This window comes from Streptomyces sp. DF42 (genome assembly GCF_058267695.1).
Genome location: NZ_CM177859.1, coordinates 8,729,453 through 8,840,203, shown reverse-complemented (window position 1 = coordinate 8,840,203; position 110,751 = coordinate 8,729,453). Strand labels below are relative to the sequence as shown.

The window sequence follows — 110,751 nt, the reverse complement described above, 5'->3', positions numbered from 1 at the left end:
ATGGACGTGGCCGTACCGGCGTCGGCCCGCGGAGAGCGGAAAGTGCGCACGTCAACGGACCGCATGGCGCACCTTGACCGGGTCAAGGTGCGCTTCAGCCCCGCCAAGTGCGCTGGTCCCCACCTGGTCCCCGAGAATGGTCCAGGGGCCGTTTCAGATCTCCTCTGAAACGGCCCCTGGACTGCGACTTCGTAAAGTCGGGACGACAGGATTTGAACCTGCGACCCCTTGACCCCCAGTCAAGTGCGCTACCAAGCTGCGCCACGTCCCGATGCCCGTCTGACCTGGGGTTTCCCCCCGCCGAACGTGCATGGAAACCATACCGCACTCGGGTCGATGGTCGCGCATGGCTTTTGCGTGGGCCGACCGGCGTTGTGCGACAGGCCCGACCGCCGGAATGACGCCCACCAGCCCTGGCCTCCCGTTGTATTCCTGATCGCCTGACCGATGAGCGCCTCGGTGATCCGCCGGGTGGTCTGCGCGGCAACCCGGGGGTCGACGGCGGCGTAGCAGGTGAGGCCGGGGCCCACGATGTCGACGCGCACGGTGAGGTTCAGTCGGCGGACGTTCTCGCGTGCGCAGGCCAGGGCACGCGGGCTGATGTCGGTGGCCACGACGTGGTCGATCCCCCGATGGGCCAGGACGGCGGCGAGCACTCCTGTCCCCGTCCCGACGTCGAAGGCGGTACGGCGGCTCGCGCGGCGGCCCGGCGCTGCGGGGAGCGGTGCATGCGCAACGAGGTCGACGTACTCGCCCCTGACCGGAGAGAACACTCCGTAGTGCGGGTGAATACGAGCGTCGAGGGCCGGTACCTCCACGCCCTTCGCCCGCCATTGATGCGCTCCGATCACGCCCAGTAGTTCTGTGAGCGAGACAGCCACGGCTCGGACGGCGGACCGTACGCCTCGGCGCATGCCTGGCGCACGTCGGGGGCTCTGCGGAGGCTCAGACCGTAGTCCGCTTCCAGCCGGACGAGGAGCTTGCCGAGCACGCGGGCACGGTGGCTGCGGGCCCTGCGGTGCAGGTGGAAGGAGCCTGTCGGGCTGTCGCTCTGCCTGACAGGTTTCCGCTTGATGCGGCGGCCCATCGCTTGCAGCAGTTGACGTGCGTTATGGAAGTCACCCCGCCACAGCATGGCGGTTCCTTCGCAGGCCAGACGGTAAGCAGCGTCGGCTTTCATACGGTCGTCCGCGGCGATGACCCGGCTGGGAGGCGGTGTCGCGCTCTCGGAGTGCCAGTGGGCGGAACGGGAGGTGTTCGTCTCGGTCCAGTGGATCGTGGACACCAGGTACTCCTCGTGATCGAACGTGCAGGGGCACGAAGAGCACTTCGACGAGGAGCAGGGCAAACGGCCCATGCTGCGGCACGGGCGCGCGTGTCAGGGCAGGTAGGGCTACCGCTCCCGCGTCGAAGCGCGAGAGGAGGAGTCGCCTAGAACCATGCCGAGCGTCACGACCAGCCCTTTCAGAGAGATGAGGTAAGAGCCTTGCACAGCCCTTTCTCGGCAGGCAAAGCAATTCATGGCTGGGCGGGGAGAGTTGTCCGCTTGACCTGAAGTTTGGTTGAGGTTGCACGATCGTCCGTATGACGATGACTGACGCGATCACCGAGGTACAGCGGCATGGCTACGCGTACGAAGACCTGCCCCGGTTCATGGGGTTGATGACGGGCGACGAGAAGCACGGCCCGGCGGCGACGTCCACGCTGGATGTGTTGTGGGTGTTGTACGACCGCGTGCTGCGGGTGGGGCCGGAGCGGACGGGCGACGCGGAGCGGGACCGGTTCCTGCTCTCCAAGGGCCATGGGCCGATGGCGTATTACGCGGTGCTCGCCGCCAAGGGCTTCCTGCCCGTGGACTGGCTGCCGGGGTTCGGCTCGTACGACTCTCCGCTCGGGCACCACCCCGACCGCGTGCTCGTTCCGGGCGCGGAGATCGGCAGCGGGTCCCTGGGGCACGGGCTGCCGATCGGCGTGGGGACGGCGCTGGGGCTGCGGGCTCAGGGAATGCGTGAGCCGCGGATCTGGGTGCTGATCGGGGACGCCGAGCTGGACGAGGGCAGCAACCACGAGGCGATCGCCTTCGCCGGGCCCGCCGGTCTGGAGCAGCTGCACACCGTCGTCGTCGACAACTCCTCCGCCGGCCATGCGCGACCCGGCGGCATCGCCGCGCGTTTCGAGGCCGCGGGCTGGTCCGCGGTCACCGTCGACGGCCGTGACCACGAGGCGCTGTACGCCGCCTTCACCGCTCCGCATCCGGGCCGCCCGCACGTCGTCGTGGCCCGGGTGGAGCCGAAGAACGCCTGAGTCCCGCCCACGTCCGACCCCGGCCCCGTACCGCACCTGCCGTATGCCGCTCCTGCCGCGTACGGCACCTTCTTCGACCACGAGAAAGGCCCGACCTTCCATGGAGACCATGCGTGACCGTTTCGCTCCCGTCGTCTCACGGCTGCTCGACGAGGATCCACGTGTCACCGTCGTCCTCGCCGAGATCGGCAAGGACGGCTTCACCGAGGCGCGGACGCGGCACCCGGACCGCGTGGTGAACGTCGGCATCCGCGAGCAGCTGCTGATCGGGACCGGTGCGGGACTGGCGCTGACCGGGATGCGGCCCGTGCTGCACACGTTCGCGAGCTTCCTCGTCGAGCGGCCCTTCGAGCAGGTCAAACTGGACCTGGGGCATCAGGACGTGGGCGCGGTGCTGGTGAGTGCCGCCGCGTCCTTCGACTGGCCCGCCGGCGGGTACACGCACATGGCTCCCGGCGATGTGGCCCTCCTCGACACCCTGGACGGCTGGACCGTGCATGTGCCGGGGCACCCCGACGAGGCCGAGACCCTGCTGCGGCACGCGGTCGCCGCGGGCGACGACAAGGTGTACGTGCGGTTGTCCGTGCAGTCGAACCCGGCCGGGCTCCCGGTCGACGGCGAGCGGTTCCTCACTGTCCGCGAGAGACGCTCCGGCGTGGTCGTGGTCGTGGCCGTCGGGCCGACGCTGGATGCCGTGCTCACCGCCACGGAAGGGCTCGACGTGACCGTGCTGTACGCGACGACGGTGCGGCCCTTCGACTCGGCCGCGCTGCGCCGGGCCACGGAGACGGCAGGAACCGACGTCGTCCTCGTCGAGCCGTACCTTGCGGGCACATCGACCGCGGCAGCGAACGACGCGCTCTCCGATGTCCCCCACCGCGTGCTGGGCCTCGGCGTGGGCCGTCGCGAGCTGCGGCGGTACGGCCGAATCGACGAGCACATCGCCGCACACGGCCTGGACGTCCGGTCGCTGCGGGAGCGGATCGGCGGGTTCGTCTCCGGCGGACGGCGCGCGGCTGTGCGGGTCGGGTGATGCGGGGCCGTCGAGGGCCGGCGTGACGGGCAAGGTCGCGCGCCCCGGCACCCGCACCCGCACCCGCACCCGCGCCCGCGCCCGCACCCGCACCGGATCACGCACCCGGCACTGACAGGTTCGCGGGATTTCAGCTCTGCCCCGGGAGCCCCAACTCCGGGTGCGCGTCGAGCAGTCGGGGCGGTGCCGCCTGGCGCCAGGAGTCGGCGAGGATGTCGCGCAGTTCGCCCTCGTCCTCGATCGAGGCGAGCCGGGCTCTCACCCAGGCGAACTGTGCCTCGTGGTCGGCGATCCAGAACTTCTCCGGTTCGGCCAGCACCAGTTCGTCGCGCTCCTCCTTGGGGCAGCGCACGGCGATGGAGGTCTCGTCCTCGGGGAGCGTGGCGAACATCTTGCCCGCGACCCGGAACGTGGGCATGCTCCAGGCGATCTTCTCCGTCGTGTCCGGCAGGGCAAGGCAGATACGGCGTACGTCTTCGGCATCCGACATGCCTCGCACCGTAGCCGCTCCCACTGACAATCACCTGGTGAGAGCGTCGGAGTTCAGTTGCTTGAAGTAGATCGACGTCGGCCTCAACACACCGTCCGGGGCAGCCGCGTAGTCCGGTATCGCGCCGATCCTGGTCCAGCCCGCCGAGAGGTACAGCCCCTCGGCGAGGCTGTCGGTCTCGGTGTCCAGGTGCAACAACGTGATGCCGGCCGCCGCGGCGGCGTCCTCGGCGGTGGCCAGGAGCCTGCGCCCGAGACCCCGTCCTCGGACGTCCCGGTGCACCATCAGCTTGACCAGTTCGGCGCGGTGGCGGCTGTTGGGCTTGTCCGGGAAGGCCAGGCTGACGGTGCCGGCCACCCGGTCCCCGTCGTACGCCGCCCACATGGCGAGTTGCCCGGCGGCGACGCCCGCGGCGCGCTCCTTCCACCAGGCGAGCGCCTCCGCGCGGTCGAGGGGTGCGAGGAAGCCGACGAAGGCGCCGTCGTTCACGGTGTCGACCAGGAGGTCCGCCAACTCCTGCACGCGCGCGTGCAGTTCAGCGCGGTCCAGCCGTTCCACGTTCACGGCAGCACCACCGCCAGTACGTAGCGCACGCCCTCGGGGTCCGCACACCGGAACCGCGTCGGCCCCCACACTCGCAGCCGCAGGCAGTCCCCCTTGTCGAGGTGGTGTTCCACGTCCTGTGCCGTCACGTCGAGCGCTCCTTCCAGGACCCAGATGTGCTGTTCCAGTCCGGGCACGGGCGGCCGGTCGTAGGCGATGTCGGCGCCCCCGGTCAGCCGGCCCTCGACGAGCTCGCCGCGCAGCCCGGCGTGGGGCGGCGAAACTGAGCGGCGAAGGAAGCCGGAGGCCGTGTCCTGCCACACCTGCTGCCCGGCGGCCCGCACCAGCTGGGCCGGTTCGGCCTCGATCTCACTGAGCAGTTGGGACATGGTCCGTCCGTAGACATGGCAGAGCCGGTTCAGCAGCGAGGCGGTGGGGCTGATCTCCGCGCGCTCCGCCCGGGAGAGGGTCGAGCGGCTGACCCCGCTGCGCTCCGCCACCTCACCCAGGGACCAGCCGTGTTCGGCCCTCAGCTCGGCCAGGCGCGCGCCGAGGCGGGTGTCGACGGGGTCCGGGGCGGCCTCCGCTTCGCCTCGCGTCGTCTGTTTCATATCCGGGAATCTATCCCATAAATGAAACAGCGGGTGAGGTCATGTGCCGGCCGCTTCTTCCAGCGCCGCCAGGACCGGACGGATCAGGGGGTGCTCCTCCGCACCGCGCCGCACCGCCGCGAAGACCCGCCGCGTGGGAGCCACCCCGTCCACGGGGCGCACGACCACGCCCGTGAGGTCCATTGCGCGCAGGGCCGATCGCGGTACGAGGGCCACGCCCGCGTCGGCGGAGGCGAGGGCCACGACCGCGCGGAAGTCGTCCGAGGAGTGTTCGAGGCGGGGCTGGAAGCCGGCGCCCTCGCAGGCCAGCACCACCACTTCGTGGCAGGGGTTGCCGGGGTAGGGGCCGATCCACGGGTCCTTGGCCAGCTCGGCCAGCGGGACCTCGGCGACGTCGGCCAGCCGATGGCTCACCGGGACGACCGCGTCGAAGGGCTCGGCGTACAACGGCACATGGATCAGGCGCGGATCGTCGGCGGGCGGCGCCCCGCGGTACTCGACGGCGACAGCGACATCGACCTGGCGATCCAGCACCATCGGCAGGCTGGCGTCGCCCTCCGCGTCCTGGACGCGGATCCGGATGCCCGGCGCGGTTTCGGCGAGGCGGGCGATCGCGGGGGCCACGACCTGGGCGATGCCGGTCGCGAAGGAGGCGACGGTGACCGTGCCGGCCGCGCCCGAGCTGTAGGCGGCGAGCTCCGCCTCGGCCCGCTCCAGCTGGGCGAGGACCGCGTTGGTGTGGCTGAGCAGGATCTCGCCGGCGGGGGTCAGCCGTACGCCCTTGGCGCCGCGCTCGACCAGGCGGTGGCCGGTCTCCTGCTCCAGGGCCGTCAGCTGCTGGGAGACGGCGGAGGGGGTGAGATACAGCGCGGCGGCCGCCGCCGTCACGGTGCGGTGGTCGGCCACCGCACGGAGGATGTGCAACCGCCGCGCTTCGATCATGGGATCGATTGTCTCAAATGCCCCCGTGTGCTCCGGCTCAGCCCTCCAGCTCCGCCCGCGCCCCGACGAAGGCGTCCACGGCGCGGTTCACGTCCTCGGTCGAGTGCGCGGCGGACAACTGCACGCGAATGCGGGCCTGGCCCTGCGGCACCACCGGGTACGAGAAGCCGATCACGTACACGCCCCGCTCCAGCAGCAGCTCCGCGAGGCGGCCCGCCTTCGTCGCGTCGCCGATCATCACGGGTGCGATGGCATGGTCGCCGGGGAGGATGTCGAAGCCCTCCTCGGTCATCCGGCTGCGGAACAGTGCGGTGTTCTCGGCGAGCCGCACGCGCAGGTCGTCCGCAGACTCCAGCAGGTCGAGCACCTTCAGCGAGGCCGCGGCGATCACCGGGGCGAGGGTGTTCGAGAAGAGGTAGGGCCGTGAGCGCTGGCGCAGCAGGGCGACGATCTCGGCGCGGGCGGCCACATAGCCGCCGGAGGCGCCGCCGAGCGCCTTGCCGAGGGTGCCGGTGATGATGTCGACGCGGTCCATGACGCCGTGCAGCTCGGGGGTGCCGCGGCCGCCGGGACCGACGAAGCCGACGGCGTGCGAGTCGTCGACCATGACCATGGCGTCGTAGCGGTCGGCGAGGTCGCAGATCTCGGCGAGCGGAGCCACGTAGCCGTCCATGGAGAAGACGCCGTCGGTGACGACGAGGCGCCGCCGGGCGTCGGAGGCGTCCTTCAACTGCCGTTCCAGATCGGCCAGATCGCGGTTGGCGTACCGGAATCGGCGGGCCTTGGACAGGCGGATGCCGTCGATGATCGACGCGTGGTTGAGGGCGTCGGAGATGACCGCGTCCTCGGGGCCGAGGAGCGTTTCGAAGACGCCGCCGTTGGCGTCGAAGCAGGAGGAGTACAGGATCGTGTCCTCCTGGCCGAGGAAGGCGGACAGCCGCGTCTCCAGCTCCTTGTGCACCTCCTGCGTGCCGCAGATGAAGCGGACGGAGGCCATGCCGTAGCCCCAGCGGTCCAGGGCCTCGTGGGCGGCGGCGACGACCTCGGGGTGGTCGGCGAGGCCGAGGTAGTTGTTGGCGCAGAAGTTGAGGACCTCGCCGGGGCGGCCGCCCGCGGTGACGGCGACGGTCGCGGACTGCGGGGTGCCGATCACGCGCTCGGGCTTGTGCAGTCCGGCGGCGCGGATCTCGTCGAGGGTGGCGCGCAGTTCGTCGCGCACGGAGTCGAACATCATCAATCCCTTGTGGAGGTCAGAGGGTCCAGTCGAGGATGACCTTGCCGCCGCGGCCGCTCGCCGCGTCGGCGAACGCCGCCTCGAAGTCGCGGTATCCGTACCGGCCGGTGATCACGGGCGACAGGTCGAGGCCGCCTTCCAGGAGCACCGACATCGCGTACCAGGTCTCGAACATCTCGCGGCCGTAGATGCCCTTGATGGTGATCATCGAGGTGACGATCCGGGCCCAGTCGACCGGGAACTCCTGGGCGGGCAGGCCGAGCATGGCGATCCGGCCGCCGTGCGTCATGTTGGCGATCATGTCGCGCATGGCCTCGGAGCGGCCGGACATCTCCAGGCCGATGTCGAAGCCCTCCCGCATCCCCAACTCCCGCTGTCCGTCGGCGATTTCGGCCTGCGACACGTTCAGCGCGAGACTCACGCCGATCTTGCGGGCCAGCTCCAGCCGCTCCTCGCTGACGTCGGTGACGACGACGTTGCGGGCGCCCGCGTGCCGGGCCACGGCCGCGGCCATGAGGCCGATCGGCCCGGCGCCGGTGATCAGGACGTCCTCGCCGACCAGCGGGAAGGACAGAGCCGTGTGCACGGCGTTCCCGAACGGGTCGAAGATCGCCGCGACGTCGAGGTCCACCGGGCTGCGGTGCACCCACACATTGGCGGCGGGCAGGGCGACGTACTCAGCGAAGGCGCCGTCCCGTCCCACGCCGAGCCCGACCGTGGCCCGGCACAGGTGCCGCCGCCCGGCGAGGCAGTTGCGGCACTTGCCGCACACCAGATGGCCCTCGCCGCTGACCCGGTCGCCGACGGCGATGTCCGCGACATCGCGCCCGGTCTCCACGACCTCACCGACGAACTCGTGCCCGACGACGAGCGGGGTGCGGATCGACTGCTGCGCCCAGCCGTCCCAGGCCCGGATGTGCAGGTCGGTGCCGCAGATGCCGGTGCGCAGCACCTTGATCAGCACGTCGCCGGGTCCGACGGCGGGCTCCGGGACGTCCGCGAGCCACAGCCCGGGCTCCGCCTTCTCCTTGACCAGCGCCTTCAACGCTACGGCTCCTGTGCGTGAGGTCCCGGATGCGGGCACGCCGAAGCGGTCCGCATCCGGGGAGGGGGGTGGAATCACCCAGCAATCTGCCGTACGGCACCACCCGGGGTCCATCGAGGATTTCTTAAGCCGCGCCGTAGCTCCGCTTCACACCTGCCCGCGCTCGAAGCAGGCGGTCGGCTGCGGTCCAACGGCGGCACTTCCCGTACGACACCGCCGGCGCGCAGTGACTCGGTCGCGCCGAACCCGGCCGCCACCGCCATTCGTGCGGCCACGGGCGAGGTGCCGGTGCGCTCTCCCCCTCCCGTACGAACCGCGGTACGAACCGCAGGAACTCGTCGACGATGAGCGGATCCGCACCGCCGTGCCCGACGTTCTCCTCCACCGCCGGTACCGGGTACTCCGCCTCGGCCCGCTCCCGGCGGCCGGAGCGCCGGGAGTTCCGGACGCGGACCGCTCCCCCGGGCCCGTCACCGAAGTTCTCCATGGTCCGGGGTGAGGACGAGCACGGCGTCGACGTCCGGGTCCTCGATCACCTTCCGGTGGTCGAGGACCGTCCGTACCCCGCCGACGCGCTCGGTGGCCCGGCCCCCGCACGCCGGGTCGTGGTCCGCGACCACCGCACGCGCGCACCCCGTCCGGGGCGGTGAGCGGTGACGGCGAGCGGGCCGCTCAGTCCGAAACCGAGGACGCCGAGACGCGGATCGGTCGAGGTGAGCCCTTTCCGTCGGCCCGGACGGCCGGACGGCTAGTCCAGGCGGGACACCTGGTAGTGGAGGATCGCCCAGCCCTCCGCCCCTCGTTTCACCAGGACGGCGAGCTTTACGGGGAGCGTGGGCCGGTCGGTGAACGAGAAGTCGACGTCCAGGTAGCCGAGTACCAGGTCGTCCGTGAGCCGTCGGGTTTCGAGAATGCGGTACGCCGCCTCCATGCCCGGCGGCTGGGAGTCGTAGTACTCGGCGACGCCCTGCCGTCCGACGCTGTAGGGGTGCAGGCCCTGGAAGATGGCGTCCTCGGTGAAGCCGGACGCGACCCGCTGCGGGTCGTGCGCGTCGACGGCCGACTTCCATCGGTCGAGGACGTCACGCAGGATCGTCTCGGTGTCCGTCGCGGTGCTCATCGCGGGTTCTCTCCTCAAGTGATGTCGAGTGCTTCAGTGTCCGGCGCTCATACCGCCGTCGACATGCAGGATCTCTCCGGTGACGAACGGGGCCGTCTCCAGGTAGAGCACGGCGTCGACGATGTCGCCCACTTCGCCCATCCGGCCCACCGGGTGCAGGGCGGCGAGGAACTCGTGGCTCTCCTGCGGGTGCATGGGGGTCTTGATGGTGCCGGGCGACACGGCGTTGACGCGCACACCGCGGGTGGCGTACTCGATGGCGAGGGACTTGGTGGCGGACTGCAGACCGCCCTTGGTCAACGAGGCAAGCACGGAAGGCACGTTGGCGTCCGCGTTGTCGACCAGGCTGGTGGTGACGTTGACGACGTGACCGCCGCCCTGGGCGAGCAGGTGCGGCAGGGCCCGCTGTGTGAGGTGGAAGAAGCCGGTGACGTTGATGCCGGTCACGGCGGCGAAGTCCTCGGCGGTGTAGTCCGTGAAGGGCTTGGCGACGAAGATGCCCGCGTTGTTGACCACGGTGTCGATACGGCCGAACCGCTCGACGGCCGCCGCGACGACCCGCTCGGCGGTCGCCGGGTCGGCGATGTCGCCCTGCACGGTGAGGACGCCGGCGTCGTCGACGGGGGCGATGGTGCGCGAGGTGGCGACGACGGCGTGGCCGAGCTTGCGGTAGCCCTCGACGAGGGCGGCGCCGATGCCCTGCGACGCGCCGGTGATGATCGCGACCTTGCTCTTGGTGGCCTCGCTCATGGTGACCTTCTCCTCGATGAATCGGTGGACGACCGACTAGACGACCGGTCGACTATTCGCAAGGTAGGTCGGGAGGGCCGGCGGTGGAAGGACCGGTTTCCTTCTGTGCGGGAGGCGCAGCCTCCCAGTACAGGTCAGCCCGGGATCGCGTACGGATCGTCGGCGGGCAGCCAGGCGTCCGGGGCGTGGATCCCGAGGTCTCCCACCCCGTCGCAGAGGGCGTCCACGGCGGCGAGGACCCCCGCCCTGTCCTCGCCTTCGCGCCACACCAGCGACCAGGTCCAGTAGACCTTCGGGGCGACGATCTCGCGGCGGACCAGGTCGGGCGGGAGCGGAGTGGTCTGCCCCTTGGGCGAGTTGAGGACCGGGCGGCGGCAGCGGCGGACGTGGTCGAAGAAGGCGGGGCCGGTGATCGCCCCGTCGGAGATGCGCACCGTACGGGCCCCGGTGACCTGCGCCAGCTCCTCGGCGTAACCGTTCCAGGACGCCCAGGAGGTGACGTCGTCGTCGATCAGGACGTCGCTGTCCCGCGCCACCACATCCGGTACGTCACTGCTGTCACCGCCCTTGGCCACGGCGTAGAGCCGGTCGGCGCCGAGGAGGCGGGCTCGCAGCCCGAGCCGTTCGAGGTCCTCGGTGCGCACCCAGCACACGGCGAGATCCAGGCTGCCGTCGGCGACCCGGGCGGCCTGGGTGTGCGAGGGGGCGACCCACGCGTCGACATGCACCTGTGCCACCGCGGCCGTACGCGAAGTCAGGTCCGGAGGAAGCCAGTTGACGTAACCGAGCCGTACGGACTCGGAGCCCGAGAGCCGGCCCGCCCGGCGCTTGAGGTCGTCGGCCCGGTCCAGCAGGGCGCGGGTGGACGGGAGCAGGGCGGCTCCGGCCGGGGTGAGGGACACCGAGCGGCGGTCCCGGTCGAACAGCCGCACCCCCAGGTCCCGTTCGAGCGCCTTGATCTGCTGGGAGAGCGAGGGGCCCGCGATGAGCAGCCGCTCGGCGGCCCGGCCGAAGTTCAGCTCCTCGGCGACCGCGACGAAATACCGCAGCTGGCGCAGTTCCACGCGCGCCATGCTACGCGCGCTGGGAGGCTGCGCCTATCAGCAGCGAGGAAGCCGGTCGTGGCATCGATGCTGGTGGCGGGCGCACGATGAGGGCCGCAGCGGACTTCCGAATGCCACTGAGCCACGGAGCCTCGGAGGGACGGAGCAACGGAGCAACGGAGAGAGAGCATGCGAGAGTTCCTGGTCGAGATCACCACCACCATTCCCGAGGGCACCGGACAGGACGAGGTCGACCGGCGCCGCGCCGCCGAGGCCGTCCGGGCGAAGGAGCTGGCCGCCACGGGCCGTCTGGCCCGACTGTGGCGCCCCGTGGGCGAGTTGCGCAGCATCGGCGTGTGGCGCGCCGCCGACGAGGCGGAGCTGCACGAGAAGGTGCTCGGCACCCTGCCGTTGCGCCCGTGGATGACCCTCTCCGTCACCCCGCTCGAGTCCCACCCCAACGACCCGGGGCGGGGCGACGGCACGCGATGAGCGTCCCCTCCCCCCGGACCCATGTCGCCCAGGCCGCGGCGGCGCTCGCGGCAGGCATGGGCGTCGGCCGCTTCGTCTACACCCCGATCCTGCCCCTGATGCACATCCAGGCGGGTCTGTCCGCCGGCGCAGGCGCGCGCCTGGCCACCGCCAACTACGTCGGCTATCTCCTCGGGGCGGTCGCGGGCATCCTGCTCCCCGCCCTGGTGCGGTCCCGCGCCGTCCTGCGCTGCTCGCTGCTCGTGCTGACCGCGACTCTCGCCGCGATGCCGCTCACCCACAACACGGCGGTGTGGGGCCTGCTGCGGCTGGTGGCGGGGGTGGCGAGCGCCCTGGTGTTCGTCGTCGCGGCCGGGTCCCTCCTGCACCATCTGCGGGAACATCCGCCGCACCTGTCCGGCTGGGGGTTCGGCGGTGTGGGCGGCGGCATCGCGCTGTCCGGCCTGCTGGTGCTGGTCCTGCGGTCCGTGGCCGACTGGCGGACCGCTTGGTGGGCGTCGGCCGCGCTCGCCGCGCTGCTCACGGCCGGCTCGTGGAACCTGCGGCCGGAAGCCGTGGCACCGGCGGCCGCCCGGACATCGGGGATCACGGCAGCGCGCACGCACCGCTGGTTCGGTGCGCTGTTCGTGAGCTACACCCTGGAGGGCGTCGGCTACATCGTCGCCGGGACCTTCCTGGTCGCGGCGATCGGGCAGGGCTCCCCCGGCTGGGTCGGCACCGGCGCCTGGGTGCTGGTGGGACTGGCCGCCGTACCGTCGGCGGCGCTGTGGGCCCGGCTCGGGCGCCGCTGGTCCCGCCCCGGTCTGCTGTTCGCCGCGCTGGTGGTCCAGGCGGTCGGCATCAGCCTGCCCGCCCTGATCGGCACAACGGCCGCCGCGCTCGTCTCGGCGGTCCTCTTCGGCGCCACCTTCATCGGCGTCAGCGCCATCGCCCTGGCCACCGGGGCCGACCTGCGCTTCCCCCGCTCGGTCGCACTGCTGACCGCCGGATACTCCGTCGGGCAGATCCTTGGCCCCCTTGCCGTCGCGCCGGTGCTGCACCACGGCTACCACCAGGCCCTGCTGCTGGCCGCCCTCGTGGTCCTCGCCGCGGCGGCAGCCGCCGCCGTGCTGCGGATCGGCTTCCCGCACCACATGGTCGTAGTACGACACACAGCACCGCAGCAGCAGCGAGAATCGGCGGAGAACACCCGGTCCGCAGAGGCCGGCCCCGACACGCTCGCCCCGCACTCGGCCAACTGACGTGGAGCCGCTCATGAACACCGCACGGGACCTCGCGATCGTCGCCCTGGAGGTGGCGCCCAGCCGTCCGGTGGAACAGGGCGACCTGTCGCTCGCGCTCGCCGGAGCCGAGGTGCTCGACCTCATCGAGGCACTGGCGCTCGCGCTGGAGGACGACCGCATTCTGCCCAGCGCCCAGTCACCCACGGGCGACCGCCTGTTGGACGAGGCCGCCGCCGCGCTCGTACGGCAGGAGCCTTACGAGTCGGTCGAGGACTGGCTGTGGCGGCGGGGCCGAGGACTGTCCTCGGCCTATGTCGACGACCTGGAGCGGATCGGGGTGACGGCCCGGGCACGCGGCCGCCGCATCCCTCTGCGCAGCGCGCGGACCGAGCTGGTCGACTCTCCGGCCCGGCGCCGGGCCGAGGAGCGCTGGGCAGCGCGCGAACCGGTCCTCACCGCCCTGGCCGCCAGCGCCGGGATCCACGACGACCCGGCCGAGGACGCCGCGGAACTGGCCGGTGATGCGGTCACGACCGTACTGGCCGCCGTCGGCGACGCGGTGATGGAGCTGGAGGCCGTACGCCAGCGGCGGCAGATCGAGGATGCCGCCTTCGACAACGTGTGGCGCGGTTACTAGGTGTATTGATCACAAGCGTCATTGACATTGGCGATCCTGAACATGGCGAAGACCTCCGATGTGGTGGAGCTGTCTGGGAACACACCGCACGGAGGTCTTGGTGTCCCACCGTAAAGCCCGGCTGACCGTTCACGGCAGGCGGCTGGTGGTCGAGCGTGTCCGCTCGGGCCGCCCAATTGCTCACATGGCCGCCGAGATGGGCATCTCCGAGCGATTTCCGGCAGCGTAGACTAGGATCCGCCGCTAGCCTCACTCGATCGACCGTTGCTCCCGCAATCGACAGGAGGCCCCAATGATCGGCGTACTCGTGACTTTCACGCGGACCGAAAAGTTCGATCGTTCAAATCTCGCAAAGATTGCCGGCGACCTCCGCGGACCGTTTGAAGGCATGGCCGGCCTTCGCTTCAAGAGCTTCATGCTCGACGAAGACGGCGTTCAGGCAAGGAACTTCTACGCGTGGGATGACGAGGGGAAAGGCCGCTCCTTCTTCACGGAGGAACTCGTCGACAAGGTGACGGAGATTTATGGCGCCCCGCCCAAAATCGAATACCTCGATATCGTGGGGTTCGTCGACAACTCCGGCACCTGATACTCAAGGAAGCTGTCGCGCAAACCATTGAGTGATGCGCGATGGGCGCTGCTTCGGCGGCGCCCCGAAGCCATTCACACCGCCGGCGAGACCCAAGGGCAAGATCAACCTGACCGACACCGATTCGAAAAGACCTGACCCCGGATCGGATGATGATCGCGACTCGATACACGCCCTAGGAGACGGTGGCCCCCAGCAGAGCCCGGCAGTTGTCCCACAGGGGGCTCAGCCGGCCGGTGCTGTTGTAGAGCTTGGCGAACATCACCTGGCCCTCGAGCTGGGCCACTACCGCGCGGGCCGACTCCCGCGTGTCGGTCACGGTGACCTCGCCGCGCTTCAGGGCCTCGGCGATCACCGCTTCGACCATGTCGACCTGCGCGTCGAAGATCTCCTGCAGTCGCCCGCGGACGGCCTCGGTCCGGTTGCTCAGCTCCAGGGTGAGATTCCCGAACAGACAGCCCGAGACGGTGCCGCAGCCCTGCTGACCGGCGCGCTGGCCAGCCTCCGTCTCCTCGAACAGCGTGCGCAGCCGCTGCAGCGGCTGCGCGTCGCCGCCCAGGACGCGGGCCCAGTCGCGCTGCTGGGCGGCCCAGTGCTCGTCGACGACGGTGAGCGCCAGGGCCTCCTTCGACTCGAAGAAGTAGTAGAAGCTGCCCTTCGGCACGCCGGCCGCCTTGCAGATCTCGGCCACGCCGAGGCCCGTGTAGCCGCGCCCCTCGATGAGCGAGCGCGCGGCACCGAGGATCTTCTGCCTGGCGTCACTGGTTCGTCCCACGCGGCAAGTGTACGTAAGTACTAGACCGGTCGGCTAGCAAGCGGCGGCTGTCCGTCAGAGCAGCGGGAGCCCGTCCGCCTCCCTGCGCTCCAGTCGGGCCACCAGATCCGCCGCCGACGACTTGATGGTCTCCAGGCCGGGCTTCCCCCAGGGCCGCGGCTCGATGTCGACGACGCACACCGTGCCGAGCACCATCCCCGTGCTGTCGATCAGCGGGGCGCCCAGATAGGAGCGGATGCCGAACTCGTCGACGACCGGATTGCCCGCGAACCGGGGGTAGTCGCAGACGTCCTCCAGGACCAGGGCCTTGCGCCGCACGACCACATGCGGGCAGAAGCCGTGGTCGCGGGCCAGCTCACGGCCCAGGACGGGTGTGGTGCCGTCGGGCTTCACCACGGGTCGCGCCACGTTCGAAAGGTGCAGGCCCGCGAAGAACTGCCGGTTCTCGTCGATGAAGTTGACCATGGCGTACGGCGCCCCGGTGAACTCGGCGAGGTGGTCCGCGTAGGCGTCGAGGGCGGGGTCGGGGTGTTCTCCCAGGCCCAGCCGGCTCAGGCGCCGGGCCCGGGCGGGGGCCTCCTTGTCCTCGGGGGTGAGCAGCAGACGACCGGCCGGGTGCGACGGGTCGTACGTCATGGGCGGGCTCCGTCACTGTGGACGCAGGGCATATACGGGCTCCGTGGCGGTGTGCGGGGATCACATGTGGGCGCCGTGGCTCGGCGCGTGTGCGGGGGCATGGGCGATGAGGTGCCGGACGAGGGTGAGCAGGGTCTGGACTCCGGAGCTGGAGATCCGGGCGTCGCAGGGCACGACGGGAATCTCCGGGGGCAGGTCTATGGCGGCACGGACTTCCTCGGGGTCGTAGCGGTAGGAGCCGTCGAACTCGTTGATCGCGACGATGAAGCCGAGGCCCCGCTGCTCGAAGAAGTCCACAGCGGCGAAGCACTCCTCCAGGCGCCGGGTGTCGGCGAGGATCACCGCGCCGAGCGCGCCCTCGGAGAGTTCGTCCCACATGAACCAGAACCGCTCCTGCCCGGGTGTGCCGAACAGGTACAGCACGTGTTCCGGGTCGAGGGTGATGCGGCCGAAGTCCATGGCCACCGTCGTCTCGACCTTGTTCTCGATCCCTTCGAGGCTGTCGGTCGCGGCGCTGACCGTGGTGAGCAGTTCCTCCGTGCTGAGCGGCGCGATCTCACTGACCGCGCCCACGAAGGTCGTCTTGCCTACTCCGAACCCGCCCGCCACAAGGATCTTGAGTGCGGTGGGGAAGGGGTCAGAGCTGTCGTCGTAGTCCATCGAGCACTGCCTCCAGAAGGGCCCGGTCAGTCGGGTTGTGGTGGAACTCGGGGGGCTTGGTGGTGAGCGCCCCGCAGTCGACGAGGTCCGACAGAAGCACCTTGGTGACCACCGCCGGCAGCTTCAGTTGGGCGGCCACCTCGGCGACGGACACGGGCGCGCGGCACAGGTCGAGCGCATGTGCGTGCTCGGGGCCGAGATAGCCGAGAGGGGTGGCTCCCGTGGCCATCACGTGCGACAGGAGGTCGAGTGCGATGGTGGGCCGGGTGCGGCCGTTGCTGACCGTGAAGGGGCGCACCAGCCGACCGGCCGCGTCGTCGAGCCATGGCCCGTCGCCGACCGTCGCCACGCTCAAGGCCTCATCGCCGTGGGTTCGACGGAGTGCTGGCGGGGCGCGGTGACCAGGTAGGGGCGGACGCTCTTGACCAGCATCGCCATCTCGTAACCGAGGACCGCCGCGTCGGCCTCGCGGCCTGCCAGCACGGCGAGACAGGTGCCCGAGCCGGCGGTGGTCACGAACAGCAGGGTCGAGTTGAGTTCGACGACGACCTGACGGACGTCTCCGCCTTCGCCGAAGCGGACTCCGGCGCTGCGGCCGAGGGAGTAGAGGCCGGAGGCCAGTGCGGCCATGTGGTCGGCGCTGTCCGGGTCGAGGCCGTGGACCGACTTCACGAGCCCGTCGCAGGACAGGAGCACCGCACTGGTTGTGTGGGGTACGCGCTGCACGAGGCCGCTCATCAGCCAGTCGAGATCGGATACATGGCCGGTCGGCGCATCGCTCGCCATGGTGGATCGACTCCTTGGGGTACGAAGGTCCGCGGGAGCGGTGGGGGTGGGTACGGGGGTGGAAGCGAAGGTGGTCATCCGGCTGGCGCGCTCCCGTCGTGCCGGGTGGGGTGGTCGGTGCCGCGCGCGGACGCGGGGCGCGCCTCGGCTATGTGGGCGGGGTCCATGTGCGGTACGTCGATGGAGGACGGCCTGAAGGTGGCGGTGGCGTCCATGTGGCGAGCGTCCAGGGACGAGGTCGGGAACATGGGTGAGAGCTCGGTGTGAGCGGGGTCCATGAGGGGGCGCAGATCGATGCGAGGCGCCTGTCCCATGGGCTCCGGCTCCAGGTGCGCCGAGCCCGTCGCATGTTCCGGCTCCATGTACGCCGACGCTGTGTGCGTCGGCCCCGTGTGCTCCGATGCGGTGTACCTCGCCCCCGTGTGCTCCGGCTCCAGGTTCTGCTGGGCCTCGGCCAGGCCGACGCCACGCTGGAAGGCCGCCATCAGACCCGGGTCGTGGCCGGCGAGGTACTCGCTGTCCTGGCGTGGTGCCGGGCCGTCGCGCAGTTGGGGCGCGATGTGTTCCTGGGCACGGCGACGGGGCAGTTGGGGCTTGCCCATGGTGCCTCGGACGGTGCCGGTGCGAGGCGTGGGCGGCGCGGCCCCGTTGTCCGCGACCAGGCGCCGGTCCTCCGGCCTGATGCCGGGCAGGGCCTCCGAGGGGTTGGCTCGCTCCTGGTGGGTGCCGCGCATGGGAAGCGGTGCCGGTCCGGCGCCGCCCGGCGTGCTGCCGTTGAGCGTGCTGCCGCCGTGCGTGCTGCCGTTCGGTGCGGGAGCCGCTGGGCGCGCGGCCTCCCCGTGTTGCGGACGGCGCGGTGCGGGCGGCTCGGACGGGACGTGCGGTGCGACCTCGGGTGCGGGCGGCGCCTGGAGGTGCGGTTGCGGGGATCGCGGCGGCACGGGCGAACCGGCCGCGCCCATCGCCCCTGGGACACCTTGCGGCTGGGGCACGACTCCGGGAACGCCCGGTTTCGAGCCCAGCAGCCCCTGCGGTACGACGAGTACGGCCTGCACCCCGCCGTAGATGTTGGTCTGCAGGCGGACGTTGATGCCGTGCCGCCGGGCGAGCTGGGAGACGACGAACAGTCCGATGCGGCCGTCCGCGAGCAGGCTCGCGACATTGACCTGGTCGGGGTCGTCGAGCAGGGCGTTCATCTTCTTCTGCTCGGCGACCGGCATGCCCAGTCCGCGGTCCTCCACCTCGACGGCGAGGCCCGAGGTCACGAGGTTGGCGCGCAGCAGAACCTGGGTGTGCGGGGCGCTGAACACCGTGGCGTTCTCGACGAGTTCGGCCAGCAGGTGGATGACGTCGGCGACGGCGTGGCCGCGCAGGGTGCCGTCGATCGGGGGTACCAGCTTGACCCGGGAGTACTGCTCGACCTCGGCGATGGCGGAGCGCAGCACCTCGGTCATGGAGACGGGGTGGCTCCACTGCCGGCGGGAGACGGCGCCGCCGAGGACGGCGAGGTTCTCGGCGTGGCGGCGGATCCGGGTGGCGAGGTGGTCGACGTGGAAGAGGCCCTTGAGCAGGTCGGGGTCCTCGATCTCGTTCTCCAGCTCGTCGAGGATCGAGATCTCCCGGTGCACCAGGGACTGCAGCCGCCGCGCGAGGTTCACGAACACCTCGAGCTTCTGTTCGCTGCCCGCCTGGCTGGAGAGCTGGGCGGCCTGTACGACGGCGGTGACGGCGCCGTCGTGCGCCCGGGTCAGATCGGCGGCGAGCAGTTCGAAGTCGTCGGCGTCGTCGGGCGGACCGCTGCGCGGCTTGCGCCGGGGCGGGGCCTCGCCGTGGCGCAGCGACTCGACCAGGGCGCGCAGATCGGCCTCGCCGCGAGCGCTGCTGCGGCGCAGGGCGCCGATGCGGTCGCTCACGGACTTGGCGGCTCGGTCGGCGGCCACGGTGGCGATCAGGATGCCCGCGAGGGTCACCGAGGCGGCACCGGCAAGCACACCCCACAGCGTGAGGCCGGGCCGCGCTCCGGTGGAGCGGACGGTGAAAAGGACCGCCGCTGCGGCGCTCAGGGCGACCGCGATCGGCGGCAGCACGGCGAGCCGCATCAGCTGGGGCCGAATGCGGGCCTCGGGCAGCGAGGGAACGGGACGGGCGACCGGCCGTCCGTGCCGCCCGCCCTCGCGGCGGTCTGCGCGTGCGGCCGGTGCGCGAAGGTGAGACATCGGTGTCCTCGTCGTACTGGTTCCGTCGGTGCCTGGGGCGCGGGCTGCGCGGTTCGGGCACGCATCGCCCGATGGACACTCACAGTAGTCGTCAACCCATCATGTGCGGTGGGCAGTTGACAAAGTCCCACGCAGAGCGTCCCGCTCTGGTATGAGGCTTCGTACGACAGACCGATAAACCCAGCGGGTACTCGATCTCGCCGCGCAACGGATCGATCAGAGCTGGTCAGAAGCGGTCATGGAAAAACGGTGAGGGCCGGGGAGCAATTACTCCCCGGCCCTCACCGAATGCCCTTTTCTGTTTCGCCGCCGCTCCACCGGGGCCATTTCAAGGCACTCCGCATCCCCGGAATTCATCCCCCGAACATCACTCAGCGTATCGATCAACCCTTGGGTTGGGTGAACCGGATGCTGTTGCCGAAGGGGTCGCGGAGGCCGCAGTCGATTCCGTACGGGCGCTCCGTGGGCTCCTCGGTGAACTCGACGCCCTTGGCCTTCAGGGTCTCGTACGTCTTGCGGCAGTCGTCGGTACTGAAGATGAGGAACCCGCCTGTCGCACCTTTGGTCAGCAGGTCGCGGACCTGTTCCGCGGTCTCCTCGGACAGCCGCGGCGGGCCGGGCCGCTCCAGCAGGACCTCGCGGTCCGGCCGGCCGGGGACGTTGACGGTGAGCCAGCGCATGAAGCCGAGGTCGGCGTCGGTGTTGACGTCCAGGCCGAGCTTGCCGACGTAGAAGTCGAGCGCCTCGTCCTGGTCGAGGACGTAGATCTGTGAGTGCGTGATTGCTGTGAACATGTGCATCACGCTACGAGCCCGGCACCGCGAAAACTTATCCAAAACTGCTCAGCCGGCCGAAGGACGAGCAGACTCTCAGGCGCTCGGCCGCATCCACGCCATCGTGAAACAGGTGGGGACGTCCAGTGCGACGGCCTGCTTGCGGTACTCCCGCGGCGACCGGCCGACGACGTCGCGGAACGTGCGGCTGAAGGTGCCCGGGCTGCCGAAGCCGACCTCGAAACAGATGTCCGTGATCCTGCGGTCGGTCTCCCTCAGCAGGAACATGGCGCGCTCCACGCGTCGGCGCTGCAGGTAGCGGTGGGGCGTCTCGCCGAACGTGGCCCGGAAGGTGCGCGCGAAGTGGGCCGGGGACACATGCGCGATCCGCGCCAGGGCCGGCACGTCCAGCGGCTGCGCGTACGCGCGGTCCATCGCGTCCCGGGCCCTGAGCATGCGGCGATTGGTCTCTTCGGCGGCGCGGCTCACGCCGCCATCACACCATGGTTCCGCGACTGCCTCTCCCCCGGTTCCGGCAGCCCGGGACTAGCCTGGCGACGAGACGTGGCCGCCGCTCGACGGCCCGTGCGGAAGGAGCCGTCATGGACCATGGACACGATGAGGTTCGCGTGGCCCGTCCCGGCGACCGGAGGCCCGGACCGGGCACTGAGGGGATGGACCGGCAGGAGGCCTTCGCCACCGCGGGAATGTGGTCGGGATTCGTCCGCACGGAACCCGGGGCGGTCTCCGGCTGGCACCACCACGGCGACCACGAGTCGGTGATCTACGTCGTCACCGGGGCCCTCAGGATGGAGTTCGGCCCGGACGGCTCGCGCACGGTCGAAGCCGGTCCCGGCGATTTCCTCCACGTACCGAAGGGCGCCGTGCACCGGGAGAGCAACCCCTCCCCGGAGCCCGCCGACATCATCGTCACCAGAGCCGGGACCGGGCAGTCCACGTTCAACGTCGACGGACCCGCACCGGGCTGAGACGCGACCCTCACCACGCGGAAACGGCACGTCGTCCCGCAGCGCGCCGGGGCGGACCGCTCCCCCGCCGCATCGGGGCGGCTCATGGCCCGCCCCTGCACGCCCGGTCAGCGCATCGCCGCTCTCCGCGAAGAGGTCAGCCCGCCGACACCGTCTCGGGCTCGCCCGTACCCTCTGCCGACTTGCCCTGCCCCGTGCCGTCCGCGTCGGCCTGGGCGCGGGCGGCGGAGGCGACGGCCGTCTTCGTCACGGCCTCCGTGAGGGCGTCCGCGGCCGGCCAGCCGCCTGCCGGGGCCTGGGCCACGGCGCGCCACCACGGCTCGGACGGGACGGTCTCCGCGGTGGGCTCGAAGGGCTCGCCGGGGCGGGGCAGTGCGGCGCGGGAGCCGGTGGCGTGTGCGGCCGCGACCGTGCCCTCGCCGGGCTCGGCCCAGGGGTGCGTCGCCAGGTTGAAGGTCGCCCAGTGGATCGGCATCATCACGCCGTGCGGCTCACCGCCCTGGAGGTCGAGGTGGGCGCGCATGCCCTCCTCCGGCGTCATGTGGATATCGGGCCAGAAGTCGGAGTACGCACCGATCTGGATCATCGTGGCGTCGAACGGCCCGTGCTCGGCACCGATGTCCTTGAAGCCGTCGAAGTAGCCGGTGTCACCGCTGTGGAAGATCCGGTGCTCGGCGCCGGCGACGGACCAGGAGGCCCACAGGGTGTGCTGGGTGTTGCGCAGGCCGCGGCCGCAGAAGTGGCGGGCCGGGGTGGCCGTCAGGGTGAGGCCGCCGACCTTGGTCGCCTCGTGCCAGTCCAGCTCGCGCACGCGGTCGGCCGAGACACCCCAGTGTTCGAGGTGGGCGCCGACGCCGAGGGGAACGGCGAACAGCGTGTCCGTGCCGGCCAGGGCCTTGATGGTGGGCAGGTCCAGGTGGTCGTAGTGGTCGTGCGAGATGACGACCACGTCGACCGGGCCGAGCGCGGCGAGCGGCAGCGGCACCGGGTGCAGCCGCTTGGGCCCGACGAAGGAGAACGGGGAGCAGCGCTCACCCCACACCGGATCGAAGAGCACCCGCTGACCGTCGATCTCGGCGAGCACACTGGAGTGCCCCATCCAGGTCAGCCGCAGCCCGGTGGCGGGCGGCCCGGCGATGTCGGCGAGCGTCGTGGGGTGCACCGGCACCGTGCCTTTCGGGGCACGCCGGGGTCGCTCGTCCTTGTCGAAGAAGACCTTCGCGAAGTCGACCGCCGAACCGGAGGGCCGCGTCCGGGCGGTACCCCCGGGATTCTGGAAGACCCCGTCCTTGAAGTGGGGCGATCTGCGGATGCGCGCAAGGCGCTCACCGCTCGGGTCCGCGCCGAAGGCCGCGGGCTGCAGCGCGCGGAGCCCGGAGCTCAGGGAACGGAAACCGGACACGGTACCTCCAGATGGAGTGGGTGAGGCATTCCATTATGGTCGGCGCCTCCGACAACACCTGTGTCGTCCGGGCTCGGCGGCTGCTTTCCAAGAAAAGCCCAAAGATGCGGCAACCAATGACCTCTACGAAGTAGAGGTCCCCTTGCCGCTGCCCCGGCTCCCCCCGCGCACCGCCGCACCCACCTCCCGCAGGAACCGGGCCCACCGCTTGGTGAACCGCGGACCGTCGGCGTCCATTCCCGCCACGATGCGCACCGAAGGCTGCTGATGATCCGTTCAGCACGTTGACAGGGTGTGCCCCCGCTTCCGATACTGAATGGGCATTCAGTACGATTCAGTAGTCGTCAGTCGGTGAGCAAACCTCACGGCCTGCTGGAGGCACCATGTCCGTCCTCCCTGCCGAGCTGGTTCCACCGAGCGACGAGCAGCACGACATCGTGGAGCCGACGGGTGCGCCCGCACGCGAGGAGATCCGCCCATGCGGCCGCTACCGCAGCGACGGCGGGCCGCAGTTCACGGTGCAGGAACCGGCCGCCGCGGTACGGCTCCGACTGCCCTTGCCCATAGTGGTGTTCGACAACGGCGGGTACGGCGAGATCCGCGACGGGATGAGGGCGCGCGGCGACACCTCCACCGCGGCGGACCTCCCGCCGGTCGCCCTGTCGGACCTGGCCCGCGCCTACGGCGGACACGGCACGCGCGCGTGCGGCCCCGAGGACTTCCGCCGCGGCCTCACCGCGGCCCTCGACACCCCCGGACCCACCCTGATCACCATCCGCGAGGAGATCGCATGACCGCCCCCCTGATGTCGCTCACCTGGACCGACCACCTCACCGGCCGCCAGGGTTTCCTGGTCGTCGACCGGCTGGTGCGCGGCGTCTCCAGCGGCGGGCTGCGCATGCGCGAGGGCTGCACCCTGGACGAGGTCGCCGGGCTCGCCCGCGGCATGACCATGAAAGAGGCGCTGCATTACAACCCCGAGGGCCGCTACGTCCCTCTCGGAGGCGCCAAGGGAGGCATCGACTGCGATCCCCGGGACCCGGGGGCGTACGCACTTCTGGTGCGCTACCTGCGCGCCATGAAGCCGCACATCGAGAGCTTCTGGACCACCGGAGAGGACCTCGGGCTCACCCAGGAGCTGGTGGACCGGGCGGCCGTGGAGGCGGGTCTTGTGTCGTCCATCCAGGCCGTGTACCCGCTGTTGGACGACGAGGCGACGGCGCGGCGGCGGCTCGCGGACGCGTTCGCGGTGGAGGTGGACGGCATCGGCCTGGACGAGTTGGCCGGCGGCTGCGGGGTCGCCGAGTCGGCGCTGGCGGCCCTGGACCGGGCGGGCGTGCCGTATGCGCGGACGCGGGTCGCCGTGCAGGGCCTGGGCACGATGGGTGGGGCCACGGCACGCTTCCTCGCGCGCGCGGGGCTCAACGTCGTGGCCGTCGCCGACATCAAGGGCACGATCGCCAATCCGGCGGGCCTCGACGTCGAGGCGCTGCTCGGCGCGCGGGACGCGTACGGCACTGTGGACCGCACGGTCCTGCGCCCCGGCGACCGTGAACTGCCCGGCGACGCCTGGCTGTCGGCCGAGGCGGAGGTGCTCGTGCCGGCGGCGGTGTCGTACGCGATCGATGTCGCCAACCAGGAGCAGATCACAGCCCGTTGGATCGTCGAGGCGGCCAACATGCCCGTCCTGCCCGAGGCGGAGGAGCTGCTGGCCGCGCGCGGGGTGACCGTGCTGCCCGACGTGGTCGTCAACTCCGGTACGAATGCCTGGTGGTGGTGGACCCTGTTCGGCGACATCGGCCCGGACGCGGAGGAGGCGTTCGCCCACACCCGCCGCTCGATGCGCGCCCTGATCGAGCGGATGCTGGCCCGCGCGGAGGCCGACGGAACGACCCCGCGCGCGGCAGCGCACGCCATCGTCGCGGACCGGCTGCTGGTGATCGCGGAACGGTTCGGCTGGTACCGGTGACGGCGGCCCGCCAACTGCTGTCCCCGGCCCTGTTCGACCCCGGCTCCTGGAGGCGTTCCACCGGGTGGAGAAGTCGCTGTCCGGCGGACGACTCCGCCAGTGAGTCCGCCGCGCTGCCCGCCGCCCCGAACCAACCCACGGTTTCATGGCCGGGGAACGGCGCATCGCCCTGAGCCGGATACGGGATACGGGGAGCGGGAGGCGGCGATCACATGGCCCGATCCGTACCCCGCCGAACTCGCCAAGCAATGACCTCGCCCGGCACCGTGAGCGGCGACGGAATAGGGTGACCGCGTGGCGAGAGTGCGGTTGAGTGTGGCCGAGCGGCGCGAGGAGCTGCTGCGGGCCGCCATCGGGCAGATCGAGGCGCGGGGCGTGGCGGCGCTCAGGATCGCAGACGTGGCCTCGGCGCTCGGCGTGAGCAACGCGCTGGTGCTGTACCACTTCTCGACGAAGGAGAAGCTGGTCGCCGCGGCGTTCACGTTCGCGGCCGAGGACGACCTCGGGCATCTGCGCAAGCTTCTCGGCCGCCGGACCACGGCGCTGCGGCGGCTGCGGTCGGCGGTGCGCTGGTACGCGCCGACGGGCCAGGCCAAGGGCTGGCGCCTGTGGATCGAGGGCTGGGCCGCTGCGCTGCGCGAGCCCGCGCTGCAGGAGGTCACACGGGATCTCGACAGGGAGTGGAAGGCTGCGATCGCCGAGGTGATAGCTGAGGGTGTGGCCGCGGGCGAGTTCCGTTGCCCGGACCCGCAGGGCACGGCTCTGCGTCTGACGGCCCTGCTGGACGGGCTCGCCGTTCAGATGACGTCGTACGCCGGTGCGGTGTCGCGCGCGCGGGCGCAGGAGTGGGTGGAGGAGGCGCTGGCGCGGGAACTGGGCCTGGAGCGGCGGGCGTTGACCACCTCCGAGCAGTGAGCCCCCCGCACCGGGCGAGGGCTCACTGCCGGCAAACGAACCACTCTCGTACCTTGGAGCAACCCGCACACCACCGTCCGGCCGCGCTCAGGCGACCGAAGCGATCCGCATCTTGATGTCGTCCGGCGACAGCGCGCCCTTCGCCGTGACGTGGTCCCCGGACGACTCGCCGCGCAGCCGACGGCCGATCCACGGCACCAGGTACTCGCGCGCCCAGTGCACGTCGTCCCGCCGGACATCGAGGGTGCCGCGCGGCGGGAGCAGCGGCCAGGGCTGGTCCGGGTCGGCCGGGACCTCCAGGCCGAGAACCTGCCCGGCGCGCAGGGCCACGCGCGTGTGCCCCTCGGGCGAGAGGTGGAGCCGGTCGTCGTCCCAGGCCCGGCGGTCCTGGACGGTCTTCAGGGACCACAGGTCGAGCACGGGGCAGCCGTACCGGTCGGCGACGGCCCGTACATGACCGTTGTAGGTGGCGATCTTGCCGCGCAGGTGCTTGAGCACGGGAACGTTACGGGTGTCGAAGCCGGTCGTCACCATGACGGTGCCCACGGCTTCGGTGAGCCGGAGGATCGCCCGCTCGAAGCGCTCGGCGACCTCGTCGGGGTCGGTACCGGGTCGGATGATGTCGTTGCCGCCCGCACAGAAGGAGACCAGGTCCGGCGCGAGCTCGACGGCTTGCGGGACCTGCTCCTCCACGATCTGGTCGAGCAGCCTTCCGCGTACGGCGAGGTTGGTGTAGCCGAAGTCGCCCTCGGGCCTCCGGTCCGCGAGAAGCACCGCGAACCGGTCGGCCCAGCCGACCATCGCACCGTCGGGGCCGGGATCGCCGACGCCCTCGGTGAAGCTGTCCCCCATCGCAACGTACGACCCGATCACTGATCTGCTGTCACTCTTCGAATCGTCTGCCACATCGACCATGATTCACCTTCGAATGTGACCTACGCGACCGTAATAAAGGGTTGACGGGCGGTGAGATAAGCCACGTCTCAGTGTTGGCCAAGCCCGGAATAACCCTCCGATCAGGGATGTTGAGAGGCGAACCGCGAGGGGCCCCGCCTCACCGACGTAACGACGAGGCCGCGTCGTGGAGTTCGTGTCGGCGCCGTAGCCGACGTAGTACGTGGCGAGGGCGCCAGGGGGCACCGGCGGCGAGGCAGGGCCAGACGTGGCCGGGCGGAGCCGGACGCACCGAAGGCCGGACCCGGGGATCGGGGTCCGGCCTTCGGCGGCGTGTCGGGCGCCATGTCCCCACGCTCTGGCGAAGCCGCGCGGGGGCGGTCGGCGGGGGTCAGCCGACCGCTACGCCCTTGGATCGGAGGTAGGCGACCGGGTCCACGTCGGAGCCGTAGTCCGGCGTGGTGCGGATCTCGAAGTGCAGGTGCGGGCCGGTCACGTTGCCGGTCGCGCCGGAGAGGCCGATCTGCTGCCCCTCGGTCACGGTCTGGCCGGCCGAGACGGAGAGCTGGGAGAGGTGGCCGTACTGCGCGTAGTAGCCGTCGGCGAGCTTGATGACGACCTGGTTGCCGTACGCGCCGCCCCAGCCGGCGGAAACGACCGTGCCCGCACCGACGGCCTTGACCGGGGTGCCCGTCGGGACGACGAAGTCGACGCCGGTGTGGTACCCGCTGGACCACATGCTGCCGGGCACGTGGTAGCCGGTGCCGATGGTGGCGCCGGACACCGGGAGGGTGAAGCCGGTCGAGGTGCCGGTGGACTGGGAGGTCTGCGCGGCGGTCGTCTTGTTCGAGGACGGCTTGGGCGCGGACGAAGAAGACGGCCTGGGCGACGACTTGGTGGTCGCCGTGGCCTTCTTGCCGAGCGTGAGCTTCAGGCCCGGGTGGATCAGCGACGGATCGTCGCCGACGGCCCGGCGGTTGTCCGAGTAGAGCTTCTTCCAGCCGCCGGCGACGTGCTGCTCATCGGCGATCTTCGAAAGGTAGTCGCCGCCCCGCACCGAATAGGTCCGCACGCCCGCGTGATGCCCGGCGCTCTTCTTCTCGGCCGCCTTCTTCTCCACGGTCGGAAGGGACTGGACGGCCTTTTGCGAAACCGACTGGGAAACAGACTGCGTTGTTGCGGCATGGGCGCCGGTGGCACCCATGAGCGGGAGTGCGAGTACGGCGCCACCGGTACCGGCGACGGCGATGGAGCGGGTGAAGCGCTGGGGCTTCGGGCGGCGGTGCTTACCCTTCGCGGGCATGACGAATTCCTCTCCGGCGCCTACGAGGTGAGCTGTCGGGTGCGGGCTGGAGATGCCCGGCCGCGTATATGACGCGGCTTTACCCCAAGCCGTTCCGGAGACCGGAACAGGCAGTGATACCTGTGGGTCCCCCGCTCCTGCCGTTCACGGGTGAGTTGTGCGGGCACCGGGCGGCGGCAGGATTGGGCGTCCGTCCGGATTGGTGGCGAACGTAAGCGACCGGGACGCAAAGGGACAAGTGATGGTTCCCTGCGAATGCGTTTCTGTTGATCCCTTGAGAGAAATCCCGGTAACCGTGCGTGAATTCCGAGGTCGCCCCTTTGGTCAAACCCCCTTGTAAAGCACGTTAATTACGTGGACATGACGCGCCACGTTCGGTCACGAATATGACGCTCCTCACGCACCTCCAGCCCAGGAGCCCCTATTCCGGAGCGAGTTGGAATGAAGAGAAGTAAAAGTAATCACAACGTAGCGAAGAGCAGTGAACGCGACGGAAGATGGCATATGCCCAATCTAGGTGCCAATTCGGACAGACGGGTCAGATGCGACGCAGACGGAAAACTGCCGCATCGAGGTCGCCGCGCATCCCGGTGCGCAGTCCGTGATGCAGGAGTACGGCACCTCTGTGAACTTCGCCCGTTTCGCGGCATTCATACGACGCTGACGGATCGAGGCCCCGCAATCGCAGCGCCGGCACGGGTTCCCCGTAGCTCTGCGCCTGAAGCCACGCAAGGACGACCGCCTCGTCGCCACGCACGTACTGCACCGCGCTGAGCCCGCCCCGCGGAGGCCGCAACCGGTACAGGTCGCCGTGCTGCACGAGCGGACGGATCTCCTTGTAGAGGGCCACCCACTCGCCGGCCTCGGCGAGTTCCTCCTCGGTCCACCGGGCGAGGTCCCCACCGACACCGAGCACGCCGGCCATGGAGCTGACGAAGCGGAAGCGCAGCGAGCTGACCCGCCCGTTGAGCTGGTTGTTGGGGCTGTCGGTGACCCAGGCGGCCATCACACGCGCGGGGTGGATCTGGCTGAAGCCGTGCTGGATGGCGAGACGGTCGAGCGGGTCGGTGTTGTCGGAGGTCCACACCTGGTCCGTGCGGCTCAGAATCCCGAGATCGATCCGGCCGCCACCGCCCGAGCAGGACTCGAAGGCAACGCCCGGGTGGGCCGCGCGCAGCCGGTCCAACAGGCCGTACAGCGCCCGGACATGGTCGATCCAGAGCCGCTGCGGGTAGGGGTCGTCGGGCCAGCCCGCGTCGGTGAAGCAGCGGTTGAAGTCCCACTTGACGTAGTCGATCGGGGCGCTGGAGAGGAGCCCGTCGAGCTGCCCCCAGAGGTACTCCTGGACATCCTCCCGGGCCAGGTTCAGTACGAGCTGGTTGCGGAATTCCGTCCGCTTTCGTCCCGGTTGGAACTGCACCCAGTCGGGGTGGGCGCGGTAGAGCTCGCTGTCCGGGTTGACCATCTCGGGCTCGACCCAGATGCCGAACTGCATGCCGAGGGCGTGCACATAGTCCGCGAGCGGCTTCAGGCCGTTCGGGAAGCGGTCGGGGTTGGGGGTCCAGTCGCCGAGTCCGGCCCGGTCGCTGGTGCGCTTCCCGAACCAGCCGTCGTCGACCACGAACAGCTCGACGCCGATCGTCGCGGCACGCCGGGCGAGTGTCCCCTGCTGCTCCTCGGAGATGTCGAACTCGGTGGCCTCCCAGGAGTTGAACAGCACCGGCCGGTCCCGGTCCGCGTCCGGGATGACGTACGCGCGCTGATAGGCGTGCCAGGCGCGGCTCGCGCCGCCGAAGCCGCCGTCGCTCCACAGGCCGGCGAAGACGGGCGTCGTGTACGACTCCCCCGCGTCCAGGCGCAGCAGCCCCGAGTCGTCGTACCCGGCGCCGCCGGTGATCTGCACGCGCGCGTCCGCAAGGTGCGCAACCGCTATCCGCCAGGAACCCGACCAGCCGAGCGCGCAGCCGTAGACCTCGCCGCGCTCCTCGGTGGCGTCGGTGTCGAGCGCGACCCAGGGCAGATGCTGGTGCCCGGTGTGGCCGCGGCGGCTGCCGATGACCTTCTCCCCGTAAGTGAGAAGGGAACTGGCCAGCCGGGACTCCGCGGCCCAGCGTCCATGCAGCTGGGACAGCCGCCAGTCCTCGCGCTCGGGCAGCGTCCAGGTGGCGGAGTCCGCCCGAAGCAACTCCAGGGCGGTCCCTTCGTTGTCGAGACTCACCCAGCGTTCTACGACGTCGTGCCGCATCCGGTAGTGCAGGGTGAGCGTGAGCCCGCCGTCACAAAAGCGCAGGCGCAGCTCGCCGTCGTCCCCGCCGTCGGCCTCGTACGCCTCGAAGTGCCACTCGGTGCCGCGCCGCTCGTCGGTGCGCACCGACAGGGCAGGCCGTACGAAGCGGGGGCCGCCCTCGACCGGGTACTCCTCGTGGCCGTCGAGCTGCGACTCGAAGGGCCGGTAGTCGGGCAGCGGGCGGACGGCGAGGGCTTCGGCGTCGGCGAGCGCGATCCGGGGGCCCCAGTGCAGGTGCAGCAGTTCGTCGTCCTCGGTGAGATGGACGGCGTAACTGCTGGTCGGCCCTGAGAGGAGCCACGTACGGCCGTTGTCGGAGATCTCCAGCATCAAGCCCTCACACATTCGAACAGGTGCGATCAATGAACAACATCATCAAGTGATGAGGGGCCTGTCGGCAACGCCTGTGGACAACTCATTGCCTGAGGAATCCATGTCGTATCGTCGAAAGCGTGCCCGCCGACGAGCCCGTCGGCCGGGCTGACTGGGAGGAGCCCCCGTGACGCAGCAGATCCCGTCGACCGAGCCGGAGCTGGCCGGAGTCCGCAATTTCCGCGATGTGGGTGGGCTCCCGGCCTCGGACGGACGGCGGGTGCGGTACGGGGTGCTGTTCCGCAGCGGCCACCTCGCACACGCGACGGAGGAGGACGCCGCCTTCCTGACCTCCCTGGGCCTGCACACGGTCTTCGACTTCCGCAATGCGGCGGACCAGAAGCTGGAGGGCCCGGACGTCGAACTGCCGGGCGTACGGAACGTGAACCTTCCGCTGACCGATCCTGCGGACGGCTCCGAGTTCTGGAAGTTGGTCCGCGACGGCGAGATCGACCAGCTGCGCGGCATCCTCGGCGACGGCAGGGCGGCCAACCGCATGATCGTCTCCTACCGCACGATCATCAAGGAGCGCACCGCCGAGCACGCGCGCGTACTGCGCTCGCTCGCGAAGGACGGCGTGCCCGCGCTGATGCACTGCGCTGCGGGCAAGGACCGTGCGGGCCTGTCGATAGCCGTGACGCTGCTCGCCCTGGGCGTGGAACGCGAGGCGATCGTCGCGGACTACCTGGAGTCGAACGCCAAGCACCGCCGCTACAAGGTGCACCGCAGCGGCAGCTCCGCCGCCGGCTACTCCCCCGAGGTCATGGAGTTGCTCAGCCCCCTGTTCGAGGCGCGCGCCGAGTATCTGGCTGCGGCCTTCGAGACCATCGAGGAGACGTGGGGCCACGTCGACACCTACCTGGAGCAGGGCCTGGAGTTCACCCCGGAACTCCGCGAGAGCCTGCGCGAGCGACTCCTCGACTGAGCCGGTGAGCCCGCCCCACGTCGTACTGCCTCACTGATCTTCGCTCACTTCGCCTACTTCGCCCCCACCGCGAACAGCAGATAGATGAAGGCGGCGAAGAGGTGCCCCACCGCGATGTAGATGATCAGGCGCACCCACAGGGCGCGGGGGAACTTCTCCTCCATGTTCCTGTCGCTCATGCCATGTCTCCGGTGATCGGGCCCAGGCACAGCGTGGCCGTGGGGCTCTGCAGAAGGGTGTGGACGAACAGGAGCTCGACCCCGTCGGGGTCCTCGGCGGCGATCCGGTGCGGGGTGAGCGAGTCGAAGTGCGCGCTGTCTCCGGCGGTGAGCCGGTGAGCGGCGTCCCCGAGGCGCAGCCGCAGCCGTCCCTTGAGGACGTACAGCCACTCCTCGCCGGGGTGCACGCGCACAATGTCGCCCTGCGAGCCATGCGGTACGTGGACGCGCAGGGCCTGCATGCCGCGGCCGGGCGCACCGGCCTGCCAGTAGGTCCAGCCGCCCGCCACGGTCGGTTCCATGTCGGCGGCGCGTACAACGGCGTCCCGGTCGCCGACCGTCTCGCCGAGCAGCTCCGAGACGGTCGTACCGTAGATACGAGCGAGGGCGAGCAGCATCGGCAGCGACGGCTGGCGCTGTCCCGTCTCCAGCCGGGAAAGATGGGCCGGTGACAGTCCGGCTGCGCGGGCCGCGGCCTCCAGGGTGAGAGAGGCCCGGCGGCGCAGCGCGCGAAGCTGTGGTGCGACGGCGGGCAGGAATTCCTCCGGCCCGGCCGACGAGCCCGGTGCCGCACGCCCGGACTCCGGTTCGGTCTCTGTCTCGGGAGAGCTCATGCTCTCCATTCAGCCGGAGCTTTGCCTCTGCGGCAAATTTATTGCCTCAGAGGCAAAAGATGTCGGCGCTGTCATCTCGGGCCGCGTCACTGCGCCTGTCGGACCCGCCGCTGTGCCTATCGGTTGGCGACCGCCTGCTTCACCAGTGTCTTGCCGAAGTCCCACATCAGGCCACCACCGCTGTGCGCGTCGTCCATCACAGCCGTGAAGGCGTCGACGAACCGGTCCACGTCCTGCTCGCCGATGATCAGCGGCGGGATCAGCTTGATGACCTCCAGATGGTCTCCGGAGACCTGGGTGAGGATCCGGTGCCGCTGCAGGAGCGGTACGACGACCATCTGCGCGAACAGGCCTTTGCGTGCCGCCTGAAGCATGGTCCAACGGCTGCGCAGCTTCAGCGACTTGGGCCTGCCGAACTCGATGCCGATCATCAGGCCCCGGCCGCGGACGTCGGCGAGCAGCTCGTATGTGTCGATCAGCGCCGCGAGCCGGGTCCTCAGCTGCTCGCCGGTCACCCGCGCGCCTGCCACGACCTGCTCGTTCTCCATCACGGACAGCACGGCGAGGCCGGCCGCCATGGCCTGGGCGTTGGAGCCGAAGCTCGCCGAGTGGACCAGCACCCGGTCCATGGACGAGTAGACCTTCTTGAAGATCCAGTCCTTGCCGAGGGTGGCGCCGACCGGCACATAGCCGCCGGACAGGGCCTTGGCCACGCACACCAGGTCCGGCTGGACGCCGTCCTCGTGCTGGTAGGCGTAGAAGTCCCCGGTGCGGCCGAGGCCCGTCTGCACCTCGTCGGCGATGAGCAGCGCCCTGTGCTTGTGCAGGAGCTCCTGCGCGGCCCGGAGATAGCCGGGCGGGGCCTCGTGCACACCCTTGCCCTGGATCGGCTCGACGATCAGGGCCGCGACGTCGCCCTTCTTCAACTCGCGCGCCAGGGCGTCGAGATCACCGAGCGGGACGGCCGTGTCGGGCAGCAGCGGGGCGAAGCCGTCCCGGAAGCCGCCCTCGCCGTTGACCGAGAGCGACCCGGTGGTCAGACCGTGGAAGGCGTGCTCGCAGTAGAGGATCCTCGGCCTGCCGGTCACGTACCGGGCGAACTTCAGCGCGGTCTCCACCGCCTCCGTACCGCTGTTGCCGAAGAACACCCGGTCCAGGTGCGGGCTGTGTGTGAGGAGCTTCTCGGCCAGCAGTCCGGGCAGCGGCTGGCAGTCGAAGCGGGTGAGGTCGGCGAGCTGGGCGTCGAGGACGTCGTGCAGCGCCTTGCGGACGACGGGGTGGTGGCGCCCCAGGCCCATCACCCCGAACCCGGCCAGCATGTCCAGGTAGTCATCGCCGTCCGCGTCCCAGAAGTGGGCGCCCTCGGCGCGCTCGTAGACCTTGTCGAAGCCGATGGTGTGCAGCATGCGCGGGAGCTGGTGGTTCAGGTACTTGCCGTGCAGCTCGTAGCGCTCGGCTCCGCGCTCGGCCAGGAGAGCGCCGAGGTCGAACTCCTTGGTCATTCAGCTTTCTCCTTGACTGGGCCGTTCTCCTGCTCCTTGACTGCCAGGGTGTCCTCGGCCTCCTTGACGGCGAGGCTCGCGCTGATCCGGCCGGCCACCTCCACCGGTGTCAGCCCGATGTCGGCCAGCACCTCTCCGCGCTTGGCGTGCGCGAGGAACTGCTCCGGGATGCCGAACCGCCGTACGGGTACGTCGACTTCGGCATCGCCGAGCGCAAGCGCCACCGCGGCTCCCACCCCGCTCGCACGGCTGTTGTCCTCGACGACGGCCACCATTCGGTGTTCGGCCGCGAGGCCCGGGAGCGCCGGGTCGACGGGCTTGACCCAGCGGGGGTCGACGACGGTGCACGAGATGCCGCGGGCCTCCAGCAGGTCGGCGGCCTGGAGGCAGACGGGCGCCATCACGCCGACGGCGACGAGCAGCACCTCGGGCGTGTCCGGGCCGCGGTGCAGGACGTCGAGTCCGCCCACCCGGTCGATCGCCGGGATCTGTGGACCGACCGACTCCTTGGGGAAGCGGACCACCGTCGGAGCGTCGTCGACGGCGACGGCCTCGCGCAGCTGGGCGCGCAACTGGTCGGCGTCGCGTGGAGCGGCGATGCGCAGCCCCGGCACGACCTGGAGGATGGACATGTCCCACATGCCGTTGTGGGACGGGCCGTCGACGCCCGTGACGCCGGCCCGGTCCAGGACGAAGGTGACCCCGCAGCGGTGCAGTGCCACGTCCATCAGGAGCTGGTCGAAGGCGCGGTTGAGGAAGGTGGCGTAGACGGCGACGACGGGGTGGAGACCGCCGGTCGCCAGGCCTGCCGCGCTCACCGCCGCGTGCTGCTCGGCGATGCCGACGTCCCACACACGGTCCGGGAAGCGTGCGGCGAACTTGCCGAGGCCGACCGGGTGCAGCATGGCCGCCGTGATCGCCACGACGTCCTCCCGCTCCTCTCCGATCGCGGCGATCTCGTCCCCGAACACCGAGGTCCAGGAGGGGCCGTTGGACGGCGCGAGCGGCTCGCAGGTGAGCGGGTCCATCACGCCGACGGTGTGGAAGTGGTCCTCCTCGTGGGCGAGGGCGGGCTCGTAGCCGCGGCCCTTCTCCGTGAGGCAGTGGATGAGGACCGGACCGTGGAAGCGTTTCGCGCGCCGCAGCGCCGACTCGACGGCCGCGATGTCGTGCCCGTCGATCGGGCCGACGTACTTCAGGCCCAGGTCCTCGAACATGCCCTGCGGGGCGAAGGCGTCCTTGAAGCCCTTCTTCGCGCCGTGCAGCGACTCGTAGACGGTGTTGCCGACGACCGGCGTGCGCAGCAGCACGTCCTTGCCCCAGGCGAGCACCTTCTCGTAGCTGTCGGTGGTGCGCAGGGTGGCCAGGTGGTTCGCCAGTCCGCCGATGGTCGGCGCGTACGAGCGCTCGTTGTCGTTGACGACGATGATCAGCGGCCGGTCCTTGGCGGCCGCGATGTTGTTCAGTGCCTCCCAGGCCATGCCGCCGGTGAGTGCGCCGTCGCCGATGACCGCGACCACATGGCCCTTCTCGCCCTGTACCTGGCGGGCCTTGGCGAGGCCGTCGGCCCAGCCGAGCGCGGTGGAGGCGTGGCTGTTCTCGACGATGTCGTGCTCGGACTCCTCGCGTGAGGGGTAGCCGGCCAGGCCGCCCTTCCCGCGCAGCTTGGAGAAGTCCTGACGGCCCGTCAGAATCTTGTGTACGTAGCTCTGGTGGCCGGTGTCCCACACGATGCGGTCGACCGGTGACTCGAAGACCCGGTGGAGCGCGATGGAGAGTTCCACCACTCCCAGATTGGGCCCGAGGTGTCCGCCGGTCCTGGCCACCGCGTGCACCAGGAACTCCCTGATCTCCTCGGACAGTTCACCGAGTTCCGCTTCGGACAGCGCCTTCAGGTCGCGTGGTCCCCGGATGTTCTCCAGCATCGTCACGCTCGGGCCCCCTCTCGGTCCGTGCCTTGCTTCAACTCACCGTCACTGCCGGTTTTCCCGAGACGGCGGGGGCGCCCGATGCGGCCCCGTCCTGCTCCATCTGCTCGGCGATCTTCATCGCCTCGTCGATGAGCGTCTCCACGATCTTCGACTCGGGTACGGTCTTGATGACCTCGCCCTTGACGAAGATCTGTCCCTTGCCGTTGCCGGAGGCGACCCCCAGATCCGCCTCCCGCGCCTCGCCGGGGCCGTTGACCACACAGCCCATGACCGCGACGCGCAGGGGCACCTCCATGCCCTCAAGGCCGGCCGTGACCTCGTCGGCGAGCTTGTAGACGTCGACCTGGGCGCGGCCGCACGACGGGCAGGAGACGATCTCCAGCCGCCGCTGCTTGAGGTTGAGCGACTCCAGGATCTGGAGGCCGACCTTGACCTCCTCGGCGGGCGGGGCGCTCAGCGAGACCCTGATGGTGTCGCCGATGCCCTGCGACAGCAGCGCGCCGAAGGCGACGGCCGACTTGATCGTGCCCTGGAAGGCCGGACCGGCCTCGGTCACTCCGAGGTGCAGCGGGTACTCGCACTGGGCGGCGAGCTGCTTGTACGCCTCGATCATCACGACCGGGTCGTTGTGCTTGACCGAGATCTTGATGTCCCGGAAGTCGTGCTCCTCGAAGAGGGAGGCTTCCCACAGGGCGCTCTCGACGAGCGCCTCGGGGGTCGCCTTGCCGTACTTCTGCAGCAGACGCCTGTCCAGGGAGCCGGCGTTGACGCCGATGCGGATCGGGGTGCCGTGGTCCTTGGCGGCGCGCGCGATCTCCTTGACCTTGTCGTCGAACTGCTTGATGTTGCCGGGGTTCACCCGGACCGCCGCGCAGCCGGCCTCGATCGCCGAGAAGACGTACTTGGGCTGGAAGTGGATGTCGGCGATCACCGGGATCTGCGACTTCCTCGCGATGGTGGCGAGCGCGTCCGCGTCGTCCTGCGTCGGGCAGGCCACCCGCACGATCTGGCAGCCGGACGCGGTGAGCTCGGCGATCTGCTGCAGGGTGGCCCCGATGTCCGACGTACGGGTCGTCGTCATCGACTGCACCGACACGGGGGCGTCGCCGCCGACCGCCACGGATCCGACATGGATCTGCCGCGACAGGCGCCGCTCGGCGATCGGACGGGCCGGCACCTCGGGGACACCCAGGGAAATCGCGGTCACGACGTCACTCCCGGTTTCCGGAGACCGTCTCGCGCATGGCGCGCAGGGACTCCTTCAGGGACCCCATGGTGGCGAGGACGGCGGTGGGCTCGTAGCCGCAGTGCGCCATGCAGTTGGCGCAGCGCGGGTCCTTGCCGCGGCCGTACTTGTCCCAGTCGGTGTCCTCGATCAGTTCGCGGTACGTCGGCACGTACCCGTCGCTCATCAGGTAGCAGGGGCGCTGCCAGCCGAAGAGCGAGTAGTTCGGGATCGCCCAGGCGGTGCAGGGGAAGTCGACCTTGCCCTCGAGGAAGTCCAGGAACAGCGGCGAGTGGTTGAGCCGCCACTTCTTGCGGTTGCCGCCCGCGAAGGCCTTCTTGAACAGTTCGCGGGTCTGTTCCACGCCCAGGAAGTGCTCCTGGTCGGGCGCCTTCTCGTAGGCGTAGGCGGGCGAGATCATCATCTCGTCGACCTTGAGGTCGTCGTTGAGGAAGTTGAGCACCTCGATGATGGTCTGCGGGGTGTCCGTGTTGAAGAAGGTCGAGTTGGTGGTCACCCGGAAGCCGCGCCGCTTGGCCTCCTTCATGGCCTCCACGGCCTCGTCGAACACACCCTCCTTCGCCACGGACTCGTCGTGCCGCTCCCGCAGCCCGTCGATGTGCACGGCGAAGGCGAAATAGGGAGAGGGCTTGAACTTGTCCATCTTCTTGCGCAGCAGCATGGCGTTGGTGCAGAGGAAGACGTACTTCTTCTTCGCCACCAACTGCCGCACGATCTCGTCGATCTGAGGGTGCATCAGGGGTTCGCCGCCCGCGATCGACACCATCGGCGCACCGGACTCCAGAACCGCTCCCACGGCCTGCGCGACCGGCATACGCTGCTTGAGCACACCCGCCGGGTGCTGGATCTTGCCGCATCCCTCGCACTTCAGATTGCATGCGAAGAGAGGTTCCAGCTCCACGATCAGCGGAAACTTGTCCCGCTTGCGGAGCTTCTGTTCAGCCAAGTACGTAGCGACCTTGATGGACTGGCGCAGCGGCATGGCCATCTGGCTCACCTCCGGGGGAGCAACAAAGAACGGTGCCATTCGAAGAAAGCTGGAAGAACGGAACGAAGGACGCGGAAAGCCGATATTCCACCGCGCACCGTGCCGATCCGGACGAGTTCATGTTCAGGAGCGTCCACGACCACTCGTACGGCCGCAACCGGGCGCTCACCCGTGCGTACGGCGCTGAGAAGCGTCGCCGCGGATTCCATGTCGACCGCGATCGCGCCGGTTGCGAGCAGATCCGACCGTTCGTGACCGCGGACGACGTGATCAGAGCCGGTCAGCGGCCCTGTGTGGACGGCACGCCCGGGCACGGCCCGCACGAGCTCCTTGACGAGGAGGTCGGTCCCGACGCACGGAACGGTTCCGTCCGGATCCCGGGTCTCCTCGGCGACGACCAGATCGCCGGGGTGCATCCCGGGGGCGAGCCCGGCACAGAAGCCGGTGGCCAGCACGGCTGCCTCACGCAGGGCCGGATCGGCCAGCAGCCGGGTGACGGACCGCTCGGCCGCCTCGGGCCCCATGCCGGTGCGCAGGACGGTGACAGGACCGCCGGCGCCCCCTCGGTCGCTCGTGCGCAGGGCGAGGTGCTCGATGCCGAGCGCGCAGGCGATCAGCAGCGGGGGCGAGGCGGGCCGTGTGCTCATCAGCCCCCCTTGACCTCGGCGAGCGCCGGCTTCTTGGCGAAGGGCTCTCCGTGCACGTAGCGGCCGAGTGCGGTGAGCGGGAACACCTGCCGGTAGAGGTGGTAGTTGATCGAGAAATCCCAGGGGAAGCCGGTCCCGGTGAAGTACGGCTCGTCCCAGGAACCGTCCTCGCGCTGCGTGGCCGCGAGCCACTCGACACCGCGCTCGACGGCCTTGGAGCCCTTCTCCCCCGCCGCCAGCAGAGCCATCAGCGCCCACGCCGTCTGCGAGGCGGTGGAGGCTCCGCGACCGCTCCACTTCTTGACGTCCTTGTACGAGCGCAGGTCCTCGCCCCAGCCGCCGTCGTCGTTCTGGACCGACTCCAGCCAGGCGACGGCCCGCCGGATCGCCGGGTGCGAGGCGGGGAAGCCGGCCGCGACGAGAGCGGGTACGACGGACCCGGTGCCGTAGACGTAGTTGACGCCCCAACGCCCGAACCACGAGCCGTCCGGCTCCTGTTCGGAGAGCAGCCACTCGATGCCGCGCCGGGTGCGCGGGTCGTGCGAGAGGCCCTCGACGGCCAGCATCTCCACCACGTGCGCCGTGACGTCCGCGGACGGCGGGTCGATGACCTCGCCGAAGTCGCAGAACGGCAGCCGGTTGGGGAAGGGGCTGGTGTTGTCGACGTCGAAGGCGCCCCACGCGCCGTTCTTCGACTGCATCCCGAGGTTCCAGCGCACCCCGCGCCCGATCGCCTTCTCCACCCGCTCCGGGTCGTGGTGCTTGACTCGGCGCAGGGCGAGGACGACCTCGGCGGTGTCGTCGATGTCGGGGTAGTTGTCGTTGTGGAACTCGAACGCCCAGCCACCGGGCGGCAGTTGGGGCCGCTTCACGGACCAGTCGCCGGGGCGGACGATCTCCTCGCCGAGCATCCAGTCCGACGCCTTGACGAGCTGGGGATGGTCGGCGGGCACGCCCGCGTCGACGAGCGCGATGGTGGCGAGGCAGGTGTCCCAGACGGGCGACTGACAGGCCTCGATCATCCGCGCGCCGTCCTCGCGCCACACGGCGAAACGGTCCAGCGACGCCAACCCCTCGCGCATCACCGGGTGTTCGAGGTCGTAGCCCAACAGGTACAGCGCGATCACCGAGTACACGGCCGGCGGCTGGATGCCGCCCCAGCAGCCGTCGTTCTCCTGCCGCTCGATGATCCAGCGGGCCGCCGAGTTCATGGCCGCTTTGCGCAGTCCGCGCGGCGCGACCTTGCGCAACTGGTGCAGCACCTTGTCCAGGCGCTGGAAGGCACCGTCCCAACTGGCCGCCGAGGCAAGGGGCTTGGGCGGATTCGGGTTGGCCGGGTCGGCGTGCAGCTCGTCGAGAGGGAAGGGCGCGGGCCGCACCGGCCGCTTCGCGGACACGATCGTGAGCGGCACGATGGTCTGCCGGGCCCAGCACCCGAAGTCGTAGATGTTGAGCGGCATCCACTTGGGGAAGTAGATGAGCTCCGGCGGAAGTTCGGGCAGGTCCTCCCACTTCCACCAGCCGAACAGGGCGAGCCAGATCCGGGTGAAGACACGGGCCGATACGATGCCGCCCCGCTCGCGGATCCAGGCCGAGGCCTTCGCCATGTGCGGCGCCTGCGGCTCGTCGCCGGCCAGGCGCAGGGCGACGTACGCCTCGATCGTGGCGGAGAGTTCGCCCGGTCCGCCGTAGAAGGTGGCCCAGGCGCCGTCCTCGCGCTGCTCACCGCGGATGAACAGGGCGGCGGCCTGCGCGGTGGCCTCGTCCAGGAGGCCCAGGAACTGCCGCAGAAGCAGATCCTCGGCGTCCATGGTCACGTTGGTCTCGAGGTCGCCCTTCCACCAGCCCTCGGCGTCCTGCGTGGACAGCAGGAAGTCGGTGGAGCGTTGTACGGCGCGTACGGCGGCGTCGTGCACCCCGGCCGCCACGGGGTTCGTACTGGCGGTTTCGCTGGCCGAGGCAGCTCGGGGCGGCAGGGCCCCGGTGCTTCCGTCGGTCGTCGCTGTCATGGCTTCCCCTTAGTGCAGTCGTGCGAGCGGTGCTGCTGTGGGTCCGCCGTCGGCCGGTGCTGTTCTTCCCGCGACACCGGCCGGCGACTACGCGAGGGTTATTCGACCGATAACGATCATCTCTTTCGTACGACGACGAAGTCCGCGAGCGCCGTGAACCGGTCCCGTACCCGGTCGGGCATGTCGATGGCGTGCAGGGCCTCGATGGCGATGGTGTGCTGACGACGTGCCTCTTGGGCCGTCCACTCGCGGCCGCCCGCGTCCTCGATGAGGGCGGCGCGATAGGCGAACTCCTCCTCGGAGAAGTTCTCGAAGTCGCTGCTCTTGGCGTCGGCGGCGAGGATCTCGCCGAGCCGCTCGGAGGCGGCACCGCCCGCCGCGAGCGCGGCCACGACCGGCAGGGACTTCTTGCGCTGGCGCAGGTCGCTCCAGGTCTGCTTGCCGGTGGAGACCGGGTCGCCCCAGATGCCGAGGAGGTCGTCGACGGCCTGGAAGGCGAGGCCCAGGTGGTAGCCGTACTTCTCCAGGGTGTCGGCGGTGCGGTCGTCCGCGCCGCCGAGCACGGCACCGATGGAGCTGGCGCAGGCGAGCAGGGCGCCGGTCTTGTTGCCCTCCATCTCCAGGCACTCCTCGACGCTGACGCGGTCGCGGTGTTCGTAGGAGATATCCTGGGCCTGGCCGTCGATCAGGGCGCGGGTGGCGGTGGTCAGGCGACGGGTGGCACGGCCGGCCTCGACCGAGCCGAGCTCCAGCAGGACCTCGTTGGCGAGGGCGAACAGGGCGTCGCCGACGAGGATCGCCTGGGCGGGGCCGTGCACCTTCCAGACGGTGTCGCGGTGGCGGCGCTGTTCGTCGCCGTCCATCAGGTCGTCGTGCAGCAGCGAGAAGTTGTGGACGAGTTCGACGGCGACGGCTCCGGGGATGCCGACCTCAGGGGCGGCGCCGGTGACCTCGGCGGACAGGACCGCCAGGGCGGGACGTACGGCCTTGCCGCCGTCCCCGTCCGCGGGGTTGCCCTCGGCGTCGATCCAGCCGAAATGGTAGGCGGAAACGGTGTCCATGGGGGGTGCCAGGCGGTCCACGGCCGCCCGCAGTACCGGTGTGGCAAGGGTCCGGCCGCGCTCCAGGAGCGCGGTCACGTCCACCGCGGACCTCCGAGCGGCCGTCTCGGCCGGGGGCACAGTGGGCACAGTCTCTCCTCTTGTTGCGGTACCGGGGGTGCGGGGGCCTGCCGCGTGCTGATCGAGCATCAGGCCGCCTCCTCGAAGTCGAAGAGGTGACTCGGGCGGGGCCGGCCCAGGGCGCTCAGCGCGGCGTCCGCCGCACTCACGCCACTGCGGACCGCACTCTCCATGGTCGCGGGCCACCCTGTGGCGGTCCACGCTCCGGCCAGGTACAGGCCGGGGGTCCTGGTGCGGGCGCCGGGCCGCAGCCGCCCGACGCCTGGGGTCGGAGCGAACGTCGCCGTGCGCTCCCTGGTCACGAAGAAGTCCTTCACCTCTGCGTCGCGAGCGCCGGGCAGCAGCCGCTCCAGCTCGGGCAGATAGCGCTCGCGCAGCGCGGCGACCGGCTCGTCGATCTCGTCGTGGGCGGCCGACTGGGACAGCGCCAGGTACTGGCCCCGGCGCAGGCCGGAGGCGTCGGTGCGGTCGAAGACCCACTGCACGGGGGTGCCGAGGGCCGCGAAGAACGGCTGGTTCAGCACCTTCCGGTCGTAGACGACGTGCACGTTGAGGATCGGCGCGGTGTCGATGTCGAGCAGCTGGCCAGGGGCGTCGAGGGCGCCTGCCGGCAGAAGATCGTGGGCCTCGCGCTGGGGTACGGCGAGCACGACCGTGTCCGCTTGGAGCTCCTCGCCGGGAACCTGAACGCGCAGGCGCCCGTTTTCGTCAGTAGAGATGGAGGTGACGCGTGTACGGACCTCGGTACGGACGCCCGCGGAGTCGAGCGCCTTGCGGGCGAGACGGTCATGCAGTTCGCCCAGCGGGACGTGCGCCCATCCGATGTCGGCCGCGCCCGGGTCGGACAGCAGACCGGTCTTGAACACCATCGCGGCGAGCCCCAGCGAGGCGTCGCCCGCGACCGCGTTGAGAGTGGCGACCCCGACCAGGTCCCACAGGGCCTCGACGGCACGCGCCGACTGACCGTGCGCGGTCAGCCAGCTGCCGAAGTCCTGGGTGTCCAGGGTCGGATCGGCGAGGTCGAGCCCCTTGAGCGCGAGCGCGGCACGCCCCACCCTGGCCCGCTCGGCGAGCGAGAGATGCGGATACGTCGCAAGGCTGCGCCCCAGATGCAGGGGCACGGGCAGCGCGTCGCGCCGCAGCCTGCCGAGCCGTCGTCCCTCGGGCTTGTCGACGTCGAGTACGGGCACGTCGAGACGATCCTGCAGCGGCGCCAGCGCCGACCCCTCGATGCGGTCGAGGAACCAGCGGTAGGCGGTGCAGCAGCGCAGGTAGACATGCTGTCCGTTGTCGACGGTCAGCTCGCCGCGCTGGAAGGAGAAGGCCAGGCCGCCGAGTCGCGGTCTGCCCTCGACCAGGGTGACGCGCACTCCGGCGTCGGCGAGCGCGAGCGCGGCGGTGATGCCGGCGAGCCCGCCACCGATCACGACGGCGTCCCTTGCGGAGCGCCCCGCCGGATCCTCGGGCGAATCGTCGGACCGCGTGTCGTCGCTCATCGTGCATCCTCCCCTGCGCGACCGCCGTGGTTGAACCGTGCACAACAGCAGGCCGTTGCAGTCAGGGACGCCGTCTCTGCCCGGAGGGTTGCGTGCCGCTTTTCGCCGGTGGAATCACCTTGGCCCTGTTTGTCCATCAGGCGCGCCTCCTGACGGTCCTCCGCGTCACATGCCGGGCGTCCAGCCCGGACAGGCCGCGGACTGCGACGTACGCCTTCTCCCGCCCGGGCAGCGAGACCCGGCCCCGCAGTACCGCCTCGGGGTCGCGCTCGATGCGGTCGAGCAGCCGGCGGTAGATGCCGGCCATGGCGGCGACGCACGCGCCGCTGCGCCGGTCGAGCATGGGGAGCAGCCGGTAGCCCTCGGCGAAAAGAGCGCGGGCCCGTCGCACTTCGAAGTGCACGAGGCCCGCGAAGTCGGAGCCCTCCGGCGGGGTCGGCCCGTTGAACCCGGTCGAGCACCCGAATTTCGCGAGGTCGTCGGAGGGCAGATACGTACGACCGCCCTCGGCGTCCTCGCGGACGTCTCTGAGGATGTTGGTGAGCTGCAGCGCCAGCCCCAGCGTGTCGGCGTACTCCGGCGCGCGCTCGGCGCCGCGCGCCCCCGGTTCCGTGCCGAACACGCCGAGCGAGAGCCGCCCGATGGCGCCCGCGACACAGCGGCAGTACACCTTCAGGTCGTCCCAGGCCTCATAGGTCTCGCCCCGGACGTCCATCAGCACGCCGTCGATCAGCTCGTCGAGTCCGTCGAGCGGGACCGGGAAGGTTTCTGCGGTGTGGGCGAGGGCGACGGCGACCGGGTCGATGTCGTCCTCGGCGACCGCCCCCTCGCGCACCCGGGCCAGCAGCGCCCGGGTGTCCTCGAGTCGCGCCGCCTTGACGTCGCCCGCCAGTGCGCCGTCGCCGATGTCGTCGACGCGCCTGGAGAACGCGTACAGGGCCGACATGGCCCGACGCTTGGGCGCCGGCAGCAACCTGATGCCGTACGCGAAGTTACGTGCCTGCTGTCCGGTGACGGCCTCGCAGTAGCTGTAGGCGGCGAGTACCGGTGCGGACACGTGTTGTTCCGACTCCACGGTCCGGATCACCCCTCTCCTCGCAGAGTCACGCCCACCTCGCGCAGCAGTTGAACCTTGCCGGGCTTGGGCGGGCCGGGAAGTACGTCGTATTCCGCAGCGGCGACCGCACGGATCGCCGCCCTTCCCCCCGCCACGAACCCCGCGAGCAGCAACTTCAACCTGCCGTGGACGCTACCCACCAGGGGGGCGCCTTCATTCAGGAGATCGCGGGCGCGTTGTGCCTCGTATGCGACCAGTGCGCGCAACGATGCGCCCGCGATCGGCGTGGCGAGATCCGCCTCTTGCACATGGAACTGCTTCATGTCCTCGGCGGGCAGGTAGATGCGGTCGCGGCCGAGGTCCTCGGCGACGTCCTGCAGGTGTTCGACGATCTGGAGGGCGGTGCAGATCGCGTCCGAGAGGCGGATGCGCTCGGGGGTCGAGGTGCCGGTGACGGAGAGGACGAGTCGGCCGACGGGGTTGGCCGAGAGTTCGCAGTACGCGCGCAGGTCGTCGTAGGTCTCGTAGCGGCTGACGAGCTGGTCCTGGCGGTTGGCGGCGATCAGGCCGAGGAAGGGCTCGGGGGTCAGCGCGTGGCGCCGGACGGTCGGCTGGAGGCGGCGCAGCAGGGGGTGGCGCGGGGTCGAGTCGAAGACCCGGTTCAGGTCCGTCTCGAAGGCGTCCAGGAGCAGCAGGCGGTTCTCGGCCTCCTCGGCCGACACGCCGAGCAGACGAGCGTCGGCGCCGCCGGGGGCCAGATCGCCGTCGCCGATGTCGTCGACGAGGCGGGCGAAGCCGTACACGGCCATGAGGTCGGCGCGCCAGGCCTTGGGCAGGAAGAACGGAGCCACGGGGAAGTTCTCGCCCGCGGCCTTGTCGAGCGTGCCGCGCTCCGGGTCACCGGTGTGCGGCGTGCTGGTTCCCGTCACCGGTGACTGCCCGGGGCGGGGACGGCACATGCTGCGCTCAGCTGGGGAGTTTCCGTAGCCATTGCCGTCACATCTCCCGTTCTACACTGTTGTCCCAATGCATACTATTTCGGACACGCCGCCCGGTGGCCCGCGCGACTGTCCCGCTTGAGGGTGTCGCGCATTATCGCCCCAGTTTGCCGCGTTTCGGGACCGGTACAGCTTACGTTGTACAACGCAGTGAGCTTCCCTGGGGTGTCCTGGACATCACAACAACACACCGATTGGCGTCAAGATTCCTGGGACGAGCGCCAGTTGACGTTTCCTTTGCAGACGCAGGGCCCCGCCGGAACAGTTCCGGCGGGGCCTGCGAAGCGTCCTGGCCAGTCCGTCCAGGTCGGGGTGGACTACTTGCCCGTGAACTTCTCGTACTCCTTGAGGACCTCTTCGGTAGGCCCGTCCATGCGCAGCTCGCCGCGTTCCAGCCACAGGACGCGGTCGCAGGTATCGCGGATCGACTTGTTGTTGTGACTGACGAGAAAGACCGTGCCGGCCTCCTTGCGCAGCTCGCGGATGCGTTCCTCGGAGCGCTTCTGGAACTTGCGGTCGCCGGTGGCCAGCGCCTCGTCGATCATCAGGACGTCGTGGTCCTTGGCGGCGGCGATGGAAAAGCGCAGACGGGCCGCCATGCCGGAGGAGTAGGTGCGCATCGGGAGGGTGATGAAGTCGCCCTTCTCGTTGATGCCCGAGAAGTCGACGATCTCCTGGTAGCGCTCCCTGACCTGCTCGCGGGACATTCCCATGGCGAGCCCGCCCAATATGACGTTCCGCTCGCCGGTCAGGTCGTTCATCAGGGCCGCGTTCACGCCCAGCAGCGAGGGCTGGCCGTTGGTGTAGACGCGCCCCTTCTCCGCGGGGAGCAGACCGGCGATGGCGCGCAGCAGAGTCGACTTGCCGGAACCGTTGGAGCCGATCAGGCCGACGGCCTCGCCGCGGTAGGAGACGAAGGAGACGCCCTTGACCGCGTGCACTTTGCGCACGCCGCGCGCCGCATCGTCGGAGCCTCGCTTGATGATGCGGCTGAGGGCGGCGGTGGCACTGCCCTTGCCGGTCTTCGCGCCATGGACGCGGTAGACGATGTGCAGCTCGTCGGCGATGACGGTGGGGATCCTCCCCCGGACTCCGTCCGGGGAGACCCCCATCCCGCTTCGCTCGCCCTGCGGTTGCTCGGGGTTCTGCTCAGCCACGGCCGTACCTCTCCTCCGCCTTCCAGAAGTACACGAAGCCGCCGAGGGCGCACAGCGCGGCCCAGCCGCCCGCGGCGGCCCAGACGTGATCGGGAAGGTTCTCGGCGCCATAGTCCTCGATGAGCGAGAAGCGCATCAGGTCCATGTAGATGGTGGCCGGATTCCACTGCAGGACGGTCGCCACCCACTGCGGCTTGTCGGCCAGCATGATGGGGATCGAGAACATCACGCCGGACGCGTACATCCACGTACGCATGATGAAGGGCATGAGCTGGGCCAGGTCCGGGGTCTTGGCGCCCGCGCGGGCCATGATCAGCGCCAGGCCGGTGTTGAACAGGAACTGCAGCGCGAGCACCGGCACGATCAGCAGCCAGGACAGGTCCGGGATGCTGCCGAAGCCGATCGCCACGGCGAACAGCACGATCATCGAGAACAGCAGTTGCTGGAGTTGCTGCAGCGCGAAGGAGATCGGCAGCGAGGCGCGCGGGAAGTGCAGCGCGCGGACCAAGCCGAGGTTGCCGGAGATCGCCCGTACGCCGGCCATCACCGAGCTCTGGGTGAAGGTGAACACGAAGACGCCGGTGACCAGGAACGGGATGTAGACGTCCTTCGACATGCCTCGGCTGGCGTTCAGGATGACGCCGAAGATGAAGAAGTAGACGGCCGCGTTCAGCAGCGGGGTCGCCACCTGCCAGAGCTGGCCGAGCTTGGCCTGGCTGTACTGAGCGGTCAGCTTCGCCCGCGAGAAGGCGAGGATGAAGTGACGCCGGTCCCAGAGCTGGCGGACGTACTCGACGAGGGACGGCCGGGCGCCGCTCACGGTCAGCCCGTACTTCGCGGCGAGCTGTTCCGCCGCGAGGCCCTCGTCGGGCGATACGGCCACGCTCAGGGCGACCGTGCCGTCGTGCGTTGACTCACTCACTGGTGGAAACTTTCGTCTTCGGGATGCGCAGCCCGTGCGGGCAAGGGCAAGAACTCGTGAACAGGAACGAGCTTGTCAGATCACCGGGGGCCGGCCCAGTCGGGTCAGCCGCCACACCGTACGCCACTTCATGGGCCTGCGCGGTCCGCACGAGGTGGTCCAGCCTTCGCGGAACCCGCCGAACCACGCCCTGAGGGCGGGCCGCGAGGGGCGGCGGACGAGGGTGAGCAGCATCCAGACCCCGAGGTAGACCGGGACGAGGAGCGCGGGGAGGTTGCGGCGGGCCAGCCAGACGCGATTGCGGGCGACCATGCGGTGGTAGACCGCGTGCCGCGAGGGCGCGGTCGTGGGGTGGTACAGCACCATGTCGGACCGGTAGTCGATCATCCAGCCCGCGTCGAGAGCCCGCCATGCCAGGTCGGTTTCCTCGTGGGCGTAGAAGAATTCGTCCGGGAGGCCGCCGACTTCGGCGAAGACCTGGGTGCGGACGGCGTTGGCGCCGCCGAGGAAGGTGGTGACCCGCGAGGAGCGCATCGGGTCGGCCGCGCGCAGCCGCGGGACGTGGCGGCGCTGAGTGACCCCCGTCTCGGGGTCGGCGATGCGGAAGCTGATGATGCCGAGCTCGTGGTCGGTCTCGAAGGCCCGGCGGCACAGCTCGGCGGTGTCATGGCCCGCGAGGAGTCCGTCGTCGTCGAGGAACATCAACACGTCGACGTCGCGGCCGCTGGGACCGAAGGCCTCTATGCCGACGTTGCGGCCCCCGGGGATGCCGAGGTTCTCTGGCAGCTCGACGGTGCGGACACCCGCGGGGACGTCCGGGACCGGCGAGCCGTTGCCGACCACGACGACCTCGACGCGGTCGCCGTCCTGCTTGGCGACCGAGTCGAGGAGGGCGCGGAGCTCGTCGGGGCGGTTACCCATGGTGATGATCACCGCGCCGACCTTCGTGGCCCTCACTTCAGCCTGCTCGACGCGAGGATCGACACCAGGTGCAGCAGGGTCTGCAGGAGTGCGATGCCGGCCAGCACCGCGACGCCGAGCCTGGAGAAGAACAGGTCGCCGCGGAGCTGGTCGGCAATGGCCAGGACCAGGATGAGCAGCGACGCCTCTATGCCGAGGATCAGCCGGTGGAACTTGAACGCGGCGGCGGCGCGGCGGGCCAGCGCCATGCCGGAGGTGCGCATCTCGGCGGCGGCCTCCTTGACCGGCGGCAGCCCGCCCTGGTGCCGGGCGACGCCGACCAGGTCGGTCTCGGCCTTGATCAGGATCGCGCCGAGCGCGGCCAGGGTGCCGAGGAAGGCCCACAGCCAGTCGATACGGCCGCTGCCCCACAGGTCGGCGGCGCGCAGCCCGAAGCCGACGAGGACGGCGGCGTCGGTGAGGTAGGCGCCGACCCGGTCCAGGTAGACGCCGTTCAGGGAGTACTGCTTCTTCCAGCGCGCGATCTCGCCGTCGACGCAGTCCAGCAGCAGATACATCTGGACACAGACCACACCGAGCACGGCACCCGGGATCCCCGGCACCAGCAGTGCCGGGGCCGCGAGCACACCGAACACGGTCATCAGGTACGTGAGCTGGTTGGGCGTGACCCTGGTGTTCACCAGGTAGCGGTCGACCCGCAGGGACACCTCACGCATGTAGAGGCGTCCCATCCAGTGCTCACCGCTGCGCCGGTCCTTGACCCCTGCGGGGTGGACGACCGGGCGGAGTTCAGCTACCGATGGCCTTGACATAGTCGGCGTAGGTGTCCTTGATCTGGTCGGTTTTCAGGTCGAGGTGTTCGAGGATCGTGTAGCGGCCGGGCCGGGTCTGCGGAGCGAACTCCACGGCGCGGACGAACTCGTCCACCGTGAATCCGATCTCCTCCGGCAGCACCGGAAGCCCGTGCCGGCGCAGCACCTCGGCCATGTAGGCCGACTCCTCGTGGGCTCCGCGCAGGTACATCGCGAAGGCGGCGCCGAGGCCGCACTGCTCGCCGTGGCTTGCGGCGCGCTTGGGGTAGAGCAGGTCGAAGGCGTGGTTGATCTCGTGGCAGGAGCCGGAGGCGGGGCGCGAGTCACCCGAGATCGACATCGCGACACCCGTGAGGACCAGCGCCTCGGCGAGCACCTGGAGGAAGTCGTTGTCCCCGACCCCGCCCGGGTGCCGTAGCACCGCCTCGCCCGCCTGGCGGGCCATCGCGGCCGCGAGCCCGTCGATCTTCTCGCCCTTGACGCGGTTGGCGAGCTCCCAGTCCGCGATCGAGTTGATGTTGGAGATCGCGTCGCCGATACCCGCGCGCACGAACCGCACCGGGGCCTCACGGATCACGTCGAGGTCGATGACGGCCGCTATCGGGTTGGGCACACCGTAGGAACCGCGGCCCGCGTCGTTGTCGAGCGTCGCGACCGGCGAGCACAGGCCGTCGTGCGCGAGGTTCGTCGGTACGGCGACCAGCGGCAGGCCCACGCGCGCCGCGGCGAACTTGGCGCAGTCGATGATCTTGCCGCCGCCGAGTCCCACGACCGCGTCGTAGTGCCCGGCCTTCATGTCGCCGGCCAGGCGGATGGCGTCGTCGAGGGTGCCGCCGCCGACCTCGAACCAGGTGGCGCCGGGCAACGTCGGCTCCAGCCGCTGACGCAGCCGGGCACCGGAACCGCCGCTGACGGCGATGGCGAGCTTGCCCGACTGCGAGATCCGCTCGTCGGCCAGCACACACGCGAGATCGTCGAGGGCACCCGGGCGGATGTCCACGACGACGGGTGAAGGGATGAGCCGGGTCAGTACTGGCACGCGATCTCCCGTCCCTTGGCGAGGTCGTCGTGGTTGTCGATCTCGACCCACTTGACGTCGCCGATCGGCGCCACATCGATCCGGAAGCCGCGGTTCACCAGTTCCTGGTACCCGTGCTCGTAGAACTGCTGCGGGTCGGTCTCCCAGACCGCCTTCAGGGCGTCTGCCAGTTCGGGGGCGGCGTCGCCCTCGATGAGGGTGACGCCGATGTACTCGCCGGTCGCCTCGGCGGGGTCCATCAGCTTCGTGATCTTCGTCATGCCCTTCTCGGCGTCGACGACGACCTTCATCTCCTCGTCCGCCAGCGACTTCACGGTGTCGAGGGCGAGGATGATCTTCTTGCCGTCGCCGCGGGCGGCGAGCAGCGTCCGCTCGACGGAGACCGGGTGGACGGTGTCGCCGTTGGCGAGGATCACGCCGTCCTTGAGGGCGTCACGGCCGCACCACAGGGAGTAGGCGTTGTTCCACTCCTCGGCCTTGTCGTTGTCGATGAGGGTGAGCTTGAGACCGTACTTCTGCTCCAGGGCGGCCTTGCGCTCGTACACGGCCTCCTTGCGGTAGCCGACGATGATCGCGACCTCGGTCAGCCCGATCTCGGCGAAGTTGCCGAGCGTCAGGTCGAGAACCGTGGGTTCGCCCTCTATGCCCGCGGGGCCCACCGGCACCAGAGCCTTGGGAAGGCTGTCGGTGTAGGGGCGCAGACGCCGTCCGGCGCCGGCCGCCAGCACGAGGCCGATCATGCGGGTTCTCCTTCATCGTGTACGGCGGGCGCCCCAGCGGACACCCAGAAGCGGATGCTCTCGACGAGCACCAGCAGGGCGACGGCCACGGCCAGCGCCGTGAGCGCGACCTTGAACTGCGAGGCGGTGAGGACCGCGGCCAGAACGGTGACGAGCAGCGTCCGCCCGTCGTGCCCCCCGATGGCGCGCACCAGCCAGGCCGGGGGCGCTCCGGCGTTGCCGCGGATGCGGTACACCGTGTCGTAGTGATGGTAGGCGACGGCAGCCACCAGCCCGAAAGCCGCAGGAAGGGCGCCGTTCACGTCCGCTTTGGCCGCGAGGACCAGGACGGTGCCGTATTCGGCGAACCGGAACAGCGGCGGGACCAGCCAGTCCAGGGCGCCCTTGAGGGGGCGGTACAGGGCCTGACCGGCGGTGACGGTGTAGACGACGGCGCCCGCGACGGGCGCCCAGGTCACCCCGGAGAAGAGGGACACGGCGAGGACCGCCGTGCCGGCCGCCGCGACGAGCAGCGGGGCACCGAGGCGGGCGCGGGTGGCACGCGCCACGAGGGAGGCGAGCGGGCCGTTGTCCGCGAGGTCCGCCAGCGCCTGCGCCGCCCGGTCCGTGCGCTGCGCCCTGCGCGTCAGCGAGCGCAGCACCCGCCCGGCCGTGGTGTACGTCGCCGCGAAGGCGCAGCCGACGAGCAGGACGTAGAAGGTGATGCGCGGGGTCGTGACGGCGGTGAGGACCGCGATCATCGCCCAGCGCTCGCCGATCGGGAGCACGATCATGCGCCGTACCCACACCGTCCAGCCGACGCTGTCCAGCTTGTCGGAGAGGGCCGCGGTGGGACTGGTGTTGGCGGTGGCGTCGTGGTTCGCCTCGTTGAAGGAGAAGTCGACGACGTGCCGGCAGGTCTGCAGGATCATGGCGCCGAGAGCAAGCGCCCATACGTCGTCACTGCCGCCGCCGCGGGCCGCTCCCAGGGCGAGGCCCGCGTAGTAGGCGTACTCCTTGGCGCGGTCGAAGGTGGCGTCGAGCCAGGCGCCGAGCGTGGAGTACTGCAGGGAGTAGCGGGCGAGCTGGCCGTCGGTGCAGTCCAGGACGAACGAGCAGATCAGCAGGATCCCGGCCGCGACGAAACCGACGCGGGTGCCGGTGGCCGCGCAGCCCGCCGCGATCAGAGCGGTGAGCAGGGAGGCGGTGGTGACCTGGTTCGGGGTCAGGCCCCGGCGGGCGCACCAGCGGGCGAGGTAGCGCGAGTACGGGCTGATGCAGAACGTGGTGAAGAAGCCGTCGCGGGACTTCACGGCCGACTTCAGGCGTACGGCCTCGTCGTCGACGTTCGCGACGGCCTGCCGTGCCTCGTTGCGGGCCTGCGGGTCGGCCGGGACCTCGGCGACCAGGCTGCCCAGCTCGGGGCGGTGGACGCCGGCGCCGTCGGCGTCGAGGGCGGTGACCATGCGGTCGGCGAGGCTGTCCACGGCGACCGCCGTACCGCCGCCCGCGGAGTTGTCGCGGGCCATCGCGCGGGTCAGGGCCTGGCGGCCGGGCGCCTGGGCCGTGACGGCGCCCGGGATCGCGGCGAGCGGGAAGCGGGGGTCGGTGAGACCGAGGCGCAGTGCGTGCAGGTGGCCCACGAAGCGGGCGTCGACCACGGCGACCCGCTGGTCACCCGGAACCTGGGCGAGGAGGGTCTCGGCGTCGGCGGCGTCGGCTGCGACCCGTACGTCGAAGCCGAGGGACCGCAGATCACCCTCGATCGACGATCCGGGGACCGGCTGACCGGTGAGGATGGCGGTCGACAACCGAACTCACTCCCTGGGTGCCGACGCGCTGGCGCCGGTCATGTGCATGGTGGGGGCGCCCCGTTGGCTGCACCGGTCGGGCGGCATGTCGGCAGAGGCTATCGGATGCCCGGAGGGTGCCGTTCACCGCCCGTTCACGGGCCGATCAACGCCGCCTCCACTGGCCTTTGCCGCGATCATCATCGGTTATTCGGGGTCCCGCCCACAAACCGCGGTGCCCACATCAGGCATCCAGGACATTGGGGAACGGCGTGCGGCCCGGACATAGGGTGGGCGACCATGACATGGCTGATCACAGGCGGAGCGGGATACATAGGGGCCCATGTGGTGCGGGCCATGACCGACGCCGGGGAGAACGTTGTAGCGCTCGACGACCTCTCGGCCGGGTTCCCCGCACGGCTGCCGGCGGGCATCCCGCTCGTCGAGGGCTCGTCGCACGACGGTGACCTGCTGAAGCGAGTCCTCGCCGAGTACGGGGTGAGTGGCGTCGTCCACCTCGCGGCGCGCAAGCAGGTCGCCGAGTCCGTGGCGCAGCCCACCCGCTACTACCGGGAGAACGTCGGCGGTCTCGCCACGCTCCTCGAGACGGTCGCGGAGGCCGGGATCAGGAAGTTCCTGTTCTCCTCGTCGGCGGCCGTGTACGGCAACCCGGACGTCGACCTGATCACGGAGGACACCCCGTGCGCGCCGGTGAACCCGTACGGCGAGACCAAGCTCACCGGCGAGTGGCTGGTCCGGGCGACGGGCCGGGCGCACGGCATCTCGACGGTCTGCCTGCGCTACTTCAACGTGGCGGGGGCGGCCGCGCCCGAGCTCGCCGACACGGGCGTCTTCAACATCGTCCCCATGGTCTTCGACCGGCTCACCCGGGACGAGGCCCCCAGGATCTTCGGCGACGACTATCCGACGCCGGACGGCACCTGCGTCCGCGACTACATCCATGTCGCCGACCTGGCCGAGGCCCATCTGGCGGCGGCCCGGCGGCTCGCCGACCGCGGTGGTGACCTCACGGTGAACATCGGCCGCGGCGAGGGCGTCTCCGTCCGCGAGCTGATCTCCGTCATCGGCGAGGTCAGCGGCGACCGCCGACCGCCCCTCGTCGAGGCACGCCGCCCGGGGGACGCGCCCCGCGCGGTCGCCTCCGCCGCCCGGGCCGCCGAGGAGCTGGGCTGGGCCGCCCGGCGCGGGGTGCGCGAGATGGTCGATTCGGCGTGGCGGGGCTGGCTGCTGCACCACGGCCGGTGACACCGAGGCCGGTGACGCCACGGCAAGGGAACTGAGGGCGCCCTGACCTGCATATCGTTTCCGCAGGTCAGGGCACATGACAACGGTGTTCAGTGCCGCGTTGCCCACTACCCCCCGCCCGTAGTTCACTGTGATCCCGGGCGGAACACTGGAGGGCGGCTTCATGGGGGCTGGGCACGATCACGGGCATGGGCACGGACATGCGCCGCCCACCGGCACGGCTGCGGCCGCGTACCGCGGGCGGCTGCGTGTCGCGCTGTCGATCACGCTCGGCGTCATGGTCGTCGAGATCGTCGGCGGTCTGCTCGCGGACTCGCTCGCGCTGATCGCGGACGCCGCCCACATGGCGACCGACGCGCTCGGCCTCGGTATGGCCCTGTTCGCCATCCACTTCGCCAACCGCCCCCCGACCGATAACCGCACCTTCGGCTACGCCCGCGCCGAGATCCTCGCCGCGCTCGCCAACTGCCTGCTGCTGCTCGGGGTCGGCGGCTACGTCCTGTACGAGGCGGTCCAGCGGTTCGTCACGCCCGCCGACACCGAGGGCGGGCTGACCATCGTGTTCGGTCTGATCGGTCTGGTCGCCAACATGATCTCGCTCACGCTGTTGGTACGCGGCCAGTCGGAGAGCCTGAACGTGCGCGGCGCGTTCCTGGAGGTGGCCGCGGACGCGCTCGGCTCGCTCGCGGTGATCATCTCGGCACTGGTGATCCTCGCCACCGGCTGGCAGACCGCCGACCCGATCGCGTCGCTGGTCATCGGCCTGATGATCGTGCCACGTACGTTCAAGCTGCTGCGCGAGACCCTGGACGTCCTGCTGGAGGCGGCCCCCAGGGGCGTCGACATGGCGGACGTACGGGCGCACATCCTGGCACTGGACGGCGTCGAGGACGTACACGACCTGCATGCCTGGACGATCACCTCCGGCATGCCGGTGCTGTCCGCGCACGTGGTCGTCCACTCCGACGTCCTCAGCGCGATCGGCCACGAGAAGATGCTCCACGAACTCCAGGGGTGCCTGGGCGACCACTTCGACGTGGCGCACTGCACCTTCCAGCTGGAACCGGGCGGGCACGCCGAGCACGAGGCGAAGGTGTGTCATTGAGGCAGATGAGGCGCCCCCCTGGCCGGAATGCAGCCCTCCGGCGCGACCTTGCGTCGTTAAGCCTCACAGCGCTGCCCGGACGGTTCCCCGCCGATCCCACCGGGCACGATCAACTACCGGGCCCCTCTTCCGGCATGTGACCGGTGACGGCCGCGGCCCGCGCCCCCGCGCGGGACATGCGGGCGTGCCGTGAAGTGCCGGGAGTGCCGGATTCGTGCGGCACACTTGGGGCGCGAAGACCGATGTGAAGGATGGGTATGCCGATCACACCTGCCACCGCGACGCACAGTCCGTCGAACGGCACCGCAGACGCGATTTTGCTGGAACTGGTCGACGAGGACGGCGTCACGATCGGCACCGCGGAGAAGCTCGCCGCCCACCAGCCGCCGGGGCAGCTGCACCGTGCCTTCTCCGTCTTCCTCTTCGACGAGCGCGGGCGGTTGCTGCTGCAGCAGCGGGCGCAGGGCAAGTACCACTCCCCCGGCGTGTGGTCCAACACCTGCTGCGGCCACCCCTACCCCGGCGAGGCGCCCTTCGCGGCAGCCGCCCGGAGGACGTACGAGGAGCTGGGTGTGTCGCCCTCGCTGCTCGCCGAGGCGGGCACCGTGCGCTACAACCACCCCGACCCGGAGTCGGGCCTGGTCGAGCAGGAGTACAACCACCTGTTCGTCGGGCTGGTGCAGTCCGCGCTGCGTCCGGACCCGGATGAGGTCGGCGCGACGGCCTTCGTGACCCCCGAGGAACTGGCCGAGCGGCATGCGAAGGACACGTTCTCGTCCTGGTTCATGACCGTGCTGGACGCCGCCCGTCCGGCGGTCAAGGAGCTGACCGGCCCGTCGGCCGGCTGGTGATCCCCTTCAGGGCACCCGTACGGGCTTGAGCGGCAGGGCGGCCCAGATCACCTTGCCGCCGCTCGACGTGTGCTCGACGTCGCACACCCCGCCCGCCTCCCGGGTGACCTCGCTCACCAGGAGCAGTCCTCGCCCGCCGGTCTGGCCGTGGTCGGCCTCCAGGGCGGTGGGGCGGTAGGGGTGGTTGTCCTCCACGGACACCCGCACCCACTCGGCGCCGACGGCGACCTCCACGGCGAGTACCGGCGACAGCAGCGCCGCGTGCCTGACGGCGTTCGTGACCAGTTCCGAGACGATCAGCAGCAGACCGTGGACGAGGTCGTCGGAGACGGGCACACCTTGGCGGTACAGCAGGTCCCGTACGGCGTGCCGCGCCTGCGGGACAGAGGCGTCGACGGCGGGAGCGGTGAACCGCCAGACACCTTCGTACGGCAGCGGGTCCGCGGGCCCCGGGTCACGGCGATCGTCGGCGTCGGCGTCACCTGCTGGGCGTGGGCCGGACCCGCGCCCGTGGTTGTCCATCGTCCGGTCGCCACCCTTGCGCTCGATTGTCACCACACGTCGAGTGTTGATAACGACCCGCTCCGCCCCGGATGACTGAACAGAAGTCAGCAGGTATCGAGCACTTATGACCGTTGGCGTATGACACGGTCAGTTGTGGGACTACTCCTGTCCCCCTTCAGCCGCCTTCGCGAACTATTCGGGTTGTACGGGTTGTACGGGTTGGCCGCCTTCTCGTCCGGTTCATCCGGCGGGTCGTCGTGATCCGCAGGCCCGGAGCGACTCCTTGATCGTGGGTTCGCGGAGTGCGGCTAGCATCCGGCTCATGGAGCCCCAGCTGTTGCACGGCGTCACCGACGCGGTCGCCACCGTCGTCATCCACCACCCGGCCAAGCGCAACGCCATGACGGCCGCGATGTGGGCCGCCCTGCCGCCGCTGCTCGACTCCCTCGCGGCCGACCCGGGCGTACGGGCGCTGGTGCTGACCGGGGAGGGCGGGACCTTCTGCGCCGGGGCCGACATCTCCACCCTGCGAGGGTCGCCGGAGGAGGCGCAGACGCTCGCGGTGCGTGCCGAGGAGGCCCTTGCCGCCTTTCCGAAGCCGACGCTGGCCGCGGTCCGCGGGCACTGTGTCGGCGGCGGGTCCCAGCTGGCGGCCGCCTGCGACCTGCGGTTCGCCGAGGAGGGGTCGCGTTTCGGGGTGACCCCGGCGAAGCTCGGGATCGTGTATCCGGCGTCCTCCACCCGGCGGCTGGTGTCGCTGGTGGGCCCGGCTACCGCGAAGTACCTGCTGTTCTCCGGCGAGTTGATCGACGCCGGGCGGGCGCTGCGCACCGGCCTGCTGGACGAGGTGCTGCCCGAGGGGGCACTCGCCAAGCGGGTCGCGGAGTTCACCCGGATCCTGGTGTCCCGCTCGCAGCTCACCCAGGCCGCGGCTAAGGAGTTCGCGAGCGGGCGCGGCGACAGGGACGCGTACTGGACGGAGCAGGCGCGCGGCAGCGGCGACACCGCCGAGGGCGTCGCCGCCTTCCTGGAGCGCCGTCAGCCGCGATTCACGTGGTCGGTTCCGGGCCGAGGATGAACCGGCTCCTCGATCGGATCAGCTCGACGACGTCCGCGGGCGCCTTCTTCGGGGATCCCGCGTCGTAGGGCGGCTCCGGGTCGTACTCGATGCCCAGCTGTACGGCCTGGGCGACCACATCGCCCGAGATCCGGCCGAGCAGCGCGAGCCCCATGTCGATGCCGGAGGAGACACCGGCCGCGGTGACGTACTTGCCGTCGGTGACGACCCGCTCGCCCGTGGGCTCGACGCCGAACTTCCTCAGTTCGTCGAGGGCCAGCCAGTGCGAGGTCGCCCGGCGGCCGTCCAGGAGCCCCGCGGCGGCCAGCAGCAGCGAGCCGGTGCACACCGAGGTCGTCCAGGCGCTCGTGGCGTCGGCGACGCGGATCCAGTCGAGCAGCGCCTTGTTGTCCATCTGCGCGGTCTGTCCCGGGCCGCCGGGGACGACCACGACGTCGGGGTTCGGCACCTCGTCCAGGGTCCGGTCGGCGGTGAGCGCGAGGTTCCCGCTGTCGGTACGGACCGGGCCGGTCCGCTCGGCGACGAACACGGTCTCGGAGTCGGGCAGACGGCCGAGGGTCTCGTACGGTCCGACGGCGTCGAGGGCGGTGAAGCCGTCGTAGAGGACGATCGCGAACTGCATGGGTTCCCCGTTCGGTGGGCGGTGCTCAGTGAGTGAGCGGTGCTCATCGGGTGGGCGCCGGGCGGAATCGGCGCCGGTATTCGGCGGGCGCCGCGCCGAGCATCCGCAGGAAGGCGCGGCGCATCGCCTCCGGGGTGCCGTAGCCGCAGGTGCGGGAGATCTCCTCGATCCCGTCGGAGGTGTCCTCGATCAGACGGCGGGCGTGCTCCAGACGGACGCGGTCGACGTAGCGGCCCGGCGTCATGCCGGTCTCGGTCTGGAAGGCCCGGGCGAAGTGGCGGGGCGAGAGCCGGGCGCGGGCCGCGAGCACGTCCACCGACAGGTCCGCGCCTGGGTGTTCGGTGATCCACTGCTGGACTTGGCGCAACGGTTCCCGCTGCGCCGTCTGTGCCGCGAGCTGTGCGCTGAACTGGGCCTGGTTTCCCGGTCGCCGCAGGAAGACGACCAGATGGCGGGCGATGGAGAGGGCGATCTCGCGGCCGACGTCCTCCTCGACGAGCGCGAGGGCGAGGTCGATGCCGGACGTGACACCGGCCGAGGTGGCGAGCTGTCCGTCACGGATGAAGATGGGGTCCGGGTCCACCTCCACGGCCGGGTGGTCGCGGGCGAGTTTCTCGCACACCGACCAGTGGCTCGTCACCCGGCGGCCGTCCAGCAGGCCCGCCTCGGCGAGCAGGAGTGCTCCGGTGCACACCGAGACGAGGCGCTCGGCCCGCGGGCCGTTCTCCCGCAGCCAGGCCAGCAGGCCCGGGTCGGGGCGCCGGGTGCCCGCACCGCCCGGGACCAGCAGGATGTGCGCGGGCGGGGCGTCCGCGAAGGAGTGGTCCGGGACCAGGGTGAGGCCGCTGGAGGTGCGCACAGCCCGGCCGTCCCGGCTGACGGTGCGGATGCGGTACGTCCCCGGGCAGTGCAGCCCGGCGCCGTTGAAGACCTCCACCGGGCCCGTGACGTCGAGGCTCTGCACGTCGTCGAAGAGGACGACCAGGACTGTTTGCATACGCTCGATTCTTGGCGGTCCGCCCGATGGCCGCAATGACGAGGACCCCACCTTTCCTGCCACCCGGTCCTGCCGGTCCCGCGACCCCCTGGAGTCCGTACCAACCAGTCGGTAACCTTCCGGTCATGACTACTGCCGCCATCGATCCGTACGCCGGCCGCCGCTGCCACAACGCCCTCAACTCCCTGCACGCGACGTACTACTTCTCGCCCGACCTGGGCAGGGAAATGGGCGCCGTCGGCATCACACACCCGAGGGCCGTCAACTTCGCCACACGGGCGGCCGCCCTGGGGCCGGTCGGGGCGGGCACGGTGGCGGCGACGTTCTACAACTACAAGTACGAGCTGGTGGCACGGTTCGTGCCCGCCGTGTGGGAGACCGCCACACCCGGGCAGATCCTGGACGCACGCGCGCGTGCCGTCGACGCGACCCTGCGCCGCCTGCTGGGCGAGGAGACCGTCGCGTCCGGGGAGATGGCCGAGGCGGCACGGCTGGCGCTGCGCGCCGCCGAGGCCTGTGGGCGCCCGGCCCGGCCGCTGTACTCCGCGTATGCCGACCTGCCCGTCCCCGAGGAGCCGCACCTGGCGTACTTCCACGCGGCCACGCTGCTGCGCGAGCACCGGGGCGACGGACATCTCGCTGTCCTGATGTCGGCGGAGCTCGACGGGCTGGAGGCCATGGTGAGCCATACCGCGACCGGGAAGGGCATGGCGCCGAAGTGGGTGTTCGGCAGCCGCGGCTGGAGCCAGGAGGAGTGGGACGCTGCGGCGGGGCGACTGCGGGAGCGCGGGCTGCTGGACGCGGCGGGCGAGTTGACTGAGCGGGGTGTCGCGCTGCGGGCGGAGATCGAGGCGGAGACGGACCGGCTGGACCGGGCGCCGTACGAGCACTTGGGCGCCGAGGGCGTCGCTCGTCTGACGGAGCTGGGGGCAGGGTTCGCGCGGGCAGCGGCCGTCGCGGGCGCTTTCCCCGCCGGCCTGATCGGCAAGGGCTGAAGATTGCTCCGCCACAGCTGAGGTACCCGGATCCTTGCCGGTCACCGCGGCCGGGAGAGGAAAGGGGAAGTTCGTGTTCCGTGCGATAGCCGACGTCCTGCGCCAGATCGGTGGCGCGATCGCCACCGTCGTCACCCTGCCCTTCCGGGCTCTGGCCCGGCTCTTCGGCGGGGCCTCCGACTCCGCGGGCGGCCGCAGGGCCTGATTCCGCCCCGGCCCGCCCGGGTGCCGCCCTGATCCCCGATTGTCGGTGCCACCTGCCACAATTGCCGCGCAACCTCAGTGAGAAGGCGGTAGGGGATCGTGACGACACCCGGGTCCAGCGGATCCATCAACGTGGGATCCATCGAAGGCAGGATCGCCGAGGAGCTCGGCGTGCGGGAGCGGCAGGTGAAGGCTGCCGTGGAGCTGCTCGACGGCGGTTCGACAGTGCCCTTCATCGCCCGTTACCGCAAGGAAGCGACCGAGATGCTCGACGATGCGCAGCTGCGCACGCTCGAGGAGCGGCTGCGGTATCTGCGCGAGCTGGAGGAGCGGCGGGCGGCGATCCTGACGTCCGTGCGCGAGCAGGGAAAGCTCACCGAGGAGCTGGAAGCGCAGATCCGGGGCGCCGAGACGAAGGCGCGTCTGGAGGACATCTACCTCCCGTACAAGCCCAAGCGGCGCACCAAGGCGCAGATCGCGCGTGAGGCCGGTCTCGAGCCGCTGGCCGAAGGCCTGCTCAATGACCCGACCGTCGAACCGCTCGCGGCCGCCGCCGCGTTCGTCGACGCCGACAAGGGCGTCGCCGATCCGCAGGCCGCCCTCGACGGCGCCCGGGCGATCCTGACCGAGCGGTTCTCGGAGGACGCGGACCTGATCGGCGAGCTGCGCGAGCGCATGTGGGTGCGCGGCCGCCTCGCCGCGAAGGTGCGGGACGGCAAGGAGGAGGCGGGCGCCAAGTTCGCCGACTACTTCGACTTCGCCGAGCCGTACACCGAGCTGCCCTCGCACCGCATCCTCGCGATGCTGCGCGGGGAGAAGGAGGAGGTCCTCGACCTCGTCCTGGAGCCGGAGGAGGCGACGGACGGGCCCTCGTCGTACGAGGGGATCGTCGCCCACAGGTTCCAGATCGCCGACCGCGGGCGCCCGGGCGACAAGTGGCTGACGGACACGGTCCGTTGGGCCTGGCGCACCCGCATCCTCGTGCACCTCGGCATCGACCTGCGGCTGCGGCTGCGCACGGCGGCCGAGGACGAGGCCGTCCAGGTGTTCGCGACCAACCTGCGCGACCTGCTGCTCGCCGCTCCGGCCGGCACCCGCGGGACGCTGGGCCTGGACCCCGGATTCCGTACGGGCGTGAAGGTCGCCGTCGTGGACGCCACCGGCAAGGTGGTGGCCACGGACGTCATCCACCCGCACGTGCCCGCCAACAAGTGGGACGAGGCGATCGCCAAGCTGGCCCGCCTGTCGAAGGAGCACGCGGTCGACCTGATCGCGATCGGCAACGGCACGGCGTCCCGCGAGACCGACAAGCTCGCCGGTGAACTCATCGCCAAGCACCCGGAGCTGAACCTCACCAAGGTGATGGTGTCCGAGGCAGGCGCGTCCGTGTACTCGGCGTCCGCGTTCGCCTCGCAGGAGCTGCCCGACATGGACGTGTCGCTGCGCGGCGCCGTGTCGATCGCGCGCCGGCTGCAGGACCCGCTCGCCGAGCTGGTGAAGATCGACCCCAAGTCGATCGGCGTCGGCCAGTACCAGCACGACCTGTCCGAGGTGAAGCTGTCGCGCTCGCTTGACGCGGTGGTGGAGGACTGTGTGAACGGCGTGGGCGTGGACGTCAACACGGCCTCCGCCCCGCTGCTCGCCCGCGTCTCCGGCATCACCGCCGGGCTGGCCGAGAACATCGTGGCCCACCGCGACGCCAACGGACCGTTCAAGTCCCGTACGCAGCTCAAGGGCGTCGCTCGGCTCGGCCCCAAGGCCTACGAGCAGTGCGCGGGCTTCCTCCGCATCCGCGGCGGCGACGACCCGCTGGACGCGTCCAGCGTGCACCCCGAGGCGTACCCGGTCGTGCGGCGCATGGTCAAGACGTCCGGGCAGGAAGTGGCCGCGCTCATCGGGAACACGGCGACGCTGCGTTCGCTCAAGCCCGGTGACTTCGTGGACGAGTCGTTCGGTTTGCCGACCGTCACCGACATCCTCAAGGAGCTGGAGAAGCCGGGTCGCGACCCGCGGCCGGCCTTCAAGACGGCCACCTTCAAGGAGGGCGTGGAGAAGATCGCCGACCTGTCGTCCGGGATGGTGCTGGAGGGCGTCGTCACGAACGTGGCGGCCTTCGGCGCGTTCGTGGACATCGGCGTCCACCAGGACGGTCTGGTCCATGTGTCCGCCATGTCGAAGACGTTCGTCAAGGACCCGCGGGACGTCGTGAGGTCCGGGGACATCGTCAAGGTGAAGGTCCTCGACATCGACATTCCGCGCAAGCGGATCTCGCTCACGCTGCGGCTGGACGACGAGGCGGCCGAGCAGGGGCAGCAGCAGGGCGGCGGCGGTGACCGTCGGCAGCGCGGTGGGCGCCCGCCCCAGCAGCGGCAGGGGCAGCGTCAGAGCCAGGGGCAGGGCCAAGGGCAGCGTCAGGGTGGCGGCCGCGGCGGTCAGGGCGGTGGGTCGCGTCAGGCGGCGCCGCCGGCCAACAGTGCGATGGCCGACGCGCTGCGCAAGGCGGGGCTGGTGAACCCCAAGAACGGCAAGCGCTGAGCCTTGGGCGGGAAGGCCATGGGGAACCGCGGGCCGGTTGCGGCTGGTCGCGCGGTTCCCCGCGCCTGTGAAGGGGCGTATTGCGCCCTTTCGCACCTAGAGTGATCGGCATGGCCATTTCCCGAGTCATCACCTGGGACGTCACCGGGAGCAAGGGATACGAGACCGCCTGGGCCGAACTCTCCGACGGCTCCCTGCACGCCCATGGACGGGCGGTCGGGATCGTGCCGGAGCCGTACTGGATCTCGTACGAACTCCAGGCGGGCGAAGACTTCGTGACCCGTCGGCTGAGCGTCACGGCAGAGACCGGGACCGGTACTCGCACCCTCGACCTGCGGCACGACGGCCATGGCCGGTGGGCCGCGGACGGCGAGCCGCTGCCGGGCGTCGACGGTGCGCTCGACTGCGACCTGGGTCTGTGCCCGCTCACCAACACCATGCCGGTGCTGCGACACGGCCTCCATCGGGCGCCCGGCGAACGGGAGTTCCTGATGGCGTGGGTGTCGGTGCCGGACCTGGCCGTGCAGCCCTCACAGCAGACGTACACCCACCTCGGTCCCACCGAGCGGGGCACCCGGGTCCGCTACTCCTCGGGCACCTTCAGAAGTGACCTGGAGTTCGACGGCGACGGATTCGTCATCGACTACCCGAGCCTGGCCACGCGCCTGCGCTGACACAGCAGCGCACGTATCCCTTGAGCGCCGGGCTTCATACATGGCGTCGGAGGACAACAGCGTGTCGTGATCTTCGGGCACGGGCAGGTGGCGGCCGCGGCGTGATCATGTTCAGTCCGAGGGCCGGGCGGTGCCGTTCATCCGGGCGCGGTTCTCCGTGAGTGAGAGGGGAGCCGGGCGCGCCCGGAGTGTTACTAACGCTCCGTCACTTTTCCTGCCGAGACTTCCAGGCGGCGGGTCACCTGCACAGCGTCCAGCATGCGCCGGTCGTGCGTCACCAGCAGGAGCGTGCCCTCGTAGGCGTCGAGGGCGGACTCCAGCTGCTCGATGGCCGGCAGGTCCAGGTGGTTGGTCGGTTCGTCGAGGACGAGGATGTTGACGCCCCGCCCCTGGAGCAGTGCGAGGGCGGCCCGGGTGCGTTCGCCCGGGGACAGGGACGCCGCCGGGCGCAGGACGTGGTCCGCCTTGAGGCCGAACTTGGCCAGCAGGGTGCGCACTTCGGCCGGCTCGGTGTCCGGGACCGCCTCCCCGAACGCTTCGAGCAGGGCCTGGGTGCCGTGGAACAGCTTGCGGGCCTGGTCGACCTCGCCGACCAGGACGCCGGAGCCGAGGGTGGCGTGGCCCGCGTCCAGCGGGATGCGGCCGAGCAGGGCGCCCAGCAGGGTCGACTTGCCGGCGCCGTTCGCCCCGGTCACCGCCACCCGGTCCGCCCAGTCGATCTGCAGGGTGACCGGGCCGAAGGTGAAGTCGCCGCGCCGTACCTCCGCGTCCCGCAGGGTGGCCACGACGGCGCCCGAGCGTGGGGCCGACGCGATCTCCATGCGCAGGTCCCACTCCTTGCGGGGCTCCTCGACCACGTCGAGCCGTTCGATCATGCGCTGGGTCTGGCGGGCCTTCGCGGCCTGCTTCTCGCTGGCCTCGCTGCGGAACTTGCGGCCGATCTTGTCGTTGTCGTTGTTCGCCTTGCGGCGGGCGTTCTTGACGCCCTTGTCCATCCAGGAGCGCTGCATCTGGGCCCGGTCCTGGAGGGCGGCGCGCTTGTCGGCGTACTCCTCGAAGTCCTCGCGGGCGTGCCGGCGGGCCACGTCCCGCTCCTCCAGGTAGGCCTCGTAGCCGCCGCCGTAGAGGGTGATCTGCTGCTGGGCCAGGTCGAGTTCGAGCACCTTGGTCACCGTGCGGGTGAGGAACTCGCGGTCGTGGCTGACGACGACGGTGCCGGCTCGGAGGCCGGAGACGAAGCGTTCGAGGCGCTCCAGGCCGTCCAGGTCGAGGTCGTTGGTCGGCTCGTCGAGGAGGAAGACGTCGTAGCGGGACAGGAGGAGGGAGGCGAGACCGGCGCGGGCCGCCTGGCCGCCGGACAGGGACGTCATCGGCTGGTCCAGGTCGACGGCCAGGCCCAGGGAGTCCGCGATCTCCTCCGAGCGCTCCTCCAGGTCGGCGCCGCCGAGGTCGAGCCAGCGCTCCAGGCTCGTCGCGTACGCGTCGTCGGCGCCGGGTGCGCCGTCGACGAGGGCCTGCGTGGCCTCGTCCATCACGCGCTGGGCCTCGGCGACGCCGGTGCGGCGGGCCAGGAACTCACGAACGGTCTCGCCGGGGCGGCGGTCCGGCTCCTGCGGGAGGTGGCCGACGGTCGCCGTCGGCGGGGAGAGCCTGAGCTCGCCCTGCTCTGGCGTGAGCAGTCCCGCGAGCATCCTGAGCAGCGTGGACTTGCCCGCACCGTTGGCACCGACCAGCCCGATCACGTCGCCGGGCGCGACGACGAGGTCGAGCCCGGCGAAGAGGGAGCGGTCGCCGTGTCCGGCGGCGAGGTTCTTGGCGACGAGAGTGGCAGTCATCAGGACGCCGATCCTAACGGCCGCCGCACGCTCTCCGCCTCGGCGTTTCAGCGCGCCATGGCCTCCACCAGCACACTCCCCGCCGTCCGCGCCACCACGAAGGCCTCCCCCTTCACCGCCCTGGCCTCCAGAGCGATGCGATGGCGGCCCGGTTCGAGGACGCCGTCGAAGACCTCGTGGGCATGGGTGCGGTAGAGGCGATCGAGGCGGTACGCGGTCAGGCGGACCCGGCAGAGCGAGGTGACCTCGACGCCCGCCTCGCCGTCGGCCGCCACCAGCCGGGTCAGCCGGCGCAGCTCCACCGGGCTGCGGTCCAGGGCGTTTTCGATCTGGGCCACGAGGAGGGGGACGATCGGCGCGAGGCCCTCGACGTACGCCACCTCGACGCCGGCCTGCTCGAAGGAGCGGCGTACGGCGGCACGTTCCTCCTGGGTGACCGCACGGCCGAAGGCGACCGCGCCGTAGCCGCGCAGTTCGTCGGCGTGGACGCCGTTCGCGTCGTGGGCGATGTCGGCGCCGATGCCGATGGTGCGCAGGGCGGCGGCGAGTTTGGCGAGCAGGGCGACCCGGGCGCCGATCAGCAGGACCCGGCGGCGCGTGCCCCGGGAGGGGCCGTCGAGCAGGGCCCCCAGAGCCTCGCGGTACTCGGCGCCCCGGAAGCGGAAGGGCCCTATGCCGTGGTAGCCGTTGAGTTCCAGGTCGGCGTGCTCGGCGGTCTGCCAGGCGAAGTCCCGCCAGATGTAGTCCTCCCCTTGTTGGCCGTCCCGCTCGATGATCGCGGTGACCGCGCCGCAGGCCAGGTCCGCGCACTCGGGGCAGCCGTAGATGATGTAGCGGCCGTCCGGAAGCGGTGGATCCGCCTCCAGGAGGAGGCCGCGGACCTGTTCGGCGAAGATCGCGGGTGGGACGTCGGAGGCGAGCGGGGAGACGGCGTCGAGGTCGGAGAGCTGGAACAGCAGCGGGCGTCCTTCGACGATGAAGTCCACGAAGTCCCGGTGAACCTGGTAGTCACCGTTGGCGAGAACTCCACCGGCACGCATCGCCGGTGCCAGGCCGAAGGTCGCGTACTCGGCAGACATGCTGTGAGTATCCCCAGAGTGGGAGCTCTCTGAGCACGGCATGACACATTCCGCTAACGTCCCCGCGTGGAGAGCACACGGAACAACGATGTCATCGTGGTCGGCGGCGGGGTCATCGGGCTGACGACGGCCGTCGTTCTCGCCGAGCGCGGTGTACGGGTGCGGGTGTGGACGCGGGATCCCGTCGAGCGGACGACCTCGGCCGTTGCGGGGGCGCTGTGGTGGCCGTACCGGATCAAACCGGTCCGGGCGGCGCGCGCGTGGGCGCTGCGATCCCTCACCCTCTACGAGGAGTTGGCGGCGCGGCCCGATACGACCGGCGTACGCATGGTCGAGGGCGTACTGGGTGAAACCGACCTGGACGACGACGTGACGTGGGCGGTCGCCCTGCTCCCGGGGCTGCGGGCCTCGACGCCCGAGGAGTACGCCGGGTCAGGGCTGTGGGCACGACTGCCGCTCATCGACATGTCGACTCATCTGCCGTGGCTGCGGGAGCGGCTGCTGGCGGCGGGCGGAGTGGTCGAAGAGCGGACGGTGACCGACGTGGCGGAGGTCGAGGGGCCGGTGGTGGTCAACTGCACGGGGCTGGGGGCTCGGGAGTTGGTGCCGGACGCCTCCGTACGTCCGGTACGCGGGCAGTTGGTCGTCGTCGAGAACCCCGGGATCCGCACCTGGCTCGTCACCACCGGAACGGACGGGGAGATGGCGTACTTCTTCCCGCAGCCCGGCAGGCTCCTGCTGGGCGGCACCGCCGACGAGGACACGTGGTCGACGACGCCGGATCCGGCGGTGGCCGAGGCGATCGTACGGCGGTGTGCGGCGCTGCGGCCGGAGATCGCGGGGGCGCGGGTGCTGGAGCACCGGGTGGGGCTGCGGCCGGCGCGGCACGCGGTCCGGCTGGAGCGTGAAGTCCTGCCGGACGGACGGGTGTTGGTGCACAACTACGGGCACGGCGGGGCGGGCGTGACGGTGGCGTGGGGGTGTGCGGAGGAGGCGGCCGGGCTGGTCGGTCCGGCCGCCTCCGGTTGAGCCGAGGGGATCCCTACGGCACGCGCTGGGCCGTTCGCGGTGCCGTCACGCCGTCGAGCGTCCTCGCCTCGGGAGCGGCCAAGGCCGTACCGGACGACGCGTGGAGGAAGGCCGGCGCGCCTCCGACCAGCGGGACGCGCGCCGAGGTGTGGGACAGGTCCAGCGTGAGCGTCGGCTTGTCGGCCGGCGGGTCGATGAGGTCCTTGTCGGTGCCCGCGACGATCAGGGCGAGGCGGTGCCCGGCCGGGACGACGTGGTCGGTGGCCGCGAGGTCCAGGGTGATGGTGTACGCCTTGCCCGGGGTGAGCGGGACGCCCTTGCGGTCGGAGGCGTAGTTGCCGAGGTCGGCCCAGCCGCGGCTGAACACCGTGTAGTCGACGGCCGTCTTCTTCGCCCGGGTGGTCTTGAAGCAGGCGCTGTCACCTGCCGTACTCGCACCCCAGCAGCTGCGGTCGGTCAGCGTGGTGATGCCCTCGCCGCCGTCGGCGTAGTCGCGGATCGTGTCGGGACCGAGGTCGACCAGAACGGTGGACAGGTGGGCCGTCGGGGTGCTCGGTGTCGCGGTGACGGTGACCGTGGAGGAGCCGGACAGGCGCAGGGCGTGAGTGAGGGGCCGGGTCACGAAGCCGGCCTTGTCGGGGGTCGGGGTGCCGATCTTCGCGGCCCAGTCGGTCTCGCTCAGCTGCGGGTTGTCGGTGACGGTCTCGGTGCCGTCGCCCCTTGTGAGGCCGAGGGTGCCGACGCCCGCCTGGGTGCCCCGGTCAGGGCGCAGGGTGGTGGTGTGCGTGCCGCTCGGCGGCCAGACCTTGGAGGTGACCCACTGGTCGGGGTGGCGCTCGATGTCGGCCATGGGCTCGCGGTCGATGCCGTTGTCGTAGCCGAGGAGTTCGTGGTCGAACCAGCGGTGCAGGGTGTCGACCCAGGCGCCGCGGCGGAAGTCGAAGGGGTCGACGTGGCCGGTCTGGGAGAGCCAGATCTTGCGGTGGACGCCGTTCTTGGCGAGGGCGTCCCACCACTGGCCGAAGTGCTTGGTGCGCACGTTGAGGTCCTGCATGCCGTGGGTGAGGAAGACGCTCGCCCGCACCTTGGCGGCGTTCCTGACGTAGTCGCGCTCGGTCCAGAACGGCGTCCAGTCGCCGGTGCGCGGGGCCCCGTCGACGATCTTCCGCTGCACGGCGGCGCACCTGGCCTGGGCGTCGGGGCTGTCTACGTAGTTCGAGAGCCCGTCGGGTCCGGAGTCGTAGAGCGGGGCACCCTTGGCGAAGTAGTAGTCGTACCAGGAGGAGATGGCGCTGATCGGGACGACGGTCTTCAGGCCCTTCACACCCGTCGCGGCGACGCCGTTGGCGATCGTGCCGTCCCAGCTCTTGCCGATCATGCCGGTCTTCCCGTTGGTCCAGGTGGCCTTGGCTGTCCTGGTGCCGGTGCGGGTCGTGTAGGCCCTGGCCCTGCCGTTCAGCCAGTCGACGACGGCCTTCGCGGACCGGATGTCGGAGCGGCCGCCGACGTCGGCGCAGCCGTCGGAGCGGTTGGTGCCGGCGAGGTCGACACCGACGAAGGCGTAGCCGCGGGGCACGAAGTAGTTGTCGTAGAAGAGCGGCATCTGGACGACGTCGCCCTTCGCGTCGTACGTCTTCAGCTGGCCCTCGTTGCCGCGGCCGCAGCAGGAGTAGTACGGGCTGGCGTCCATGATGACGGGTATCTTGCGGCCCTGCTGGGCGGGTTCGCGGGGGCGGACGATGTCGACGGCGACGCGGTCGGTCTTCCCGTCGCCGTCCCCGTCGAGTCCGGTGTCCACCCATACGGCCTCTCGGACGGCGTTCGCGTACGAGTAGACGGGTCGACTCTCACGCGGTTTCTGCGGGGCGCCGTGGGCTGCCGCAGGGGTGAGGAAGGCTGCCATGAGGGCGGCGACGGCCACCGCCGCGGGCGATCGCCAGGCCGTGAAGCGCATGCGTATGGGCATGCGCGGGACGGTACAGGGGTCAACTCCTGTGCAGAAGAGGGGAATCGGACGCCGGTGGGACACGCGAGGTGTCGGGGACGGTTCCTCGTGACGGCCGAATGGCGATCGTGTGACGGGAGATGCCATGGACATGCCCGGGGCCACAGGGGCTGAATAGGCTTCCGACAGACTTCGTGCCCCTACGACTTGGAGCTTTCGTGCACCGCAGAATCATCGCGCCGGGCGCACTCGCTGCCGCGTCTTTGATGCTGGCGATCCCGGCGTCGGCCGCGAGCCACTCCCCCGGCGCCCCGGGCATCGGCGACCCCTACTACCCGGCCTACGGCAACGGCGGATACGACGTCTCCCACTACGACCTGCGCCTGAAGTACCAGCCTTCGACCGACCGGCTGGAGGGTACGGCGACGCTCCTGGCGAAGACCACGCAGGACCTGTCGAGCTTCGACCTGGACTTCCTGCTGGACGTCAGCGAAGTGCGGGTCAACGGCGCCAAGGCCTCCTTCACCACCTCGGGCCGGCACGAGCTGGTGATCACGCCGAGGACGTCCCTGGCCAAGGGCACCCCGATCACCGTCGTGGTCCGCTACAGCGGGGTGCCCTCCACGAAGAGCGCGTACGGCTTCAACACCTGGCACCGCACCCCGGACGGGGCGATCGCGGCCGACGAGCCCGAGGCGGCCTGGTGGTGGTACCCGAGCAACGACCACCCGCTGGACAAGGCGACGTACGACGTGTCCGTGGCCGTGCCGAACGGCACCCAGGTCATCTCCAACGGCACGCTGCAGTCCACGAGTTCACAGCTCGGCTGGACCCGCTACAACTGGCGTGAGAACAAGCCGCAGGCGACGTATCTCACCACGCTGGCGGTCGGCAGGTTCGACATCACGACGAGCACCTCGGAGGGCGGGGTGCCGGTCGTGAACGCCTACAGCAAGGACCTCGGCGACAACGACGGGGCCGCGCGGGCGAGCGTCGAGCGCACCGGTGAGCTCGTCGACTGGCTGAGCGGCTACTTCGGGCCGTATCCCTTCAGCTCCGCCGGCGGGTATGTCCCGAACACCACCACCGGGTACGCGCTGGAGACCCAGACTCGCGTGTACTACAGCCCGAAGCAGTTCGCGAACGGCGCCAACGCCTCTGTCGTCGTGCACGAGTTGGCGCACCAGTGGTATGGCGACAGCGTGTCACTGAAGGGCTGGAAGGACATCTGGATCAACGAGGGCTTCGCGCGGTACGCGCAGTGGCTGTGGTCCGAGCACGAGGGCGAGGGCACGACGCAGGAACTCGCCGACTACGTGTACGCCTCGCATCCGGCCGACGACACCTTCTGGAAGGTCGAGCCGGGTGACCCGGGTCCGGACAACCAGTTCGACATCGCCGTCTACGACCGGGGGGCGATGGCCGTCCAGGCGCTGCGCAACGCCGTGGGTGACGACGCGTTCTTCGCCATTCTGAAGGGGTGGCCTCAGGAGCACGCGTACGGCAACGCGTCGGTCGCCGACTTCCGGGCGTACGCCGAGCGGGTGTCCGGGAAGTCGTTGAGCTCCTTGTTCGATGCGTGGTTGTTCCAGCCGTCCAAGCCGAGCGCTCCCGCAGCACACGCGGTGTCCCTCGCGAAGGAGTCCAAGGCCCCGGCGCAGCCGAAGTCCTGGAAGAGGATCGCTGCGACGAACGGCGTGCACTGACGAACAACGCGCACCAAGGATCTGCCGGGTTCCGCCTCGCGCTGCTAAAGGGGCGACACGGCCGACCTCGCCAGGAGTTCCTCTCGGCGTAGCGGCTGCGTCTGCGTGGACGGCACCGTGCAGGCGTGGGCGCCGGAGATTGCGCCGTACCGGGCGCAGCGTTGTGGTGCCTCGCGGTTCAGCCAGCCATAGAGGAACGCGGCGGCGAAGGCGTCGCCCGCACCGTTGGAGTCCACCACCGGTGCGGGCGGCGTGACGGGCGGTACGTGGGTCAGCTCGTCGTCGGCCAGGAGGTAGGCGCCCTTCGCTCCGGCCGTGGCCACGACCACCTCGGCCCGGCCGCGGGCGGCGATGCGGCGCATGGTCCGCTCGGGGTTGGTGAGGGCGGCCGTGGACAGGAAGACGATGTCCGCCGCGAGCGCGAACGGCTCGTGGTAGGGGTTCTCGCCGTCCCAGTTGTGCAGGTCGGTCGAGAGGGTGACGCCGGCCTCGCGCAGCACGGGCAGGGCGTGGGCACAGGGCTGGGTGATGGAGACGTGGGCGTGGCGGCAGGCGCCCGCCAGCTCCTGGAGCAGGGGCTCCGGGAACCGGTCCTCGTCCCGGGCGCGGCTCGAGTCGTAGAGGGACAGCCGTCTGCCGTCGGGGCTGACGAGGTTGACCGCGCGCTTGGTGCCCGCGGGCTGGGGGACGGCGGTGAACGCGATGCCGTGGTCATGGTGCAGGGCGCGCACGAGGTCGCCCTCCGGGTCGTCGCCGAGCATGTCGAGGTGGTGCGTGCGCAGGCCCAGGGCGGCCAGGCCCAGCGCGACGAAGTCACCGGTCTGCCCGGCGCGCGTACGGATCCCGCCCTCGATCATGTAGCTGTCGGCGTACGGCAGCGGAAGCTCCGGCACGTACACGATGGTGTCCACGCCCGCGCCGCCCAGCACGAGCACGTCGATGTCCCGGCTCAACTCCGGTCCTCCTCTTGGCTGTAGACCGCTTTCCGGCTCAACTCCCGCTCTCCCCACGGTCGTAGACCCGACGGAGATCCCCGTCCGTACGAGTCGCTCGGTGATCAGCGGCTCGACGCGGGACCGGTTGCCCCGGCCGGTCCGCACCCTATCCGGGGCATGTGCCGATCGCTCCACCGACGGCGATCATGTTGACGTGGCGGGCCTTGAGGTCCTTGCCGTATCCGGCGTCACCCGCGTCGGCGGGAGCCACGGTCGCCTCGGGGTGGGCGGCGGCCTGTCCCGTGCGTACGGCGTCCTTGCTCACGGTGGTACCACTCTCTGGTGCTCCCGGGCGGGGCGCGCCCGGTGTCCGTAGGTGCCAAGGTCCGCGCCACCTTGCTCGCGGCACGGACCGAGGGGGCAGCTTCCCGGAGGGCTCACCGGGCATGAGGTGGCTCATGTCGCACAGCAGTGTTTCTCACAGCAGTCCCGTCCGCCCGTGAGGGCTGTCGCGGCCGACAGGTTTCACAGTGTTGGTGAGACAGCGATACTGCTGCACATGACGACCGACACCGGTGAGCCGGCGCTCACGATCGACGAACTGGCAGCGCGGGCCGGCATCACGGTCCGCACGGTCCGGTTCTACGGCACCAAGGGGCTCCTGCCGCCGCCGGTGATCGGTCCGCGGCGGGTGGGCCACTACGGCAGGCAGCACCTGGCCCGGCTGGCGCTGATCGAGGAGCTGCAGCACCAGGGCATGACGCTGGCGGCGATCGAGCGCTACATGGAGCATCTGCCCCCGGACCTGAGCGACGGCGACCTCGCCGTCCACCGGGCCGTGGTGGCGTCCTGGGCGCCGGACAGCGTGGAGACGGTGACGGCGGAGGAACTGCAGCGCCGGGCGGGACGGCCGCTGGGCGAGGACGACCTGGAGCGGCTCGCGGCGATGAACGTGGTCCGCCCGGACGGGGGCTCCTACCGCGTGGACTCGGGCCTGCTCCGGCTCGCCGTTCAGCTCCTCGACGTACCGCTGTCGCAGGCGGCGATCCTCGCGGCGCGCAAGGTGCTCATCGAGCACTCGCGGGCCGCCGCGCACGAGCTGTCGCAGTTGTTCAGGGGCGAGGTGTCCGAGCGGGCCGAGGAGGACGTGAAGTCCCTGTCCGCGCACATGGAGCCCATCGTGGTGCAGGCCCTTTTGACGACCTTCCAGCGGTCGCTCAAGGAAGAGGTGCACCAGTGGCTCGCCGCCTCGGACGACGGCCGGCCCGCCTGACATGTCGCCGGGGCGTCCCGCGGTCGTCCCTCAACCGGACCGGTGGGCCAGGTCGTTCAGCGCCGCCACCGCCTGCTCGGCCTGCTCGTGGGGCACGAAGATGTGGTCGTGGTGGTACCCGGCGACGACATTGCAGCTCAGGCCGGCGTCGGCGAGTTCCCGTGCGAACGCCGCTGTCAGGCCCACCGCCTCGAGCGCGGAGACGACGCGCAGGGTGATCCACCCGGCCACGTAGTCGTAGGCGAGCCCGGCCGCGTCCGCTTCCTCCTGCCGCACCACGAGTGTCACGCCCTCCGGCTCGGCGACCGTGACGACGGGTGCGACGCCCGCGGGGATGTCTCCCTCAACGGTGGTGAACACGTAGCGGCCCGGATTCAGCTCCGGCCGCATGCCGCTCAGCAGCTTGCTCAGATCGGTTTCTCCGGCCACGCGCACCACGCTACGTCGTGGTCGTGGGATGCGCCCCGACGGTGCGGAAGCAGTGTTCCCGCCCCCGCCGCCCCTACCCGATCCGTTCCGGGGGCCGGCCCCCGAACCCCCGCTCCTCAAACGCCGGAGGGGCTGAATTCAGCTCAGCCGCAGCCAGCCCGCCCGGCGTTTGAGGACGAGGTCGGGCAGGCCGATGCCGGGGTCCGAGGGCGGCAGTCCCCGGTGTGGCGGCCACCCCCAGACGTCGGCTCAGGTTCAGCGCCTAGCGTGCGTCGGCGAACCGCTCCCCCTTCTCCGCCTTCTCCACCAGCAGCGCCGGCGGGTCGAACCGCTCCCCGTACCGCTCGGCCAGCTCACGCGCGCGTGCCACGAATCCCGGCAGGCCGCCCTCGTAGCCGTTGATGTACTGGAGGACACCACCCGTCCAGCCGGGGAAGCCGATGCCGAAGATCGAGCCGATGTTGGCATCGGCCACGGACGTCAGGACGCCCTCCTCCAGGAGCTTGACCGTGTCGAGGGCCTCCGAGAAGAGCATGCGCTCCTGCATGTCCTCGAAGGGGATCTCGTGGCCCGGCCTGGTGAAGTGCTCGCGCAGTCCGGGCCACAGTCCGGCCCGCCTGCCGTCCTCGCCGTACGCGTAGAAGCCCGCTCCCCCGCTGCGTCCGGGGCGCCCGAACTCGTCGACCATGCGGTCGATGACGGCCTCGGCGGGGTGCGTCGGCCAGGTGCCGCCCGCCTCCTCGACGGCCCGCTTCGACTCGCCCCGGATCTTGCGCGGGAGCGTGAGCGTCAGCTCGTCCATCAGGGAGAGGACCTTGGCCGGGTAGCCCGCCTGCGCGGCCGCCTGCTCCACCGACGCGGGCTCGATGCCCTCGCCGACCATCGCGACACCCTCGTTGATGAAGTGGCCGATGACGCGGGAGGTGAAGAAGCCGCGCGAGTCGTTGACGACGATCGGTGTCTTCTTGATCTGGCGGACCAGGTCGAAGGCGCGGGCCAGCGCCTCGTCTCCGGTGCGCTCGCCCTTGATGATCTCGACGAGCGGCATCTTGTCGACGGGTGAGAAGAAGTGCAGTCCGACGAAGTCGGGCTGGCGCTCCACGCCTTCCGCCAGCACGGTGATCGGCAGCGTCGAGGTGTTGGAGCACAGCAGCGCGCCCGGTTCGACGATGTGCTCGATCTCCTGGAACACCTTGTGCTTGAGCTCGGGGTTCTCGAAGACGGCCTCGATGACCGCGTCGCAGCCGGCCACGTCCTGCGGATCCGCGGTCGGCGTGATCCGGGCGAGCAGCGCGTCCGCCTTCTCCTGGGTCGTACGACCCCGGGAGACCGCCTTGGCGCAGAGCTTCTCGGAGTAGCCCTTGCCCTTGACGGCCGCTTCCAGGGACACGTCCTTCAGGACGACGTCGATGCCCGCGCGGGCGCACGAGTACGCGATGCCCGCGCCCATCATCCCGGCGCCGAGGACGACGACCTTGCGGACCTGGCGGGGTTCGACGCCGCCCGGCCGGTTCGCGCCCGAGTTGACGGCCTGGAGGTCGAAGAAGAACGCCTGGATCATGTTCTTCGAGGTCTGGCCGGCGGCCAGCTCCACGAAGTAGCGCGCCTCGATGACCTGCGCGGTCTCGAAGTCGACCTGGGATCCCTCGACGGCCGCGGCCAGGATGTTGCGCGGCGCCGGGTAGGGGGCGCCGTTGGTCTGCTTGCGCAGGTTGGCCGGGAAGGCGGGCAGGTTGGCCGCGAACCTGGGGTTGGCGGGGGTGCCGCCGGGGATGCGGTAGCCGGGCTTGTCCCAGGGCTGCTGCGACTCGGGGTGGGCGTCGATGAAGGCGCGGGCCCGGGCGAGCAACTCGTCACCGGTGGCCACGACCTCATCGATCAGGCCGTTCTGCAGGGCGCGCTGCGGGTTGTACTGGGTGCCCTGGAGCAGCACCTTCAGCAGTGCGTCCGCGATGCCCAGCAGGCGTACGGTACGGGCGACGCCGCCGCCTCCGGGGAGCAGGCCCAGTGTGACCTCGGGGCAGCCGATCTTCGAGCCGGGCGCGTCGAGGGCGATGCGGTGGTGGCAGGCGAGGGCGATCTCGTAACCGCCGCCCAGGGCGGCGCCGTTGATCGCCGCGACCACGGGCTTGCCGAGCGTCTCGATGCGGCGCAGGTTGCGCTTGATCGCCATGCCGCCGTCGAACAGCTCCTGCGCCGTCTCGGGGGTGACCCGGATGAGGTCGCGCAGGTCGCCGCCGGCGAAGAAGGTCTTCTTGGCGGAGGTGAGGATGATCCCGCGGATGGAGTCCTTCTCGGCCTCCAGGCGGTCGGTGATCACGGCGAGGGAGTCGCGGAACGCCTGGTTCATGGTGTTCGCGGACTGGCTCGGGTCGTCGAGGACGAGGGTGACGACGCCGGTGCGGTCCTGTTCCCAGCGGATGGTGGTGCTCTGAGTCATGACGGGGGTCTCCGTAGAAGTCTCTGAAGTCTCTTGGTTCCGCCGGGGGTTCAGATGCGCTCGACGATGGTCGCGATGCCCATGCCGCCGCCCACGCACAGTGTGGCGAGGCCGTACCGCTTGTCCTGGCGCTCCAGTTCGTCGACGAGCGTGCCGAGGATCATGGCGCCGGTGGCGCCGAGCGGGTGACCGAGGGCGATGGCGCCGCCGTTGACGTTGACCTTGTCCAGGGACAGGCCCATGTCCCGCACGAAGCGCAGGACGACCGCCGCGAAGGCCTCGTTGATCTCCACGAGGTCGATGTCGTCGATGGTCAGCCCGACCCTGGCGAGCGCCTTGCGGGTGGCGGGGGCGGGGCCGGTGAGCATGATCGTGGGCTCGGAGCCGGAGACCGCCGCGGACACGATCCGCGCGCGCGGGGTGAGGCCGTACCGCTCGCCGACCTCCTTGGAGCCGATCGCGACCAGGGAGGCGCCGTCGACGATGCCGGAGGAGTTGCCCGCGTGGTGGACGTGGTCGATCCTCTCGACCCAGTGGTACTTCTGCAGCGCCACCGCGTCGAAGCCGCCCAGGTCGCCGATGTCGGCGAAGGACGCCTTCAGCTTGGCGAGGGATTCGGCGGTGGTACCGGGGCGCAGGTGTTCGTCGTGGTCCAGGACGACGAGTCCGCCGCGGTCCTTGACCGGCACGACCGAACGGTCGAAGCGGCCTTCCTTCCAGGCCGTGGCCGCCCGCTCCTGCGAGAGGGCCGCGTACTCGTCGACGTCGCGGCGGGTGAAGCCCTCGATGGTGGCGATCAGGTCGGCGCCGATGCCCTGCGGCACGAAGTTGGTGGCGAGGTTGGTCATCGGGTCGTTGAACCAGGCGCCGCCGTCGGAGGCCATCGGCACCCGGGACATGGACTCGACGCCGCCCGCGAGAACCAGGTCCTCCCAGCCCGAACGGACCTTGGCGGCGGCCATGTTGACGGCTTCCAGGCCCGACGCACAGAAGCGGTTCTCCTGGACGCCGGCCACCGTGTCCGGCAGTCCCGCGGCCACGGCGGCGATCCGGGCGATGTCGGAGCCCTGGTCGCCGACGGGTCCGACGACTCCGAGCACGATGTCGTCGATCGCGGCCGGGTCCAGCCCGGGGAAGCGGTCACGGATCTCGTGGATGAGTCCGACGACCAGGTCGATGGGCTTGGTGCCGTGCAAGGAGCCGTTCGCCTTGCCGCGGCCGCGCGGGGTGCGGATCGCGTCGTACACATACGCTTCGGTGCTCACGGGTAGGCCTTTCGGGGGTGAGGGTCAGCCCAGCAGGGAACGACCGATGATCTCCTTCATGATCTCGGTGGTCCCGCCGTAGATGGTCTGGATGCGGCCGTCGGTGAAGGCACGGGCCACGGGATACTCGGTCATGTAGCCGTAGCCGCCGTGCAGTTGGAGGCAGCGGTCGGCGACCCGCTTCTGCAGCTCGGTCGCCCACCACTTGGCCATGGAGGCGTGCACGGCGTCGAGCGTGCCGGCCCCGCCGTCTGCGTGTTCCTCGATGCAGCGGTCGAGGAAGGTGCGGGTCACGGCGCACTCGGTCGCCATCTCGGCTATCTCGAACCGGATGTGCTGCTTGGTGGCGAGCGGTCGGCCGAACGCCTCGCGCTCCTTGACGTACTCGGTGGTGATCTCCAGCACGTGCTCGGCGGCGGCGATCGCTGAGACGGCGATGCTCAGGCGCTCCTGCGCGAGGTTCGTCATCAGGTGGCCGAAGGCGCCGTTGGGCGTGCCGAGGAGGTTCTCCTTCGGCAGGCGTACGTCGTTGAAGAACAACTCGGCCGTGTCCTGGGCCTTCTGGCCGATCTTGTCGAGGTTGCGGCCGCGCTCGAAGCCGTCCGTGCCGCGCTCGACGACCAGCAGCGACAGTCCGTGGGCACCGCCCTCGGGGGTCGTCTTCGCGACCACGATCACCAGGTCGGCGAGGATGCCGTTGGAGATGAACGTCTTGGCGCCGTTGAGCAGCCAGTGATCGCCCCTGTCCTCGGCGTGGGTCCGGATGCCCTGCAGGTCGGAGCCGGCGCCGGGCTCGGTCATGGCGATGGCGGTGATCAGCGAGCCGTCGCAGAAGCCCGGCAGCCAGCGCCGCTTCTGCTCCTCGGTGGCGAGCCCGGTGAGATACGGGCCGATGATGTCGTTGTGCAGACCCAGAGCGAGCCCGGGGGCGCCCGCGCGCGTGAACTCCTCGGCCAGTACCGCGCTGTAGCGGAAGTCGGTGGTGCCGCCGCCCCCGAACTCCTCGGGCACGGCGAGTCCGAGCAGGCCCTGCTTGCCCGCCGCCCGCCACGCGTCCCGGGAGACGACGCCGTCCTTCTCCCACTGCTCGTAGTACGGCAGCACCTCCCTGGCCAGGAAGGCACGCACGGTCGCGCGGAACGCGTCGTGCTCGGGGGCGAAGATCTGCCGCTTCATTCGGGGCCTTTCGTGAGTTCCCGGTCCTTCGTGGGTTCCCGGTCCTTCATGAGGTCGGGTACGTCCCAGTCGCGCGCCACGTCGGCGGTGTCCGCGCCGGGCCGCGCCGGGCCGGTTCGTACGGCCGTGGGGGTCGCGGAGAAGCGGGGCGCCGGCGCGGGCTGGGTGATGCCTCCGTGGTCGGTGAAGGTGCCGCGGGCGGCGAGGTGCGGGTGGCCGGGGGCCTCGCGCAGGGTCAGTACGGGCGCCACGCACGCGTCGGAGCCCTCGAAGACGGCCGTCCACTCGTCGCGGGTACGGGACTTGAAGCGGGCGGCGACCGCCTCGCGCAGCTCACCCCAGCGGGCCCAGTCCTTGCGGGCGTCGGTGTGCTCGGGGAGGCCGAGAAGGGTCACGAACTCCTCGTAGAACGCGGTTCCAGGGCGCCGACCGCCATGTGCCTGCCGTCGGCCGTCTCGTAGGTGCCGTAGTACGGGCAGCCGCCGTCCAGGAGGTTGGCGCCGCGCCGGTCGTGCCAGCCGCCGGCGGCGAGCATGCCGTGGATCATGGCGGAGAGGTGGGACGTGCCGTCGACGATGGCCGCGTCGACGACCTGGCCTGTGCCGCCCGCGCGCGCGTGGTGGAGGGCGGCGAGGACGCCGACGACCAGGTAGAGGGAGCCGCCCGCGTAGTCGCCGAGGAGGTTGGCGGGGACGGCCGGAGGGGCGTCGGGGGCGCCGATCATGCCGAGGGTGCCGGTGAGCGCGATGTAGGCGATGTCGTGGCCGGCACGGTCGGCCAGCGGGCCCTGTTGGCCCCAACCCGTCATCCGGCCGTAGACCAGCCGGGGGTTGCGGTGGTGGCAGGCCTCGGGGCCGACGCCGAGGCGCTCGGCCACTCGGGGGCGGTAGCCCTCGATGAGGATGTCGGCGCGTTCGGCGAGGTCGAGGACGCGCGCGGGGCCGTCCGCGGACTTCAGGTCGACGATCACCGAGCGCTTGTTGCGGTTGGTCACGTCGTACGCCGGGTCGATCGCGAGGCCGACACCGCGGGGGCGGTCCACGCGCACCACGTCGGCGCCCAGGTCGGCGAGGAGCATGGCGGCGAACGGGCCGGGCCCGATCCCGGCCAGCTCGACCACGCGCACGCCGGTGAGCGGACCCTGCCCGGGCGGCGTCTCTGCCGTCGTCATCCAGCCCCCAGCAATGTGACACAACTGATGTAACACCAGTGATGCTAAGAACACGTTCCATTCAGCACAAGCCCTGAGCGAGCAAGCGCTTAGCCAATTACAGGAAGCCAGGCGGCCGGGCTCACCGCAAGTCCCGCGCCCCGGCACTCAGCTCGCGTCGAGCTCCGGTATCAGCAGCTTCGGGGCGATCACCCGGTAGCTCTCCTCGACCCAGTCGCACAGCTGCTCCGATATGCGGCTCCGCCGCATGGCTCGACGGCACCCGGCAGGCAGGCGAACTCGCGCACTTTCTCCCACTTCTTCAGGGCATTTTCGGTCACGGTCACCGCTTACCTCCGGGCTCGTCGTCGGGCTCCGCACTCCTCACGCTAGCCTCGGCCACCGACAACTGCGCGTGCTGCGGACGAGGGGTGTCATGAGCAGGCTGAATGGGGCGGACCGCCCGTACGACATCGTGCTCTTCGGGGCCACGGGCTTCGTCGGGACGCTCACCGCGCAGTACCTCGCCGCGCACGCGCCCGACGGGCTGCGCTGGGCGATCGCGGGCCGCAGCGAGCGGAAACTGGAGCAGCTGCGCGAACTGCTGCCCGGCGGCGAGCACGTCGGGGTGGAGCGGGCGGACGTGGCCGACCCGGCCTCGCTGCGCGCGCTCGCCGAGCACGCGCGCGTGGTGGCGACGACGGTGGGGCCGTACGTGACGTACGGCGAGGAGCTGGTCGCGGCCTGCGCGGACACCGGGGCCGACTACCTGGATCTGTGCGGTGAGCCCGAGTTCGCGGACCTGACGTACGTCCGTCACGACGCACGCGCGCGTGAGACCGGTGCCCGGCTGGTGCACGCCTGCGGCTTCGACTCGATCCCCCACGACCTGGGCGCATACTTCACCGTCCGGCAGCTGCCGGAGGGGGTGCCGCTGACGGTGGACGGGTTCGTGACGGCGGACGCCACCTTCTCGGGCGGTACGTTCGCGTCGGCCCTCAACCAGTTCTCGCGCGTGCGTCCGATGCTGGCGGCCGAGCGGGACCGCAAGCGGAACGAGCCGCGCCTGGTGGGGAGGCGGGCCGCCGCTCCCACGGGACTGCCGCGCTTCGCGAAGGAGATCGGCGCGTGGGCGCTGCCCCTGCCGACCATCGACGCCCAGATCGTGGGCCGGTCGGCGAAGGCCCTGGAGCGGTACGGCCCCGACTTCCGCTACCGGCACTACGCGGCCGTGCGGCACCTGCCCGTCGCGGCGGGCGGGATCGCGGCCGTCGGCGGCATCTTCGCGGCCGCCCAGCTGCCGCCCGCGCGGCGCTGGTTGTCGGACCGGCTCAAGCCCGGCGAGGGTCCGAGCGCCGAGAAGCGTGCGAAGAGCTGGTTCAAGGTCCGCTTCGTGGGCGAGGGCGGCGGGCATCGGGTGTTCACGGAGGTCGCGGGCGGCGACCCCGGTTACGACGAGACGGCCAGGATGTTCGCCGAGTCGGCGCTGTCACTGGCCTTCGACGACCTTCCGCCGACGGCCGGCCAGGTGACCACGGCGGTCGCGATGGGCGACGCGCTGACCGAGCGCCTGCGCGCGGCCGGCATCACCTTCCGGGTCGTCGCGAGCCGGTGAAGCCGCCCTACAGCGACCACCCCGCCACCGTGTAGATCATCCCGCCGATCCAGCCGAGCCCCGCCAGCACGGCGAGGACCAGCGCGGCCGTCACGGCACGCTCGACGGGACGGTTGGGGTCGGCGAGGGGCTTCGGGGCGCGGTGCGTCGTCATGCGCCACAGCCTGCCGACCGCCGCGCCGCGCCCACATCCGTACGGGTACTCAGTCCACGTACTCAGACGGCACCCGGCGCGCACGCGGGTCAGTGGCGCAGCGTCGCCTCCTGAAGCGCCCGGCGGCACAACGCGTCCGCCCTGCGGGTCGTCTCCGGGAGGCGGTAGGCGGGGGTCAGCGCCAGGGTGTGGGCGCAGGCGTTGTCGAGGCTCACCCGATGGCCGACGGACACGAAGACCGGCTTGACGGCGTCCCGGGTGCGCAGGGAGCGGCCGACCTCGTCGCTGCCCGCCAGGAGCGGTGACGTACTGCCGCGCGCGGCGCCCGGATCGTCGTGGGCGAAGGTGAAGGGGTTCTTGGCGACGCCGATCGTGGGCAGGCCCGTCAGGACGCCGAGGTGGCTGGCGAGGCCGAAGCGGCGCGGGTGGGCGAGGCCGTACCCGTCGCAGACGACCAGGCCGGGCGGGCACGGGAGAGCGTCCAGGGCGGCGAGGACCGTGGGGATCTCCCGGAAGGCCAGCAGGCCCGGTACGTACGGGAAGGAGATCCGGCCGACGGCCGTCGCCTCGGCCACGACCTCCAGACTCGCCGCGTCCAGTACGACCGCCGCGGCCGCGACGACGTCCCGCTCGTCGTCGTACGCCACGTCCACGCCGGTGACGTGGCCCGTGCCGGGCGGCGGTCCGGGCTCGTCGTGCACCACCTGCCCCCGCAGCTCGTCCTGAACGGCGCGGGCCTCGTCCTCGGTCGCGGGCCAGCCCGCGGGAATGCGTACGGTCGTCATGATGAGGACGAGCGTACGGTCGTCACGGTGGGGACGTCGTACGGGCCCGCGCCGGGCGGCGTAGGCTCGCGATCATGTTCGTACTGGAGCTGACCTACACCGCCCCGCTGGACGCCGTCGACGCACTGCTTGAGGCCCATGTGGCCTGGCTGGACGAGCAGTTCGCGAAGGGGGTCTTCCTCGCGGCCGGGCGTAAGGAGCCCCGCGACGGCGGGATCATCCTCGCCCTGGTCGAGGACCGCGCACGGGCCGAGGAGATCATCGCCGGCGACCCGTTCTCGACCGGCGGTGTGTGCACGTACCGCGTCGTCGAGTTCGAGGCGACCCGGACGGCACCGGCGCTGGAGCAGTACCGCGCGACGTCCGGCTGAACCGCGCCGCTCAGCCCTTCTTCGCGTTCAGCGCGCGCTGCAGCTGGTCCTTGTTCATGTTCGAACGGCCTTCGATGCCGCGCTGCTTGGCCTCGTTGTACAGCTGGTCGCGGGTCGGGCCCTGGGAACCCTGACCCGAGCGCTGTCCGCCCCGCCTGCCGGACGACATGTCCTGGGTCGACGTGCGGCTCGCGCTCTTCGACTCGCCGGACCGGGCCCGTTCCTTGTTGACGGTCCGGGCCGCGATCTCCTTGGCGCGTCCGGCGCTCTCGCCCCGGTCCTGGGCGCTCTCCTTGATGTGCTCGTACTGGCGCTCCCGCTTGGAGTTCGAGCCTGCGGGCATGGTCGCTCACTCCTCTCGCTGTCACGAGTGCAGCAGTCACGACCGTCTCGGTCACCACTGCCGCAGCCGGCGACCGAGTACCCGTATTCGCGTCTTATGCGTCACCGTTCCAGGCGCGCCACCCGTCCCTGCTCCCCCGCGGCCCAGCAGCCGAGGTCTGCGGTGCAGTCCACGGTGTCGTACGAGCCGGTGTCGACCGTCCGCCAGGTGCGTCCGCCGTCGGTGGTCAGGTCGGTGCCGGTGGGGCCGACCGCGAGGGCCGCCGTGCGGCTGTGCGGGAGCCAGGCGGCACCGGAGCGGTAGGCGGACGGCGGCTCGGCGGCGGGCTGCCAGGTTCGGCCGCCGTCGCCGGTGCGGGCGGCGGCCTGCGGCGAGGACTGGTCGGGCCGGTAGTCTCCGCCGACGGCGAGCCCGTGGGTGCGGTCGCGGAAGGCGAGGGCGAAGACGCCCTCGGCCGGGTCACCCGCCGGGATCGGCGTGTCGGCCGCCGTCCAGGTCCTGCCGCGGTCGCGGGAGTGCAGCACGCGCGCGTGTGCGCCGCCGCCGGTGGCCAGCCAGGCGTCCGACGGGCCGGAGGCGACCAGGCACTGGCCGCTCGCCGCGAAGCCCGCCTCTCCGTCCAGGGCGGCCGGCATGCCGTCGCCCGGGAGCACCTTCCAGGAGCGGCCGCCGTCGCCGGTCGACAGGATGCGGAACCTGCCGTCCACCGGGTCGCTCATCGCCAAGCCGTGGCGGCTGTCGAAGAAGGTGAGGCAGTCGTAGAACGCCTTGGCGTCGGTGTTGCGGAAGGACTCGGTCCACGTCGCGCCGCCGTCGTCGGTGCGGTACACGCGGGACGCCTCGCCCTCGCCGATGGCCAGCACCACGGCCCGCCGCGCGTCGAACGCCTCGATGTCCCGGAACTGCAGCCCGGCGGCGCCCGGCGGCGAGACGTTCCGCCAGCTCGCCCCGCCGTCCGTGGTGCGCAGCACGGTGCCCCTGGTTCCGGCCACCCACGCGGTGTTCCGGCTGACGGCGGACAGCCCGCGGAAGCGCACATCGCCCGCGCCGGTGTCCTTGAGCTCCCAGTGCGGCGCCCGGCTCCCCGGCGTCCGGCTCCCCGGCTCCTGCGCCTGCGCGGGTACGGCGGTCAGGGAGGCCAGCGCCGCCGAGCACACCGCCCCCGCGGCCACCGTGCGAAACGTACGTCTCATTCGTCGCGTGTTCCCCAAGCGCCTCATGGCGGGCGAAGCTAGCCGACCGCCGGGGCGCCGTCCAGATGGCCACGGTCGCCACAAGTACCCGTCGGGAAACGGTGAGTGGACCTTGTCACTCCTGTGAATGGATGCGGTGACGGAGGTCACTCGGATTTCAGGTGCACGGATTGGCTGATTTCAGCGTCTCTAGCAGTGCCGGACCGATCCGCCCGGAAGCCCGTCCAGCCGTCACAAGGGAGCAGGCGTTGTCCACCGTCATCGAGCAGCCCGTAGAGGCCCGTCTCGTCGCCGCCGCGCCTCGTATGTCGAGCATCCCGGCGAAGCTGCACTACGACCGACGCGACCCGTTCGCCATTCGCATGACCTTCCCCGCCCCGGCCACCCTGGAGGGCGTGGAGGTCTGCTGGACCTTCTCGCGCGAACTCCTCACGGCCGGCCTGGAGAAGCCCGAGGGCCACGGCGACGTGCGTGTGCGGCCGTACGGCTACGAGCGCATCGTCCTGGAGTTCCACGCCCCCGAGGGCACCGCGGTCGTCCACGTCCACTCGGACGAGATTCGCCGTTTCCTCGACGCCGCGAACAATCTGGTCCCCGTCGGCCTGGAGCACCTGCAGCTGGACCTGGACCACGATCTGGCGGAGCTGATGCGGGAGGCGTGACGCTCCGCTGGTGGGGCGCGATAGGCCGTCCCTCGACTGCGGGGCCGTCGTGGCTGGTCGCGCAGTTCCCCGCGCCCCCTCGGGCGCAACCCGTAACGCCGACCTGACCAGAAACGCCCAGCACCTCGCTCCCAGCAGGGCGTTGAGCCCGCCGTGGTCGAGCCCGTCCGCGTAAGGCGCCGGGAGCGCCTCACTCGCCGGTCGCCACCGCGACCGCGGTCAGTGACGCGACCAGGGCCGTGTGCACCTCCGTGACGACCTTCCGCAGCGCGGGCGCCGCCGCTCCGCCCCGCTCGGTCAGCGCCTCCACGCGCGCCGTGTGGCGTTCGCGGTCGCCGGCCGGCATCAGCGTGGGCAGTTCCGCGGCGGCGGCCAGGGCGACCACGGCCGCGTCCCGGTCACGGACCTCGGCGACCGGCACCGGGCCCGCGAGCACCTGCCGCGCCTCCTCGCGCAGCGCGTCCACGACGGCGGGCTGCTCCAGTACGTGCTCCACGCTCGGGAAGACCCCGAGGACCCGCTTCTTGACCGCCCGCAGATATCCCTGCGCGGTCAGCTGCTCCCGTACGGCGTCCAGGGTCACGCGCGCGTGGAGGGTCACCCACGTTCGCCACCGGTGCGGCCGGGACTCCCGGATCAGCTCCAGAAGGCCGTCGAGGGCGACATCCCCGGTGGCGGAGTCCATGTCGACGGGTGTGGCGATGCCGTCCTCGTCCGTGAGCAGACCGCGCTGGGCCAGTTCGGTGAGGGCACCGGCCCGCACCAGCTGGGGGAGGCGGGCGGCGCCGGTGACCTTGGTCCTTTCCGTGTCCCAGGCCAGCAGACAGAGCCGGGCGGGCAGTGAGAGCGAGCCGTAGGGCACGGGGGCCTCCTTAGCGAGGGCGGATCGGGGATCACGTTAATTCGTTGACAGCCGTCCGGCCCTCTCCTACGGTGTATAGCGGTTCTGTTGCCGTCGATTGGAGAGGGACGTTGCTCGTCTGAGGTCCTGAGACACCGCGTCACACCCGTGAGGTGTGTCCGCCGCGTGCGACCTCGGCAGTCGGGCCGTCCTGACGGAGCAGGGCTTTTCTTCGTGCTTCAGGGCTCTCCTCTCCCGCCATTGGTCTGCGGTGTCTCGATACGCGTTTGCCCCTGACCGCATCAAGCAACCGCGAGGCCACATGTCTACTTCCATCACTTGTACGTCCCTTGCCTTCACCTGGCCCGACGGCACTCCCGTCTTCGAGGGTCTCGACATCGCCTTCGGCCCCGGCCGCACCGGACTCGTCGGCGTCAACGGATCAGGGAAATCAACCCTGTTGAAGCTGATCGCCGGTGACCTGACGCCGGCCGACGGCACCGTCCGTGTCGCGGGCGAGGTCGGCTACCTCCCGCAGAACGTCACGCTCGACACCCACCTGCGCGTCGACGAGGTGCTCGGCATCGCCGCCCAGCGGATCGCGCTGCACGCCATCGAGGCGGGCGACGTGGCCGAGGAGCACTTCGAGACCGTCGGCGACGACTGGGACGTGGAGGAACGCGCCCTCGCCACACTCGGCGAACTCGGGCTCGGCCAGATCGAGTTGGACCGCACCATCGGAGAGGTGTCGGGCGGTGAGTCGGTACTGCTGCGGCTGGCGGCACTACTGCTGAGCCGCCCGGACATCCTGCTCCTGGACGAGCCGACGAACAACCTCGACCTGTACGCACGCAGGCGGCTGTACACGGCCGTCGCGTCCTGGCCGGGAGTGATGATCGTGGTCAGCCACGACCGCGAACTCCTGGAGCTGGTCGACCAGATCGCCGATCTGCGCTCCGGGGAGGTCACCTGGTACGGCGGCAACTTCTCCGCATACGAGGAGGTTCTGGCCGGCGAGCAGGAGGCGGCCGAGCGGATGGTGCGCGTCGCGGAGGCCGACTTCCGAAAGCAGAAGCGCGAACTGGTCGACGCGCAGGTCAAGTTGGCCCGCCGCAAGCGGTACGGGCAGAAGATGTTCGAGCAGAAGCGCGAGCCGAAGATCGTCATGGGGGCACGCAAGCGCGCGGCGCAGGAGTCCGCGGGCAAGCACCGCATCATGCACGAGGAGAAGCTCACCGAGGCCAAGGAGCGGCTCGACGACGCGGTGGACGCCGTACGGGACGACGACGAGATCCGCGTCGACCTGCCGTACACGGCCGTACCGCCGGGCCGTACGGTCCTCACCCTGATGGACCTGGAGCTCGCCCACGGGGCGCGCGTGGCGGGCGGGCTCGACCTGCGCGGCCCGGAGCGGGTCGCGTTGATCGGGCGCAACGGCGCGGGCAAGACGACGCTGCTGCGGACGATCGCCGGGGAGCTGGAGCCGGTGTCCGGCGAGGCGCACGCGCACGTGCCGCTCCGCTTCCTGCCGCAGCGGCTCGACGTGCTCGACGGCGAGCTGTCCGTCGCGGAGAACGTGGCCAGGTTCGCGCCGGGCGCCACCAACAACCGGGTCCGGGCCCGACTGGCCCGCTTCCTGTTCCGGGGCGCCCGCGCCGACCAGAAGGCGGACACGCTGTCCGGCGGCGAACGCTTCCGGGCGGCGCTGGCCGCGCTGATGCTGGCCGAGCCGGCACCGCAGCTGCTCATGCTCGACGAGCCGACCAACAACCTCGACATGGCGAGCGTCCGGCAGCTGACGACGGCCCTGGAGTCCTACGAGGGAGCGCTGGTCGTGGCCAGTCACGACCTGCCGTTCCTTGAGTCGATCGGCATCACCCGGTGGCTGCTGCTCGACGGCGAGCTGCGGGAGACGGCTCCGGAGGAGATGGGGTAGCGCATCTCAGGAGGGGCACAGCCTGGCAACAGGGGGTTTTGTGTCCATGGATCCGCGCTGCATGATGGCGGACCGGGCCCCACAAGGGCCCGGTCCGCCGTTCCGCCTACACGAAAGGCCCCTCGTGCCCAGCAAGAAGGCCCTCGTCCGCCGCCCCAGCCCGCGCCTCGCCGAGGGTCTGGTGACACACGTCGAGCGGGAGAAGGTCGATGCCGGTCTTGCGGTGGAGCAGTGGGAGGCCTACGTGGAGGCGCTGCGCACCCACGACTGGGAGACCGTCGAGGTGGCTCCGGAGGACGACTGCCCCGACTCGGTGTTCGTCGAGGACACGGTCGTCATGTACAGGAACGTCGCGCTGATCACGCGGCCCGGCGCCTCCTCCCGGCGGGACGAGACGGCCGGGGTCGAGGAGGCCGTGGCACGCCTCGGCTGCTCGGTGAACTGGATCTGGGAGCCGGGCACCCTGGACGGCGGAGACGTGCTGAAGATCGACGACACGATCTACGTCGGCCGGGGCGGGCGTACGAACGCGGCCGGCGTGCAGCAGCTGCGGGCCGCCTTCGAGCCACTGGGGGCGCGCGTCGTCGCCGTGCCGGTGAGCAAGGTGCTGCACCTGAAGTCGGCGGTCACGGCGCTGCCCGACGGGACGGTCATCGGGCACATCCCCAAGGTGGACCGGCCGGCACTGTTCCCGCGTTTCCTGTCGGTGCCCGAGGAGGCCGGCTCCCATGTGGTGCTCCTCGGGGGCAGCAAGCTGCTGATGGCGGCGAGCGCGCCGAAGACGGCGGAACTGCTCGCCGATCTCGGTCACGAGCCGGTCGTGGTGGACATCAGCGAGTTCGAGAAGCTCGAGGGCTGTGTGACATGCCTCTCGGTCCGCCTGAGGGACCTCTACGCCTGATGGGTGATCGACTCACCCGTTCATCCCTCGGACCTGCGCTCCCTGAGATTCCGGCAGTTCCTTGGATGCCCCAGGAAACATGTCCTGATCAGGGACCTTTACAGGGCACTTAACCTACGGCAACGTAACCTACGGTTTCGTAGCCTACGCTTTCGTAGGTTCCGGCACCGCTCGCCGGTTTGTTCCGCTTTGCCGTACGTCCCCTGGAGCTCCTGTGACGATCACTTCCCCGCACCTCGGCAGCACCTCCGCCTGGACCGACGCCCGGCTGCTGTACGCCCTGGAGGAAGTGGTCGAGACGGAACTCAACCGGCATCTGAAGGTCGCCAAGGACTGGATGCCGCACGAGTACGTGCCGTGGTCGGACGCACGTAACTTCCCCGGTCTCTTCGAGGACGGCGAGGCCTGGGACAAGGAGCAGTCCAAGGTCACCGAGCTCGGCCGGATCGCGCTGGTCGTGAACCTCCTCACCGAGGACAACCTGCCCAGCTACCACCACGAGATCGCCTCGCTCTTCGGCCGCGACGGCGCATGGGGCACCTGGGTGCACCGCTGGACCGCGGAGGAGGGCCGGCACGGCATCGTGATGCGCGACTACCTGCTCGCCTCGCGCGCGGTGGACCCGGACAAGCTGGAGGCGTTCCGCATGGCCCACATGAGCGAGGGCTTCGAGTCGGACAACCGTCACTCGATGCTGCACTCGGTCGCCTACGTCGCCTTCCAGGAGCTGGCCACCCGCGTCTCGCACCGCAACACGGGCCACCAGTCGGGCGACCCGGTCTGCGACCGCATGCTGGCCCGCATCGCGACCGACGAGAACCTGCACATGGTCTTCTACCGCAACCTCCTCAAGGCGGCCTTCGAGCTCGCACCCGACCTCACCATGCAGGCGGTGCGCGACGTGATCGTCAACTTCCGGATGCCCGGCCACGGCATGCCCGGCTTCGAGCGGGCCGCCGCGCAGATGGCGATCGGCGAGGTCTACAACATGCGCATCCACCACGACGACGTGCTCCAGCCGGTGCTGCGCCACCTGAAGGTCCTGGAGATCGACGGCCTCGGCCCCGAGGGCCTCGCGGCGCAGGAGGAACTCGGCCTGTTCATGGGCGGCCTGGACGCGGAGGCCCTGAAGTTCGACGAGAAGCTGGCGGCACGCAAGGCGCGGATGGCGGCGCGCGCCGCGGGCTGACGGCACAACCAACTGCGGATGACGACGAGGCCGGTACGCGCGCGCGTACCGGCCTCGTCGTCGCGTACGGATGCGGCGACGGCGTCCTCCGGAACGCGGTGCGTCAGTGCGCCGTGCGCCTGAGCTCCAGTCGTTCCTTCTCCGACAGTCCGCCCCAGACGCCGAAGCGTTCATCGTTCCGCAGCGCGTACTCGAGGCAGGTGGGCCGCATCTCACACATGCCGCAGATGCGCTTCGCCTCACGCACCGAGCTGCCCGGCTCGGGAAAGAAGAAGTCCGCCCCGGTCTGCGCGCACAGAGCCTGGGCCTGCCAGGCGAGGTCGGCCGGGGTGATCGTGTCGATGTGCATGAGCCAGATCGTGGCGCGCGGCGAAAAACGTTCGATCAACGCGGAATCAACGCCGCACCCCAGGGCCCGCGGCCACCCTGATGGTGCCGCCCTCACGCACTGTGGCGCACGGCGGCGCGCGGAACGAGGCGAAACCCGTTCCGGCAGCGATTGTCAGTGGGCGGTGCAAGACTCGGCAGTGCAGAGAACGGGACCCTTCCGAGGAGGGCAAAGATGCTCACCACCCGTTTCGTCAACGGCGCTCCCAACTGGCTCGACGTCGGCACATCCGACATCGATGGCGCCATCTCCTTCTACGGCGGCCTCTTCGGCTGGACATTCCAGTCGGCCGGCCCCGACGCCGGTGGTTACGGCTTCTTCCAGCTGGACGGCAAGACCGTGGCGGGCGGGATGCAGACCACGCCCGAGCAGGGCCCGCCGTCCTGGACCGTGTACTTCCAGAGCGCGGACGCCGAAGCCACCGCCAAGGCTGCCGAGCAGGCGCACGGCAGCGTGCTCATGCGGCCCATGGACGTGATGGGCGAGGGCCACATGGCGATCATCGCCGACAAGGCGAGCGTGCCGTTCGGCATCTGGCAGCCGGGCCGGACCAAGGGCGTCGACGTGGCGAGCGAGACCGGCACCCTCACCTGGGTCGAGCTGTACACCCCGGACATCGCCGCGGCCGCCTGGTTCTACCACGAGACGCTCGGCCTGGAGACGGCCGCGGTGCCCTTCCCCGGGGGCACCTACACCACCCTCAACCCCGCCGGGGGCGGCGAGGACTCGATGTTCGGCGGCATCGTCCCCCTGGCCGACGACGCGATCGAGAACAGCCCGTACTGGCTGCCGTACTTCGAGGTCGCCGACGCGGAGGCCACCGTGACCAAGGCACGGGACCTGGGCGCCGAGGTCCGCATGCCGGCCACGTCCTTCGAGGGAGTGGGAAGTATCGCCAAACTCACCGACCCGTACGGCGCAAGGTTCGCGGTGATCAGGAGCGCGTCCCCCCAGGAGCGGGACTGAACCGATGCCCGGCTCCGCCACGGGGGCGCGCCGGACCAGAGCCCCCTCAGGGGCGCGGAACTGTATCGATACGCAGCTCCCCCGCGGAGGCGCGCCGCACCAGAACCCCGCAGGGGCGCGGGGAACTACGCGACCAACCACCACGAACCCACAGACAACAGACGGCCCATCGCGACCCCACCAGCAGAACCCCACGAGGAGACACGCCACGCCCAAAGCCCCGCAGGGGCGCGGGAAACTACGCGACCAACCACCACGAACCCACAGACAACAGACGGCCCATCGCGACCCCACCAGCGGAGCGCTACGCGGAGACGCGCCGCACCAGCGTCGTAGGCAGCACCACGCTGGACGGCGCGTCTGCGACACCCTGCTCCCCGGCCCCGTCGCCGACACGTGCGCCCACGCGCCGCAGCAGCAGCCGGGCCATCAACCGCCCCATCTCCTCGATGTCCTGACGGACTGTCGTAAGGGGCGGATCGGTCTGCTCGGCGACCGGCAGCATGTCGTCGAAGCCGATCACGGCGACGTCGTCGGGCACCCCGCGCCCTCGCTCACGCAGCACACGCAGTGCACCCGCGGCGGTGAGGTCGTTGGCGGCGAACACGGCGTCCACGTCGGGCCGGCGGTCCAGGAGTTGCCGCATCGCGCGCTCACCGCCGGCCGGGGTGAAGTCGCTCTCGACGATCAGCTCGGGGTCGGCGTCGACCATGACGTCCCGGAACCCGTCGAGCCGGTCCGCCGCGGACGTCTGGTCGAGGGGGCCGGTGATGTGCGCGATCCGGGTGCGGCCGAGGCCCACCAGATGGCGTACGGCCTCACGGGCGCCACCGCGGTTGTCGCAGTCGACGTACACCGCACCGCCGCGGCCGTCGCTCCAGCCGGGCCGGCCGCCGAACACGGTCGGCACACCGGCGTGCTGGATCAGGCCGGGCAGCGGGTCGTCGAGGTGCAGGGAGAAGACGAGCGCGCCGTCGACATGGCCTCCGGCGAGATAGCGGCCGACGCGGACGTGATCGTCCCGGCCCTCGGTGAGCAGGAGCACGAGCTGGTTGTCTTGGGCCGTCAACTCCTTGCTGATGCCGCGGAGTTGCAGCGCGAAGAAGGGATCGGCGAAGACGCGGGCCTCCGGCTCGGCGATGACCACGGCGATGGCGTCATGCCGTCGCGTCACCAGGCTGCGGGCGGCCTGGTTGGGCACGTACCCGAGTTCCTCCACCGCGCGCCGGACCCGGGCGACGAGGAGTTCCCTGACGCCGTCCCCGCCGTTCACCACCCGCGAGGCGGTGGCCCGGGAGACACCCGCCCGGGCGGCCACGGCCTCCAGCGTGGGGCGCGGCGCTGTGTCGGTCACTTCGGGCTCCTCCTTGGCGGCTGCGGATCAGGATAGCTCCGCGTGGGCGAGGAGGTGAAAGCGCTCTCGGCCCGGCGGGCGGCCGCCGGAGCCCGTCAGTGCCCGTGCGCCGCCCCGTGCTCGTGGGGCTCGTATCCCGGAATCGCGCCGTCCGGCTTCTTCACCAGGAACAGCCCGACCACCCCATGTCGGAGTGGCTCTGGACATGGCAGTGGTACATCCACGCGCCCGCCCCGACGCCCTCCCCCGCGAGCACCTGGAAGCCGAAGGAGTCGGCCGGACCCACGCTTGGTGTCGATGACCTGGCCGGGGTCGTCCGGGCCTGTGGGCATGCCGGTGCGGTTGTCGGCCCAGCGATGTCCGTGCAGATGGAACGTGTGGTAGCACTCGCCGTGCGTGATCATCACACACCACTCCGGCGACATCGGACTGCAGGTGCACAGCACGACGGACGTGATCTCCTGCCGGGACATCCGGATCAAGGAGCTGTAGGACCCGACGGCGGCGCCTCGGCCGGAGGTGCCTCCTTCGCGTCCGCCTTCTTCGCGGAGGCCTTCTTCGGGGAGGCCTTCTTCGCCTTGCTCGGCTGCACCCGCTTCGGCTCGCCCGGCATCTTCGGATACTCCGGCGGGTAGGGCAGGTCGCCCAGTCCGTGGTCGTGCTCGTCACGGCGGGCGAGTTCGAGCAGGTCCTCCAGCGAGAAGCGGTGCTCGTCCATGTCCGCGTGCACGTCGCCGAGTTCGGCGAAGCGCGCGGGCATGGTCGCGATGTCGAAGTCCTGGGGATGGGCGACCCCGACCTCGTCCCAGCTCAGTGGCGCCGAGACGGGGGCGTGCGGGCGGGGACGTACGGAGTAGGCGGAGGCGATGGTGCGGTCCCTGGCCGTCTGGTTGTAGTCGACGAAGATGCGCTCGCCCCGCTCCTCCTTCCACCACTTGATGGTCACCTGCTCCGGCATCCGCCGCTCCAGCTCCCTGCCCACCGCGATGGCGGCGCGCCGGACCTGGGTGAAGGTCCAGCGCGGCTCGATGGGCACGAAGACGTGCAGGCCGCGGCCGCCGGAGGTCTTGGGGAAGCCACGCAGGCCGCCGAACTCGTGGAGGACGGCGCGCAGTTCGTGGGCGGCGCGGACGGCGTCGTCGAAGTCGGTGCCGGGCTGCGGGTCGAGGTCGATGCGGAGTTCGTCGGGACGGTCGACATCGTCGCGGCGCACGGGCCAGGGGTGGAAGGTGAGGGTGCCGTACTGGGCGGCCCACAGGACGGCGGCCTCCTCGGTGGGGCACATCTCGTCCGCGCTGCGACCGCTGGGGAAGGTGATGTGGGCGGTCGGGATCCAGTCGGGCATGTTCTTGGGCGCCCGCTTCTGGAAGAAGTTCTCACCCGTCACGCCGTCCGGGTAGCGCTCCAGGGTGGTGGGCCGGTCCCGCAGGGCGCGCAGGATGCCGGGGCCCACGGCGACGTAGTACCGGGCGAGGTCCAGCTTGGTGAAACCGCGCTCGGGGAAGAAGATCTTGTCCGGGCTGGACAGCCGGACGGTGCGGCCGGCCGCCTCCAGTTCCACCGCTTCGCCCATGCGGCCACGGTAAGCGCACCCGGCAAACCTCGCATACCGGGCGATTCATCACGCATGCGAGCACAATCTAGGCATGGATCTCCCGGTGATGCCGCCCGTGAAGCCGATGCTCGCCAAGTCGGTGGCGAGGATCCCGCCGGACATGCAGTACGAGGCGAAGTGGGACGGGTTCCGGGCGATCGTGTTCCGCGACGGCGACGAGGTCGAGCTGGGCAGCCGTACAGGAAAGCCGCTGACCAGGTACTTTCCCGAGCTGGTGACGGCGGTGAAGGAGCGGTTGCCGGGGCGCTGCGTGCTGGACGGCGAGATCGTGATCGCACGGGAGGGGCGGCTGGACTTCGACGCGCTGACCGAGCGCATCCACCCGGCCGACTCCCGGGTGCGGATGCTCGCCGAGAAGACCCCGGCGTCGCTCGTGGCCTTCGACCTGCTCGCGCTGGACGGCGAGTCGCTGCTCGACGTGTCCCTGACCGACCGGCGCGGCCTCCTGGTCAGCGCGCTGGAGGGCGTCACGGCCCCGGTCCATGTGGCGCCGGCGACGACCGACATCGACGTGGCGCGGCAGTGGTTCGAGCAGTACGAGGGAGCGGGCCTGGACGGTGTGATCGCCAAGCCGCTCACCCTGCGTTATCTCCAGGACCAGCGCGCCATGTTCAAGATCAAGCATGAGCGCACGGCGGACGTCGTCGTCGCGGGCTACCGCTTCCACAAGAGCGGCTCGGTCGTGGGCTCACTGCTGCTCGGCCTCTACGACGACAGGGGCACCCTGCAGCATGTGGGGGTGTCGGCCGCGTTCGCGATGAAGCGGCGCGCGGAGCTGGTGGAGGAGCTGGAGCCGCTGCGCCTTCAGGATGCCTCGGGCCACCCGTGGGCGGCCTGGTCCGACGAGGCCGCCCACGAGACGGCCCGGCTGCCCGGCGCCCCCAGCCGCTGGTCGGGCAAGAAGGACCTGTCCTGGGTGCCGCTGAGGCCGGAGCGGGTGGCCGAGGTGGCATACGACCACATGGAGAACGGGGCTCGTTTCCGGCACACGGCGCGCTTCCGCCGCTGGCGCCCGGACCGGACCCCCGAGAGCTGCACCTATGCGCAGCTGGAAGAGCCGGTGCGCTACGACCTGGACGAGATCCTTGACTCCCCCGCGTGACTCAGGGCGTCATCAGCACCTTGACCGCGCCGTCCTGCTTGCGCTGGAACATCTCGTACGCGTGCGGCGCGTCCGCGAGGGGCAGCCGGTGGGTGGCGAAGTCGTCGACGCCGAGCGGGTCCTCGTCCGTGATGTACGGCAGGATCTCGTCGCTCCAACGGCGCACGTTGGCCTGGCCCATGCGGATCTGGATCTGCTTGTCGAACAGGGTCAGCAGCGGCAGCGGATCGGCCATGCCGCCGTAGACGCCGCTGAGCGAGATGGTGCCGCCGCGGCGCACCAGTTCGATGGCGGTGTGCAGGGCGGCGAGCCGGTCGATACTGAAGCGCTCGGCGAACGGCCCGGCGATCTTCCGGGGCAGCATGGCCGAGGCCTGCTGGGCCAGGCGTGCGGCCGCGCTGCCGTGGGCCTCGGTGCCGACGGCGTCGATCACGGCGTCCGGGCCGCGGCCGTCGGTCCGGTCGCGGATGGCCGTGACCAGCTCCTTCTCGTTGTCGAAGCTCCTGAGGTCAAACGTCTCGACGCCGCGCCCGCGTGCCCGGCGCAGCCGTTCGCTCACCAGGTCCACCCCGAACACCTGTCCGGCGCCGCGCACCTGGGCGACACGGCAGGCCATGTCACCGATCGGCCCGAGGCCGAGCACGGCGACGCTGCCGCCTTCCGGGACGCTCGCGTACTCGACCGCCTGCCATGCGGTGGGCAGTACGTCGGAGAGGTACACGAAACGGTCGTCGGGCGGCCCGTGCGGGACCTTGATCGGGCCGAACTGCGCCTGCGGCACGCGCAGGTACTCGGCCTGGGCGCCCGGCACCGCGCCGTACAGACGGGTGTAGCCGAACAGGGCGGCGCCCATGCCCTCACTGGTCACCTGGGTGGTCTCGCACTGCGTCGGCAGCCCGGTCAGGCACATCCAGCAGTCGCCGCAGGCGATCTGGAACGGCACCACGACCCGGTCGCCCGCGGCGAGGTCCGGAACCCCCGCGCCGACCTCCTCGACGATGCCCATCGGTTCGTGTCCGAGGATGTCGCCCGGTGTCATGAACGGTGTGAGCACCTCGTACAGGTGCAGATCGGAGCCGCACAGCCCTGTCGAGGTGATGCGGATGACCGCGTCGGTCGGCTCCTGGATCTTCGGATCGGGCATGTCCTCGACCCGTATGTCCCGCTTTCCCTGCCAGGTCACAGCCTTCATCGCGTCGGACTCCCTCTGTCGCGTCGGTGTCTGCGGTCCTGCGGTGCGGCCCCGGGTACCCGGGCGGCCGCATCCCGAAGCAGGTTCAGGGGCCAATGGGCGTATTCGACGCGCGCAATCAGAACCGAGCGGGTATGGCCACCAATGAACGTATAAGCGCACAATCATTGACACGGGATGTGGTGCCACGGTGAGCATGAGACGGAAGGCGCGCCCGCGACGCGCTTCGATGACGGTGGCCGTGCTGGCCGCGACGGTGACGGCCGTGCTTGCGGCGGGCTGCACGGGAGGGCACGGTCCGGCGGACGACGGACGCGGGCGGACGGGATCCCCGGCCCCGCACAAGAGCGCCGTCGACAAGGGCTCCGCGAAAAAGGGGGCCAAGGGCTCCGTACTCGCCGTGAAGATCGACAACGCGCCCGGGGCCCGGCCCCAGACCGGGCTCGACGCGGCGGACGTCGTGTACGCGGAACAGGTCGAGGGCGGGCTGAGCCGTCTGATGGCGGTGTACGCCGGCACGCTGCCGAAGGTCGTCGGGCCGGTGCGCAGTGCCCGTGAGTCGGATCTTGAACTGTTGCGCCAGTTCCACGACCCGCTCCTCGCCTTCTCCGGGGCGCAGCACAAGCTGCTGCCGCTCATCGCCGACGCGCCACTGCAGCCGGAGCCGCCGGCGAAGGCGTCCGACGCCTACTTCCGCGGTGCCGGCAGGGCCGCACCGCACAACCTCTATCTGCGCCCCGCCCGTCTGATGAAGCGGGCGCCCGGCACGGACGCGCTCACGAATGGCTTCCGCTACGGCCCCGCGCCCGCGGGCGGCAAGCCGGCGAACACCCGCACGGTCCGCTACCCGGCCGCCGGCTTCACGTTCACCTGGTCCGCGAAGCTCCACCGCTACCTGGTGGCGATGGACGGTACGCCCACCGTGACGGCCGACGGGAAGCGCGTGACCCCGGCGACGGTCGTCGTGCAGTACGTGAAGATGCACAAGTCGGCCTTCCACGACGTCCTCGGCAACAACACGCCCTACACCGAGACGGTGGGTTCCGGGACGGCGCAGGTCCTGCGCGACGGGCGGGTCCACGACGTCAACTGGGAACGCGGGAAAGCCACGGACGGCACGGACTTCACGACGAAGGACGGCAAGCCGGTCAACTTCGCGAAGGGCCAGGTGTGGGTGGTGCTGGCACAGGCCTCGTGATCAGCCCGGTGCGCTCACCCCTGCGCCACGAGGGGTTCCGCCGGGTTGCGGAGCCCCTCGGCCGCGTCGGCGACCCGTCGGATGAGATCGAAGAAGACCGCCTGCTCCTTCGCGGACAGCGGCGCCAGGAAGACCTGGTTCATCCGGGCCGTGCGCACGGTCAGCTTGCGGTGGGTGCGCACGCCGTCGTCGGTGAGGCGCAGCAGGAAACGGCGGCCGTCCTGCGGGTCGCGCACCTTGTCGAGCAGCCCGCGGCGGCCGAGCCGGCTGATCACCTCGGCGATCGTGGACCGGTCGAGCCCCACCCGCTCGCCCACCGTGCGCTGGTCCAGGCCCGGCTCGGCGACGAGCGCGTTCAGGACCGCGAACTGCGGCGAGGTGATCTCCTCCGAGACCATCGTGTTCCACAGCAGGTAGTGGGCCTGCTGCAGCCGCCGGGCCAGGTGCCCGGGGTGGGTGGTGAGGTCCACCGCGGCCATGAGCGCTCCCGAGGTCGAATTCGTTGGTGCACTGAACGATACCTGGATGCCCTGTCGACTGTCTCCGGTCCTGCACGCACCTCTGACCTTCTTGTTCTCCGGGGTCTTGACGCTTCTCCGCGACAGTGACAGCGTGAAGGAAAGTTCACCGAAATACTCAGTGCCCTGATTAACTCGTGACCGGGCGCTCGGACGGGATGGGGCTTCGCGGATGGACAAGGTGGTGGCCACGGCCGGTGAGGCGGTGGCCGATGTGCCGGAGGGCTCGTCGCTGGCGGTGGGCGGTTTCGGGCTGAGCGGTGTGCCGAACGTGCTCATCCAGGCGCTCTACGAGCGGGGTGTGGCCGGGCTCAGAGTCGTGTCGAACAACTGCGGCGCGATGGAGAGCGGTCTCGCGGTCCTGCTCGCGGCGGGGCGGATCTCCCGGGTGACCGGCTCCTACATCGGCGCCAACAAGGAGTTCGCCCGGCAGTATCTGGGCGGCGAACTGGAGGTGGAGCTGATTCCGCAGGGCACCCTCGCCGAGCGGCTGCGCGCGGGCGGAGCCGGCATCCCCGCCTTCTACACGCCCGCGGGTGTGGGTACGCAGGTCGCCGACGGCGGGCTGCCCTGGCGCTACGACGGTGAGGGCGGCGTCGCTCTGGCCTCCCCGCCCAAGGAGGTGCGGGAGTTCGACGGCACCGAGTACGTGCTGGAGCGGGGCATCCGGACCGACTTCGCGCTGGTGCGGGCCGCCCGCGGGGACCGGCACGGGAATCTGGTGTTCAACAAGTCGACCCGGAACTTCAATCCGCTGGCGGCGATGGCCGGGAAGGTGACGATCGCCGAGGTGGAGGAGCTGGTGGAGCCGGGCGAGATCGACCCGGACCAGGTGCATCTGCCGGGGATCTTCGTGCAGCGGGTGGTCGCCCTCACTCCCGGGCAGGCGGCGGACAAGAAGATCGAGCAGCGGACGGTGAGCAGCTGATGGCCTGGAGCCGCGAGCAGATGGCCGGGCGAGCCGCCCAGGAGCTGGCCGACGGGCAGTACGTGAATCTCGGCATCGGTCTGCCGACGCTGATCCCGAACTATCTCCCGCCGGGCGTGGAGGTGATCCTGGAGTCGGAGAACGGGATCCTGGGCACGGGTCCGTATCCGACGGACGACCAGGTCGACCCGGATCTGATCAACGCCGGGAAGGAGACGGTGACGGTGTTGCCGGGCGCGTCCTTCTTCGACTCGGCGCTGTCGTTCTCGATGATCCGGGGCGGGCACATCGATGTGGCCGTGCTGGGCGCGATGCAGGTCTCGGCGACGGGCGATCTGGCGAACTGGGCCGTCCCGGGCAAGCTGGTCACCGGGATCGGCGGAGCGATGGACCTGGTGCACGGGGCCCGCACGGTCATCGTGGTGATGACCCACACCGCCAAGGACGGTTCGGCGAAGATCCTTCAGGAGTGCGCACTGCCGCTCACCGGCAAGGCGTGTGTGAACCGAATCATCACCGATCTCGGGGTGATCGACGTGACACCGGACGGGCTCGTGTTGACCGAGGTCGCCCCCGGAGTGCGCGTCGACGACGTCATCGCCAAGACCGCCGCCAAGCTGACGATCGCGGAGGACCTGCTGTGAACACGGTTTACATCGTCGAGGCGGTGCGTAGCCCGATCGGCCGCTACAACGGCGGCCTCGCAGGCGTCCGCCCGGACGACCTGGCCGCCCACGCCCTGCGCGAACTCCTCGCCCGTACACCGGAGTTGGACCCCTCCCGGATCGAGGACGTGTATTTCGGCAACGCGAACGGCGCCGGCGAGGAGAACCGTAACGTCGCCCGCATGGCCGCCCTGCTCGCCGGCCTGCCGACCTCCGTCCCGGGCGTCACCGTCAACCGCCTGTGCGCCTCCGGCCTGGAGGCGGTCATCCAGGCGGCCCGCGCCATCGCCGTCGGCGACGCCCACATCGCCGTGGCCGGTGGTGTGGAGTCGATGACCCGTGCCCCCTACGTCCTGCCCAAGAATGACCGGCCCTTCCCCGCCGCCCACACCGAGCTGTACTCGACCACCCTGGGCTGGCGGATGGTCAACCCGGCGATGGACCCGCAGTGGACCATCCCGCTCGGCGAGTCGGCCGAGCTGATCGCCGACAAGCACAAGATCAGCCGGGAGCAGCAGGACGAGTTCGCGCTCGCCTCCCACCAGAAGGCGGCGGCCGCTCAGCAACAGGACCTGTTCGACGCCGAGTTGGCCCCGGTGACGATCCCGCAGCGCAAGGGCGACCCGGTCGTCCTCAGCGCCGACGAGTCGGTGCGCGCGGATGCCTCCCTGACCGCGATGGCCAAGCTCAAGCCGTCCTTCCGCACCGAGAACGGCACGGTGACCGCGGGGAACGCCTCGCCGCTGAACGACGGTGCGGCGGCCCTGCTGCTCGTCGACGAGGAGGGTCTGAAGGCCACCGGCCGCGAGCCCCTCGCCCGCGTCTCGGCCACCGGCGTCTCGGCGATCGACCCGCACTACTTCGGCCTCGCCCCCGTCGAAGCCGTCAACCGCGCCCTCGCCAAGGCGGGCAGGACCTTCGCCGACCTGTCCGTCCTGGAACTGAACGAGGCCTTCGCCGCCCAGGTGCTGGGCTGCGTGGCCGAATGGCCCGAGTTCGACCCGGCGATCCTCAACCCCCAGGGCGGTGCCATCGCCCTCGGTCACCCGCTCGGCGCCTCCGGTGCCCGCCTCGCCGGCACCGTCGCCCACCAACTCGCCCGCCGTGGCTCCGGCACCGGCGTCGCCACCCTCTGCATCGGCGTCGGCCAGGGCCTCGCCCTCGTCCTCGAACGCTGAGAACCCCCGCGGAACCCCCGAGGAACTCCCATGACTCTCACCCAGCACGACATCGACCAGGAGATCGCGGCCGAGCACGCCGCGTACGAGAAGCGGATCGCCGACGGCGCGCCCGTAGAGCACCAGCCGCGCCGCGACTACGCGCCCTACCGCTCCTCCGTCCTGCGCCACCCCCAACAGCCGCCGGTCTCCATCGACGTCAGCAAGGACCCGGAGCTGGTGGAGCTGGCCTCCCCCGCCTTCGGCGAGCGGGACATCACCGAGATCGACAACGACCTCACCCGCCAGCACACCGGCGAACCGATCGGTGAGCGCATCACCGTCTCCGGCCGGCTCCTCGACCGGGACGGGCGCCCGATCCGCGGCCAGCTGGTCGAGGTCTGGCAGGCGAACTCGGCGGGCCGCTACGCCCACCAGCGAGAGCAGCACGACGCCCCGCTGGACCCGAACTTCACGGGCGTCGGCCGCACACTGACCGACGCCGAAGGGCACTACCACTTCACGACCGTGCAGCCGGGCCCGTACCCGTGGCGTCAGCACCTCAACGCGTGGCGGCCGGCCCACATCCACTTCTCTCTCTTCGGTTCGGCGTTCACGCAGCGGCTCGTGACGCAGATGTACTTCCCGAGCGACCCGCTGTTCCCGTACGACCCGATCATCCAGTCGGTGACCGACGACGCGGCCCGGCAGCGGCTGGTGGCGACCTACGACCACAGCCTGTCGGTGCCGGAGTTCTCGATGGGCTACCACTGGGACATCGTGCTCGACGGGCCGCACGCCACCTGGATCGAAGAAGGACGCTGACCTGCCATGACGAAGATCGACACGAGCCGTCCGGAGACCGTCCTGCCGACCCCGTCGCACACGGTCGGCCCCTTCTACGGCCACGCCCTGCCCTTCCCCGGCGGCGGCGACATCGCCCCGGTCGGACACCCTGACACGGTCACCGTCGAGGGGTACGTGTACGACGGTGAGGGCAAGCCCCTGCCCGACGCCTTCGTGGAACTGTGGGGTGCGGACCCCGACGGCAACATCCCGCAGACGGACGGCTCGATCCGGCGCGACCCCGCGACCGGCGGCTATCTGGGCCGCAACGGCGTGGAGTTCACCGGCTGGGGACGCATCCAGACGGACGCCAACGGCCACTGGTACGCGCGGACGCTGCGTCCGGGCGCGCGCGGGCGGAGCGCCCCGTACATCAGCGTGTGCGTGTTCGCGCGCGGGCTGCTGGTGCACCTGTTCACCAGGATCTATCTGCCCGGTGACCAGGCGGCACTCGCCGCCGACCCGCTGCTGGCCGCTCTGGACGAGGAGCGACGCGAGACGCTGGTCGCGAAGGACGAGGGCAGGGGCACGTACCGTTTCGACATCCGCCTTCAGGGCGAGGGCGAGACGGTCTTCCTGGAGTTCCGGTGACTCCCCCAGTCGATCCTGACGACGCCGGCCTGCTCGCCCCCGGGTGGGCAGGCTCTCCCGCCGCGTCCGCTACGGCCGACACGGCGTATCTGCAGGCCCTGCTCGACGCGGAGGCCGCGCTCACGCGGGCCCAGGCAGCCTGCAATCTCGTCCCGGCCGAGGCGGCGACCGCGATCACCGATGCGGCGCACGCCGGCCGCTTCGACGTACGCTCCCTCGCCGAGCGCGCCCGCTCGGGCGGCAACCCCGTCATCCCGCTGGTCACCGATCTGACGAAGGCGGTCGGCGAGGAGTACGGGCCCTACGTCCACCGGGGCGCGACCAGCCAGGACATCATGGACACGGCGACGATGCTGGTCGCCGTGCGCACCCTGGGCCTGATCCTCGCCGACCTCGCACGCACCGAACGGGCACTGGCCCGGTCGGCGGCCGGCCACCGCGACAGCGCGATGCCGGGACGGACGCTCACCCAGCACGCCGTACCGACGACGTTCGGGCTGAAGGCGGCCGGCTGGCGGTCGCTGGTGCTCGACGCGCGCGACCGAGTCATCGGGGTACGGGACGCTCTGCCCGTCCAACTCGGCGGTGCGGCCGGGACATTGGCGGCCTTCACCGCCTACGGCAGCCGGAACACCGTGGACCTCACAGCGGCATTCGCCCGCGAACTCGGCCTCGACGCACCGCTCCTCCCCTGGCACACCCTCCGCACACCGGTCGCCGATCTCGCCGGCTGCCTGGCCTTCACTGCAGGGGCCCTGGGCAAGGTCGCGACGGATGTGCTCGTCCTCGGGCGCACCGAGATCGCCGAGGTCACGGAGGGCAGTGGGGGTGGCTCCTCCGCCATGCCGCACAAGGCGAATCCCGTACGGTCCACGCTGATCGTCGCCGCGGCTCGGCGGGCGCCGCAGCTCGCGGCCACGCTGTACGGGTCGATGACCGCCGAGGACGAGCGTCCGGCGGGGGCCTGGCACGCCGAGTGGGAGCCGCTCAGGGATCTGCTGCGTCTGGTCGGTGGTGCCGCCCGGGACGCCGCCGAACTGACCGAAGGGCTGCGGGTGCACGCGGAGGTGATGCGTGAACACCTGGGCCTCACCCACGGGTTGATCGTCTCGGAGCGGCTGTCGGCGGAGCTGGCCTCCGTGCTGGGCCGCGCCCGCGCCAAAACCCTGCTGACCGAGCTGGCCCGGCGCACCTACTCGGAGTGCCGCCCCCTGCACGAACTGCTTGCCGAGGAGCCCGAGTTGAAGGACGTCCACCTCACCGAGCTCACCGATCCCGCCCGTTACACCGGCTCCGCCGGAGCCCTCACCGACCGTGCTCTGGAGCGACGTTGACCGAGAAACTCCTCAACCACCGTGCCGAGGGGCCCACTTCCGCTCCGCCGCTGCTGCTCGGGCCCTCGCTCGGTACGTCGTACGCCCTGTGGGACAAGGTGGCGCCCGAGCTGTCCATCACCCACCGCGTGGTGCGCTGGGACCTGCCGGGGCACGGCCGGTCGGCGCCCGGACTGATCGGCCCGGGCGCGACCGTCGGTGACCTCGCCGACCTGGTGCTCGCGCTCGCCGACTCGCTCGGCATCGAGCGGTTCGCGTACGCGGGTGTGTCCCTCGGCGGTGCCGTCGGCCTGCATCTCGCCCTGCATCACCCGCAGCGGCTGTCGTCGCTGGCCGTGATCTGCTCCTCGGCGCACTTCAACGGCTCGAAGCCGTGGGAGGAGCGGGCCGAGCTGGTGCGGCGCGAAGGGGTGGGGTCGCTCGTGGAGAGCGCCGACGCCCGGTGGTTCACGCCCGGTTTCACCGTGCCGGAGCTGGTGCGGGACCAGCGGGACGCCGACCCGGACGCGTACGCCGCCTGCTGTGACGCCCTGGCCGCCTTCGACGTGCGCGACCGGCTCGCGGAGATCTCCGTGCGCACGCTGCTGATCGCCGGGCGCGAGGACAGGGCGACCCCGCCGCCCCATCTGCGGGAGATCGCGGACGCGGTGCCGGGGGCCGCGCTCGTGGAGCTCCCCGGGGCCGCGCACCTGGCACCGGCCCAGTGCCCCCAGGCCGTGCTGACGGCCCTCCGTACGCACCTCGGCGGGGGCGCCAAGCGGGGCATGGAGGTGCGGCGCGAGGTGCTCGGTGACACGCACGTGGACCGGGCGCAGGCCCGGCAGACGCCCTTCACCGCTCGTTTCCAGGACTTCATCTCGCGCTACGCCTGGGGCGAGATCTGGACCGACCCGACCCTCTCACGCCGCGAACGCAGCATGATCACGCTGACGGCTCTGGTCGCGCACGGGCACTACGACGAGCTGGCCATGCACGTGCGGGCGGCGCGGCGCAACGGCCTCACGCCCGAGGAGATCGGTGCGGTGCTGCTGCAGACGGCCGTGTACTGCGGGGTCCCGGCGGCGAACTCGGCGTTCGCGGCCGCCCAGCGGGTGCTTGCGGAGGACGACGACCTCTGAGGGTGACCCTGCTGGTCGTAGCTTCAGCAGCACCTCGCACATGCCTCCCCCGCGTGCCTACGGTGGAGGCATGTCCACCATCCTGATCACCGGCTCCACCTCCGGCCTCGGCCGCTACGTCGCCTTCGAGCTGGTCCGCTCCGGCCATGTCGTCCTCGCCCACGGCCGCGACCCGGTCAGGACCCGTGAGCTGGTCGCCGAGTTGCGCGCCGGGGGCGACGCCGAGCCGTTCGTCGCCGATCTGGCCTCGCTGACGCAGGTGCGCGAGCTGGGCGCGCAGGTCGCCGAGGCACATCCCGACCTCGATGTGCTGATCAACAACGCGGGCGTCGGAGCGGGCGCGCCCGGCACCGGGCGCGAGCTGAGCACCGACGGACACGAACTCCGGTTCGCCGTGAACTACTTGGCGCCGGTGGTCCTGACCCGCGCCCTGCTGCCTGTGCTGCGCGCGAACACTCCCGCGCGCGTCGTCAACGTCGGCTCGGTCGGCCAGGAGCCCCTCGCCTTCGACGACGTCGAGTTCCGGCGCGGCTACGACGGCTTCGCGGCGTACTGCCGCGCCAAGTTCGCCCTGGCGGCCCATACGTTCGCCCTTGCCGAAGAGCTGGCGGACACCGGCGTCTCGGTGAACGTCCTGCACCCGGCGACCTTCATGGACACGGCGATGGTGCGCGAGGGCGGCGTCACCCCCTGGAACACGGTCGCCGACGGGGCGCCAGGCGTGCTGGCCCTCGCGACCCAGGACCGGGGCACGGGCGGCTACTTCGACGGCGCGCGCCCGTCGAGGGCGCACGAGTCGACGTACGACCACGAACTGCAGAAACGCCTGTCGACGGTCACAGACCAACTGCTGTCGCTGTAGCGCCCTTTGACGCGCGCGGGGCTGTGTCGTTTTGCGCTGTGCCGATCAGCGCAGCCCTCGCCCGTTCTCCAGCACTTCCCTCGCCTGCGTCACCAATCCATCCGCACCGCACGAACGAGCAAGCGCCAGACCCCGGTTGAGCTCGGCGACCGACCGTGCGGCGATGCCGTACTCGACGCGGGCCGCGGCATGCTCGTACTGGCAGGGCGAGGCCTCCAGATACGCGACTGCCTGCGAAGCCAGCCGCACCGACCGCTGCCCGGTCTCCAGCGCCGCGGCACACCTCAGCGCCTCACCGATGGCCGTGTCCGTGCCGAACCGCTCGGCCTGCCGACGGGCGTCCGTGGCGAGCTGGGCGGCGCGAGCCGGATCCTCCGTGGCGAGGGCACGGGCGAGGTCGAGAGCCCAGGGGACGACGACCGGGTTGTGGTGGCCGCGCGCGGTGGCCGCCTTCTCGGCCTCCTCCAGTTCGTTGATGCCGTCCTTGGTGCGGCCGACGGCGAGCAGCAGCCTGCCGCGCACCGACCGTGGGTCCGGCAGCACGATGGTGGACGGGTAGGCAGGTGCGAAGCCGTACTGCTCGGCGATCGCCCAGGCCTCCTCGACATGGCCGCGGGCGAGCAGGACGTCCACGAGGTTGCACGTGGCCGTCCAGTACAGGGGCAGACGGCGGCCGACGCGCTCGGCGATGCGCAGTGACTCGCGCAGGGACGCCTCCGCCTCACGGAGCCGACCGCGCCTGCGGTGTCCGAGGCCGACGTAGGCGTGGGCGAGGGAGAGGTGGCCGCCGCTCCAGCCGGCCGATTCGTAGGCGCGCAGGCCCTCGTTGTAGAGGGCGTCGGCGCGGTCCAGGCGGTCGCTGTAGGCGTAGGAGTTGGCGAGCATCAGCAGGAGCTCGATGCCCCACTCGGTGTCGGTCCAGCCGAGGCCCGGTGCGAGGCGGCCGTTGACGAGGGCGCGGTCACAGTGTTCGACGACCTCCTCGGCGTTCTCGCCCTGGATCAGGGCGTCGAAGCCGCGGAGCATGAGCAGGGCGCGCTCGGAGTTGTCGCGGCCGGTGCAGGTGCGGGCGAGGTCGGCCAGGCGCCGGGAGCGACCGGGCGAGGTCGACTCACCGGCGTGGATGCCCTCCCACATGTACTGCACGGCCTGCAGCCGCAACCTGGCGGGGCCCGCCTCGTGCCGTGCGGCCTCCGCCTCGACCGTGCGGACGGCCTCCTCCAGCTGGTCGTTGTGGAGGAGTGCCTGGGAGAGGCGGAAGACGGCGTCGACACGGGTGTGGCCGTCGAGGCCCGGCATCCCGAGCGCGGACTGCAGGTGGCCGATGGTGGTGGAGGGTGCGGTGAGCAGGGTGGCGCAGCCGAGTTCGTAGAGCACGCGCGCGTGGACATCGGCGGTCGGCGGTTCCAGCAGGGCGCGCTCCAGGCAGCGGCGGGCCGCGTCCGGGGCGCCGACGGCGAGGTGTTCGCGGGCGGCCTCGCGCAGCTGCTCGACGAGTTCCTCGTCGTCGTCCGGGTGCACCTGGAGGAGGTGCCGGGAGGCCATGGCGGCGCCGAGTCCGGAGTCCGAGACGACCTGGGCGGCGATGCCGTGCATGGCGGTGCGCAGGGCGTCCGGGATGGAGTTGTATACGGCGGATGCGATCAGCGGATGCACGAACTCCAGCTCGCCGTCGGCGGCTTGGGCGCTCGCCGGGTCGGGCTCGGTGAGGATGCGGGCGTCCTTGAGCAGTTCGGCGCAGCGCACCGCGTCGCCGTGGTCCATGGTGGCGAGCCTGGCCACCAGGCCGACGGAGATGCCGGTGCCGAGGATCGCGGCCGCCCAGGCGAACCGGGTGGCGTCGATGCCGAGTTCCTCGAGGCGGGCGACGAGACCGCCGCCGCGGGCCGCGCGGTTGAGGGCGCGCAGTTCGGCGGCGGCGCTCTCGGTCGGCTCCAGCTCGCTGTCCTGGACCTTGGCGAGGAGTTCCACGGTCTCGTACGGGTTGCCGCCGGTGACGGCCCAGACCTCGCGGCAGAACGGGGCGTCGGCGTGGGCGCCCAGGGTGGCGCGGGTGAGGCCGGCGGTGGCGTCCGGGGTGAGGGCGCTGAGGGTGGCGTCGGGGCCGCCCGCGGCGGCGGCGACGGCTTCGAGGTGGCGGGCGCTCTCGCCGCTGACCTCGCCGGGCCGCCTGGCCACCACGACCAGGACGGGCAGGTCGTCGAGCCGCTCGGCGAACGCGGCGAGCCAGCGCAGCGTCTCCCCGTCGGCCCAGTGCGCGTCGTCGATCAGCAGGACCAGTGGATAGTCCCGGCGGGCCAGTCGGCGCACCCCGGCGACGAGGCCGTCGCACACACCCTGCGGGTCGGCCTGGCGTTCGCCGGGCTCCGTGAGGCCGAGGGCCGGGCCGGCGATGTCGTACCAGTCGCCGAGGTACTCGCGTCCCTCCTCCGGCAGCAGTGACACCAGTGCGGGCTGCAGCAGCTGGCGCACCACGTTGAAGGGGACGGACCTGAGGGTCTCGCCGCCGCGGGCCGACCACACGGTGCAGCCGCGCCGTTCGGCGATGCGGCGGGTCTCGGCCAGCAGGGCGGTCTTGCCGATTCCCGCCTCGCCGCGGATCACCAGCAGGCTGCCCGAGGACGAGCGGTCGGCGCACAGGTTCTCGACCGCCTGCACGACGGCGGCGACTTCCTCGTCGCGCTCCCACAGGGAGGCCGAGGTGGCCTCCGTGGGCCGGACCTCCGTCATCCCATTACCTCCCCAAGTCGCCCGAACGACGTACAGATCTCGAGCGTAGCCGTCCTCTCGCGGAAGTGGAGGCCGGTCCGCGTACCTGTTGCCGTGATGGGTGACAGTAGGTGCAGGCGGGCGACGCCTGGAGCCCGTGATCTGCGTGTGTGAAGGTAATTGACAGTCAAAGGCGCTGAAATGACGCTGTTTTTCGGACAACGCCGGGCGGTGCGGGATGCGTCCACGGTAAGGGCTCTGGCGGCGGGTTCGGTGGGCGACTTCGTCGAGTGGTACGAGTTCGGGGTCTACGGCTGCTTCGCGACCGTCATCGCCGCACGCTTCTTCACACCGGAGGGCGGCGGGGAGGCGGAGGCTCTGGTGAGGACGTACGCGTCGTTCGCGCTGGCGTTCTCCCTCCGGCCCGTCGGGGCGGCCCTGTTCGGGCGGCTCGGTGACCGGATCGGCCGCCGTCCGGTGCTGATCCTGGTGATCGTGCTGCCCATCCGTGAAGCGGACGGGGAACGCCGACATCCCCGGGTACTACGCGGCGGCGACCTGCGCGGTGAGCACCCTCGCCTTCACCAGGGCACCGAAAAGGAAGACCCGTTCATTGAAAGCAGGCCATCGGACCTGAGCGCGACAAGGAGCCCGGACCACACCCCGCACGGCAACCGCCGATCGGACGACGAACGTCGACATCCCCAAGGGCAACACGGGCGACACGCGGGGCGACACACGCGGTGAGTGCCTCCCCTCGCCACCAAGGCACCGAAATGGAAAGCGAGTTGATCGGATGCGGGTCATCGGTCTGATGTCGGGCACGTCCTACGACGCCATCGACGCGGCGGCGGCCGACCTGAGCCTTGTCGGCGACAGCCTCGTCCTGAGGCCGCTGGGGATGGTGAGCGAGGCGTACGACGAGGAGCTGCGGGCGGCGATCACGGCCGCGCTGCCGCCGAGTGCCACGTCGCTCGCGGAGGTGTGCCGGCTCGACACGGGGATCGGGCGGGCCTTCGCGGCGACGGCCGCCCGGGCGAACCGTGAACTGCACGACGGACAGGCCGAGTTGGTCTCCTCGCACGGGCAGACCGTGTACCACTGGACGGACGGCGGCACGGTGCACGGAACGCTGCAGCTCGGGCAGCCCGCCTGGATCGCCGAGGCGACCGGCTTGCCCGTGGTCGCCGGCTTCAGGCCACGCGACATCGCCGCCGGCGGACAGGGCGCGCCCCCTGGTGAGCCTGGTCGACCTGCTGTGGCTGCGCGGCCGTCCGGGCGCCCCCGTCGCCCTCGACCTCGGCGGTATCGCCAACCTCACCGCACCCGACGGCACGGCCTTCGACACCGGGCCCGCGTGCGCACTGATCGACGCGGCGGCCAAGGGGTTCAGTGGCGGCCGGTTCGCGTACGACGTCGACGGGCCCTGGCCGGTCGCGGCAGCGTCCACGAGCCCTTGCTGGAGCGGCTGCTGGCGGAGCCGTACTACGCGCTGCCCGCACCGAAGACGACCGGAAAGGAACTGTTCCACCTCGGGTATCTGCGGGACGCGCCGGCCGGGTTCGGGACGCTCAGGGCCGAGGACGTGGTCGCCACGCTGACGATGCTCGCGGCCCGGACGGTCGCGGACGCCGTGCGCGCGCTCGGCGCCACCGAGGTGATCGCGTCCGGTGGCGGGACCCGGAATCCGGTGCTCATGGGGATGCTGGGCGAGCGCCTGCCCGGGGTGGCGGTGCGCACGTCCGACGAGCTGGGGCTGGCGGCGGACGCGAAGGAGGCGTACGCCTTCGCGGTGCTCGGGTTCCTGACCTGGCACGGTCTGCCGGGCACCGAGCCCGCGAGCACCGGGGCGCGGCACCCGGGCGTGCTCGGTTCGATCACGCCCGGGCGGGGCGGCCTGCGGCTTCCGGCACCGGTCACGGAGCCGCCCGTGCGGCTGATCCTCGGCTGAAGTCCGGATCCTCTCATCCCGCTTTCACCGACGCCTCATACGGTGGGGGCATGACGCAGGTGACTCCTCCCGGGTGGTATCCCGACCCGGGGCAGACGAGTGAGGGTCCCGCCGGCGAACGCTGGTGGGACGGCAACGCATGGACGGACCAGACCCGCCCCGCGGCGTCGGCCGCCGTATGGGGTCCCCCGGCGCAGTCGCCGACGGCCGGGCCCGGGGCCGGTCCGCCATACGCAACTCAAGGGGCGTATCCGGCCTATCCGGCGTTTCCCGCGCAACCACCGGCCTCCCCGCGACGCGGGCTCCGCACGGGCATCTCCGTCGCGGTGGCCGTTGCGGTGCTGGCGAGCATCGGTGTGGGCGTGTGGGCGCTGACGGACAGCGGCAGCTCGGGCGGCGGCAGCGCGAGCTCGCAGGGGCCGGGCGGTCAGGGCGGCGGGCCCGGTGGGCAGGGCGGTTCGAACGGCGGCAACGGCGGTTCGTCGGGCGGGTCGGGCGGTCCCGGTTCGCCCACACCCGGCCAGTCCGAGGCGCCGAAGATCACCAGCGGTTCGGTGACCGACGCGGTGAGCGGCATCAGCCTGCCCATCCCGGACGACTGGTACGGCCAGCAGCTCCAGGCGGGCGCGCAGATCACGTCCAACGACTCCTACAAGTGCCCCGGGGAGCCCTCCAAGCCCTGCTCGAAGGGCGGCGCGTACTCGGCGCCGGCCCTCGCTCTGGGCACCCCCGGCGCCACGGCCGAGGCGGTCGCGAAGGCCGACATCAAGGCGAACGCCGAGGAGTCCTACGGCGGCAAGACCTACGGTTCGATCACGTTGCACGACGAACTGGAGTCCAAGGCGGTGACGGTCGCCGGGCAGAAGGGCTACCTGGTCCGCTGGAAGGCGGTCACCAGCAAGGGCTCGGACGGCTATGTCGAGTCGCTCGCGTTCCCCTCGCCCGCGAACGCCGCCCAGATCGTGGTGG

At 70.8% G+C, this 110,751-nt stretch carries 104 protein-coding genes, 1 tRNA gene, 7 pseudogenes and 1 riboswitch (1 of these 113 running past the window's edge); of the genes and pseudogenes, 43 read left to right on the top strand and 69 right to left on the bottom strand.

Annotated elements, in window-relative coordinates; genetic code table 11:
• Window positions 1-197: 197 nt before the first annotated feature.
• Window positions 198-271, bottom strand: a tRNA-Pro gene (locus tag ACYUED_RS40670).
• 136 nt (window positions 272-407) lie between these two features.
• Window positions 408-1,285: pseudogene (locus ACYUED_RS40665) on the bottom strand (methyltransferase); the annotation flags it as partial.
• Between the two features lie 299 nt (window positions 1,286-1,584).
• Between ACYUED_RS40665 and ACYUED_RS40660 the strand changes: the two are divergent.
• Together ACYUED_RS40660 and ACYUED_RS40655 are read left to right on the top strand one after the other, a co-directional pair.
• The gene (locus tag ACYUED_RS40660; RefSeq protein ID WP_491289414.1) at window positions 1,585-2,304 is read left to right on the top strand and encodes a thiamine pyrophosphate-binding protein; all 720 of its coding nucleotides are present in this window, start codon (window positions 1,585-1,587) and stop codon (window positions 2,302-2,304) included.
• 100 nt (window positions 2,305-2,404) lie between these two features.
• Window positions 2,405-3,337: a transketolase family protein gene (locus ACYUED_RS40655; RefSeq protein ID WP_491289413.1), complete on the top strand. Its 933-nt coding sequence runs from the start codon at window positions 2,405-2,407 to the stop codon at window positions 3,335-3,337.
• Window positions 3,338-3,467: 130 nt separating this feature from the next.
• On the opposite strand, the gene ACYUED_RS40650 is transcribed toward ACYUED_RS40655, so the two are convergent.
• The 6 genes from ACYUED_RS40650 to tdh are packed head-to-tail and all read right to left on the bottom strand — an operon-like array spanning window position 3,468 to window position 8,202.
• Window positions 3,468-3,827 (bottom strand): MmcQ/YjbR family DNA-binding protein, encoded by a 360-nt coding sequence (locus ACYUED_RS40650; protein WP_491289412.1) that lies wholly within the window; start codon window positions 3,825-3,827, stop codon window positions 3,468-3,470.
• 30 nt (window positions 3,828-3,857) lie between these two features.
• Window positions 3,858-4,391 (bottom strand): GNAT family N-acetyltransferase, encoded by a 534-nt coding sequence (locus ACYUED_RS40645; protein WP_491289411.1) that lies wholly within the window; start codon window positions 4,389-4,391, stop codon window positions 3,858-3,860.
• Complete coding sequence (locus ACYUED_RS40640; RefSeq protein WP_491289410.1) at window positions 4,388-4,981, bottom strand: helix-turn-helix domain-containing protein; 594 nt, start codon at window positions 4,979-4,981, stop codon at window positions 4,388-4,390. The genes ACYUED_RS40645 and ACYUED_RS40640 overlap by 4 nt, the downstream gene beginning before the upstream one ends.
• A gap of 39 nt (window positions 4,982-5,020) precedes the next feature.
• A complete protein-coding gene (locus ACYUED_RS40635) occupies window positions 5,021-5,923 on the bottom strand; it encodes a LysR family transcriptional regulator (RefSeq protein ID WP_491289409.1) in 903 nt (300 codons plus the stop codon).
• Between the two features lie 37 nt (window positions 5,924-5,960).
• Complete coding sequence (locus tag ACYUED_RS40630; RefSeq protein WP_491294659.1) at window positions 5,961-7,154, bottom strand: glycine C-acetyltransferase; 1,194 nt, start codon at window positions 7,152-7,154, stop codon at window positions 5,961-5,963.
• 19 nt (window positions 7,155-7,173) lie between these two features.
• Entirely contained in the window at window positions 7,174-8,202 is a 1,029-nt protein-coding gene (tdh, locus tag ACYUED_RS40625) for an L-threonine 3-dehydrogenase (protein WP_491289408.1), read from the bottom strand.
• A 344-nt stretch (window positions 8,203-8,546) separates the two neighbouring features.
• On the opposite strand from tdh, the gene ACYUED_RS40620 reads away from it, so the two are divergent.
• Complete coding sequence (locus ACYUED_RS40620; protein ID WP_491289407.1) at window positions 8,547-8,852, top strand: hypothetical protein; 306 nt, start codon at window positions 8,547-8,549, stop codon at window positions 8,850-8,852.
• Window positions 8,853-8,950: 98 nt separating this feature from the next.
• Here the strand turns inward: ACYUED_RS40620 and ACYUED_RS40615 are convergent, their stop codons facing one another.
• The 3 genes from ACYUED_RS40615 to ACYUED_RS40605 all read right to left on the bottom strand — a co-directional run bounded on the left by ACYUED_RS40615 (window position 8,951) and on the right by ACYUED_RS40605 (window position 11,145).
• Window positions 8,951-9,322 (bottom strand): YybH family protein, encoded by a 372-nt coding sequence (locus ACYUED_RS40615; protein WP_491289406.1) that lies wholly within the window; start codon window positions 9,320-9,322, stop codon window positions 8,951-8,953.
• Window positions 9,323-9,355: 33 nt separating this feature from the next.
• Window positions 9,356-10,072, bottom strand: a complete 717-nt coding sequence (locus tag ACYUED_RS40610) for an SDR family NAD(P)-dependent oxidoreductase (RefSeq protein WP_491289405.1) — start codon at window positions 10,070-10,072, stop codon at window positions 9,356-9,358.
• Between the two features lie 134 nt (window positions 10,073-10,206).
• Window positions 10,207-11,145, bottom strand: coding sequence for a LysR family transcriptional regulator (locus tag ACYUED_RS40605; RefSeq protein WP_491289404.1), 939 nt, complete (start codon window positions 11,143-11,145; stop codon window positions 10,207-10,209).
• Between the two features lie 159 nt (window positions 11,146-11,304).
• On the opposite strand from ACYUED_RS40605, the gene ACYUED_RS40600 reads away from it, so the two are divergent.
• The 4 genes from ACYUED_RS40600 (at window position 11,305) to ACYUED_RS40585 (ending at window position 14,056) form a co-directional block, all read left to right on the top strand.
• Window positions 11,305-11,607 carry a muconolactone Delta-isomerase family protein gene (locus ACYUED_RS40600; RefSeq protein ID WP_491289403.1) on the top strand — a complete coding sequence of 101 codons (303 nt, stop codon included), beginning with the start codon at window positions 11,305-11,307 and terminating at the stop codon, window positions 11,605-11,607.
• On the top strand, window positions 11,604-12,848 hold the full coding sequence (locus tag ACYUED_RS40595; protein WP_491289402.1) for a YbfB/YjiJ family MFS transporter: 1,245 nt from the start codon (window positions 11,604-11,606) through the stop codon (window positions 12,846-12,848). The genes ACYUED_RS40600 and ACYUED_RS40595 overlap by 4 nt, the downstream gene beginning before the upstream one ends.
• A 13-nt stretch (window positions 12,849-12,861) precedes the next feature.
• Window positions 12,862-13,467 (top strand): GOLPH3/VPS74 family protein, encoded by a 606-nt coding sequence (locus tag ACYUED_RS40590; protein ID WP_491289401.1) that lies wholly within the window; start codon window positions 12,862-12,864, stop codon window positions 13,465-13,467.
• Between the two features lie 292 nt (window positions 13,468-13,759).
• Window positions 13,760-14,056 (top strand): hypothetical protein, encoded by a 297-nt coding sequence (locus ACYUED_RS40585; RefSeq protein ID WP_491289400.1) that lies wholly within the window; start codon window positions 13,760-13,762, stop codon window positions 14,054-14,056.
• Between the two features lie 175 nt (window positions 14,057-14,231).
• Here ACYUED_RS40585 and ACYUED_RS40580 read toward each other — a convergent pair whose 3' ends face one another.
• From ACYUED_RS40580 to ACYUED_RS40545, 8 genes are all read right to left on the bottom strand, one after another.
• Window positions 14,232-14,831: a TetR/AcrR family transcriptional regulator gene (locus ACYUED_RS40580; RefSeq protein WP_491289399.1), complete on the bottom strand. Its 600-nt coding sequence runs from the start codon at window positions 14,829-14,831 to the stop codon at window positions 14,232-14,234.
• Between the two features lie 54 nt (window positions 14,832-14,885).
• Window positions 14,886-15,467, bottom strand: coding sequence for a GAF domain-containing protein (locus tag ACYUED_RS40575; protein WP_491289398.1), 582 nt, complete (start codon window positions 15,465-15,467; stop codon window positions 14,886-14,888).
• Window positions 15,468-15,527: 60 nt separating this feature from the next.
• Window positions 15,528-16,127: a GTP-binding protein gene (locus ACYUED_RS40570; RefSeq protein ID WP_491289397.1), complete on the bottom strand. Its 600-nt coding sequence runs from the start codon at window positions 16,125-16,127 to the stop codon at window positions 15,528-15,530.
• Window positions 16,105-16,476, bottom strand: coding sequence for a DUF742 domain-containing protein (locus ACYUED_RS40565; protein ID WP_266529609.1), 372 nt, complete (start codon window positions 16,474-16,476; stop codon window positions 16,105-16,107). The genes ACYUED_RS40570 and ACYUED_RS40565 overlap by 23 nt, the downstream gene beginning before the upstream one ends.
• Before the next feature lie 2 nt (window positions 16,477-16,478).
• Window positions 16,479-16,913: a roadblock/LC7 domain-containing protein gene (locus ACYUED_RS40560; protein ID WP_491289396.1), complete on the bottom strand. Its 435-nt coding sequence runs from the start codon at window positions 16,911-16,913 to the stop codon at window positions 16,479-16,481.
• 74 nt (window positions 16,914-16,987) lie between these two features.
• Window positions 16,988-19,129, bottom strand: coding sequence for a sensor histidine kinase (locus ACYUED_RS40555; RefSeq protein WP_491289395.1), 2,142 nt, complete (start codon window positions 19,127-19,129; stop codon window positions 16,988-16,990).
• Between the two features lie 383 nt (window positions 19,130-19,512).
• Entirely contained in the window at window positions 19,513-19,923 is a 411-nt protein-coding gene (locus tag ACYUED_RS40550; protein WP_491289394.1) for a VOC family protein, read from the bottom strand.
• 75 nt (window positions 19,924-19,998) lie between these two features.
• Window positions 19,999-20,391, bottom strand: coding sequence for a helix-turn-helix domain-containing protein (locus tag ACYUED_RS40545; protein ID WP_491289393.1), 393 nt, complete (start codon window positions 20,389-20,391; stop codon window positions 19,999-20,001).
• 113 nt (window positions 20,392-20,504) lie between these two features.
• On the opposite strand from ACYUED_RS40545, the gene ACYUED_RS40540 reads away from it, so the two are divergent.
• The gene (locus ACYUED_RS40540) at window positions 20,505-20,891 is read left to right on the top strand and encodes a cupin domain-containing protein (RefSeq protein WP_491289392.1); all 387 of its coding nucleotides are present in this window, start codon (window positions 20,505-20,507) and stop codon (window positions 20,889-20,891) included.
• A 136-nt stretch (window positions 20,892-21,027) separates the two neighbouring features.
• Here ACYUED_RS40540 and ACYUED_RS40535 read toward each other — a convergent pair whose 3' ends face one another.
• Window positions 21,028-22,293 carry an MBL fold metallo-hydrolase gene (locus ACYUED_RS40535; RefSeq protein WP_491289391.1) on the bottom strand — a complete coding sequence of 422 codons (1,266 nt, stop codon included), beginning with the start codon at window positions 22,291-22,293 and terminating at the stop codon, window positions 21,028-21,030.
• A gap of 383 nt (window positions 22,294-22,676) precedes the next feature.
• Between ACYUED_RS40535 and ACYUED_RS40530 the strand changes: the two genes are divergently transcribed.
• The 3 genes from ACYUED_RS40530 (at window position 22,677) to ACYUED_RS40520 (ending at window position 25,177) form a co-directional block, all read left to right on the top strand.
• Complete coding sequence (locus ACYUED_RS40530; RefSeq protein WP_491289390.1) at window positions 22,677-23,087, top strand: thiamine pyrophosphate-dependent enzyme; 411 nt, start codon at window positions 22,677-22,679, stop codon at window positions 23,085-23,087.
• Entirely contained in the window at window positions 23,084-24,262 is a 1,179-nt protein-coding gene (locus ACYUED_RS40525) for a glutamate dehydrogenase (RefSeq protein WP_491289389.1), read from the top strand. The genes ACYUED_RS40530 and ACYUED_RS40525 overlap by 4 nt, the downstream gene beginning before the upstream one ends.
• A 294-nt stretch (window positions 24,263-24,556) precedes the next feature.
• A complete protein-coding gene (locus ACYUED_RS40520) occupies window positions 24,557-25,177 on the top strand; it encodes a TetR/AcrR family transcriptional regulator (RefSeq protein WP_491289388.1) in 621 nt (206 codons plus the stop codon).
• An 87-nt stretch (window positions 25,178-25,264) separates the two neighbouring features.
• Here the strand turns inward: ACYUED_RS40520 and ACYUED_RS40515 are convergent, their stop codons facing one another.
• The 4 genes and pseudogenes from ACYUED_RS40515 to ACYUED_RS40500 form a co-directional block, all read right to left on the bottom strand.
• Window positions 25,265-26,050, bottom strand: coding sequence for an SGNH/GDSL hydrolase family protein (locus tag ACYUED_RS40515; protein WP_491294658.1), 786 nt, complete (start codon window positions 26,048-26,050; stop codon window positions 25,265-25,267).
• 174 nt (window positions 26,051-26,224) lie between these two features.
• Window positions 26,225-26,302, bottom strand: a pseudogene (locus tag ACYUED_RS40510) (DUF6250 domain-containing protein); the annotation flags it as partial.
• 160 nt (window positions 26,303-26,462) lie between these two features.
• Window positions 26,463-27,374, bottom strand: a complete 912-nt coding sequence (locus ACYUED_RS40505; RefSeq protein ID WP_491289387.1) for a M23 family metallopeptidase — start codon at window positions 27,372-27,374, stop codon at window positions 26,463-26,465.
• Between the two features lie 2 nt (window positions 27,375-27,376).
• Window positions 27,377-27,546: riboswitch (cyclic di-AMP (ydaO/yuaA leader) on the bottom strand.
• Between the two features lie 366 nt (window positions 27,547-27,912).
• Window positions 27,913-29,991 carry an alpha-galactosidase gene (locus ACYUED_RS40500; protein WP_491289386.1) on the bottom strand — a complete coding sequence of 693 codons (2,079 nt, stop codon included), beginning with the start codon at window positions 29,989-29,991 and terminating at the stop codon, window positions 27,913-27,915.
• Between the two features lie 169 nt (window positions 29,992-30,160).
• Here ACYUED_RS40500 and ACYUED_RS40495 point away from each other — a divergent pair, with 169 nt between their 5' ends.
• Window positions 30,161-30,958 carry a tyrosine-protein phosphatase gene (locus ACYUED_RS40495; protein WP_491289385.1) on the top strand — a complete coding sequence of 266 codons (798 nt, stop codon included), beginning with the start codon at window positions 30,161-30,163 and terminating at the stop codon, window positions 30,956-30,958.
• Between the two features lie 53 nt (window positions 30,959-31,011).
• Here ACYUED_RS40495 and ACYUED_RS40490 read toward each other — a convergent pair whose 3' ends face one another.
• From ACYUED_RS40490 to ACYUED_RS40395, 20 genes are all read right to left on the bottom strand, one after another.
• Window positions 31,012-31,137, bottom strand: a complete 126-nt coding sequence (locus ACYUED_RS40490; protein ID WP_266686640.1) for a DUF6126 family protein — start codon at window positions 31,135-31,137, stop codon at window positions 31,012-31,014.
• Window positions 31,134-31,790: a helix-turn-helix domain-containing protein gene (locus ACYUED_RS40485; protein ID WP_491289384.1), complete on the bottom strand. Its 657-nt coding sequence runs from the start codon at window positions 31,788-31,790 to the stop codon at window positions 31,134-31,136. The genes ACYUED_RS40490 and ACYUED_RS40485 overlap by 4 nt, the downstream gene beginning before the upstream one ends.
• A gap of 116 nt (window positions 31,791-31,906) precedes the next feature.
• Window positions 31,907-33,292 (bottom strand): aspartate aminotransferase family protein, encoded by a 1,386-nt coding sequence (locus ACYUED_RS40480; protein ID WP_491289383.1) that lies wholly within the window; start codon window positions 33,290-33,292, stop codon window positions 31,907-31,909.
• Entirely contained in the window at window positions 33,289-35,223 is a 1,935-nt protein-coding gene (gene dxs / locus ACYUED_RS40475) for a 1-deoxy-D-xylulose-5-phosphate synthase (RefSeq protein WP_491289382.1), read from the bottom strand. The genes ACYUED_RS40480 and dxs overlap by 4 nt, the downstream gene beginning before the upstream one ends.
• A gap of 31 nt (window positions 35,224-35,254) precedes the next feature.
• Window positions 35,255-36,430, bottom strand: a complete 1,176-nt coding sequence (ispG, locus tag ACYUED_RS40470; RefSeq protein ID WP_491289381.1) for a flavodoxin-dependent (E)-4-hydroxy-3-methylbut-2-enyl-diphosphate synthase — start codon at window positions 36,428-36,430, stop codon at window positions 35,255-35,257.
• 4 nt (window positions 36,431-36,434) lie between these two features.
• On the bottom strand, window positions 36,435-37,457 hold the full coding sequence (hpnH, locus tag ACYUED_RS40465; protein ID WP_491289380.1) for an adenosyl-hopene transferase HpnH: 1,023 nt from the start codon (window positions 37,455-37,457) through the stop codon (window positions 36,435-36,437).
• 5 nt (window positions 37,458-37,462) lie between these two features.
• Window positions 37,463-38,104: a phosphorylase family protein gene (locus ACYUED_RS40460; protein ID WP_491289379.1), complete on the bottom strand. Its 642-nt coding sequence runs from the start codon at window positions 38,102-38,104 to the stop codon at window positions 37,463-37,465.
• Window positions 38,104-40,113: a squalene--hopene cyclase gene (gene shc / locus ACYUED_RS40455; protein WP_491289378.1), complete on the bottom strand. Its 2,010-nt coding sequence runs from the start codon at window positions 40,111-40,113 to the stop codon at window positions 38,104-38,106. Before shc ends, ACYUED_RS40460 begins: the two co-directional genes overlap by 1 nt.
• 116 nt (window positions 40,114-40,229) lie before the next feature.
• Entirely contained in the window at window positions 40,230-41,294 is a 1,065-nt protein-coding gene (locus ACYUED_RS40450) for a polyprenyl synthetase family protein (RefSeq protein WP_491294657.1), read from the bottom strand.
• Window positions 41,295-41,362: 68 nt separating this feature from the next.
• Window positions 41,363-42,790 (bottom strand): hydroxysqualene dehydroxylase HpnE, encoded by a 1,428-nt coding sequence (hpnE, locus tag ACYUED_RS40445; RefSeq protein WP_491289377.1) that lies wholly within the window; start codon window positions 42,788-42,790, stop codon window positions 41,363-41,365.
• Entirely contained in the window at window positions 42,787-42,927 is a 141-nt protein-coding gene (locus ACYUED_RS40440; protein ID WP_491289376.1) for a DUF6380 family protein, read from the bottom strand. Before ACYUED_RS40440 ends, hpnE begins: the two co-directional genes overlap by 4 nt.
• The gene (hpnD, locus tag ACYUED_RS40435; RefSeq protein WP_491289375.1) at window positions 42,927-43,877 is read right to left on the bottom strand and encodes a presqualene diphosphate synthase HpnD; all 951 of its coding nucleotides are present in this window, start codon (window positions 43,875-43,877) and stop codon (window positions 42,927-42,929) included. Before hpnD ends, ACYUED_RS40440 begins: the two co-directional genes overlap by 1 nt.
• The gene (gene hpnC, locus ACYUED_RS40430) at window positions 43,874-44,806 is read right to left on the bottom strand and encodes a squalene synthase HpnC (protein WP_491289374.1); all 933 of its coding nucleotides are present in this window, start codon (window positions 44,804-44,806) and stop codon (window positions 43,874-43,876) included. The genes hpnD and hpnC overlap by 4 nt, the downstream gene beginning before the upstream one ends.
• Before the next feature lie 356 nt (window positions 44,807-45,162).
• Window positions 45,163-45,957, bottom strand: a complete 795-nt coding sequence (locus tag ACYUED_RS40425; protein ID WP_491294655.1) for an ABC transporter ATP-binding protein — start codon at window positions 45,955-45,957, stop codon at window positions 45,163-45,165.
• 37 nt (window positions 45,958-45,994) lie between these two features.
• A complete protein-coding gene (locus ACYUED_RS40420; RefSeq protein ID WP_491289373.1) occupies window positions 45,995-46,924 on the bottom strand; it encodes an ABC transporter permease in 930 nt (309 codons plus the stop codon).
• Between the two features lie 75 nt (window positions 46,925-46,999).
• The gene (locus tag ACYUED_RS40415; protein WP_491294654.1) at window positions 47,000-47,845 is read right to left on the bottom strand and encodes a glycosyltransferase family 2 protein; all 846 of its coding nucleotides are present in this window, start codon (window positions 47,843-47,845) and stop codon (window positions 47,000-47,002) included.
• A 32-nt stretch (window positions 47,846-47,877) separates the two neighbouring features.
• Window positions 47,878-48,657 carry a CDP-alcohol phosphatidyltransferase family protein gene (locus ACYUED_RS40410; protein WP_491289372.1) on the bottom strand — a complete coding sequence of 260 codons (780 nt, stop codon included), beginning with the start codon at window positions 48,655-48,657 and terminating at the stop codon, window positions 47,878-47,880.
• On the bottom strand, window positions 48,635-49,696 hold the full coding sequence (locus ACYUED_RS40405; RefSeq protein WP_491289371.1) for an iron-containing alcohol dehydrogenase family protein: 1,062 nt from the start codon (window positions 49,694-49,696) through the stop codon (window positions 48,635-48,637). Before ACYUED_RS40405 ends, ACYUED_RS40410 begins: the two co-directional genes overlap by 23 nt.
• The gene (locus tag ACYUED_RS40400) at window positions 49,684-50,436 is read right to left on the bottom strand and encodes a phosphocholine cytidylyltransferase family protein (RefSeq protein WP_266529541.1); all 753 of its coding nucleotides are present in this window, start codon (window positions 50,434-50,436) and stop codon (window positions 49,684-49,686) included. Before ACYUED_RS40400 ends, ACYUED_RS40405 begins: the two co-directional genes overlap by 13 nt.
• A complete protein-coding gene (locus tag ACYUED_RS40395; protein WP_491289370.1) occupies window positions 50,433-52,226 on the bottom strand; it encodes a DUF5941 domain-containing protein in 1,794 nt (597 codons plus the stop codon). The genes ACYUED_RS40400 and ACYUED_RS40395 overlap by 4 nt, the downstream gene beginning before the upstream one ends.
• Before the next feature lie 279 nt (window positions 52,227-52,505).
• On the opposite strand from ACYUED_RS40395, the gene galE reads away from it, so the two are divergent.
• The 3 genes from galE (at window position 52,506) to idi (ending at window position 55,427) form a co-directional block, all read left to right on the top strand.
• Window positions 52,506-53,471 carry a UDP-glucose 4-epimerase GalE gene (gene galE / locus ACYUED_RS40390; RefSeq protein WP_491289369.1) on the top strand — a complete coding sequence of 322 codons (966 nt, stop codon included), beginning with the start codon at window positions 52,506-52,508 and terminating at the stop codon, window positions 53,469-53,471.
• A 163-nt stretch (window positions 53,472-53,634) separates the two neighbouring features.
• On the top strand, window positions 53,635-54,576 hold the full coding sequence (locus tag ACYUED_RS40385) for a cation diffusion facilitator family transporter (RefSeq protein WP_491289368.1): 942 nt from the start codon (window positions 53,635-53,637) through the stop codon (window positions 54,574-54,576).
• A gap of 257 nt (window positions 54,577-54,833) precedes the next feature.
• Window positions 54,834-55,427, top strand: a complete 594-nt coding sequence (gene idi / locus ACYUED_RS40380) for an isopentenyl-diphosphate Delta-isomerase (RefSeq protein ID WP_491289367.1) — start codon at window positions 54,834-54,836, stop codon at window positions 55,425-55,427.
• Window positions 55,428-55,433: 6 nt separating this feature from the next.
• Here the strand turns inward: idi and ACYUED_RS40375 are convergent, their stop codons facing one another.
• Entirely contained in the window at window positions 55,434-55,949 is a 516-nt protein-coding gene (locus ACYUED_RS40375) for an ATP-binding protein (RefSeq protein WP_491294652.1), read from the bottom strand.
• A 304-nt stretch (window positions 55,950-56,253) separates the two neighbouring features.
• On the opposite strand from ACYUED_RS40375, the gene ACYUED_RS40370 reads away from it, so the two are divergent.
• Window positions 56,254-57,009 carry an enoyl-CoA hydratase/isomerase family protein gene (locus ACYUED_RS40370; protein WP_491289366.1) on the top strand — a complete coding sequence of 252 codons (756 nt, stop codon included), beginning with the start codon at window positions 56,254-56,256 and terminating at the stop codon, window positions 57,007-57,009.
• Here ACYUED_RS40370 and ACYUED_RS40365 read toward each other — a convergent pair.
• Both ACYUED_RS40365 and ACYUED_RS40360 read right to left on the bottom strand, forming a co-directional pair.
• Entirely contained in the window at window positions 56,981-57,631 is a 651-nt protein-coding gene (locus tag ACYUED_RS40365; protein WP_491289365.1) for a DJ-1/PfpI family protein, read from the bottom strand. The two genes, ACYUED_RS40370 and ACYUED_RS40365, sit on opposite strands and share 29 nt — an antisense overlap.
• 43 nt (window positions 57,632-57,674) lie before the next feature.
• On the bottom strand, window positions 57,675-58,628 hold the full coding sequence (locus tag ACYUED_RS40360) for a GlxA family transcriptional regulator (protein ID WP_491289364.1): 954 nt from the start codon (window positions 58,626-58,628) through the stop codon (window positions 57,675-57,677).
• Window positions 58,629-58,753: 125 nt separating this feature from the next.
• Here ACYUED_RS40360 and ACYUED_RS40355 point away from each other — a divergent pair, with 125 nt between their 5' ends.
• From ACYUED_RS40355 to ACYUED_RS40340, 4 genes are all read left to right on the top strand, one after another.
• Window positions 58,754-59,623, top strand: coding sequence for an SCO6745 family protein (locus ACYUED_RS40355; RefSeq protein WP_491289363.1), 870 nt, complete (start codon window positions 58,754-58,756; stop codon window positions 59,621-59,623).
• 73 nt (window positions 59,624-59,696) lie between these two features.
• On the top strand, window positions 59,697-59,828 hold the full coding sequence (locus ACYUED_RS40350; protein ID WP_491289362.1) for an LPFR motif small protein: 132 nt from the start codon (window positions 59,697-59,699) through the stop codon (window positions 59,826-59,828).
• 98 nt (window positions 59,829-59,926) lie between these two features.
• On the top strand, window positions 59,927-62,362 hold the full coding sequence (locus ACYUED_RS40345; RefSeq protein ID WP_491289361.1) for a Tex family protein: 2,436 nt from the start codon (window positions 59,927-59,929) through the stop codon (window positions 62,360-62,362).
• A 110-nt stretch (window positions 62,363-62,472) separates the two neighbouring features.
• Entirely contained in the window at window positions 62,473-63,036 is a 564-nt protein-coding gene (locus ACYUED_RS40340) for a putative glycolipid-binding domain-containing protein (protein WP_491289360.1), read from the top strand.
• A 194-nt stretch (window positions 63,037-63,230) separates the two neighbouring features.
• Here the strand turns inward: ACYUED_RS40340 and ACYUED_RS40335 are convergent, their stop codons facing one another.
• Both ACYUED_RS40335 and ACYUED_RS40330 read right to left on the bottom strand, forming a co-directional pair.
• Complete coding sequence (locus tag ACYUED_RS40335; RefSeq protein ID WP_491289359.1) at window positions 63,231-64,871, bottom strand: ABC-F family ATP-binding cassette domain-containing protein; 1,641 nt, start codon at window positions 64,869-64,871, stop codon at window positions 63,231-63,233.
• Window positions 64,872-64,918: 47 nt separating this feature from the next.
• Window positions 64,919-65,950, bottom strand: coding sequence for an oxidoreductase (locus tag ACYUED_RS40330; protein ID WP_491289358.1), 1,032 nt, complete (start codon window positions 65,948-65,950; stop codon window positions 64,919-64,921).
• 66 nt (window positions 65,951-66,016) lie between these two features.
• Here ACYUED_RS40330 and ACYUED_RS40325 point away from each other — a divergent pair, with 66 nt between their 5' ends.
• Window positions 66,017-66,979 carry an FAD-dependent oxidoreductase gene (locus ACYUED_RS40325; protein WP_491289357.1) on the top strand — a complete coding sequence of 321 codons (963 nt, stop codon included), beginning with the start codon at window positions 66,017-66,019 and terminating at the stop codon, window positions 66,977-66,979.
• A 13-nt stretch (window positions 66,980-66,992) separates the two neighbouring features.
• Here the strand turns inward: ACYUED_RS40325 and ACYUED_RS40320 are convergent, their stop codons facing one another.
• Entirely contained in the window at window positions 66,993-68,945 is a 1,953-nt protein-coding gene (locus tag ACYUED_RS40320; protein ID WP_491289356.1) for a Xaa-Pro dipeptidyl-peptidase, read from the bottom strand.
• Between the two features lie 197 nt (window positions 68,946-69,142).
• Between ACYUED_RS40320 and ACYUED_RS40315 the strand changes: the two genes are divergently transcribed.
• The gene (locus tag ACYUED_RS40315) at window positions 69,143-70,630 is read left to right on the top strand and encodes a M1 family metallopeptidase (protein WP_491289355.1); all 1,488 of its coding nucleotides are present in this window, start codon (window positions 69,143-69,145) and stop codon (window positions 70,628-70,630) included.
• 44 nt (window positions 70,631-70,674) lie between these two features.
• On the opposite strand, the gene ACYUED_RS40310 is transcribed toward ACYUED_RS40315, so the two are convergent.
• Both ACYUED_RS40310 and ACYUED_RS40305 read right to left on the bottom strand, forming a co-directional pair.
• A complete protein-coding gene (locus tag ACYUED_RS40310; protein ID WP_491289354.1) occupies window positions 70,675-71,583 on the bottom strand; it encodes a PfkB family carbohydrate kinase in 909 nt (302 codons plus the stop codon).
• 160 nt (window positions 71,584-71,743) lie between these two features.
• Window positions 71,744-71,890, bottom strand: a pseudogene (locus ACYUED_RS40305) (amino acid permease); the annotation flags it as partial.
• Between the two features lie 234 nt (window positions 71,891-72,124).
• Here ACYUED_RS40305 and ACYUED_RS40300 point away from each other — a divergent pair.
• Window positions 72,125-72,838, top strand: coding sequence for a MerR family transcriptional regulator (locus ACYUED_RS40300; protein ID WP_491289353.1), 714 nt, complete (start codon window positions 72,125-72,127; stop codon window positions 72,836-72,838).
• A gap of 30 nt (window positions 72,839-72,868) precedes the next feature.
• Here ACYUED_RS40300 and ACYUED_RS40295 read toward each other — a convergent pair whose 3' ends face one another.
• From ACYUED_RS40295 to ACYUED_RS40275, 5 genes and pseudogenes are all read right to left on the bottom strand, one after another.
• Window positions 72,869-73,267, bottom strand: coding sequence for an ACT domain-containing protein (locus tag ACYUED_RS40295; RefSeq protein WP_491289352.1), 399 nt, complete (start codon window positions 73,265-73,267; stop codon window positions 72,869-72,871).
• Between the two features lie 262 nt (window positions 73,268-73,529).
• Entirely contained in the window at window positions 73,530-75,707 is a 2,178-nt protein-coding gene (locus ACYUED_RS40290) for a 3-hydroxyacyl-CoA dehydrogenase NAD-binding domain-containing protein (protein ID WP_491289351.1), read from the bottom strand.
• A 50-nt stretch (window positions 75,708-75,757) separates the two neighbouring features.
• Window positions 75,758-76,972, bottom strand: a complete 1,215-nt coding sequence (locus ACYUED_RS40285) for an acetyl-CoA C-acetyltransferase (protein WP_491289350.1) — start codon at window positions 76,970-76,972, stop codon at window positions 75,758-75,760.
• Window positions 76,973-76,996: 24 nt separating this feature from the next.
• Window positions 76,997-78,148: an acyl-CoA dehydrogenase family protein gene (locus ACYUED_RS40280; protein ID WP_491289349.1), complete on the bottom strand. Its 1,152-nt coding sequence runs from the start codon at window positions 78,146-78,148 to the stop codon at window positions 76,997-76,999.
• Window positions 78,145-79,319 (bottom strand): annotated as a pseudogene (locus tag ACYUED_RS40275) (CaiB/BaiF CoA transferase family protein). Before ACYUED_RS40275 ends, ACYUED_RS40280 begins: the two are co-directional and overlap by 4 nt.
• 415 nt (window positions 79,320-79,734) lie before the next feature.
• On the opposite strand from ACYUED_RS40275, the gene ACYUED_RS40270 reads away from it, so the two are divergent.
• Window positions 79,735-80,913: a saccharopine dehydrogenase family protein gene (locus ACYUED_RS40270; RefSeq protein WP_491289348.1), complete on the top strand. Its 1,179-nt coding sequence runs from the start codon at window positions 79,735-79,737 to the stop codon at window positions 80,911-80,913.
• 7 nt (window positions 80,914-80,920) lie between these two features.
• Here the strand turns inward: ACYUED_RS40270 and mmpA are convergent, their stop codons facing one another.
• Complete coding sequence (gene mmpA, locus ACYUED_RS40265) at window positions 80,921-81,067, bottom strand: morphogenic membrane protein MmpA (RefSeq protein ID WP_266529460.1); 147 nt, start codon at window positions 81,065-81,067, stop codon at window positions 80,921-80,923.
• 89 nt (window positions 81,068-81,156) lie between these two features.
• Entirely contained in the window at window positions 81,157-81,852 is a 696-nt protein-coding gene (locus ACYUED_RS40260; protein WP_491289347.1) for an endonuclease V, read from the bottom strand.
• 74 nt (window positions 81,853-81,926) lie between these two features.
• Between ACYUED_RS40260 and ACYUED_RS40255 the strand changes: the two genes are divergently transcribed.
• A complete protein-coding gene (locus ACYUED_RS40255) occupies window positions 81,927-82,223 on the top strand; it encodes a YciI family protein (protein ID WP_491289346.1) in 297 nt (98 codons plus the stop codon).
• Window positions 82,224-82,233: 10 nt separating this feature from the next.
• Here ACYUED_RS40255 and ACYUED_RS40250 read toward each other — a convergent pair whose 3' ends face one another.
• Together ACYUED_RS40250 and ACYUED_RS40245 are read right to left on the bottom strand one after the other, a co-directional pair.
• Window positions 82,234-82,566, bottom strand: coding sequence for a plasmid stabilization protein (locus ACYUED_RS40250; RefSeq protein ID WP_491289345.1), 333 nt, complete (start codon window positions 82,564-82,566; stop codon window positions 82,234-82,236).
• Between the two features lie 101 nt (window positions 82,567-82,667).
• Window positions 82,668-83,759, bottom strand: a complete 1,092-nt coding sequence (locus tag ACYUED_RS40245; RefSeq protein ID WP_491289344.1) for a WD40/YVTN/BNR-like repeat-containing protein — start codon at window positions 83,757-83,759, stop codon at window positions 82,668-82,670.
• Window positions 83,760-84,007: 248 nt separating this feature from the next.
• Between ACYUED_RS40245 and ssgD the strand changes: the two genes are divergently transcribed.
• Window positions 84,008-84,421: a spore wall synthesis regulator SsgD gene (gene ssgD, locus ACYUED_RS40240; RefSeq protein ID WP_491289343.1), complete on the top strand. Its 414-nt coding sequence runs from the start codon at window positions 84,008-84,010 to the stop codon at window positions 84,419-84,421.
• A gap of 190 nt (window positions 84,422-84,611) precedes the next feature.
• Here ssgD and ACYUED_RS40235 read toward each other — a convergent pair whose 3' ends face one another.
• A complete protein-coding gene (locus ACYUED_RS40235) occupies window positions 84,612-85,283 on the bottom strand; it encodes a GOLPH3/VPS74 family protein (RefSeq protein ID WP_491289342.1) in 672 nt (223 codons plus the stop codon).
• A 301-nt stretch (window positions 85,284-85,584) separates the two neighbouring features.
• On the opposite strand from ACYUED_RS40235, the gene ACYUED_RS40230 reads away from it, so the two are divergent.
• The 3 genes from ACYUED_RS40230 (at window position 85,585) to ACYUED_RS40220 (ending at window position 89,288) form a co-directional block, all read left to right on the top strand.
• The gene (locus ACYUED_RS40230; RefSeq protein ID WP_491289341.1) at window positions 85,585-87,198 is read left to right on the top strand and encodes an ABC-F family ATP-binding cassette domain-containing protein; all 1,614 of its coding nucleotides are present in this window, start codon (window positions 85,585-85,587) and stop codon (window positions 87,196-87,198) included.
• Between the two features lie 124 nt (window positions 87,199-87,322).
• Entirely contained in the window at window positions 87,323-88,099 is a 777-nt protein-coding gene (ddaH, locus tag ACYUED_RS40225) for a dimethylargininase (RefSeq protein ID WP_491289340.1), read from the top strand.
• A gap of 214 nt (window positions 88,100-88,313) precedes the next feature.
• Window positions 88,314-89,288 (top strand): acyl-ACP desaturase, encoded by a 975-nt coding sequence (locus tag ACYUED_RS40220; RefSeq protein ID WP_491289339.1) that lies wholly within the window; start codon window positions 88,314-88,316, stop codon window positions 89,286-89,288.
• A gap of 103 nt (window positions 89,289-89,391) precedes the next feature.
• Here the strand turns inward: ACYUED_RS40220 and ACYUED_RS40215 are convergent, their stop codons facing one another.
• A complete protein-coding gene (locus tag ACYUED_RS40215; RefSeq protein WP_266529432.1) occupies window positions 89,392-89,637 on the bottom strand; it encodes a WhiB family transcriptional regulator in 246 nt (81 codons plus the stop codon).
• Between the two features lie 213 nt (window positions 89,638-89,850).
• On the opposite strand from ACYUED_RS40215, the gene ACYUED_RS40210 reads away from it, so the two are divergent.
• A complete protein-coding gene (locus ACYUED_RS40210; protein ID WP_491289338.1) occupies window positions 89,851-90,642 on the top strand; it encodes a VOC family protein in 792 nt (263 codons plus the stop codon).
• A 304-nt stretch (window positions 90,643-90,946) separates the two neighbouring features.
• Here ACYUED_RS40210 and ACYUED_RS40205 read toward each other — a convergent pair whose 3' ends face one another.
• The 3 genes and pseudogenes from ACYUED_RS40205 to ligD form a co-directional block, all read right to left on the bottom strand.
• Window positions 90,947-91,996 carry a LacI family DNA-binding transcriptional regulator gene (locus tag ACYUED_RS40205; protein WP_491289337.1) on the bottom strand — a complete coding sequence of 350 codons (1,050 nt, stop codon included), beginning with the start codon at window positions 91,994-91,996 and terminating at the stop codon, window positions 90,947-90,949.
• 95 nt (window positions 91,997-92,091) lie between these two features.
• Window positions 92,092-92,403: pseudogene (locus ACYUED_RS40200) on the bottom strand (multicopper oxidase domain-containing protein); the annotation flags it as partial.
• 71 nt (window positions 92,404-92,474) lie between these two features.
• The gene (gene ligD, locus ACYUED_RS40195; protein ID WP_491289336.1) at window positions 92,475-93,569 is read right to left on the bottom strand and encodes a non-homologous end-joining DNA ligase; all 1,095 of its coding nucleotides are present in this window, start codon (window positions 93,567-93,569) and stop codon (window positions 92,475-92,477) included.
• A gap of 73 nt (window positions 93,570-93,642) precedes the next feature.
• Between ligD and ACYUED_RS40190 the strand changes: the two genes are divergently transcribed.
• Window positions 93,643-94,713: an ATP-dependent DNA ligase gene (locus ACYUED_RS40190; RefSeq protein ID WP_491289335.1), complete on the top strand. Its 1,071-nt coding sequence runs from the start codon at window positions 93,643-93,645 to the stop codon at window positions 94,711-94,713.
• Between the two features lies 1 nt (window position 94,714).
• On the opposite strand, the gene ACYUED_RS40185 is transcribed toward ACYUED_RS40190, so the two are convergent.
• Window positions 94,715-95,905: a zinc-dependent alcohol dehydrogenase gene (locus ACYUED_RS40185; RefSeq protein ID WP_491289334.1), complete on the bottom strand. Its 1,191-nt coding sequence runs from the start codon at window positions 95,903-95,905 to the stop codon at window positions 94,715-94,717.
• Between the two features lie 196 nt (window positions 95,906-96,101).
• Between ACYUED_RS40185 and ACYUED_RS40180 the strand changes: the two genes are divergently transcribed.
• A complete protein-coding gene (locus ACYUED_RS40180) occupies window positions 96,102-97,103 on the top strand; it encodes a DUF3048 domain-containing protein (RefSeq protein ID WP_491289333.1) in 1,002 nt (333 codons plus the stop codon).
• A 14-nt stretch (window positions 97,104-97,117) separates the two neighbouring features.
• Here the strand turns inward: ACYUED_RS40180 and ACYUED_RS40175 are convergent, their stop codons facing one another.
• Complete coding sequence (locus tag ACYUED_RS40175; protein WP_266529401.1) at window positions 97,118-97,582, bottom strand: MarR family winged helix-turn-helix transcriptional regulator; 465 nt, start codon at window positions 97,580-97,582, stop codon at window positions 97,118-97,120.
• A gap of 211 nt (window positions 97,583-97,793) precedes the next feature.
• Here ACYUED_RS40175 and ACYUED_RS40170 point away from each other — a divergent pair, with 211 nt between their 5' ends.
• From ACYUED_RS40170 to ACYUED_RS40135, 8 genes are all read left to right on the top strand, one after another.
• Window positions 97,794-98,549 carry a CoA transferase subunit A gene (locus tag ACYUED_RS40170; protein ID WP_491289332.1) on the top strand — a complete coding sequence of 252 codons (756 nt, stop codon included), beginning with the start codon at window positions 97,794-97,796 and terminating at the stop codon, window positions 98,547-98,549.
• Window positions 98,549-99,193, top strand: a complete 645-nt coding sequence (locus tag ACYUED_RS40165; protein WP_491289331.1) for a CoA transferase subunit B — start codon at window positions 98,549-98,551, stop codon at window positions 99,191-99,193. The genes ACYUED_RS40170 and ACYUED_RS40165 overlap by 1 nt, the downstream gene beginning before the upstream one ends.
• Window positions 99,190-100,392 carry a thiolase family protein gene (locus ACYUED_RS40160; RefSeq protein WP_491289330.1) on the top strand — a complete coding sequence of 401 codons (1,203 nt, stop codon included), beginning with the start codon at window positions 99,190-99,192 and terminating at the stop codon, window positions 100,390-100,392. The genes ACYUED_RS40165 and ACYUED_RS40160 overlap by 4 nt, the downstream gene beginning before the upstream one ends.
• A gap of 30 nt (window positions 100,393-100,422) precedes the next feature.
• Window positions 100,423-101,196 (top strand): protocatechuate 3,4-dioxygenase subunit beta, encoded by a 774-nt coding sequence (pcaH, locus tag ACYUED_RS40155; protein WP_491289329.1) that lies wholly within the window; start codon window positions 100,423-100,425, stop codon window positions 101,194-101,196.
• 6 nt (window positions 101,197-101,202) lie between these two features.
• Window positions 101,203-101,808, top strand: coding sequence for a protocatechuate 3,4-dioxygenase subunit alpha (gene pcaG, locus ACYUED_RS40150; RefSeq protein WP_491289328.1), 606 nt, complete (start codon window positions 101,203-101,205; stop codon window positions 101,806-101,808).
• Complete coding sequence (gene pcaB, locus ACYUED_RS40145; protein ID WP_491289327.1) at window positions 101,805-103,142, top strand: 3-carboxy-cis,cis-muconate cycloisomerase; 1,338 nt, start codon at window positions 101,805-101,807, stop codon at window positions 103,140-103,142. The genes pcaG and pcaB overlap by 4 nt, the downstream gene beginning before the upstream one ends.
• A complete protein-coding gene (pcaDC, locus tag ACYUED_RS40140) occupies window positions 103,139-104,260 on the top strand; it encodes a bifunctional 3-oxoadipate enol-lactonase/4-carboxymuconolactone decarboxylase PcaDC (RefSeq protein WP_491289326.1) in 1,122 nt (373 codons plus the stop codon). Before pcaB ends, pcaDC begins: the two co-directional genes overlap by 4 nt.
• 70 nt (window positions 104,261-104,330) lie before the next feature.
• Window positions 104,331-105,122, top strand: coding sequence for an SDR family NAD(P)-dependent oxidoreductase (locus ACYUED_RS40135; protein ID WP_491289325.1), 792 nt, complete (start codon window positions 104,331-104,333; stop codon window positions 105,120-105,122).
• A 45-nt stretch (window positions 105,123-105,167) separates the two neighbouring features.
• On the opposite strand, the gene ACYUED_RS40130 is transcribed toward ACYUED_RS40135, so the two are convergent.
• The gene (locus tag ACYUED_RS40130) at window positions 105,168-107,852 is read right to left on the bottom strand and encodes an ATP-binding protein (protein WP_491289324.1); all 2,685 of its coding nucleotides are present in this window, start codon (window positions 107,850-107,852) and stop codon (window positions 105,168-105,170) included.
• 180 nt (window positions 107,853-108,032) lie between these two features.
• On the opposite strand from ACYUED_RS40130, the pseudogene ACYUED_RS40125 reads away from it, so the two are divergent.
• From ACYUED_RS40125 to ACYUED_RS40115, 3 genes and pseudogenes are all read left to right on the top strand, one after another.
• Window positions 108,033-108,332: pseudogene (locus ACYUED_RS40125) on the top strand (MFS transporter); the annotation flags it as partial.
• 295 nt (window positions 108,333-108,627) lie between these two features.
• Window positions 108,628-109,782, top strand: a pseudogene (locus tag ACYUED_RS40120) (anhydro-N-acetylmuramic acid kinase).
• 50 nt (window positions 109,783-109,832) lie between these two features.
• On the top strand, window positions 109,833-110,751 hold the 5' portion of the coding sequence (locus ACYUED_RS40115) for a DUF2510 domain-containing protein (protein ID WP_491289323.1). 107 nt of this gene lie beyond the right edge of the window; only the first 919 of its 1,026 coding nucleotides appear in the window; it begins with the start codon at window positions 109,833-109,835; its stop codon lies beyond the right edge, outside the window.

Excerpts from the sequence above, each read along its gene's own strand:
- ACYUED_RS40650 (WP_491289412.1), bottom strand. The coding sequence starts at position 3,827 with ATGTCGGATGCCGAAGACGTACGCCGTATCTGCCTTGCCCTGCCGGAC.
- galE (WP_491289369.1), top strand. The coding sequence starts at position 52,506 with ATGACATGGCTGATCACAGGCGGAGCGGGATACATAGGGGCCCATGTG.
- idi (WP_491289367.1), top strand. The coding sequence starts at position 54,834 with ATGCCGATCACACCTGCCACCGCGACGCACAGTCCGTCGAACGGCACC.
- ACYUED_RS40300 (WP_491289353.1), top strand. The coding sequence starts at position 72,125 with ATGACGACCGACACCGGTGAGCCGGCGCTCACGATCGACGAACTGGCA.
- shc (WP_491289378.1), bottom strand. The coding sequence starts at position 40,113 with ATGACAGCGACGACCGACGGAAGCACCGGGGCCCTGCCGCCCCGAGCT.
- ACYUED_RS40525 (WP_491289389.1), top strand. The coding sequence starts at position 23,084 with ATGACCGCCCCCCTGATGTCGCTCACCTGGACCGACCACCTCACCGGC.
- ACYUED_RS40185 (WP_491289334.1), bottom strand. The coding sequence starts at position 95,905 with ATGAAGGCTGTGACCTGGCAGGGAAAGCGGGACATACGGGTCGAGGAC.
- ACYUED_RS40610 (WP_491289405.1), bottom strand. The coding sequence starts at position 10,072 with ATGAGCGAGGCCACCAAGAGCAAGGTCGCGATCATCACCGGCGCGTCG.
- ACYUED_RS40335 (WP_491289359.1), bottom strand. The coding sequence starts at position 64,871 with ATGACTGCCACTCTCGTCGCCAAGAACCTCGCCGCCGGACACGGCGAC.
- ACYUED_RS40505 (WP_491289387.1), bottom strand. The coding sequence starts at position 27,374 with ATGCCCGCGAAGGGTAAGCACCGCCGCCCGAAGCCCCAGCGCTTCACC.
- ACYUED_RS40630 (WP_491294659.1), bottom strand. The coding sequence starts at position 7,154 with ATGTTCGACTCCGTGCGCGACGAACTGCGCGCCACCCTCGACGAGATC.
- ACYUED_RS40245 (WP_491289344.1), bottom strand. The coding sequence starts at position 83,759 with ATGAGACGTACGTTTCGCACGGTGGCCGCGGGGGCGGTGTGCTCGGCG.
- ACYUED_RS40320 (WP_491289356.1), bottom strand. The coding sequence starts at position 68,945 with ATGCCCATACGCATGCGCTTCACGGCCTGGCGATCGCCCGCGGCGGTG.
- ACYUED_RS40585 (WP_491289400.1), top strand. The coding sequence starts at position 13,760 with ATGATCGGCGTACTCGTGACTTTCACGCGGACCGAAAAGTTCGATCGT.
- ACYUED_RS40250 (WP_491289345.1), bottom strand. The coding sequence starts at position 82,566 with ATGCCCGCAGGCTCGAACTCCAAGCGGGAGCGCCAGTACGAGCACATC.
- ACYUED_RS40620 (WP_491289407.1), top strand. The coding sequence starts at position 8,547 with ATGAGCGGATCCGCACCGCCGTGCCCGACGTTCTCCTCCACCGCCGGT.
- ACYUED_RS40175 (WP_266529401.1), bottom strand. The coding sequence starts at position 97,582 with ATGGCCGCGGTGGACCTCACCACCCACCCCGGGCACCTGGCCCGGCGG.
- ACYUED_RS40365 (WP_491289365.1), bottom strand. The coding sequence starts at position 57,631 with ATGCAGTTCGCGATCGTCCTCTACGACGGCTTCACCGCCCTCGACGCC.
- ACYUED_RS40460 (WP_491289379.1), bottom strand. The coding sequence starts at position 38,104 with ATGAGCACACGGCCCGCCTCGCCCCCGCTGCTGATCGCCTGCGCGCTC.
- ACYUED_RS40560 (WP_491289396.1), bottom strand. The coding sequence starts at position 16,913 with ATGGCGAGCGATGCGCCGACCGGCCATGTATCCGATCTCGACTGGCTG.
- ACYUED_RS40360 (WP_491289364.1), bottom strand. The coding sequence starts at position 58,628 with ATGCAAACAGTCCTGGTCGTCCTCTTCGACGACGTGCAGAGCCTCGAC.
- ACYUED_RS40370 (WP_491289366.1), top strand. The coding sequence starts at position 56,254 with ATGGAGCCCCAGCTGTTGCACGGCGTCACCGACGCGGTCGCCACCGTC.
- ACYUED_RS40135 (WP_491289325.1), top strand. The coding sequence starts at position 104,331 with ATGTCCACCATCCTGATCACCGGCTCCACCTCCGGCCTCGGCCGCTAC.
- ACYUED_RS40550 (WP_491289394.1), bottom strand. The coding sequence starts at position 19,923 with ATGTTCACAGCAATCACGCACTCACAGATCTACGTCCTCGACCAGGAC.
- ACYUED_RS40340 (WP_491289360.1), top strand. The coding sequence starts at position 62,473 with ATGGCCATTTCCCGAGTCATCACCTGGGACGTCACCGGGAGCAAGGGA.
- ACYUED_RS40400 (WP_266529541.1), bottom strand. The coding sequence starts at position 50,436 with ATGATCGGCCTCGTGCTGGCGGCCGGCGCCGGACGGCGTCTGCGCCCC.
- ACYUED_RS40615 (WP_491289406.1), bottom strand. The coding sequence starts at position 9,322 with ATGAGCACCGCGACGGACACCGAGACGATCCTGCGTGACGTCCTCGAC.
- hpnC (WP_491289374.1), bottom strand. The coding sequence starts at position 44,806 with ATGTGCCGTCCCCGCCCCGGGCAGTCACCGGTGACGGGAACCAGCACG.
- ACYUED_RS40260 (WP_491289347.1), bottom strand. The coding sequence starts at position 81,852 with ATGACGACCGTACGCATTCCCGCGGGCTGGCCCGCGACCGAGGACGAG.
- ACYUED_RS40355 (WP_491289363.1), top strand. The coding sequence starts at position 58,754 with ATGACTACTGCCGCCATCGATCCGTACGCCGGCCGCCGCTGCCACAAC.
- ACYUED_RS40485 (WP_491289384.1), bottom strand. The coding sequence starts at position 31,790 with ATGAGCTCTCCCGAGACAGAGACCGAACCGGAGTCCGGGCGTGCGGCA.
- ACYUED_RS40600 (WP_491289403.1), top strand. The coding sequence starts at position 11,305 with ATGCGAGAGTTCCTGGTCGAGATCACCACCACCATTCCCGAGGGCACC.
- ACYUED_RS40530 (WP_491289390.1), top strand. The coding sequence starts at position 22,677 with ATGTCCGTCCTCCCTGCCGAGCTGGTTCCACCGAGCGACGAGCAGCAC.
- hpnE (WP_491289377.1), bottom strand. The coding sequence starts at position 42,790 with ATGAGCGACGACACGCGGTCCGACGATTCGCCCGAGGATCCGGCGGGG.
- hpnH (WP_491289380.1), bottom strand. The coding sequence starts at position 37,457 with ATGGCCATGCCGCTGCGCCAGTCCATCAAGGTCGCTACGTACTTGGCT.
- ACYUED_RS40410 (WP_491289372.1), bottom strand. The coding sequence starts at position 48,657 with ATGTCAAGGCCATCGGTAGCTGAACTCCGCCCGGTCGTCCACCCCGCA.
- ACYUED_RS40170 (WP_491289332.1), top strand. The coding sequence starts at position 97,794 with ATGGACAAGGTGGTGGCCACGGCCGGTGAGGCGGTGGCCGATGTGCCG.
- ACYUED_RS40165 (WP_491289331.1), top strand. The coding sequence starts at position 98,549 with ATGGCCTGGAGCCGCGAGCAGATGGCCGGGCGAGCCGCCCAGGAGCTG.
- ACYUED_RS40570 (WP_491289397.1), bottom strand. The coding sequence starts at position 16,127 with ATGGACTACGACGACAGCTCTGACCCCTTCCCCACCGCACTCAAGATC.
- ACYUED_RS40290 (WP_491289351.1), bottom strand. The coding sequence starts at position 75,707 with ATGACTCAGAGCACCACCATCCGCTGGGAACAGGACCGCACCGGCGTC.
- ACYUED_RS40595 (WP_491289402.1), top strand. The coding sequence starts at position 11,604 with ATGAGCGTCCCCTCCCCCCGGACCCATGTCGCCCAGGCCGCGGCGGCG.
- ACYUED_RS40490 (WP_266686640.1), bottom strand. The coding sequence starts at position 31,137 with ATGAGCGACAGGAACATGGAGGAGAAGTTCCCCCGCGCCCTGTGGGTG.
- ACYUED_RS40655 (WP_491289413.1), top strand. The coding sequence starts at position 2,405 with ATGGAGACCATGCGTGACCGTTTCGCTCCCGTCGTCTCACGGCTGCTC.
- ACYUED_RS40180 (WP_491289333.1), top strand. The coding sequence starts at position 96,102 with ATGAGACGGAAGGCGCGCCCGCGACGCGCTTCGATGACGGTGGCCGTG.
- ACYUED_RS40425 (WP_491294655.1), bottom strand. The coding sequence starts at position 45,957 with ATGGGGGTCTCCCCGGACGGAGTCCGGGGGAGGATCCCCACCGTCATC.
- pcaH (WP_491289329.1), top strand. The coding sequence starts at position 100,423 with ATGACTCTCACCCAGCACGACATCGACCAGGAGATCGCGGCCGAGCAC.
- ACYUED_RS40660 (WP_491289414.1), top strand. The coding sequence starts at position 1,585 with ATGACGATGACTGACGCGATCACCGAGGTACAGCGGCATGGCTACGCG.
- ACYUED_RS40415 (WP_491294654.1), bottom strand. The coding sequence starts at position 47,845 with ATGGGTAACCGCCCCGACGAGCTCCGCGCCCTCCTCGACTCGGTCGCC.
- ACYUED_RS40590 (WP_491289401.1), top strand. The coding sequence starts at position 12,862 with ATGAACACCGCACGGGACCTCGCGATCGTCGCCCTGGAGGTGGCGCCC.
- ACYUED_RS40385 (WP_491289368.1), top strand. The coding sequence starts at position 53,635 with ATGGGGGCTGGGCACGATCACGGGCATGGGCACGGACATGCGCCGCCC.
- ACYUED_RS40440 (WP_491289376.1), bottom strand. The coding sequence starts at position 42,927 with ATGGACAAACAGGGCCAAGGTGATTCCACCGGCGAAAAGCGGCACGCA.
- ACYUED_RS40555 (WP_491289395.1), bottom strand. The coding sequence starts at position 19,129 with ATGTCTCACCTTCGCGCACCGGCCGCACGCGCAGACCGCCGCGAGGGC.
- ACYUED_RS40375 (WP_491294652.1), bottom strand. The coding sequence starts at position 55,949 with ATGGACAACCACGGGCGCGGGTCCGGCCCACGCCCAGCAGGTGACGCC.
- ACYUED_RS40215 (WP_266529432.1), bottom strand. The coding sequence starts at position 89,637 with ATGCACATCGACACGATCACCCCGGCCGACCTCGCCTGGCAGGCCCAG.
- ACYUED_RS40280 (WP_491289349.1), bottom strand. The coding sequence starts at position 78,148 with ATGAAGCGGCAGATCTTCGCCCCCGAGCACGACGCGTTCCGCGCGACC.
- ACYUED_RS40635 (WP_491289409.1), bottom strand. The coding sequence starts at position 5,923 with ATGATCGAAGCGCGGCGGTTGCACATCCTCCGTGCGGTGGCCGACCAC.
- ACYUED_RS40500 (WP_491289386.1), bottom strand. The coding sequence starts at position 29,991 with ATGCTGGAGATCTCCGACAACGGCCGTACGTGGCTCCTCTCAGGGCCG.
- pcaG (WP_491289328.1), top strand. The coding sequence starts at position 101,203 with ATGACGAAGATCGACACGAGCCGTCCGGAGACCGTCCTGCCGACCCCG.
- ACYUED_RS40640 (WP_491289410.1), bottom strand. The coding sequence starts at position 4,981 with ATGAAACAGACGACGCGAGGCGAAGCGGAGGCCGCCCCGGACCCCGTC.
- ACYUED_RS40575 (WP_491289398.1), bottom strand. The coding sequence starts at position 15,467 with ATGACGTACGACCCGTCGCACCCGGCCGGTCGTCTGCTGCTCACCCCC.
- ACYUED_RS40480 (WP_491289383.1), bottom strand. The coding sequence starts at position 33,292 with ATGACCAAGGAGTTCGACCTCGGCGCTCTCCTGGCCGAGCGCGGAGCC.
- ACYUED_RS40270 (WP_491289348.1), top strand. The coding sequence starts at position 79,735 with ATGAGCAGGCTGAATGGGGCGGACCGCCCGTACGACATCGTGCTCTTC.
- ACYUED_RS40330 (WP_491289358.1), bottom strand. The coding sequence starts at position 65,950 with ATGTCTGCCGAGTACGCGACCTTCGGCCTGGCACCGGCGATGCGTGCC.
- ACYUED_RS40255 (WP_491289346.1), top strand. The coding sequence starts at position 81,927 with ATGTTCGTACTGGAGCTGACCTACACCGCCCCGCTGGACGCCGTCGAC.
- ACYUED_RS40190 (WP_491289335.1), top strand. The coding sequence starts at position 93,643 with ATGGATCTCCCGGTGATGCCGCCCGTGAAGCCGATGCTCGCCAAGTCG.
- ACYUED_RS40540 (WP_491289392.1), top strand. The coding sequence starts at position 20,505 with ATGGACCATGGACACGATGAGGTTCGCGTGGCCCGTCCCGGCGACCGG.
- mmpA (WP_266529460.1), bottom strand. The coding sequence starts at position 81,067 with ATGACGACGCACCGCGCCCCGAAGCCCCTCGCCGACCCCAACCGTCCC.
- ligD (WP_491289336.1), bottom strand. The coding sequence starts at position 93,569 with ATGGGCGAAGCGGTGGAACTGGAGGCGGCCGGCCGCACCGTCCGGCTG.
- ACYUED_RS40210 (WP_491289338.1), top strand. The coding sequence starts at position 89,851 with ATGCTCACCACCCGTTTCGTCAACGGCGCTCCCAACTGGCTCGACGTC.
- ACYUED_RS40605 (WP_491289404.1), bottom strand. The coding sequence starts at position 11,145 with ATGGCGCGCGTGGAACTGCGCCAGCTGCGGTATTTCGTCGCGGTCGCC.
- ACYUED_RS40130 (WP_491289324.1), bottom strand. The coding sequence starts at position 107,852 with ATGACGGAGGTCCGGCCCACGGAGGCCACCTCGGCCTCCCTGTGGGAG.
- ACYUED_RS40230 (WP_491289341.1), top strand. The coding sequence starts at position 85,585 with ATGTCTACTTCCATCACTTGTACGTCCCTTGCCTTCACCTGGCCCGAC.